Source organism: Microbacterium sp. CCNWLW41 (genome assembly GCF_037083505.1).
The window spans coordinates 1-114,175 of the sequence record NZ_JBAOJP010000008.1 but is presented as its reverse complement, the minus strand read 5'-3'; the positions used below and the strand labels follow the sequence as shown (position 1 = coordinate 114,175).

100 protein-coding genes, 1 pseudogene and 1 riboswitch (1 of these 102 cut by a window edge) are annotated in these 114,175 nt (G+C 72.1%); of the genes and pseudogenes, 57 read left to right on the top strand and 44 right to left on the bottom strand.

All coding sequences use genetic code 11. The features are described 5' to 3' along the window. Together V6R91_RS25165 and V6R91_RS25160 are read left to right on the top strand one after the other, a co-directional pair. A protein-coding gene (locus tag V6R91_RS25165; protein ID WP_271060052.1) for an MFS transporter crosses the window boundary here: on the top strand, positions 1-118 show its 3' portion. 1,337 nt of this gene lie to the left of the window's left edge; 118 of the gene's 1,455 nt are visible here — the last part of the coding sequence; its start codon lies off the left edge, out of view; the stop codon is at positions 116-118. A gap of 32 nt (positions 119-150) precedes the next feature. Then, the gene (locus V6R91_RS25160) at positions 151-561 is read left to right on the top strand and encodes an MmcQ/YjbR family DNA-binding protein (protein ID WP_231821316.1); all 411 of its coding nucleotides are present in this window, start codon (positions 151-153) and stop codon (positions 559-561) included. 28 nt (positions 562-589) lie between these two features. On the opposite strand, the gene V6R91_RS25155 is transcribed toward V6R91_RS25160, so the two are convergent. The 4 genes from V6R91_RS25155 to V6R91_RS25140 all read right to left on the bottom strand — a co-directional run bounded on the left by V6R91_RS25155 (position 590) and on the right by V6R91_RS25140 (position 5,421). Next, positions 590-1,921 carry an alpha/beta hydrolase gene (locus tag V6R91_RS25155; protein ID WP_336397521.1) on the bottom strand — a complete coding sequence of 444 codons (1,332 nt, stop codon included), beginning with the start codon at positions 1,919-1,921 and terminating at the stop codon, positions 590-592. 145 nt (positions 1,922-2,066) lie between these two features. Further along, positions 2,067-2,813 (bottom strand): glucose 1-dehydrogenase, encoded by a 747-nt coding sequence (locus tag V6R91_RS25150; protein ID WP_336397520.1) that lies wholly within the window; start codon positions 2,811-2,813, stop codon positions 2,067-2,069. Next, complete coding sequence (locus V6R91_RS25145; RefSeq protein WP_336397519.1) at positions 2,810-4,474, bottom strand: flavin-containing monooxygenase; 1,665 nt, start codon at positions 4,472-4,474, stop codon at positions 2,810-2,812. Before V6R91_RS25145 ends, V6R91_RS25150 begins: the two co-directional genes overlap by 4 nt. Next, positions 4,471-5,421, bottom strand: a complete 951-nt coding sequence (locus V6R91_RS25140; protein WP_336397518.1) for an alpha/beta hydrolase — start codon at positions 5,419-5,421, stop codon at positions 4,471-4,473. Before V6R91_RS25140 ends, V6R91_RS25145 begins: the two co-directional genes overlap by 4 nt. A 144-nt stretch (positions 5,422-5,565) precedes the next feature. Between V6R91_RS25140 and V6R91_RS25135 the strand changes: the two genes are divergently transcribed. After that, complete coding sequence (locus V6R91_RS25135; RefSeq protein WP_336397517.1) at positions 5,566-6,171, top strand: TetR/AcrR family transcriptional regulator; 606 nt, start codon at positions 5,566-5,568, stop codon at positions 6,169-6,171. 51 nt (positions 6,172-6,222) lie between these two features. Here V6R91_RS25135 and V6R91_RS25130 read toward each other — a convergent pair whose 3' ends face one another. After that, positions 6,223-7,143: an NADP-dependent oxidoreductase gene (locus tag V6R91_RS25130; protein ID WP_271060063.1), complete on the bottom strand. Its 921-nt coding sequence runs from the start codon at positions 7,141-7,143 to the stop codon at positions 6,223-6,225. 153 nt (positions 7,144-7,296) lie between these two features. Between V6R91_RS25130 and V6R91_RS25125 the strand changes: the two genes are divergently transcribed. The 4 genes from V6R91_RS25125 to V6R91_RS25110 all read left to right on the top strand — a co-directional run bounded on the left by V6R91_RS25125 (position 7,297) and on the right by V6R91_RS25110 (position 11,571). Beyond that, a complete protein-coding gene (locus V6R91_RS25125) occupies positions 7,297-7,503 on the top strand; it encodes a helix-turn-helix domain-containing protein (protein WP_271060058.1) in 207 nt (68 codons plus the stop codon). Positions 7,504-7,561: 58 nt separating this feature from the next. Then, complete coding sequence (locus tag V6R91_RS25120) at positions 7,562-9,439, top strand: ABC transporter ATP-binding protein (protein WP_336397515.1); 1,878 nt, start codon at positions 7,562-7,564, stop codon at positions 9,437-9,439. Between the two features lie 226 nt (positions 9,440-9,665). Beyond that, complete coding sequence (locus V6R91_RS25115; protein ID WP_336397514.1) at positions 9,666-11,012, top strand: hypothetical protein; 1,347 nt, start codon at positions 9,666-9,668, stop codon at positions 11,010-11,012. Between the two features lie 262 nt (positions 11,013-11,274). Then, complete coding sequence (locus V6R91_RS25110; protein ID WP_219085058.1) at positions 11,275-11,571, top strand: META domain-containing protein; 297 nt, start codon at positions 11,275-11,277, stop codon at positions 11,569-11,571. A gap of 122 nt (positions 11,572-11,693) precedes the next feature. On the opposite strand, the gene V6R91_RS25105 is transcribed toward V6R91_RS25110, so the two are convergent. Beyond that, positions 11,694-13,562 (bottom strand): phosphoenolpyruvate carboxykinase (GTP), encoded by a 1,869-nt coding sequence (locus V6R91_RS25105; RefSeq protein WP_271062836.1) that lies wholly within the window; start codon positions 13,560-13,562, stop codon positions 11,694-11,696. A 109-nt stretch (positions 13,563-13,671) separates the two neighbouring features. On the opposite strand from V6R91_RS25105, the gene V6R91_RS25100 reads away from it, so the two are divergent. Continuing rightward, complete coding sequence (locus V6R91_RS25100) at positions 13,672-15,111, top strand: helix-turn-helix domain-containing protein (RefSeq protein ID WP_219085056.1); 1,440 nt, start codon at positions 13,672-13,674, stop codon at positions 15,109-15,111. A gap of 60 nt (positions 15,112-15,171) precedes the next feature. Here V6R91_RS25100 and V6R91_RS25095 read toward each other — a convergent pair whose 3' ends face one another. The 4 genes from V6R91_RS25095 to V6R91_RS25080 all read right to left on the bottom strand — a co-directional run bounded on the left by V6R91_RS25095 (position 15,172) and on the right by V6R91_RS25080 (position 19,355). Then, a complete protein-coding gene (locus V6R91_RS25095) occupies positions 15,172-15,960 on the bottom strand; it encodes a thioesterase family protein (RefSeq protein WP_336397513.1) in 789 nt (262 codons plus the stop codon). A 37-nt stretch (positions 15,961-15,997) separates the two neighbouring features. Further along, positions 15,998-17,062 (bottom strand): winged helix DNA-binding domain-containing protein, encoded by a 1,065-nt coding sequence (locus tag V6R91_RS25090; RefSeq protein ID WP_271062834.1) that lies wholly within the window; start codon positions 17,060-17,062, stop codon positions 15,998-16,000. A 130-nt stretch (positions 17,063-17,192) separates the two neighbouring features. Beyond that, the gene (locus tag V6R91_RS25085; RefSeq protein ID WP_336397512.1) at positions 17,193-18,641 is read right to left on the bottom strand and encodes a glyceraldehyde-3-phosphate dehydrogenase; all 1,449 of its coding nucleotides are present in this window, start codon (positions 18,639-18,641) and stop codon (positions 17,193-17,195) included. Between the two features lie 180 nt (positions 18,642-18,821). Continuing rightward, entirely contained in the window at positions 18,822-19,355 is a 534-nt protein-coding gene (locus V6R91_RS25080; RefSeq protein ID WP_271062969.1) for a hypothetical protein, read from the bottom strand. A gap of 89 nt (positions 19,356-19,444) precedes the next feature. On the opposite strand from V6R91_RS25080, the gene V6R91_RS25075 reads away from it, so the two are divergent. Together V6R91_RS25075 and V6R91_RS25070 are read left to right on the top strand one after the other, a co-directional pair. Next, complete coding sequence (locus V6R91_RS25075) at positions 19,445-20,044, top strand: TetR/AcrR family transcriptional regulator (protein WP_336397511.1); 600 nt, start codon at positions 19,445-19,447, stop codon at positions 20,042-20,044. A gap of 216 nt (positions 20,045-20,260) precedes the next feature. Further along, complete coding sequence (locus V6R91_RS25070) at positions 20,261-22,237, top strand: primary-amine oxidase (RefSeq protein ID WP_442928181.1); 1,977 nt, start codon at positions 20,261-20,263, stop codon at positions 22,235-22,237. Positions 22,238-22,363: 126 nt separating this feature from the next. On the opposite strand, the gene murQ is transcribed toward V6R91_RS25070, so the two are convergent. Beyond that, positions 22,364-23,314, bottom strand: coding sequence for an N-acetylmuramic acid 6-phosphate etherase (gene murQ, locus V6R91_RS25065; protein ID WP_336397509.1), 951 nt, complete (start codon positions 23,312-23,314; stop codon positions 22,364-22,366). After that, the gene (locus V6R91_RS25060; protein ID WP_336397508.1) at positions 23,304-24,239 is read right to left on the bottom strand and encodes an N-acetylglucosamine kinase; all 936 of its coding nucleotides are present in this window, start codon (positions 24,237-24,239) and stop codon (positions 23,304-23,306) included. Before V6R91_RS25060 ends, murQ begins: the two co-directional genes overlap by 11 nt. Before the next feature lie 61 nt (positions 24,240-24,300). Between V6R91_RS25060 and V6R91_RS25055 the strand changes: the two genes are divergently transcribed. Beyond that, the gene (locus V6R91_RS25055) at positions 24,301-25,203 is read left to right on the top strand and encodes a MurR/RpiR family transcriptional regulator (RefSeq protein WP_336397507.1); all 903 of its coding nucleotides are present in this window, start codon (positions 24,301-24,303) and stop codon (positions 25,201-25,203) included. Between the two features lie 7 nt (positions 25,204-25,210). Here V6R91_RS25055 and V6R91_RS25050 read toward each other — a convergent pair whose 3' ends face one another. Next, positions 25,211-26,152 (bottom strand): LysR family transcriptional regulator, encoded by a 942-nt coding sequence (locus V6R91_RS25050; protein WP_336397506.1) that lies wholly within the window; start codon positions 26,150-26,152, stop codon positions 25,211-25,213. Positions 26,153-26,229: 77 nt separating this feature from the next. On the opposite strand from V6R91_RS25050, the gene V6R91_RS25045 reads away from it, so the two are divergent. Then, positions 26,230-27,969: an FAD-binding protein gene (locus V6R91_RS25045; RefSeq protein WP_271062138.1), complete on the top strand. Its 1,740-nt coding sequence runs from the start codon at positions 26,230-26,232 to the stop codon at positions 27,967-27,969. Here V6R91_RS25045 and V6R91_RS25040 read toward each other — a convergent pair. The 4 genes from V6R91_RS25040 to V6R91_RS25025 all read right to left on the bottom strand — a co-directional run bounded on the left by V6R91_RS25040 (position 27,929) and on the right by V6R91_RS25025 (position 32,068). Then, positions 27,929-29,119 (bottom strand): DUF998 domain-containing protein, encoded by a 1,191-nt coding sequence (locus V6R91_RS25040; RefSeq protein ID WP_271062137.1) that lies wholly within the window; start codon positions 29,117-29,119, stop codon positions 27,929-27,931. The two genes, V6R91_RS25045 and V6R91_RS25040, sit on opposite strands and share 41 nt — an antisense overlap. 62 nt (positions 29,120-29,181) lie before the next feature. After that, positions 29,182-29,988, bottom strand: a complete 807-nt coding sequence (locus V6R91_RS25035; protein WP_271062136.1) for an ABC transporter ATP-binding protein — start codon at positions 29,986-29,988, stop codon at positions 29,182-29,184. Further along, a complete protein-coding gene (locus tag V6R91_RS25030) occupies positions 29,985-31,022 on the bottom strand; it encodes a FecCD family ABC transporter permease (protein WP_336397505.1) in 1,038 nt (345 codons plus the stop codon). The genes V6R91_RS25035 and V6R91_RS25030 overlap by 4 nt, the downstream gene beginning before the upstream one ends. Positions 31,023-31,030: 8 nt before the next feature. Next, positions 31,031-32,068, bottom strand: coding sequence for a FecCD family ABC transporter permease (locus V6R91_RS25025; protein WP_336397504.1), 1,038 nt, complete (start codon positions 32,066-32,068; stop codon positions 31,031-31,033). Between the two features lie 126 nt (positions 32,069-32,194). Between V6R91_RS25025 and V6R91_RS25020 the strand changes: the two genes are divergently transcribed. From V6R91_RS25020 to V6R91_RS25010, 3 genes are all read left to right on the top strand, one after another. Next, complete coding sequence (locus tag V6R91_RS25020) at positions 32,195-33,181, top strand: ABC transporter substrate-binding protein (RefSeq protein WP_336397503.1); 987 nt, start codon at positions 32,195-32,197, stop codon at positions 33,179-33,181. A gap of 1 nt (position 33,182) precedes the next feature. After that, positions 33,183-34,889, top strand: coding sequence for an SIP domain-containing protein (locus V6R91_RS25015; RefSeq protein ID WP_336397502.1), 1,707 nt, complete (start codon positions 33,183-33,185; stop codon positions 34,887-34,889). A gap of 101 nt (positions 34,890-34,990) precedes the next feature. Next, positions 34,991-35,947: a helix-turn-helix domain-containing protein gene (locus V6R91_RS25010; RefSeq protein WP_219085038.1), complete on the top strand. Its 957-nt coding sequence runs from the start codon at positions 34,991-34,993 to the stop codon at positions 35,945-35,947. A gap of 176 nt (positions 35,948-36,123) precedes the next feature. Here V6R91_RS25010 and V6R91_RS25005 read toward each other — a convergent pair whose 3' ends face one another. After that, a complete protein-coding gene (locus tag V6R91_RS25005; protein WP_336397501.1) occupies positions 36,124-37,059 on the bottom strand; it encodes a DUF559 domain-containing protein in 936 nt (311 codons plus the stop codon). 275 nt (positions 37,060-37,334) lie between these two features. On the opposite strand from V6R91_RS25005, the gene V6R91_RS25000 reads away from it, so the two are divergent. The 8 genes from V6R91_RS25000 (at position 37,335) to V6R91_RS24965 (ending at position 45,317) form a co-directional block, all read left to right on the top strand. Then, a complete protein-coding gene (locus V6R91_RS25000) occupies positions 37,335-38,453 on the top strand; it encodes a zinc-dependent alcohol dehydrogenase (protein WP_336397500.1) in 1,119 nt (372 codons plus the stop codon). Between the two features lie 41 nt (positions 38,454-38,494). Continuing rightward, the gene (locus V6R91_RS24995; RefSeq protein ID WP_336397499.1) at positions 38,495-39,322 is read left to right on the top strand and encodes a MoaF C-terminal domain-containing protein; all 828 of its coding nucleotides are present in this window, start codon (positions 38,495-38,497) and stop codon (positions 39,320-39,322) included. A 26-nt stretch (positions 39,323-39,348) separates the two neighbouring features. Beyond that, entirely contained in the window at positions 39,349-39,738 is a 390-nt protein-coding gene (locus V6R91_RS24990) for a nuclear transport factor 2 family protein (protein ID WP_067246504.1), read from the top strand. A gap of 72 nt (positions 39,739-39,810) precedes the next feature. Next, positions 39,811-40,974 carry an ABC transporter substrate-binding protein gene (locus V6R91_RS24985; protein WP_336397498.1) on the top strand — a complete coding sequence of 388 codons (1,164 nt, stop codon included), beginning with the start codon at positions 39,811-39,813 and terminating at the stop codon, positions 40,972-40,974. Positions 40,975-41,220: 246 nt separating this feature from the next. Continuing rightward, positions 41,221-42,081 (top strand): branched-chain amino acid ABC transporter permease, encoded by an 861-nt coding sequence (locus V6R91_RS24980; protein ID WP_336397497.1) that lies wholly within the window; start codon positions 41,221-41,223, stop codon positions 42,079-42,081. After that, complete coding sequence (locus tag V6R91_RS24975; RefSeq protein ID WP_336397496.1) at positions 42,068-43,858, top strand: branched-chain amino acid ABC transporter ATP-binding protein/permease; 1,791 nt, start codon at positions 42,068-42,070, stop codon at positions 43,856-43,858. The genes V6R91_RS24980 and V6R91_RS24975 overlap by 14 nt, the downstream gene beginning before the upstream one ends. Next, complete coding sequence (locus tag V6R91_RS24970) at positions 43,855-44,547, top strand: ABC transporter ATP-binding protein (RefSeq protein WP_336397495.1); 693 nt, start codon at positions 43,855-43,857, stop codon at positions 44,545-44,547. Before V6R91_RS24975 ends, V6R91_RS24970 begins: the two co-directional genes overlap by 4 nt. A 119-nt stretch (positions 44,548-44,666) precedes the next feature. Next, positions 44,667-45,317, top strand: a complete 651-nt coding sequence (locus V6R91_RS24965) for an HAD-IA family hydrolase (protein ID WP_271061969.1) — start codon at positions 44,667-44,669, stop codon at positions 45,315-45,317. 202 nt (positions 45,318-45,519) lie between these two features. Here the strand turns inward: V6R91_RS24965 and V6R91_RS24960 are convergent, their stop codons facing one another. Both V6R91_RS24960 and V6R91_RS24955 read right to left on the bottom strand, forming a co-directional pair. After that, positions 45,520-46,341, bottom strand: coding sequence for an SDR family NAD(P)-dependent oxidoreductase (locus V6R91_RS24960; RefSeq protein ID WP_336397494.1), 822 nt, complete (start codon positions 46,339-46,341; stop codon positions 45,520-45,522). Between the two features lie 43 nt (positions 46,342-46,384). Beyond that, positions 46,385-47,116, bottom strand: a complete 732-nt coding sequence (locus tag V6R91_RS24955) for an SDR family NAD(P)-dependent oxidoreductase (RefSeq protein WP_336397493.1) — start codon at positions 47,114-47,116, stop codon at positions 46,385-46,387. Positions 47,117-47,358: 242 nt separating this feature from the next. On the opposite strand from V6R91_RS24955, the gene V6R91_RS24950 reads away from it, so the two are divergent. From V6R91_RS24950 to V6R91_RS24920, 7 genes are all read left to right on the top strand, one after another. Next, positions 47,359-48,825: an APC family permease gene (locus tag V6R91_RS24950; protein WP_336397492.1), complete on the top strand. Its 1,467-nt coding sequence runs from the start codon at positions 47,359-47,361 to the stop codon at positions 48,823-48,825. A gap of 57 nt (positions 48,826-48,882) precedes the next feature. Next, positions 48,883-49,731 (top strand): molybdenum cofactor biosynthesis F family protein, encoded by an 849-nt coding sequence (locus V6R91_RS24945; RefSeq protein ID WP_336397491.1) that lies wholly within the window; start codon positions 48,883-48,885, stop codon positions 49,729-49,731. Position 49,732: 1 nt separating this feature from the next. Continuing rightward, positions 49,733-51,409 carry an amidohydrolase gene (locus tag V6R91_RS24940; protein WP_336397490.1) on the top strand — a complete coding sequence of 559 codons (1,677 nt, stop codon included), beginning with the start codon at positions 49,733-49,735 and terminating at the stop codon, positions 51,407-51,409. Positions 51,410-51,600: 191 nt separating this feature from the next. Beyond that, positions 51,601-51,954, top strand: a complete 354-nt coding sequence (locus V6R91_RS24935; protein ID WP_271061975.1) for a PadR family transcriptional regulator — start codon at positions 51,601-51,603, stop codon at positions 51,952-51,954. 2 nt (positions 51,955-51,956) lie between these two features. Continuing rightward, positions 51,957-52,334, top strand: a complete 378-nt coding sequence (locus V6R91_RS24930; RefSeq protein WP_271061976.1) for a DUF1048 domain-containing protein — start codon at positions 51,957-51,959, stop codon at positions 52,332-52,334. Next, positions 52,334-53,158, top strand: coding sequence for an ABC transporter ATP-binding protein (locus V6R91_RS24925; RefSeq protein WP_336397682.1), 825 nt, complete (start codon positions 52,334-52,336; stop codon positions 53,156-53,158). Before V6R91_RS24930 ends, V6R91_RS24925 begins: the two co-directional genes overlap by 1 nt. Then, positions 53,155-53,919, top strand: a complete 765-nt coding sequence (locus tag V6R91_RS24920; RefSeq protein WP_336397489.1) for an ABC transporter permease — start codon at positions 53,155-53,157, stop codon at positions 53,917-53,919. The genes V6R91_RS24925 and V6R91_RS24920 overlap by 4 nt, the downstream gene beginning before the upstream one ends. A gap of 251 nt (positions 53,920-54,170) precedes the next feature. Here V6R91_RS24920 and V6R91_RS24915 read toward each other — a convergent pair whose 3' ends face one another. Together V6R91_RS24915 and V6R91_RS24910 are read right to left on the bottom strand one after the other, a co-directional pair. Next, complete coding sequence (locus V6R91_RS24915) at positions 54,171-54,854, bottom strand: hypothetical protein (protein ID WP_336397488.1); 684 nt, start codon at positions 54,852-54,854, stop codon at positions 54,171-54,173. Further along, positions 54,851-55,183 (bottom strand): PadR family transcriptional regulator, encoded by a 333-nt coding sequence (locus V6R91_RS24910; RefSeq protein WP_231821344.1) that lies wholly within the window; start codon positions 55,181-55,183, stop codon positions 54,851-54,853. The genes V6R91_RS24915 and V6R91_RS24910 overlap by 4 nt, the downstream gene beginning before the upstream one ends. Before the next feature lie 293 nt (positions 55,184-55,476). Between V6R91_RS24910 and V6R91_RS24905 the strand changes: the two genes are divergently transcribed. The 3 genes from V6R91_RS24905 to V6R91_RS24895 are packed head-to-tail and all read left to right on the top strand — an operon-like array spanning position 55,477 to position 59,566. Then, entirely contained in the window at positions 55,477-57,102 is a 1,626-nt protein-coding gene (locus tag V6R91_RS24905) for a class I adenylate-forming enzyme family protein (protein ID WP_336397487.1), read from the top strand. Then, a complete protein-coding gene (locus V6R91_RS24900; protein WP_336397681.1) occupies positions 57,102-58,361 on the top strand; it encodes a beta-ketoacyl-[acyl-carrier-protein] synthase family protein in 1,260 nt (419 codons plus the stop codon). Before V6R91_RS24905 ends, V6R91_RS24900 begins: the two co-directional genes overlap by 1 nt. A gap of 32 nt (positions 58,362-58,393) precedes the next feature. Continuing rightward, positions 58,394-59,566, top strand: a complete 1,173-nt coding sequence (locus V6R91_RS24895) for an acyl-CoA dehydrogenase family protein (RefSeq protein ID WP_336397486.1) — start codon at positions 58,394-58,396, stop codon at positions 59,564-59,566. Positions 59,567-59,578: 12 nt separating this feature from the next. Here the strand turns inward: V6R91_RS24895 and V6R91_RS24890 are convergent, their stop codons facing one another. The 7 genes and pseudogenes from V6R91_RS24890 to dhaK form a co-directional block, all read right to left on the bottom strand. Beyond that, a complete protein-coding gene (locus V6R91_RS24890) occupies positions 59,579-61,057 on the bottom strand; it encodes a GMC family oxidoreductase (protein ID WP_336397485.1) in 1,479 nt (492 codons plus the stop codon). Between the two features lie 2 nt (positions 61,058-61,059). Next, positions 61,060-62,496, bottom strand: coding sequence for an aldehyde dehydrogenase family protein (locus V6R91_RS24885; protein ID WP_336397484.1), 1,437 nt, complete (start codon positions 62,494-62,496; stop codon positions 61,060-61,062). A 203-nt stretch (positions 62,497-62,699) separates the two neighbouring features. Then, entirely contained in the window at positions 62,700-64,895 is a 2,196-nt protein-coding gene (locus V6R91_RS24880; RefSeq protein ID WP_336397483.1) for a RecQ family ATP-dependent DNA helicase, read from the bottom strand. Positions 64,896-65,064: 169 nt separating this feature from the next. Further along, positions 65,065-66,732 carry a phosphoenolpyruvate--protein phosphotransferase gene (ptsP, locus tag V6R91_RS24875; RefSeq protein ID WP_442928180.1) on the bottom strand — a complete coding sequence of 556 codons (1,668 nt, stop codon included), beginning with the start codon at positions 66,730-66,732 and terminating at the stop codon, positions 65,065-65,067. A 135-nt stretch (positions 66,733-66,867) separates the two neighbouring features. Further along, a pseudogene (locus V6R91_RS36410) lies at positions 66,868-67,587 on the bottom strand (HPr family phosphocarrier protein); the annotation flags it as partial. Then, positions 67,584-68,210: a dihydroxyacetone kinase subunit DhaL gene (dhaL, locus tag V6R91_RS24870; RefSeq protein ID WP_255218204.1), complete on the bottom strand. Its 627-nt coding sequence runs from the start codon at positions 68,208-68,210 to the stop codon at positions 67,584-67,586. The pseudogene V6R91_RS36410 and the gene dhaL, both read right to left, overlap by 4 nt. A gap of 17 nt (positions 68,211-68,227) precedes the next feature. Then, positions 68,228-69,223, bottom strand: a complete 996-nt coding sequence (dhaK, locus tag V6R91_RS24865) for a dihydroxyacetone kinase subunit DhaK (RefSeq protein WP_067250740.1) — start codon at positions 69,221-69,223, stop codon at positions 68,228-68,230. Positions 69,224-69,406: 183 nt separating this feature from the next. Here dhaK and V6R91_RS24860 point away from each other — a divergent pair, with 183 nt between their 5' ends. Continuing rightward, entirely contained in the window at positions 69,407-70,174 is a 768-nt protein-coding gene (locus V6R91_RS24860; protein ID WP_336397481.1) for an IclR family transcriptional regulator, read from the top strand. A 96-nt stretch (positions 70,175-70,270) separates the two neighbouring features. Next, the gene (locus tag V6R91_RS24855; protein ID WP_336397480.1) at positions 70,271-71,794 is read left to right on the top strand and encodes an ATP-dependent DNA ligase; all 1,524 of its coding nucleotides are present in this window, start codon (positions 70,271-70,273) and stop codon (positions 71,792-71,794) included. Between the two features lie 24 nt (positions 71,795-71,818). Here V6R91_RS24855 and V6R91_RS24850 read toward each other — a convergent pair whose 3' ends face one another. Then, positions 71,819-72,328, bottom strand: a complete 510-nt coding sequence (locus tag V6R91_RS24850) for a phosphoribosyltransferase (RefSeq protein ID WP_067250272.1) — start codon at positions 72,326-72,328, stop codon at positions 71,819-71,821. Positions 72,329-72,562: 234 nt separating this feature from the next. On the opposite strand from V6R91_RS24850, the gene V6R91_RS24845 reads away from it, so the two are divergent. Continuing rightward, positions 72,563-74,317 (top strand): thiamine pyrophosphate-binding protein, encoded by a 1,755-nt coding sequence (locus V6R91_RS24845; protein WP_336397479.1) that lies wholly within the window; start codon positions 72,563-72,565, stop codon positions 74,315-74,317. Between the two features lie 290 nt (positions 74,318-74,607). After that, positions 74,608-75,468, top strand: a complete 861-nt coding sequence (locus V6R91_RS24840; protein ID WP_271060632.1) for a PhzF family phenazine biosynthesis protein — start codon at positions 74,608-74,610, stop codon at positions 75,466-75,468. Positions 75,469-75,602: 134 nt separating this feature from the next. On the opposite strand, the gene V6R91_RS24835 is transcribed toward V6R91_RS24840, so the two are convergent. Next, a complete protein-coding gene (locus tag V6R91_RS24835; RefSeq protein ID WP_336397478.1) occupies positions 75,603-77,471 on the bottom strand; it encodes an FAD-dependent monooxygenase in 1,869 nt (622 codons plus the stop codon). A gap of 172 nt (positions 77,472-77,643) precedes the next feature. On the opposite strand from V6R91_RS24835, the gene V6R91_RS24830 reads away from it, so the two are divergent. Next, positions 77,644-78,336 (top strand): IclR family transcriptional regulator, encoded by a 693-nt coding sequence (locus tag V6R91_RS24830; protein WP_336397477.1) that lies wholly within the window; start codon positions 77,644-77,646, stop codon positions 78,334-78,336. A gap of 134 nt (positions 78,337-78,470) precedes the next feature. Here the strand turns inward: V6R91_RS24830 and V6R91_RS24825 are convergent, their stop codons facing one another. Then, the gene (locus V6R91_RS24825) at positions 78,471-79,850 is read right to left on the bottom strand and encodes an MFS transporter (RefSeq protein WP_336397476.1); all 1,380 of its coding nucleotides are present in this window, start codon (positions 79,848-79,850) and stop codon (positions 78,471-78,473) included. A 164-nt stretch (positions 79,851-80,014) separates the two neighbouring features. On the opposite strand from V6R91_RS24825, the gene V6R91_RS24820 reads away from it, so the two are divergent. The 6 genes from V6R91_RS24820 (at position 80,015) to V6R91_RS24795 (ending at position 86,854) form a co-directional block, all read left to right on the top strand. Beyond that, positions 80,015-81,529, top strand: a complete 1,515-nt coding sequence (locus V6R91_RS24820; protein ID WP_336397475.1) for a fumarylacetoacetate hydrolase family protein — start codon at positions 80,015-80,017, stop codon at positions 81,527-81,529. Next, entirely contained in the window at positions 81,526-82,212 is a 687-nt protein-coding gene (locus tag V6R91_RS24815) for a GntR family transcriptional regulator (protein ID WP_336397474.1), read from the top strand. Before V6R91_RS24820 ends, V6R91_RS24815 begins: the two co-directional genes overlap by 4 nt. Continuing rightward, positions 82,212-83,750 (top strand): 5-carboxymethyl-2-hydroxymuconate semialdehyde dehydrogenase, encoded by a 1,539-nt coding sequence (gene hpaE, locus V6R91_RS24810; protein ID WP_336397680.1) that lies wholly within the window; start codon positions 82,212-82,214, stop codon positions 83,748-83,750. Before V6R91_RS24815 ends, hpaE begins: the two co-directional genes overlap by 1 nt. 120 nt (positions 83,751-83,870) lie before the next feature. After that, complete coding sequence (gene hpaD, locus V6R91_RS24805) at positions 83,871-85,037, top strand: 3,4-dihydroxyphenylacetate 2,3-dioxygenase (protein ID WP_271060639.1); 1,167 nt, start codon at positions 83,871-83,873, stop codon at positions 85,035-85,037. A 210-nt stretch (positions 85,038-85,247) separates the two neighbouring features. Continuing rightward, positions 85,248-86,033 (top strand): fumarylacetoacetate hydrolase family protein, encoded by a 786-nt coding sequence (locus V6R91_RS24800; RefSeq protein WP_271060640.1) that lies wholly within the window; start codon positions 85,248-85,250, stop codon positions 86,031-86,033. Between the two features lie 17 nt (positions 86,034-86,050). Then, positions 86,051-86,854 carry an HpcH/HpaI aldolase family protein gene (locus tag V6R91_RS24795; protein WP_067246392.1) on the top strand — a complete coding sequence of 268 codons (804 nt, stop codon included), beginning with the start codon at positions 86,051-86,053 and terminating at the stop codon, positions 86,852-86,854. A gap of 31 nt (positions 86,855-86,885) precedes the next feature. On the opposite strand, the gene V6R91_RS24790 is transcribed toward V6R91_RS24795, so the two are convergent. The 8 genes from V6R91_RS24790 to V6R91_RS24755 all read right to left on the bottom strand — a co-directional run bounded on the left by V6R91_RS24790 (position 86,886) and on the right by V6R91_RS24755 (position 95,117). After that, positions 86,886-87,554 carry an AroM family protein gene (locus tag V6R91_RS24790; protein WP_271060642.1) on the bottom strand — a complete coding sequence of 223 codons (669 nt, stop codon included), beginning with the start codon at positions 87,552-87,554 and terminating at the stop codon, positions 86,886-86,888. After that, positions 87,551-88,405, bottom strand: a complete 855-nt coding sequence (locus V6R91_RS24785) for an ABC transporter ATP-binding protein (RefSeq protein WP_271060643.1) — start codon at positions 88,403-88,405, stop codon at positions 87,551-87,553. Before V6R91_RS24785 ends, V6R91_RS24790 begins: the two co-directional genes overlap by 4 nt. Continuing rightward, positions 88,402-89,241 (bottom strand): ABC transporter ATP-binding protein, encoded by an 840-nt coding sequence (locus tag V6R91_RS24780; RefSeq protein WP_336397473.1) that lies wholly within the window; start codon positions 89,239-89,241, stop codon positions 88,402-88,404. The genes V6R91_RS24785 and V6R91_RS24780 overlap by 4 nt, the downstream gene beginning before the upstream one ends. 5 nt (positions 89,242-89,246) lie before the next feature. Next, on the bottom strand, positions 89,247-90,194 hold the full coding sequence (locus V6R91_RS24775) for a DUF1177 domain-containing protein (RefSeq protein WP_067246406.1): 948 nt from the start codon (positions 90,192-90,194) through the stop codon (positions 89,247-89,249). 41 nt (positions 90,195-90,235) lie between these two features. After that, a complete protein-coding gene (locus V6R91_RS24770; RefSeq protein WP_336397472.1) occupies positions 90,236-91,516 on the bottom strand; it encodes a M20 family metallopeptidase in 1,281 nt (426 codons plus the stop codon). A 51-nt stretch (positions 91,517-91,567) separates the two neighbouring features. Then, positions 91,568-93,151 (bottom strand): ABC transporter substrate-binding protein, encoded by a 1,584-nt coding sequence (locus V6R91_RS24765; protein ID WP_336397471.1) that lies wholly within the window; start codon positions 93,149-93,151, stop codon positions 91,568-91,570. Between the two features lie 63 nt (positions 93,152-93,214). After that, complete coding sequence (locus tag V6R91_RS24760; RefSeq protein ID WP_067246414.1) at positions 93,215-94,117, bottom strand: ABC transporter permease; 903 nt, start codon at positions 94,115-94,117, stop codon at positions 93,215-93,217. Continuing rightward, positions 94,110-95,117 (bottom strand): ABC transporter permease, encoded by a 1,008-nt coding sequence (locus tag V6R91_RS24755; RefSeq protein ID WP_217996223.1) that lies wholly within the window; start codon positions 95,115-95,117, stop codon positions 94,110-94,112. Before V6R91_RS24755 ends, V6R91_RS24760 begins: the two co-directional genes overlap by 8 nt. 138 nt (positions 95,118-95,255) lie before the next feature. On the opposite strand from V6R91_RS24755, the gene V6R91_RS24750 reads away from it, so the two are divergent. The 5 genes from V6R91_RS24750 (at position 95,256) to V6R91_RS24730 (ending at position 100,157) form a co-directional block, all read left to right on the top strand. Continuing rightward, entirely contained in the window at positions 95,256-96,062 is an 807-nt protein-coding gene (locus tag V6R91_RS24750) for an IclR family transcriptional regulator (protein ID WP_067246419.1), read from the top strand. Then, positions 96,059-96,766 (top strand): dipeptidase PepE, encoded by a 708-nt coding sequence (pepE, locus tag V6R91_RS24745; RefSeq protein WP_336397470.1) that lies wholly within the window; start codon positions 96,059-96,061, stop codon positions 96,764-96,766. Before V6R91_RS24750 ends, pepE begins: the two co-directional genes overlap by 4 nt. Positions 96,767-96,854: 88 nt before the next feature. Then, on the top strand, positions 96,855-98,087 hold the full coding sequence (locus V6R91_RS24740) for an MFS transporter (protein ID WP_336397469.1): 1,233 nt from the start codon (positions 96,855-96,857) through the stop codon (positions 98,085-98,087). A 143-nt stretch (positions 98,088-98,230) separates the two neighbouring features. Next, positions 98,231-98,971: a DUF6882 domain-containing protein gene (locus tag V6R91_RS24735; protein ID WP_271062163.1), complete on the top strand. Its 741-nt coding sequence runs from the start codon at positions 98,231-98,233 to the stop codon at positions 98,969-98,971. Positions 98,972-99,065: 94 nt separating this feature from the next. Continuing rightward, positions 99,066-100,157: an N-formylglutamate amidohydrolase gene (locus V6R91_RS24730; protein ID WP_336397468.1), complete on the top strand. Its 1,092-nt coding sequence runs from the start codon at positions 99,066-99,068 to the stop codon at positions 100,155-100,157. A 24-nt stretch (positions 100,158-100,181) separates the two neighbouring features. Here V6R91_RS24730 and V6R91_RS24725 read toward each other — a convergent pair whose 3' ends face one another. Then, complete coding sequence (locus V6R91_RS24725; RefSeq protein ID WP_231821368.1) at positions 100,182-101,525, bottom strand: anaerobic C4-dicarboxylate transporter; 1,344 nt, start codon at positions 101,523-101,525, stop codon at positions 100,182-100,184. Positions 101,526-101,616: 91 nt separating this feature from the next. After that, positions 101,617-102,090: a DUF4188 domain-containing protein gene (locus V6R91_RS24720; protein WP_219086308.1), complete on the bottom strand. Its 474-nt coding sequence runs from the start codon at positions 102,088-102,090 to the stop codon at positions 101,617-101,619. A 53-nt stretch (positions 102,091-102,143) separates the two neighbouring features. On the opposite strand from V6R91_RS24720, the gene V6R91_RS24715 reads away from it, so the two are divergent. Both V6R91_RS24715 and V6R91_RS24710 read left to right on the top strand, forming a co-directional pair. Then, positions 102,144-102,710 (top strand): TetR/AcrR family transcriptional regulator, encoded by a 567-nt coding sequence (locus tag V6R91_RS24715; RefSeq protein WP_271062165.1) that lies wholly within the window; start codon positions 102,144-102,146, stop codon positions 102,708-102,710. A gap of 70 nt (positions 102,711-102,780) precedes the next feature. Beyond that, entirely contained in the window at positions 102,781-103,359 is a 579-nt protein-coding gene (locus tag V6R91_RS24710) for a phage holin family protein (RefSeq protein WP_336397467.1), read from the top strand. 118 nt (positions 103,360-103,477) lie between these two features. Here the strand turns inward: V6R91_RS24710 and V6R91_RS24705 are convergent, their stop codons facing one another. Together V6R91_RS24705 and glyA are read right to left on the bottom strand one after the other, a co-directional pair. Then, the gene (locus V6R91_RS24705; protein ID WP_336397466.1) at positions 103,478-104,362 is read right to left on the bottom strand and encodes a bifunctional methylenetetrahydrofolate dehydrogenase/methenyltetrahydrofolate cyclohydrolase; all 885 of its coding nucleotides are present in this window, start codon (positions 104,360-104,362) and stop codon (positions 103,478-103,480) included. Continuing rightward, complete coding sequence (gene glyA, locus V6R91_RS24700; RefSeq protein WP_271062168.1) at positions 104,359-105,633, bottom strand: serine hydroxymethyltransferase; 1,275 nt, start codon at positions 105,631-105,633, stop codon at positions 104,359-104,361. Before glyA ends, V6R91_RS24705 begins: the two co-directional genes overlap by 4 nt. Positions 105,634-105,700: 67 nt before the next feature. Further along, positions 105,701-105,783, bottom strand: a riboswitch (ZMP/ZTP riboswitch). Between the two features lie 305 nt (positions 105,784-106,088). Between glyA and V6R91_RS24695 the strand changes: the two genes are divergently transcribed. From V6R91_RS24695 to V6R91_RS24670, 6 genes are all read left to right on the top strand, one after another. After that, entirely contained in the window at positions 106,089-107,600 is a 1,512-nt protein-coding gene (locus V6R91_RS24695) for a beta-N-acetylhexosaminidase (RefSeq protein WP_336397465.1), read from the top strand. After that, positions 107,585-108,766 carry an N-acetylglucosamine-6-phosphate deacetylase gene (nagA, locus tag V6R91_RS24690; RefSeq protein WP_336397464.1) on the top strand — a complete coding sequence of 394 codons (1,182 nt, stop codon included), beginning with the start codon at positions 107,585-107,587 and terminating at the stop codon, positions 108,764-108,766. The genes V6R91_RS24695 and nagA overlap by 16 nt, the downstream gene beginning before the upstream one ends. Positions 108,767-109,177: 411 nt before the next feature. Beyond that, positions 109,178-111,601 carry a sigma-70 family RNA polymerase sigma factor gene (locus tag V6R91_RS24685; protein ID WP_336397463.1) on the top strand — a complete coding sequence of 808 codons (2,424 nt, stop codon included), beginning with the start codon at positions 109,178-109,180 and terminating at the stop codon, positions 111,599-111,601. 69 nt (positions 111,602-111,670) lie between these two features. Continuing rightward, positions 111,671-112,045: a YrdB family protein gene (locus tag V6R91_RS24680; RefSeq protein WP_067248964.1), complete on the top strand. Its 375-nt coding sequence runs from the start codon at positions 111,671-111,673 to the stop codon at positions 112,043-112,045. Between the two features lie 4 nt (positions 112,046-112,049). Then, positions 112,050-113,453, top strand: a complete 1,404-nt coding sequence (locus V6R91_RS24675) for an FAD-binding oxidoreductase (RefSeq protein WP_336397462.1) — start codon at positions 112,050-112,052, stop codon at positions 113,451-113,453. Beyond that, entirely contained in the window at positions 113,446-113,841 is a 396-nt protein-coding gene (locus V6R91_RS24670; protein WP_067248960.1) for an NUDIX hydrolase, read from the top strand. The genes V6R91_RS24675 and V6R91_RS24670 overlap by 8 nt, the downstream gene beginning before the upstream one ends. Positions 113,842-114,175 lie beyond the last annotated feature (334 nt).

Below are 114,175 nucleotides of genomic sequence, written 5' to 3'. Positions count from 1 at the left end.
GCTGGTCGGCGTCTACCTCTCCGCCATGGCGGTGCTGACGTTCATCGCGCTGCTGCTGACCCCCGAGACCAAGGACCACGCCTACGAGGACGATCTCGGGATCGCCGCGCAGCCGTAGCGGCGTCGCCGTCGGCCGCCTACACTGACCGCATGGCGACGCTCGAGGATGTGCGCCGGATCGCGCTCGCGCTCCCGCAGGTGACCGAGAAGGTGGACGGTCATCGCGGCGGGGCGACCTGGCGCACGGCCGCCGGACTGGTCGTCTGGGAGCGCCCGCCGAGCAAGCGCGACCTGGAGCAGCTCGGCGCCCTCGGGCTCGACTGGCCCGACGACACCGTGGTGGGCGTGCGCGTCGACGGGCCGCAGGCGAAGGCGGCGCTGCTCGAGACCTACCCGGACGCGTTCTTCACCATCCCGCACTTCGAGGGCTACCCGGCCGTGCTGATCCGCCTGAGCGCCATCGACGACGCCCTGCTGCGCGAGACCATCACGGACGCCTGGCTGCTGCGCGTGCCCTCCGCGGTCGGCGCCGACTGGCTGGCCGCGCAGGGCCTGTCCTGAGCAGCGGACCACCCGGACCGCGGGCTCGTCACCCGACGCGGCCCAGTTCGGCAAGGGCGCTCCGGTCGAGCGCGCGCCCGTCCGCGACGGCGTCCAGGACCAGGACCGTGGCCTGGGCTGCGATGCGAGCGCCGTGGGATCCGCGCGCCCCGGTCACACCCGGCACCGGGGCCAGGGCCAGGCCCGTGTCCGCGAATCCCAAATGCGCCACGCCGTCCACGGTGACGCGGGCACCGTCCGCGTCGAGGAGTCCCGCGACGGCATCGTCGTACGCGGGGTTGGCGTCGGCGTCACCGGCGACGAGGAACACCGCGGGACGCGCGAGGACGCTGCCCTGCGGCGAGCGCGGCATCCCGTCGATGTCCACCACACCGCGGAATCGCTCGTCGGTCCTGGCCGCTTCCACCGCGGCCGCGCCGCCCAGGGAGTGGCCCGCGGCGACGAGGCGCGTCGGATCCGCGGCGACGAGCGCGGGCAGAGGGTCGCCGGCCACCATCGCATCGGCGACGGCGCGCAGGTCGGCGGCCCGCACGGCGGCGGCGCGATCCGCCACCGACTGATCACGGACGTCATCGCCCGTCGCCCGGGTCTCTCCTCGCGCCGCTCCCCCGTCGGCGAGCTCGGCGTACGCGGAGTCGTAGGGGTGGTCCACCACGATCACGACCGCTCCGTGGCTGGCGACCTCCTCCGCCCACGACCGCATCAGCCACCGGGATCCGGAGGCTCCCGGCGAGGCCACGACGACGGGGAAGCTCCCCGTCTCCGCCGGCGCCTCCCACGAGGCGTGCGCTCGCGCCCGGCCGAGGCCGTCCAGCACGATCGCGGGCAGACCGAACTGCGCGGCGAGCGCACCGGTCAGCGCATCCGCCCGCTCCCGGTCCGGCAGGTAGTCCCTGGTCCCGCCCGCCTCGGCCGCCGGGTACCAGATCGTCGCCGGGATCGATCGCTCCCCCTCCGCGCTCCCTCCCCCACGTGCGTCCCGCGTCGCATCGACCCACACCGTCGTGGCGACACCGACCCCGTGCTCGCCACGGGGCGCCGGGACGAGCACGGGAGGAAGCCCCCACGCGACGGCCGCCGGCACCGCGACCACGGCGGCCAGCAGGATCCCGATCGTCCGCCGTGCCCCGGCCGAACGCATCCGTCGGACCCCGACGGCGTAGGCCGTCACCGGGACGGCGCAGGCCAGGATCGCGAGAAGCTGCCACCGGGGTCCTTCCCAGAGCAGCGCGACCGCGGCGGTCGCCGCCGTCACCGCGCCGAGGGCCCAGACCAGCGCGGTGCTCCGCCGCCTGCGGAGAGCGGCGGCGAGCAGGGTGGCGAGAAGGCCCCCGGCCAGGGCGAGGTCGAGGTACGGCATGGGCCCTCCGGTCGATCGGCGTGACGACGACGCTACGCGCCGCCGACGCGGCGATCGTCATCCCCTGGTCGCGGGGGGATCATCCCCGGGGATGATCCCCCCGTCCGGCGTCGCGGCGCGGCGGGACGACCGACGGCCGGCCGTGTCAGACGAGAGTTCCCGCGGTGATCCCGCCGTCGACGACGAACTCGGCGCCCGTGCAGTAGCTCGACTCGTCTCCCGCGAGGAAGACGACGAGCCCGGTCACCTCCTCGGGACGCGCGAGCCGCGTGAGCGTGCTTCCCTCGAGATCCGCGTCGGTGATCTCGCGGAACGCCTCGATGAGCGGGGTGGCGACGCCGCCCGGATGGAGCGAGTTGACCCGGATCCCGACCGATGCCAGTTCGAGGGCGGCGGACTTCGTCAGCCCGCGCAGCCCCCACTTCGACGCGCCGTACGCGTGATAGCCGGGGTAGCCCTCCATGCCCGCGGTGGACGAGACGTTGACGATCGATCCGCGTCCCGAGGCCGTCAGGGCGCCGAGCGCGGCGCGCATGCCCAGGAACGGACCGGTCAGGTTGATGTCGAGGATGCGATGCCAGGTCTCCGGCGTCGTCTCGTCGAGGGGCGCGCGCAGGAAGACGCCCGCGTTGTTCACGAGGACGTCGAGGCCTCCGAGCTCCTCCTCGGCGACACGCACCGCAGCGGCCCATCCCTCGGCGTCCGTCACGTCGAGGTGGACGTAGCGCGCGGCGTCGCCGAGCTCGGCGGCGAGGGCGCGCCCCTCGTCGTCGGCGACGTCCGCCAACACGACGCGCGCGCCCTCGGCGATGAAAGCGCGGGCGTGCGCGGCTCCCATCCCCCGGGCGGCGCCGGTGATGAGCGCGCGCTTTCCGTCGAGTCGTCCGGTCATGGCTGGTACTCCTTCGCGATGGTGGTGGTCGTCGCCCCGGCGCTCCCCGCCGCGGACACGGGTTCGGCTCCGGTGAGGTGGAACCCGGGATAGCCGTTCTCCGCCTCGGCGTCGCAACGCCGGCGGTAGTCGAGGAGGCCGCCGGCATACACGAGTGCCCTCGTCGGCTTGCCCTCGATGTTCTGCCCTCGATACCAGGAGCGGGCGCGGGTCTTGAGCGTGCGTCCGAAGGCCGCCTCGACGGTCTCGGACCACTCCTGCTCGGACGCCTCCCGCGGCTCGATGGCCGCGCCGCCGGTGCCGAGGCGCGTGATCGCGTCGACGACCCATTCGACGTGCTGCTCGATCGCGGCGAACATGTTGACGAGGACGGACGGCGACTGCGGGCCGGTGATCATGAAGAGGTTCGGGAACCCCGCCGTCTGTATCCCGAGGTACGTCCGGACGCCGTCGCGCCAGGCATCCGCCAGCGCGACACCGTCCCGACCTCGGTAGTCCACGCGCGTCAACGCGCCCGTGAGGTTGTCGTAGCCGGTCGCGTACACGATCACATCGAACGGGCGCTCCCGGGTCCGCGTGGCGACACCACGGGGCGTGATGCGCTCGATCGGATCCGCACGGAGGTCGACCAGGTCGACGTGCGGGAGGTTGAACGTCGCGTGGAAGTCGGTGTCCGTGACGATCCGCTTGCCGCCAATCGGGTAGTCCCTCGGGGTGAGCGCCTCCGCGGTCTCCGGATCCTCGACGGTCTCCGCGATGCGGTCGCGGACGTAGTCGGCGAGGCGCTCGTTGGACTCCGGATCGACCGGCGCATCGATGAACGTCGTGAAGAAGAGGTTCCCGCCGAGCTTCCACGCCTCGTCGAGCCGGCGGGAACGCTCCGGCTCCGGGGTGTCGCGCAGCGTCTGCGTGGTGAAGATGTCCGACAGCCCCGAGGGCGATGCGCGTCGCCGGTCGGCGCGCTGGCTCGCCCGCTTCCGCGCCCGGATCACCTCGTCCGCGTAGAGCGGGCGGTTGCGCGCGGGGATCGTGTACGCGGGCGTGCGCTGGAAGACCGTCAGCTCGGCCGCGGTCCTGGCGAGCTCCGGGATGAGCTGCACGCCCGAGGATCCGACCCCGATCACGGCGACGCGGGCCCCGGAGAGGTCGACGCCGTCGTGCGGCCAGCGTCCCGGATGGAGGGAGAGTCCCTCGAAGTCCTCCACGCCCGCGAACGGCGGGACGGAGGTCGCCGAGATCGATCCGCTGGCCGCGACGACGAACCGTGCCCGTGTGGTCGTCCCGTCCGAGGTCACGACCTCCCAGACGGCCTCTCGCTCGTCGTAGCGGGCCGATGTCACCGTCGTTCCGAAACGGAACGCCGGGCGGACTCCGAGACGGTCCGCGACCCAGTCGGCGTAGCGGAGGATCTCCGGGGCCGTCGCGTACCGCTCGCTCCAGGTCCAGCCGTCGTTGATCCCCGGATCGAACGCGTACTGGTAGTCCAGGCTCTCGACGTCGCAGCGGGCACCCGGATACCGATTCCAGAACCAGGTCCCGCCGACGCCGGTCCCGGATTCGAACCCGGTCACGCGGAGCCCTCGTCCGCGCAGCGCGTGCACGGCGTAGATCCCGGCGAATCCGGCGCCGACGACGACGACGTCGGCGTCCGTGGCCGTCATCGCGCGGCCTCCGCGACGGGCGCGAGCGCGCGGACGAACGCCTCTCGGATGTCCGCGAGCTGACGCTGTGACACGCGCGCGGCCGGAGCGATGCTCGCCGAGGCGTGGAACGTGCCCGGATACAGGTGCGCCTCGCACGGCACGCCCGCCTGGGCGAGGCGACGGGCGAACTCGAGGCCCTCGTCGCGCAACGGGTCCACCTGGTTCACGGAGACGAACGTCGGTGGGAGGCCGGACAGATCCGACGCCCGCGCGGGCGCGGCATAGGCATCCGCCGTCCTCCCCTCGCCGAGGTACACCCGCCAGCTCAGCTCGGCGTTGCGCCGGCTCCACATCGGTGTGTCCTCGTACGCCCGCGCCGACTCGGACGAGACACGGTCATCGGTGACGGGGACGTCGAGGAGGAGCAGTCGCAGCGTCGGTCCCCCGGTATCCCGCAGACGCAGCGCGACACCGGCTGCGAGCGCACCGCCGGCGCTCTGACCGCCGATCGCGATGCGGTCCGGGTCGATGCCCAGGCGCTCCGCGTCGCGGACGAGTCCGCGGACGGCGGCGACGCCGTCCTCGATCGCTGCGGGAAAGACGGACTCCGGCGAGCGCCGGTACTGCACCGAGGCGGCGATCGATCCCGACGCGTGCACGACCGTCTCCAGGAACGGCAGCGACTCCGCCGCGTCTCCGAGCACGAAGCCGCCGCCGTGGAACCACACGACGACCGGAGCGGGACCGACACCATCCGGTCGCAGCAGCTCGATCGGCACAGCAGGAGCACCATCCGCCCCCGGCACGGTGACGGTCTCGCGGCGCACGCCCGGTCCGGGCTCGTAGGGCGGCAGCACCGCCGCAGCCTCGGCGAGTCGCCGGCGGGTTCCTTCGATGTCGCGGAGGTCGATGTCGGGCAGATACGGCATCGCGGGCGCCAACTCGGGGTCGTACGGGTGGGACATGGGAGCCTCCTTCGGCTTCGTCTCCCTGGCGGCATCGGCCATCGATGCGCTCCCCCACACCACCAAGGATCTGACACCGCGTCAATCCACCGGTCATGCCGTCTCGTGACTAGACGATTACGCGAACGTGTCTAGTATCGACGCATGGAACACTCCCGCCCGGTCCCGCTTCGCCAGCGCCAGAAGGCCGCCACGAGGGAGGCCCTCGTGGACGCGGCGATCGAGGTCTTCGCCGAGACGGGATACCCGCACACCCGGATCGACGACATCGCCGCGCACGCGGGCGCGAGCAGAGCGACCTTCTACCTGCACTTCGGAAGCAAGGCGGCGCTGCTGGAGGAGATCATGTCCCGGGCCGCGGACGGCTTCGAGCCGAGCTACGACGACCTCGCCGCGTTGCTGCGCTCGCGCGACGACGCCGGGCTGCACCGCTGGATCGCCGGCGCGCTCGCCAACTGGGCGGACACCGCGCACCTCATGCGCCCCGTCTACGAGGCCGCCGAGTCCGACGCCCGGCTCGCAGCGCGCCTCCTCCCCGACGCGCTCCCCGGTGCCCATCGCCTCGCGCGGGCGCTCCGTGACGGAGGTGTCGTCGACGACGAGGAGGACGCGGCGATCACGGCGATGGTGCTCCTCGCCCCGCTTCACGTCGCGTTCCGTCGCCGCGCCGGCGGCCATCCCGTCGACGAGGACCGACTCGCCGCCGTCACCGCGGCGATGTGGGCGGCCTACCGCGCTCCGGCGAGGTGAGGCGACGGCAGCCGCCCCGCGCCGGGTGGCGGCGGCCGCTCCGGAAAGCGCTCAGGGCACGATGACGAGCTTGCCGCGCGTGTGACCGGTCCGACTCGCCCGGAACGCGTCGCCGACCCCGTCGAGCGGGTAGGTGCCGGCGATCTCGACCCGCAGGCGCCCGGCGTCGGCCAGGGCGGCGAGGCGCGCGGTCTCCGCGGCGTCGGGGCGTACCCAGATCGACCGCCCGCCGTGCTCGGGGACCGTGGCGTCCGCCACGGACGCATGCGGCCCGCCGTCCCGGAGCACCGCGAGCGTGGTGTCGAGCTGCCCGCCGACGAAATCGGCCACGGCGTCCACCGGTCCGCCCGCCAGCGCGCGCACTCGCTCGGCCAGTCCCTCGCCGTACACGACGGGGACGATGCCGAGTCCGCGCAGGTACTCGTGATTGCGCTCCGAGGCGGTCCCGATCACCCGCGCGCCCCGATCCGCGGCGATCTGCACGGCGAGGGCGCCCACGCCGCCGGCTGCGCCGTGCACCAGGAGGGTGCGCCCGTCCAGGTCGCCGAGGGCGTCGATCGTCCGCAGCGCCGTCCCGCCCGCGAGCGGCAGGGCGCCGGCCTGCTCCCAGCTCAGCGAGGCGGGCTTGTGCGCCACCGCGTGCGCGGACACGGCGACGCGCTCGGCGAACGTGCCGTCGGCCACCACGTCCTTGCGCGCGTACGCCATCACCTCGTCGCCGATCGTGAACTCCGGGGTGTCCACGCCGAGCCCCACCACGACGCCCGCGACATCCCAGCCGGGGATGACCGGGAAGCGGGCGTCGATCAGCCCCTCGAGGTAGCCGGCCATGACCTTCCAGTCGACCGGGTTCACCCCCGCGGCGCGCACCTCGATGAGGACGGAGCCCGGGAAGAGCTTCGGCTCGGCGACGTCCCGGACGACCACTTCGTCCGGGTCCTGGGTGTAGTGGTCGTAGACGGCGGCGCGCATGCGGTCCCTCTCGGTTCGGTGGATCTCCATCCTCACCCCGTCTGCGAGCCTGTGGCGCGGATCCGCCCGATCACCGGACGATCCGTCACCCCGCGGACGATCGATCGTCAACGTTCATTGACATTCCTCCGTGGGTCAACCATGATTGACGACATGACCACGCACACCGCTCTCGCCACCGACCCGGACGGCGAACCGATCGCCGAGCTGCACCGTCTCGCCGGAGTCCGCCGCGAGATCGCCCGCGCCGAGGAGACCCAGGTGCGCCGCGCGCGTCTGGCCGGATACTCCTGGCAAGCGATCGCCAGCGCCCTCGGCGTCACCAAGCAGGCAGCCCATAAGAAGTACGGCAGACAATAGAAGCACCCCCTCATGCTCCCCGGCCCGCCCGTGCGGGCCCGCACAGAACGAGGTCCCCATGTCCTCCCCGGCGACAGCACGCCGTCGTGGACGCCGCGCACCGCAGGACGGCCCCCGCGCGACGTTCCGCCAGCTCCTCCCGTTCCTCCTCGAGCACAAGAAGGTGCTCGTCCTCGTCACGATCCTCAGCATCCTCGGCGCTGCGGCGACGCTCGTCCAGCCCGTGCTCGTCGGGCAGGTGATCGACCGGGTGCAGAAGGAACTGCCGCTCGGAGCTCTGATCTGGCTGCTCGTCGGATTCGTCGTCGTGTCCTCGCTGATCTCCGGCTACCAGCACTACCTGCTGCAGCGCACCGGCACCGCCGTCGTGCACTCGAGCCGCCGCCGGCTGATCGCCCGGATCCTCCATCTCCCGATCAGCGAGTTCGACGCCCGCCGCACCGGCGACCTCGTCTCGCGGGTCGGCACCGACACGACCCTCCTCTACGCCGTGCTCACGCAGGGATTGGCGGACGCGATCGGCAACGCGCTGCTCTTCGTCGGCGCGATCGTGGCGATGCTCCTGATCGACCCGATCCTGCTGCTGCTCATCGTTCTCGTCATCGGCGCCTCCGTCGCCGCGGTGGTGCTGCTGAGCACGCGCATCCGCACCGCATCCGCCGCACAGCAGGAGAAGGTCGGGGAACTCGCGTCCGGTGTGGAGCGCGCCGTCGGATCGATCCGGACCGTCCGCGCCTCGGGCGCGACCGAGCGCGAGACGGCCGCCGTGAGCGGCCTGGCCGCCGAGGCCTACGGTCTCGGTGTGCGGATCGCCAAGGTCTCGGCCCTCGTCGTCCCCGTCGCCGGGATCGCGATGCAGCTGTCGCTGCTCGTCGTGCTGGGCGTCGGCGGCTTCCGTGTCGCGTCCGGCGCCCTGTCGATCGCGGACCTCGTGATCTTCATCATGTTCCTCTTCCTGCTGATCATGCCGCTCGGATCGGCCTTCGGCGCGATCACGTCCGTCAACCAGGCGCTCGGAGCCCTCGGACGGATCCAGGAGGTCCTCGACCTGCCGATCGAGTCGGACGGCGACGAGCCCGACGAGGCGAGCACGCACGCCGTCGCCGGCGCGCCCGCGATCGAGTTCCGCGACGTGCGGTTCCGGTATCCGGAGAACGTCGTGACCGCCCGGCGGGCCGCCGCTGAGCAGGCGCGCGTGCTCCTGGCGGACGCGCACGTCGGCGCGGAGGCCGATGCCGACCCCGTCGGCGCCGCCCAGGACGTCCTGCGCGGCGTCTCGTTCTCCGTGCCCCGCGGATCCCGCGTCGCCCTCGTCGGCCCGAGCGGTGCAGGAAAGAGCACGATCCTCTCGCTCGTCGAGCGCTTCTACGACCCCACGGGCGGATCCATCCGCCTGAACGGGCACGACATCCGCACCTACTCCCGCGAGCGCCTGCGTGCGCACTTCGGCTACGTGGAGCAGGACGCCCCGACGCTCGCGGGCACGCTCGCCGACAACCTCAGGCTGGCCTCCCCCGACGCCACCGACGCGGCGTGCGAGCAGGTCCTTCGAGCGGTGAACCTCGCGGACGTGCTGGAGCGGAGCCCCCTCGGCCTCGACGCGCCGGTCGGCGAGGACGGCGTCATGCTCTCGGGCGGCGAGCGCCAGCGCCTGGCGATCGCCCGCGCCCTCCTGACGGACGCGCCGATCCTGCTCCTGGACGAGTCCACGTCCTCGCTCGACGGCGTCAACGAGCAGCGGATGCGGGAGGCGATCGACGCCGTGGCCGAGGGACGCACCCTCATCGTGATCGCGCACCGGCTGTCGACCGTGGTCGACAGCGACCGCATCGTGGTGCTGCAGGACGGTGACGTCGTGGGCCAGGGAACGCACGACGAGCTGATCGAGTCCACTCCGCTCTACCGCGACCTCGCCCGCCACCAGCTCCTCGTCTGACCCTCAGGGGCGTTCCGGTGGGACGCGGTCCCGCAGACTCCGGCCACCCCGTGCCGATCCCTCGGAGAAGTACGTCTCGCGCGGAGGAATCTGACGTGCTCCTCCGCGGGAACGGTGCTTCCCCGCAGGAAGCGTGCAGGTTCTGGTATGCACTCTAGGGAGAGTGACCCTCTTGTTCCGAGGTGACGGCTCTGGTAGACCTTCCCTACTTCGCCGCAACGGAGCGGTGAAGACGCGGAAGGACAGGATTCTCATGCGAAAACGTGCCCTCATCGGAGCGAGCGCCTCGCTCGCGGCAATCGCTCTTCTCATCGGAGCTACTGGAGCGCAATCAACAATGGACGTCGATGCCACCCCGGCGACATCGACGTTGTCCTCGCCCGCAGGGAAAGCACCTTCATCCGCGCGACCTGCGGGCGATGTGCTGCTTCCCCGCGACGACGTGGCCCAGCACCCGATGACTGAGGAGGAGATCATGGCCCTGGATGAGGAATCGGCACGCACCGGTGTCCCCGTCTGGTGGGTCGCCTTCGCGATGGCCGTCGACAAGCTCCGCGCAGAGTATCCGGAGGACTTCAGCGCCTGGGGAGTGAATCCAGACCAGCGCTCCGGCACCGTGTGGTTCGTCGGCGCAGTGCCCGAGGGAGTGAGCGATCGGTTCGCAGGCATCGGCGGCGTCACGCTCCGGGGCGACTACGGCGTGAAAGAGATTGTCTATCAGCAGTTCGCCTCCGATCTCCATAGGGAACTGACTGAGCACCTCGGATCCCTCGCGACGTTCAGCACGTACGCGGACGATGACCGCCGTGTCATCGTCGTGGAGTACGGACGCTCCGTCGCGGGTGACCCCGTCACGAAACGCACCGCGAGCCTGATCGAGCAAGCCACAGAGGGCCTCGCTCTCCCGACCGGGTTTGCCGTCGAGTACGTGCCCATGGATGTTTCGCTCATCGCTGCCCCTGAGCTCCTGCACGGCGCGCGCGTGATCGCTGACGTCTGCACAGGAGCGTTCCCCGTGAAACGCAAAGGCGGGAACGAGCTCGGAATCCTCACGGCTGGACACTGTCCAGGTACCGGTTCTTACGACGGCACCCCGGACGCCTTCCACTCTCCCTACCCGTACTCCATCTCGACGGAATCAGGACCTGGTGGCGGAGACTTCCGATGGAACCACAGCAAGTACGGCTTGAGCGGCCTGACTTTCGTGGGACACGGAAGGCCTCTTGCGGTCTTCAACAGTCGCGCAGGCGTCACCAGCGGCGTACATGTGTGTGGCTATGGAAAGACGACGGACAGAAAATGCGGAAACGTGGCGGCTTGTGACGTCAACACCACGGCTACCGTTCCGGATAACGGCGTCACCTACATCGTGGGCGGGCTGTGCCGCATGCAGGCAGCAATGACTGCGCCCGGAGACTCCGGAGGACCATGGTTCGTTGGCTCGACAGCGGTGGGGGTTCATCATGGCCGCGCATGGCCGGGAGGCCCGTCCGCGTTCAGCCGCGTGAACAATGCTCTGTGGAAGACTCGCGTCAACCTGGTCATCGATGCTGCGGGAAACACGATCCCCTGAAGCACGGGAGGAGTTCGTTCCGGTCGCGATGACTCCACGGCCCCAACCGGAATCGGCCCCCCGTAACGACAGCGAGCAACACGGACCAGGATGAAGCAACGACGGAGAGAAGATGAGTAAAGACGCTCGGCCGATTGGTCTCTGGAAGGCGATACCCGTTGTTCTCCTCCTGTCACTGACCGCGTGCACAAGTCCGGATGACGGAGCGGGAACATCCAAGGAAGAGGCCAACTCTTCGCCCCCACCCAGGTCAACGGTGCCCGTGACCATCGACGATCTCCCCATCGGCACATGGAGGGAAGGTCCGAGCAGCGCGGTCTTCCTCACGATTGCCGAGGGCGGAGCCCTGAGCGGCTATGACGGATGCAACACGGTCGGCGGTTCCTGGACAGCGAAGAACGACGTCATCACGTTCGACGGGTACGGCAACCTGACGGAAGCTGGTTGTCTCATCGACAACTGGCTCATCCGAGCTCACAGCGTCATCCGCGATGCAGAGGGGATCGTCGTCCTCGACGACTCAGGGGCGACAGTCGGGCACCTTGCCCCGGCGGACTGACCGAACGCACGCAAGGACGCGGCGGCGGGATGCCCGGGACCACTCAGCCTGTTCATCCCTGACATCCCGCCGCCGCGGGTCTGTGTCCGCCACGCGGGGCCTTGCCCCGCGCGGCAGTCGCCTCAGCGCGACACGGCCGCGAGCCGGTGGCGCAGCGCCGCGAGCTCGGTGTTGAGCGCGGCGGGGAGGTGATCCCCGAAGGTGGCGAAGAACTCCTCGGTGGACTCGGCCTCACGGCTCCACGACGCGGGGTCCACGGCGAACAGCTCGTCGAGGTCCTCCGCGGTCACGTCCGCGCCGTCGAGGTTCAGGTCCTCGATCCGCGGCAGACGACCGATCGGGCTGTCGACGGCGGTGACGTCGCCTTCGATGCGACGGATGATCCAGTCGAGCACCCGGGCGTTGTCCCCGAATCCCGGCCAGAGGAAGCGCCCGTCCGCGCCCCGGCGGAACCAGTTCACCTGGAAGATGCGGGGCAGGCGGTCGAAACGGACCGAACGCCCGACCTTGAGCCAGTGCGCGAAGTAGTCGCCCATGTTGTATCCGCAGAAGGGGAGCATCGCGAACGGGTCGCGGCGCAGCTCCCCGACCGTGCCCTCCGCGGCGGCGGTCCGCTCCGACGAGATCGTGGCTCCGAGGAAGACGCCGTGGCTCCAGTCGGTGGCCTCGACGATCAGGGGGACGTTGCTGGCACGACGCCCGCCGAACAGGATGACGTCGAGCGGAACCGACTCCTCCCAGTCGTCGGAGATCTGCGGGCACTGCGCCGCCGACACCGTGAATCGCGAGTTCGGATGGGCCGCGGGCCGACCCGAGTCCGGGGTCCAGGGCTGGCCCTGCCAGTCGATGAGCTCCGCCGGCGCCTCGTCGGTGAGCCCCTCCCACCACACGTCGCCGTCCGGGCGGAGGGCGACGTTGGTGAAGATCGTGTTGCCCCACAGGGTCTCGACCGCGGTCACGTTCGTGGACTCGCCGGTGCCCGGCGCGACGCCGAAGAACCCGGCCTCGGGGTTGATCGCCCACAGGCGCCCGTCCTCGCCCGGACGGATCCAGGTGATGTCGTCGCCGAGGGTCTCGACCTTCCAGCCCGGGATCGTCGGGCGCAGCATCGCGAGGTTCGTCTTACCGCACGCCGACGGGAACGCCGCGGCCACGTGGTACGCCTTCCCCTCCGGGGAGATCACGCGGATCAGCAGCATGTGCTCGGCGAGCCAGCCCTCGTCGCGGGCGATCACGGAGGCGATACGCAGCGCGAAGCACTTCTTGGCGAGGATCGCGTTGCCGCCGTACCCGGAGCCGTACGAGTAGACCTCGAGCGTGTCCGGGAAGTGCACGATGTACTTCTCGTCGTTGCAGGGCCACTCGACGTCATCCTGCCCCGGCTCCAGCGGTGCCCCCACCGAGTGGACCGTGCGTACCCAGGGGGCGCCGCCAGCGATCTGGCGCGTCACGGCGTCGCCGACCCGGGTCATGATACCGATCGAGACGACCGCGTACGCGCTGTCGGTGATCTGCACGCCGATGTGGGAGAGCGGTCCACCGACCGCACCCATGGAGAACGGCACCACGTACATCGTGCGACCGCGCATCGACCCTTCGAAGATCTCGGTCATGGTGGCGCGCATCTCGGCGGGATCGGCCCAGTTGTTCGTGGGCCCGGCGTCCTCCTCCTTCTCGGAGGCGATGAAGGTGCGCGCCTCGGTGCGCGCGACGTCGCTGGGGTGCGAGCGGGCGAGGTACGAGCCCGGGCGCCACTCGGGGTTGAGCTTGATGATCTTGCCCTCGTCCACGAGGCCGCGCAGAAGCGCGTCGTTCTCGGCGCGGGAGCCGTCGACCCAGTGCACGCGGTCGGGCTGCGTCAGCGCACGGATCTCCTCGACCCACGCGGCCAGCTCGGCGAACGCCGGGGTGTCGTATTCCGGTGCCGCCCCGAACTCCCGGACGGGGGCGACGGGGGAAAGCGTCGGGCGGGACGTCTCGGCGATGACCATGTCTGCTCCTTGTAAGAGGCGGGCGTTGCACCCAGTCTCCGCGCATTTTGTCGGCGTTTTGCACCGATTCCGGTCGTAAGAACACACTTTCTTTCGCTATTATCAAGGAATGCCCTCAGGACTCGAGCTCACCACCCTCGGACACCGCATCCGGCACCACCGCACCAGACAGGGCCTGACCCTCGACGAGCTGGGCGCCGCCGTCGGCGTCGCCGGCTCCCAGCTCAGCCTCATCGAGAACGGCAAGCGCGAGCCCAAGCTGTCGCTGCTCCAGGCGATCGCCGACGCCACGGGCACGGAGGTCTCCGACCTCATCTCCGGCGAGCCCCCGAACCGGCGCGCGGCCCTGGAGATCGAGCTCGATCGTGCGCAGTCCAGCTCGGTGTTCCGCCAGCTGGGCGTCGCCCCCGTCCGGGTGACCAAGGGGATGAGCGACGAGACCATCGAGTCGATCCTGGGCCTGCACCGCGAGCTCCTGCGGCGCGAGCGCGAGGCGATCGCCACGCCGGAGGAGGCGCGACGCGCCAACACCGAGCTGCGCCTGCGGATGCGTGCCCGGGACAACCACCTGCCCGAGATCGAGGCGCTGGCCGAGAAGCAGCTCAAGGCCGCCGGGCACACCTCCGGGGCGCTGACCCACCGGACCGTGAGCATCATGGCCGAGCAGCTCGGCTTCGAGCTGCTGTACGTCGACGACCTCCCCCATTCGACGCGCTCCGTCACCGATCTGGAGAACGGGCGCATCTATCTCCCGCCCGCGTCGATCCCCGGCGGCCACGGTCTGCGCTCGATGGCGCTGCAGGCGATGGCGCATCGCCTCCTCGGTCACACCCCTCCGACGGACTACGCCGACTTCCTCCAGCAGCGACTCGAGATCAACTACTACGCCGCGTGCTGCCTCATCCCGGAGACCGCGGGCGTCGCGTTCCTCCAGCAGGCGAAGAAGGACCGAAACCTCGCGGTGGAGGACTTCCGCGATGCCTTCGGCGTCACCCATGAGGCCGCGGGCATGCGCATGACGAACCTCATGACGACCCACCTCGGCATGCGGCTGCACTTCCTGCGCGTCGACGAGACGGGCGCTCTCACCCGCGTCTACGAGAACGACGACCTGCCGCTGCCCATGGACGTGACCGGTTCCGTGGAAGGACAGCCGGTCTGCCGGCACTTCTCCGCCCGCGCGGCGTTCTCGCAGCAGAACCGCACGACGGAGCACTACCAGTACACGGATACTCCCTCGGGCACCTACTGGTGCTCCACGCAGACCGGCTCGACCGACGGCGGCGGCTTCTCCATCACCGTGGGCGTGCCCTTCGACGATGCCCGGTGGTGGCGCGGGCGGGAGACCACGCACCGGGCGCAGTCGACCTGCCCGGATGAGTCGTGCTGCCGGCGACCGCCGACGGGCATGGCCCAGCGTTGGCGCGGCAAGGCGTGGCCGAGCGCCCGCGTGCACACGCACATGTTCTCCCCGCTCCCCCGCGGCGCGTTCCCGGGCGTCGACGACAGCGAGGTGTACGCGTTCCTCGACCGGCACGCCGAGGAGTGAGCGCGGCGCGATCGCGCCCGACCACGGCGGGACTGGTTCTCCGCGCGGCCGGGTCGCGTCTCAGCGGGGCCGGACCGTCAGCGTCTGCGACGACGTGCCGACCGGCCCGGCCTCGTCGCTGAGCACGGTCTCGGTGAGCCCGATCCCGTCCGGCCCGAACGACACACGGGTGTCGTAGCCGATCCACTCGCCGACCGGCTCCCGGAGCAGGCTCGCCGTCAGGTCCACGTTGGGATACAGCGCGTCCTCGGGACGGACGCGGGTCGCGATGCCGTTGGCGAAGTCGGCCGCGCCGAGAAGCCGAGCCCGCGCCGACACGTCCTCATCCGGCAGGATCGGGTGCTTCGGCCGCAGCCAGACCTGCGCGCGCCCGGCCTCGGAGGAGGCGCGGACGGCGTCGATCGAGCGGATCGCCCCACCGGGCCAGACGTCCGCCGCCGACCAGGGCTCCAGACGGTCCCGCGGCGGCATGGCGTCGAAGGTCGTCCCGGCCATCGCTGCGGTGTCGATCGACTGGAGCAGCCAGGCCCGCAGCACCACCGCGGCCCGCCCCGCGTGGGAGAGCGTCGCCTCGACGAGCTCGATCGTCCGCCCGGGCCGCAGCACGCGAGAGCTCACCTCGAACGGCTCCATGGGGATCACCCCGAGGATGTCGTAGCTCGCGCGCGCCAGGTTCAGCGGGGACTGGTCTCCGCGCCGCACGCGGTGGTCGGCCTCGACGAGATGCGCCATCAGCCCGAGGACGGGGGCGATGTGCTGCTCCCGCTCGTTCCAGGCCCCGCCGACGTGCTCGGTGGGCTCGAACTCGGTCGCGGATCGGCGGAGGAAGTAGCTCGTCACGACACCCATCCTGTCAAGGATCGCCGAGGCGCCCGTCCCGGTCGCCTCAGCCGCCGATGAACGCGGCGTAGCGACGCAGGGCGGCGGCCGTCGCCTCGGTGTCGAGCGAGGGATCGAACAGCTCGGCGATCGGCTCCTCTCGATGGCGGCCCACGGCCGCGGAGTGCGACCAGGCGCCGACGATCCGCCCGGAGGAGAGGAGGCTGGCCCGGACCATGCCGTTCTTGCCCGGGCCGATCCGGGTGGCGGCGTCCGGATCGGCGACGACGGAGCGGTCTGCGTAGGAGATGTAGTACTCGTCGAACATCGGCAGGGCGAACGTCGCGGCGTCGTCGGCGCCCCGTGCCCGTCGCGGGCGATCCGCCGCGAGGAACACCCCCTCCTCCACCTCCGTCACCCGGGCACGCGCCCGCTCGACGGCCTCCCTCGCCACCCCGAGCGTGAGGCCCGACCACCAGGCGAAGTCGGCCGCCCCCGCCGGACCGTGTCCGTCGATGTAGCGGACGAAGAACTCCGCGAGCGGATCGTCCGGCTCCGCGGCATCGGGGAGATGACCGTCGGCGAGGACGAACAGCTGCTCGCGGGCGATCGCGTCGTCGCGCGCGACCACCGGCCCCTGCACGAGGACGAGGTCCAGGCACAGGGCGCCCAGGATGTGCACCCCGCGCTGGCCCGCCGGATCGATGCCCAGCTCCGTCAGGTCGTCGAAGAGCTGCGCGCGCGTGCGCCCGCCGTCGGCCAGCCGGATGCGGAAGTCGCGCTCCACGCGGGCGAGCAGCTCGCCGTCGATACCGAGCTCACGATGACGCGCCGCTGTCTGTCGCCGCTGGCGCTCGGCGGTGATCCCCAGCATCCAGCGAAGGTCCCCGGCCGGGACGATGTGCAGCGTGCCGCGCATCGGCCACGAGCGCACCAGCTCACCCCGGTCGAACGCCCGATCGACCTGCGCCAGGGTGGCGGATCGGGTGCGGATGCCGAGCGCCCACCGCCCGGCGGCGAACTCCTGCGCCTGCACCGCGAGCATGTGCCGTGCCGCGGCCACCGGGGTGGCCGCGGGGGCGGTCAGGCGATGGGAGCGAAGACGTTCGGACAGCAGGGCGCGCGGCGTCATGAGGCCATGATGCCCGACCCCACCGACAGGCGCCGTCCGGGGCGCGTTCCCGGGTTTCGGGGCGGGATTCGGGGCCGATCCACCCCAAGGCGGACCCCGAAACCCCGGGATGCGCTCCGAAATCCGCCACTCAGCCGGCCAGCGTCACCTCTCGGCGCGCCGGGACGACCACGGGGTGCGAGCCCGCCATGACCTCCAGGACCCGGACGACCTGGCAGGAATAGCCGTACTCGTTGTCGTACCAGACGTAGAGGACCACGTCCTTGTCGTTCGCGATCGTCGCCAGTCCGTCCACGATCCCCGCGCGGTGCGATCCGACGAAGTCCGTCGACACGACCTCCGGCGACTCGACGTAGTCGATCTGCTGGCGCAGCTTCGAGTGCAGCGACACCCGGCGCAGGTAGTCGTTGAGCTCGTCCTTGGTCGCGGGTCGCGCCAGTGACAGGTGCAGGACCGCCAGGGAGACGTCGGGCGTGGGCACGCGGATCGCCGACCCGGTGAGCTTGCCCGCGAGCTCCGGCAGGGCGCGGGCCACGGCCTTGGCGGCGCCGGTCTCGGTGATGACCATGTTCAGCACCGCGGAGCGGCCGCGGCGGTCGCCCTTGTGGAAGTTGTCGATGAGGTTCTGGTCGTTCGTGAAGGAGTGGACGGTCTCGACGTGTCCGCGCACGATGCCGTACGCCTCGTCGACGGCCTTGAGCACCGGGGTGATGGCGTTGGTGGTGCAGGACGCCGCGGACAGGATCCGGTCCTCGTCCGCGATGTCGGTGTGGTTGATGCCGTGCACGATGTTCTTCAGCGCGCCCTTGCCGGGCGCGGTGAGGAGCACGCGCGCCACTCCGGTCGACCGGAGGTGGCGGCTCAGCCCCTCCTCGTCCCGCCAGCGCCCCGTGTTGTCCACGACGATCGCGTCCCGGATGCCGTAGGCGGTGTAGTCGATCGCGCCGGGATCGTCGGAGTAGATGACCTGGATCCGCGTGCCGTTCGCGATGATCTGCTCGGCCTCCTCGTCCACCGAGACCGAGCCCTCGAAGCGTCCGTGCACCGAGTCGCGCAGCAGCAGGGACGCCCGCTTGACGAGGTCGTTCTCGGATCCGCGGCGCACCACGATCGCGCGCAGCCGCAGCCCGTTGCCGCCTCCGGTGTGGGCGATGAGGATCCGCGCGAGCAGGCGTCCGATCCGGCCGAAGCCGTAGAGCACGACGTCCGTGCGCTCGGCGGTCCGCCCGGTGCCCGCGGCGGCGAGCGCGGCGCGGACGTGCGCGCGGAGGTCGCCTCCGGCGGCGGCGTGGTCCTCGACGATGCGGGCGACGTCGATCGATGCCGCCTCCGGAGCCAGCTCCCGCAGCGCCTCCAGGACCGCGAGCGTGTCCTCGAGGGCGAGCTCGGCGTGGCCGAGCTGCGCGACGCGCTCGTGTACCTCGAGGATCCCGGTGGTGGACAGCCCCAGCAGGCGGTGCCCGTGCAACGACGTCACGACCTCCCGCTCGCGGGTGAGGGCTCCGATGAGCGGGATCATCCGCTCGGCGAGTTCTTCACGGGCCATCCAGTCGTCGCGTCGCGCGGCGAAGTCGTTCATCTGCGTCCTTGCGGGGTGGTCGTGCGCCGGGGTCCGGGCGCGTTCGAAGGCGGGCCGATCGCCCGCCCTTCCAGCGTACGGAGCCGTCGTCGCGCGCCCTGGCCGTTCACGGACGCAAGAACCCGGATTCCTTTGGCCTCCGCAAGATCGTTCCGGCCGCCTGCCCGGGCCGGCCCCGCCTCACCCGGACAGCGCCATCACGCCCATGATCGCCGTGGCGACCGCCATCCCCGTCCCCTCCGCCACCAGCAGCCACCGGGCGCGCCTCGACGGGTCCCCCACGAGCACGCCGCGAACGTGGTGCAGGGCGCCCGCGAGCACCACGAGGACGCCGACGAGAACGATCACGCCCACCGGCGCGGCCCCGCCATGCGTGTGCGCCGCGACGGGACCCGCACCGCGTCCGAGGGGTGCGAGGGCGCAGGCCGTCATGACCAGGGTGGCGAGGGCGCGGTGGAAGCAGGCCTCCGCAGGACGGCGCCCGCGAAGGCCGACGGTGCCCAGGAGCGCCGACAGCAGCCCCGCCGCCGCGACCGGCAGCAGCACCGCCGGGTCCGTCGGCGCGATCGCCGACGCGATCATGCCCGCTGCCATCACGACCGCGCTCTGGCGCCCCTGCCAGGGCACCGCCGAGCCGGCGACCAGGCTGCACACGGCGGCGACCGTCGCCGTGAGCGACATCAGCGCCATCGCCACCGCATGCGGATCCTGCACGAGAGCATCATATTGAGCGATCGCTCAAGAAAGGAAGCCCCTGCCCACGGCTCTCCCGCCTCCGGCATGCGATGCGGAAGGATGGGGGCATGCCCCGTATCGTCGACCACGACGAGCGCCGCCGCGAGATCGCCGCCGCGCTGCTCGCCGTCGCCGCGCGGGACGGACACGAGCAGGTCTCCTCCCGGGCTGTGGCGCGCGAGCTCGGCATCGCGACCGGCGCGCTCTGGCACTACTACGCCGGCTTCGACGACGTGGTCCGCGCCGCCGCCGCCGAGGTCACCCGCCGCACGCACGAGCGCATCCGCGCGGCCACGGTCGGACGACGCGGGCTGGACCGGCTCGAAGCCCTCATGTCCGAGGTCCTTCCCGTGGACGCGACCACGCGCACCGAGGCACACGTCGTCGTCGGGTTCTGGGGCCGGCTGGCCGCGCTGGCCCCCGCGCCCGACGCCGGGGCGCCCACCGCCGCACCGTGGCACCAGGACCTCGCCGACGCGATCGAGGAGGCCGTCGCGGACGGCGAGCTGCAGGCCGCGACACCGCGCGCGGATCTGCTCGCCCTCCTTCGCGCCGTGACCTACGGCCAGCAGATCGTCGAGGTCACCGAGCCGCAGTCCCCCGCGGCCCATCGCGCGGTCCTCGCCGCTGTCCTGGCGCCCTGGCGCACGCCCGGCGCCCCGCGCTGAGGACCCCCGCCGCCCGCCCGGAACGGGTGTCGGCGCACGTCGCGAACGCACCGACGAGGGCGCCGAGGACGCGGAGCGGGCGCCGAATCGATCCCGGACGACCCGTCCTCTCGCCTGGCAGTACTCCGTCCTTGCCCCCGGCCCCGGCACGGCGTAGCATCGATCCACCGTTATTGAGCAACTGCTCGAAAACAATCACCCACCGTGAGGTCGACCATGTCCCACCACAGCCCCGTTGCCACGACGCTCGCCGTCAGCCATCCGCTCGATCCCCTGACCGGCGCGGAGATCGCCGCCGCCCGGGCGATCCTGGACCGGGAGGGCCTGCTCGGCGACACCGTTCGCGTGCCGATGCTGCTCCCGGACGAGCCCACGAAGGCGGAGCGCGCCGCGTGGGCGCCCGGGTCCCCCATCGACCGCCGCGTGGACGTCGTCCTCCTCGACACAGCCACCGGGGTCGCCACGGATGCGATCGTCTCCCTGACCCGCGGCGAGGTCGTGCGCGCGGAGCGGATCCCGAACGACGCGCCCCCGTACGGTCAGCCGCAGTACCTCTTCGAGGAGTACGAGCGCGCCGAGGCCATCGCCAAGGCCTCGCCGGAGTGGCGGGCGGCGATGGAGCGGCGCGGGCTCGCCGAGCACGCCGAGCGCGCGTTCTGCTCCCCGCTCGCGCCGGGCTACACCGGCCGCGCCGACGAGGTCGGACGCCGCGTGATCCGGTCCCTGACCTTCCTGCGGTACGACGACCTCGACTCTCCGTGGGCGCACCCCGTCGAAGGCCTGATCGTGCACATCGACCTCACGACGAACAGCGTGATCCGTGTCGAGGACCACGGTGACGTCCCCGTCCCGGCCGGCCACGGCAACTACTACCCCGAGGTGCAGGGTCCCGCGCGCACGACCCTCAAGCCCATCGAGATCACCCAGCCGGACGGGCCGAGCTTCGCGGTGACCGGGTCGCTCGTGGAATGGGAGGACTGGTCGATGCGCGTGGGGTTCAACGCCCGCGAGGGCCTCGTGCTCCATGACGTCACGTTCGCCGGGCGCTCCGTGCTCAGCCGCGCGAGCGTCCCGGAGATGGTGGTCCCCTACGGCGACACCGCGCCCGGCCGGTTCTGGATCAGCTACTTCGACGCCGGGGAGTACCTGCTCGGCAAGAACGCCAACCACCTGGCGCTCGGCTGCGACTGCCTGGGCGTCATCCGCTATCTCGACGGGTACGTCGCCGACGACCACGGCAACCCCGTGCGGATCCCGAACGTCGTGTGCATGCACGAGGAGGACGACGGGATCCTCTGGAAGCACACGGACCTCCAGGGCCGCTCGGACGTCCGCCGCGCCCGTCGCTTCGTGGTGTCGTACTTCTCCACGATCGGCAACTACGACTACGGCTTCTACTGGTCCTTCGGCCTGGACGGCTCGATCCAACTGGAGGCGAAGGCGACGGGGATCGTGTTCGCCGGCGCGGGGGAACCCGGCGTCCGCCAGCGGCACGCGACCGAGCTCGCTCCGGGCGTCTTCGCGCCCGTGCACCAGCACCTGTTCTGCGCGCGCCTGGACGTGGCCGTCGACGGCGAGGACAACCGGCTGATCGAGATCGACGCGGAGCGCATCCCGATGGGCCCTGACAACCCGTTCGGAAACGCCTTCGGATGGACCGAGACCGTCCTCGCGACCGAGCACGCGGCGCAGCGCGATGCGGACTCGTCCGTCGCGCGGGTCTGGGAGGTGCAGAGCGCGTCGCGCACGAACGCGGTCGGGCGGCCCACGGCGTATCAGCTCATCCCGCAGCCGACGGCCCTGCTGTTGGCCGATCCCGCCTCCTCCGTGTCCGCGCGCGCCACGTTCGCGACGCACCACGTCTGGGGGACGGCGTACGAGGACGGCGAGATCTGGCCGGCCGGACGCTTCCCGAACGCCCACCAGGGCGGGGCGGGGCTCCCGGCGTACACCGCGGGCGACCGGTCGCTGGACGGGGAGGACATCGTGCTGTGGCACACGTTCGGCCTGACGCATTTCCCCCGCCCGGAAGACTGGCCGGTCATGCCGGTGGACACGGCCGGGTTCCAGTTCCGCCCGTACGGGTTCCTGGACGAGAACCCCGCGATGGACGTCCCCGAGTCCTCCCAGGCGCACGCCGAGGCGGGTTCCCCCTCGAGCTGCGGCGGCGCCGAGTGCCACTGCGCGCCGTGACGCCGGGCGAGCGCCGCGCCCGCCGTGCCGAGCGATACCGCTCGGCGTGACGCCGAGTGGTCAGTTTCTGTGGGTTGAGCGCCGCCGAACCCACAGAAACTGACCACTCGAAAGGCGTGGGCGGGGTCAGCGGAGGGCGGCGATCGCCTCGCGGAGGATCCCGCCCGCCGACTCCAGGGCGCGCACCGCCGCGGCGGGCTCCACACCCGTGGCGAGCAGCAGCAGCGCGAGCTTGACGGAACCGTCGGCCGAGCGGAGCGCCTCGACGGCCTCGTCCGCGGACGCCCCGGACAGCTGCATGATCGTCCGCACGGAACGGGCGTGGAGCTTCTCGTTCGTCGCCTGCAGATCCACCATCACGCCGCGATAGGTCTTGCCGAGCTTGATCATCGACAGCGTCGAGAGCATGTTCACGACGAGCTTCTGCGCGGTGCCCGCCTTCAGGCGGGTCGATCCGGTGACGAACTCCGGGCCGGTGGCGACGTCGATCGCGATGTCCGCCTCGGCGCCGCTCGCGGAGGGCGCGTTCCCCGCGAGCGCCACGGTCAGGGCGCCGACCCCGCGCGCGTAGGCCAGACCGCCGAGCACGTAGGGCGTGCGCCCTGACGCGGAGATCCCGACCACCGTGTCGTCGGCCGTGAGCCCCATCCCCGCCAGCTGCGCTCGCGCGGCCTGCGCGTCGTCCTCGGCGTTCTCCACCGCCGAGCGGATCGCCTCCTCGCCCCCGGCGATGAGGCCGACGACCTGCGACGGGTCCGTCCCGAAGGTGGGCGGACACTCGGACGCGTCGAGCACGCCGATCCGCCCGGCCGTCCCGGCGCCGAGGTAGACGAGCCGCCCGCCGCGGCGGAACCGCTCCGCGATCCCGTCGACCGCGGCGGCGATGGGGGCGGCCTGCGCCGAGACCGCCTCGGGGACCGTGCGATCCTCCGCGTTCATGAGCCGCACGAGCTCCTCGGTCGGAAGGAGGTCCAGATCGCCCCGGTCGAGGGAGGCGGACTCGGTGGCGAGGCCGGCGAGTTCGTCGATGAGGCCCTGGAGGCGGCGGGCGTCGCCCAGCGCGGAGTCATCCAGCACGGTGCACGTACCTTTCATGGAGGTCAGCGGCGCGCGCGGCGATGAGCGCGGCGCCGTCGAGGGCGTCGCCCGCGGAATCGCGGACGACGTGGTCTCGCGCGGCGAGCGCCGCGACGAGGGAGGATCGGTATCCGGCGTGGTCGGTCAGGCCGCCGTGCAGCGCGACGGCGCGCGCACCGTCCGCCGCGGCCACCGCTGTCTCCACGAGGAGCCGCACGCCCTCGTCGCGGATCGCGAGGGCCGCCGGGTCGCCCGCGTCGGCGAGGTCCAGGACCAGAGGGGCCGCCGTGGCGAGCCGGCGGGCGACGGGAGTCGGGCCAGCGAGCCAGGCGATCGGCGTCAGCTCCCGTCCGTCGGAGCTCTCGGCGATGTGCGCGTGCAGGGCCGGCGTCAGCGCGGTGCGGGGACCGAGTCCGTCTCGCTCCCTCAGCACCGCGCGCACCGCCTCGCGGCCGAGCCAGGACCCGCTGCCCAGGTCCCCGAGCTCCGGCCCCCAGCCGTCGATCAGCCGCGCGCCCCTCTCGTCCAGGCCGAGGGCGACCGCCCCGGTCCCCGCGATGAGCAGGACGCCGGGGCTCCCGGCGAGAGCACCGGCGTGGGCCGTCACGACGTCGGACGCCGTCGCGACCTCCGCGCCGGTCCGGGCGTGCACCGCCTCGGAGAGCGCCTGCGCCCCCTCCGGAGACGCCCAGGCGCCGGCCGCCCCGATGCCGATGCGCAGGCCGCCGTCGTCGACCGCGCCGCGCGCCGCGGACACCCTCAGCTCCGAGAGCAGCGGGAGGATGGCGGTGAGGGCGGCGTCGACGCCTCCGGCCGCGGCGAGACCGGGCGAGCCCGGTCCGTTCGCGGTCTCGTCGCTGCCGATGCGTCGCGCACGGCACCGGCTCTTGCCGAGGTCGATCGCGATGGTCGCCGACGAAGTCATGAAAACAGCTTACAAAATGGGGTCATCAGATGGAAGAATGTTCCATGTGAGCATTCGCACCATGATCGCATCCTCGGCGGGCTCCCTGCCGCCCTCTCTCGCGCGCATCGCCGAGACCCTGCATGCGAAACCCACCATGGCCGTGGATCTGACGATCAGCGAACTGGCCACCGCGTGCGGCACCTCGGTCGCGTCGATCGTGCGGTTCTGCCGCTCCCTCGGGCTCAGCGGGTACGCGGAACTGCGGCGCGCCCTGGCGGCGGAGCTGGGCCGCGAGTCGGCGCGTGTCGACTCCGACGCGGGTTTCGGCTCGGACATCCTCCCCTCCGACTCGCTGCGCGACGCCGTCGTCAAGCTCGCGATCCTGGAGCGCCTGGCGATCGAGGAGACGATCGAGCGCCTCGACGACGACGCCCTCGCCCGCGTCATCGACGCCCTGGACGCCGCGGAGCGCATCCTCCTCTACGGCATCGGCGCCAGCTGGTACGTCGCCGCCGACCTCGGCCACAAGCTCCTGCGCATCGGGCGCACGGCGATCGTCCTGTCGGATCCGCACGAGGCCCTCTCCGCGGCCGCCGTGCCCGCCCCGAACACCGTCGCGGTCGCGTTCTCGAACTCCGGCTCCACCGGGGAGACGCTCCGCTTCGTCCAGGCCGCGGCGAGGGCGGGCGCCACCACGATCGGCGTGACGTCCTCGGCGACGGCGAGACTCGCCGCGGAGACGGATCACACGCTCCTCACCCACGCCCGCGAGTCCGCCTACCGCGCCGGCGCCATGGTCAGCCGCATCGCGCAGCTGGCGATCGTCGACGCCGTGTTCATCGGCACCGCGCAGCGCCGGCCGGACGAGACCGTCGACGCCCTGCAGAGGTCCCACGACGCCACACGGGCGGCGGGCAGAGACGACGCCTCCGGCCGCCGCGCGCCGCGTCCCGCACGCCCTCGACCCGCCCCCGCCGACTGACGCCCGGTCAGGCCCGGGTCACGAAGGCTCCGGAGGCGGCGAGCTCGTCGGCCGTCGACACGATCGCGGCGCGCAGCGCCGCCGCCGCACGGCTCGGCCGCACGTCCGCACGGTGGGCGAGAAGGACCGTCCGTGTCATCCCCGGCGGGGTCAGCGGCATCGCCCGCAGCCCCGAGCGTCCCAGCCGAACCATGTCCGGCACCACGGCCACACCCATCCCCCGCTCCACGAAGCGCAGCACGGTGTCCATCTCCGGCCCCTCGACGATGATCGACGGCTCGCACCCCGCCGCGGCGAAGGCGGCGTCCGTGGTGGCGCGCAGGTCATAGCTGCGCGGGAACGCGATCAGCGGGAGCCGGGCGACCTGGGCGAGCGCGATCGACGATCCGCCGGTGAGCACCGGCTCCGCCGCGGAGGACACGACCACGAGCTCCTCGGTGAGCAGCACCTCGGTGTGCAGGGACAGGCGTTCGAGGCTCGCCTGCGCGGCCGCACCGGGACCCGACGAGGTGACGAGCGCGAGATCCAGCGCCCCCTCCGCGAGCGCCGCGGTCAGCCCGCGGGAGCCGCGCTCGGTGATCTCCAGCTCGATGCCGGGATAGCTCGCATGGAACGCGCTCACCACCTCCGTGACGAGGCTGGCACACAGCGAGGGCGGCGCCCCCAGCCGCACCCTCCCCCGCCGGAGCCCGGCGATCTCCGCCATCTCCCGGCGGACCGCGTCGGCATCGGCGAGGATGCGCCGCGCGTACGGCAGCAGGGTCTCCCCCGCGGCCGTCAGCGTGATGTGCCCGCGGGCGCGGTGGAACAGGTCGGAGCCCAGCTCGCGCTCCAGGGTGGAGATCTGCCGGCTCAGCGACGGCTGCGCGAGGTGCAGGCGATCGGCCGCGCGGGTGAACGTGCCGACCTCGGCGATCTCGACGAAACCGCGAAGCTGTTCGAGGTTCATATCCATACCTTAGCCGCATGGTCAGGAACAGGATTATGCATTGGAGTTATCCGAAAGGCGCTCCTAGCGTGGATCGCATGAATGCATCGCACAGCCACGAGCGCCTGGTCTCCACGACCGTGCTCGTGATCGGAACAGGCGGCTCGGGGCTCCGCGCCGCCATCGAGGTCGCCGAGCAGGGGGTCGACGTGGTGGCCGTGGGCAAACGCCCGCGGCACGACGCGCACACCTCCCTCGCCGCGGGCGGCATCAACGCCGCGCTGGGCACGATGGACGCCGAGGACAGCTGGCAGCAGCACGCGGCCGACACGCTGAAGGAGAGCTACTTCCTCGCCGACCCGCGCACCGTCGAGATCGTCACCCGCGGCGCGGAGGAGGGGATCCGCGACCTGGAGCGGTACGGGATGAACTTCGCCCGGGAGCAGGACGGGCGCATCTCCCAGCGCTTCTTCGGGGCGCACACCTTCCGGCGCACCGCGTTCGCCGGCGACTACACGGGCCTCGAGATCCAGCGCGCGCTGGTGAGCCGCGCCGAGCAGCTCGACGTCCCGATCCTCGACACGGTCTACATCACGCGCCTGCTCGTGGACGACGGCACCGTCTTCGGCGCCTACGGCTTCGACCTGGTCGACGGCACCCGCTACCTCATCCACGCGGACGCCGTGATCCTCGCCGCCGGCGGGCACAACCGGATCTGGCGCCGGACGTCCTCGCGCCGGGACGAGAACACCGGCGATTCCTTCCGCCTCGCCGTCGAGGCCGGCGGGCGGCTGCGCGATCCGGAGCTCGTGCAGTTCCATCCGTCCGGGATCCTCGAGCCGGAGAACGCCGCAGGCACGCTCGTCTCGGAGGCGGCGCGCGGCGAGGGCGGGATCCTCCGCAACGGACTCGGCGAGCGCTTCATGGCGAACTACGACCCGGATCGGATGGAGCTGTCCACGCGGGACCGGGTGGCGCTGGCCGCCTACACGGAGATCAAGGAGGGACGCGGCACGCCGAACGGCGGCGTCTGGCTCGACGTCTCGCATCTGCCGCGGGAGACGATCATGACGCGCCTGCCGCGCGTCTACCAGACGATGCTGGAGCTGCAGATGCTCGACATCACGCGCGACCCGATCGAGATCGCGCCCACGGCGCACTACTCGATGGGCGGCGTCTGGGTCCGCCCCGAGGACCACCGCACCGATGTCGACGGGCTCTATGCGATCGGCGAGGCCTCCAGCGGACTGCACGGGGCGAACCGTCTGGGCGGGAACTCGCTCATCGAGCTGCTCGTCTTCGGGCGGATCGTGGGACGCGCGGCCGTCGCGCACGCCTACGGGCTCGCCGCGCAGCGCCGCTCCTCCGCCGCGGTGGCACAGGCGCGCGCCGAGATCGACGACCTGCTCGCCTCGGACGGGACCGAGAACGTGCGCTCGCTGCAGCGTGCGATCCGCGACACGATGACCGAGCACGCCGGCGTGGTCCGGGACGAGGAGGGCCTGCGCACCGGCCTCGCCGAGCTCGACGCGATCGAGGAGCGGATGGCCCGCGTGGGGATCCACCCCGACATCGCCGGGTTCCAGGACCTCGCCCACGCGTTCGACCTGCGCTCGTCGGCCCTGGCGGCCCGGGCGACCATGGAAGCGGCGCTCGAACGGCGCGAGACCCGCGGCTGCCACAACCGGAGCGACTACCCGGACATGGACCCCGCACTCCAGGTCAACCTCGTCTGGTCGCCCGGAACCGGCGTCACCCGCGAGGAGATCCCCCCGATCCCCGAGGAGATCGGCCGGCTCATCCGCGAGGTGGACCAGGCGGGGAAGCTCGTCGAGTAGCCGACGCACGACTCCCGCCCCTGCCGGCCTGCTCCCTCCCGCCGGCGGGGGCGGGCACCTGTCCGCGCACGGTGCTGGCCGTGCGGAGGAACACGATGATCCAGCTGAAGATCAGCACCGCGGCGATCAGCTCGACGGCGGTCAGGTTGTAGTAGCCGGTCGCGAAGAACACGCCGAGCAGCGCGATCACGAGGACGTAGATCCAGCCGAGCCCGACGAACACCCGCGGCATCCCGCGCAGGAACCACGGCAGCCCCACCACGACGACGGCGAAGACCACGGCCATCCCCGTGGCCACCGTGTTGTGCAGCAGGAAGAACCGGTCGACCGGGAACACGCCGACGAGTGCCAGCAGGATCCCCATCAGGATGAGGCCGCCGCGGACGAGGAACCGGCCGCGACGGTCCACCGCTTCCTGCGCGGGGAGCCCGGCCGTCGCGTATCGCGCGATCGTGGTGACGAGCACGCCCGCGATGATCAGGGTCAGGTTGAACGCCGGTGCGGACTCGTTGCTCGACATGCCGAGCGCGGAGAGGTTGTCGCGCCACCAGTGCGGATCGGTCGCGTCGAGCATCGCCGTGAAGGCACCCACGACGAGGAAGATCGCCAGTACGAGCGAGAGCGTCATGGGATCCATCGCCGCAGCGCCGAGGAAGCCGACGTAGGCCGTCAGCGCGAACGCGACCGCCACCAGGATCGCCCCCGGGAAGGCGAACACGGGCGCATCCGTGAAGCTCATCGACAGCAGCTCGGCGATCCCGAGCCAGCCGAGCAGGGCGATGGCCGCGAACGCGCCCGCGATCGCGGTGAGGTCGTACCAGCGCAGATGGTCCCCGGAGACCACGAAGCCGTCGCGCGGCTCGTCGGCGGATCTCTCGACCGGTCGCACCGAGATCCGGCCAAGGACGAAGGCCGCCGCGACGACGACCGCCCCTCCGGCCGCGGCGTACCACCCGATCGACCAGGGCCCGGTGATCGCCAGCTCGTGCCCCCAGAACAGCAGGTACGACACGACGAAGCCGACGACGAACGCGGCCCCGCCCGTGAGCAGCGCCAGCGTCTCCCTCGCGACGGACGAGCGTGCCGGTCCGCGCAGCTGCGCGAGCGCGCCGCGTGCGCGCTCGATCAGACCCGTGATGCCCTCGTCCATGACTCCCCGGCCCGCCGACGGCCGCCTCCGAGGAACCACTCTAGGGGCGCGCGGACGGCCCCTCAGGCACCGCCGGGCAGCACGATCGGCGAGCCGTACACGGGGTCGGGCATCACCCGGGCACGCAATCCGAACAGCGCGTGGATGAGCTCCGCGGTCACCACCTTCTCCGGGCGCCCCTCGGCCACGATCCGCCCGTCCTTCATGGCGATGAGGTGCGTCGCGAAGCGGGCGGCCTGATTGATGTCGTGCAGCACCGCGACGATCGTGCGTGAACCGTCGCGCATGCCCGAGATCAACTCCAGCACGTCGTTCTGGTGGCCGATGTCGAGGAAAGTGGTCGGCTCGTCGAGGAGGAGCACCTCGGTCTCCTGGGCGAGCGCCATGGCGATCCAGACGCGCTGACGCTGGCCGCCGGAGAGCTCGTCGACACGGCGGCCGGCGAGATCGGACACCCCGGTGGCCGCGAGCGCCGCATCGACGACGCGCTCATCCTCGACGGACCAGCTGCGCAAGACGCTCTGGTGCGGATAGCGTCCCCGGCTCACCAGATCCTGGACCGTGATCCCGTCGGGGGCCAGCGGCGTCTGCGGAAGCAGTCCCAGCCGCCGCGCGAGACGCTTGGTCGGCACGGCGCGGATGTCCGCCCCGTCCAGCAGGACGGACCCCCGGGACGGGCGCAGCAACCGCGCCAGCGCACGCAGGAGCGTGGACTTGCCGCACGCGTTGGGACCGATGATGACGGTGAGCTCGCCGGCCGGGATCTCCACGTCGACGCCGTCGATGATCGCCTCCGCACGGTAGCCGATCCGCAGGTCGTGCCCGGACAGTGCCGGCGGGACCGAGACGGTGGTGTTCGCGGTGGTCATCTCCGCTTCCCTTCGACGACGAGCAGCCAGAGGAGGTACGCCCCTCCGACGCAGACGGTGACGGCGCCCACCGGCAATTGGACGCCGGGGAGGGCGTGCTGCGCCAGGAGATCCGCGGACAGGAGGACGAGCGACCCCACCAGAGCGGCCGAAACGACGTCCACGGACGTCCCGCGGCCCCGCAGGCGGCGCCCGATCTGCGGGGCGGCCAGCGCGACGAAGGCGATCGGACCGGCCGAGGCGGTGACGACGGCCGTCGTGGCGACACCGAGGACGACGAGCATCGCCTTGGTCCGTTCGACCCCGATCCCGAGGGCGGCTGCGGTGTCGTCGCCGAGCTCCAAACGTCGCATTCGCTGCTGCGCGAGCGGCAGCACGACGGCGACGAGAGCGAGCGCGATCGCGCCGAGGCCGATCGCCCCTGCGTCCGCGAGCTTCAGGGAGCCGGCTCCCCAGACCGCGGCACGGAGGGCCTCGTCCACGTCGGCCTTCACCACGAACCACTGGTTGATCCCGCCCAGGAAGGCACTCATCGCGATGCCGACGAGGATCAGCCGGATCCCGGACACCCCTCGGCGGAAGGCGAAGAGGTACACGAGCACTGCGGCGACGAGGCCCCCGACGAGCGCTCCGGCGACCGTCGCGGCGTATCCGCCGAGGCCCAGCATCAGGACGAAGACGACCCCGGTGTACGAGCCGGCATTGAACCCGATGATGTCGGGGCTCCCCAGGGGGTTGCGCGTGAGCGACTGGAAGATCGCCCCGCTGATGCCGAGCAGCGCGCCGAACACGATCGCGGCGAGAGCCCGGGGGCCGCGCCACTCCAGGACGACCTTCCGTGCGGCGTCGTCCCCTCCGCCGAAGACGGCCTGGACGACCTCGGGAACGGTGAGCGGGAACGATCCGAGAGTCAGTCCCCACAGCGCCAGCGCGATCACGAGCACGAGGAGCCCTGTGGTGACGACGACCGCGCGCGGGTCGATGCGCACGCTCAGGGGGCCCGCGCGCAGGACCGGGTTCCTGTGCCGCGTCATCGCGACGCTCACAGGTGTGCCATCCGCGGGTTCCGCGCCAGAAGCGCGAGGATCGGCGCCCCGACGAGCGCCGTGACGACGCCGACCTGCAGTTCGCTGGCGATCATGACCCGCCCGAGGACATCCGAGCCCAACAGCAGGATCGGCGCGACCACGGCTGAGAACACGATGATCCGGCGCTGGTCGGGCCCGGTGAAGGGGCGCACGAGATGCGGGACCATCAGGCCGATGAAACCGATGGGGCCGACCGCGGCCGTCGCCGCACCGCACAGGAGGGTGATCGACACGGCCACGCCGCCGCGGACCAGCCCCACTCGTGCCCCGAACGAGCGCGCCACGTCGTCGCCGAGCGCGAGGGCGTTGAGGGCTCGTCCACTGATCAGCGCGAGGGCGAGACCGAACGCGATCCACGGCGCCACGGCCTCGATCGTCCCGCCCGGTCGGTCCGCCAGGGTCCCCGCACCCCAGAAACGCATGCAGTCGAAGGTCTCCACGTCCAGCAGCGCGAGGGTCTGGGTGACCCCGAGGAACACCGCGCTCGCAGCGACGCCGACGAGCGTCATCCGCAACGGCGAGGGCGGCCGTTCTCCCAGCGTCGCCAGCACGTACACGAGCGACGCGGCCGCGAACGCCCCGACGAAGGCCAGCGGCAGGTACTGCTCGATCCGGGTGACGCCGAGGAAGGCGACACCCAGGGCCACGGCGAGCCCTGCCCCAGCGTTGACGCCGAGGATCCCCGGGTCGGCGAGGGGGTTGCGGGTCAGTGCCTGCATGAGCGCACCGGAGACGCCCAGCGCCACCCCGACCACGACACCCAGCACGGTGCGGGGAACCCGCAGTCCCAGGAGCGTCGCCTGCGTGATCGGGTCCTGAGGATCCGTCGCCGCGCGCCACAGATCCGCGAGCGGGATCGATGCCGAACCGATGGCGAGGCTCGCGACGCAGAGGGCCGCGAGGATCACGAGACCCGTCAGGAAGACGACGACAGGAGCGCCCCGTCGCGGCGTGGTGCGCGAGGGTGCGTGCGGCACGGCGGCGACGGGCATGGAGGCGTTCGGATCCGATCGGAGAGATTGCTAAGGTAAGGCTAACATTACCGTTCGGGCCTTCCGGGTGCGGACGAGCATGCGGGCCCCGCCCGCTTCCCCACCCTCACAGAACGGAAGAGACCCATGCGCTCCTCACGCCTTCTCGCCGGCGCCGCCCTCGTCGCGGCCGTCGCCCTCGGCGGCACCGCCTGCGCCCCCACCGCCACGACCCCCGCTGCCTCGCAGGCCACGACGCGCACCGTGACGACGGACTACGGCGACGTGGAGGTCCCCGCCCGGGCCGAGAGGATCGTCGTGCTCAACTACGCGCTCGCCGGATACCTCTACGACCTGGACCAGCCCGTGGCCGCGACGATCCCCGAGGACGCCGACGCCGGCGAGGGCGCCTTCTCCGCGATGTGGGGCGACGGGCCGAAGGAGGACGGCACCGTCTTCCTGCCCTGGAGCGTGGACGGCTTCGACCTCGAGTCGATCCTCGCACTCCAGCCGGACCTGATCATCGGCGGAGGCATCGGCTTCCCCCTGTTCCAGGCTGAGAAGGTCTACGACGATCTGTCCGACATCGCCCCGACCGTGCTCGTGGGCAAGGAGCTCGACACCTGGCAGGAGCAGTTCTCCTTCCTCGCCGAGCACGTCTTCGGGCAGAAGGACGCGTACGACGAGTTCCTCGCGGCGTACGAGAGGCGCGTGGACGAGGTCAAGGGCGCGATCACACCCCCTCCGGGACCCGTGGCCTACGTGGCGATGCTCGGTGACGGCCGGGCCTTCCCGCTCGTCGAGTCGGTGGGCCTGCCGAAGGAGCTGGCGGCCGTCGGGATCGAGCCGGCGCCGATCTTCGCCGACGGCGACTTCGAGGTGTACGGCGGCGGGGGCGACATGTTCGAGCTCTCGACGGAGCAGGTGGGGCAGACGCTGACACAGCCGACCCTGATCTTCATGGGGTTCAACGCGGACACCACGGACATCGAGTCGCTGGCGAAGAACCCGGTGTATGCGGCGCTTCCCGCCTTCCAGTCCGGGCAGGCGCACCTGCTGCCCTACTGGACACTCCGCGGCGACTACGACGAGGCGATGGCGACCCTGGACGAGATCGAGGAGTTGTTCGGCTGACATGGCGCTGCGCGAGTTCGTCACCCATCCGCTCGTCCTGCGTCGGTTGGAGGTGATCGGCGTCCGCGACGTCACGCCGCGGATGCGCCGCGTCACGTTCGGGGGACCGGAGGTGCGGGCGTTCGAGCGGGACGGGCTCTCGCACGGCCCCTTCCACTCCCCCGGATTCGATGACCACGTGAAGATCATCCTCGCCGAGGACGGCGACACAGAGCGGGTCCTGCCGACTCAGCTCGCCGCCGGGATCGAGTGGATCCCCGCTCCCGAGCGCAGGGCCCGCGACTACACGCCTCGTCGGGTCACGGAGGACGAGATCGACCTCGATTTCGTCCTGCATGGGGCCGGCCCCGCCGTGGCCTGGGCGCGGGCCGCACGGCCCGGCGACCCGCTCTGGATCGTCGGACCGAAGTCCTCGATCGTGCTCCCCGAGGCGCTCGACTGGATCGCCCTGATCGGCGACGAGACCGCCCTTCCCGCGATCGGCCGTTTCCTCGACGAGCGGCCCGTCGAGGCGCCCGCCCACGTCGTCGTCACGATCGGCGCGGCGTCGGCCCGACAGGACCTCGACCTGCGCCCCGGGGACACGATCCGCTGGGTGCTCGCCGATCCGACGGACCGCGACGTGCTCGAGGCCGCGGTCCGCGAGTCCCTGCCCGCCAAGGGGGACGGCTTCGTGTGGGCCGGGGCGGAGAGCCGCACGCTGTTGCCGATCCGGCGCCTGCTCACCCGCGAGCGCGGACTGGCGAAGAACCGGATGAACCTCACCGGATACTGGCACGCCGAGCCGGAAGACGACGCCCCCGCACCACCGGAGATCCCGTCGCCGCTGGCATGGTTCGTCGTCCGCGCCGCCCTGCGCAGCGGAATCCTCGACGAGCTCGCCGACCGACCGGGACCCACCGTCGAGGAGCTCGCCGGACGACGGGGCCTGGCGCCGGCCGCCGTGTCGGCACTGCTGCCCACGCTCGTGCACCACGGTCTCGTGGCTGTGAGCGAGGAGCACGTGCGCCTGGACGCGGCCGGGGAGTCGCTGCTCGCCGACGAGCACGAGCGGGAGGAGTACGACGGGCACGAGGCGGATCTGCTGCTGGCACTCGCCGAGCTGGCGCCCGCCCTGCGCGGCGAAGACTCCCCGTGGCAGCGGTCGTCCGGCCGCACGCTGGCGGAGCAGGCGGCGGCGGACGCCGGCACGCGAGCGGAACTGGCTCACGGCGCCGAGGTCCTCCGCTTCGTCGGCGGTGCTCTGCTCCGAGACCCGCTATGGCAGCAGGCGCGGCGCGTCCTCCTCGCGGGCCCGGGCGCCGACGAGTGGGCCGACCTCGCACGAGAGAGTGGGACAGACGCCGACTTCCTGCGTGCGGAGGATGGCGACGACGTCGGGAATTCCGGGCTCCTGCCGGACGACAGCCGGCCGGTCGACCTCGTCTTGGGCGTACTGGCGCTCGGGCACCGCACCGACGCCGAAGCACGCGTGCTCCTGGAACGCCTTGACGGGCGAGCAGACACCGTCGTGCTCGTGGAGTCGGCGAGGGCGGACTCGCTGAGCCCGGTCGCGCACGAGGCTCCGGTCCTCGCTCTCGCCGCCAACGGATCGGGGCTCAGGGACGCCGCGGCGCTCGCGGCTCTGGCCGCCGATCTCGGCTGGTCGACGGCACGGACGATCCCGCTCGGCTGGGGCGTGGACGCCGTCGTCCTGCGGATGCGCTGACCAGGTCCGCGGCGACGGCGACGAGCAGGATCCTCGGTGGTAGCATGCCGGAACGGATCGTATACAACGTCGTCGTTCCCACCCTCCCGAGGTGATCAATCGTGACCGGTGCCCCTGCAGTCCCCGTCGACTCGGTGTCGACGCTCGTCGCGCGTAGCGTGGGCGAGTTCCGCTCGGCGGTGTCCGACTCGTTCGTCCCGCTCCAGGTGAGCGCCACCCGTCCCGACACGTTCCGCAGCGTCCTGCGCGGAGCGGCGGTCGACGAGGTCCATGTGACGGACCTGCGCGCGACCTCGCACGTCGTGGAGCGCACGCCCGAGCTCATCGCGCGCGGAGACCGCTCCTATTTCAAGCTCAGCCTCATGCTCGCCGGCACCGGGCTGCTGATCCAGGACGACCGGGAGGCGGTGCTCTCCCCCGGAGACCTCGCGGTCTACGACACCGACCGTCCGTACTCGCTCGTGTTCGACGAGGACTTCCGGACGATGGTGGTGATGTTCCCGAAGCATCTCCTGAGCCTTCCCCCGGACGTGGTCGGGGAGCTCACCGCCGTCCGGATCTCCGGCCAGGAGGGTCTCGGCGGGATGGTGGTGCCGTACCTGCGCCAGCTCGCGACGAATCTCGACCAGCTCGCGGGGGCCACGGGCGCGCGCCTCGCCTACAGCGCACTGGACCTCGTCTCCACCGTGTTCACGCGCGAGCTGGGGCTGGACGACGCGGCCGCCGATCCGCACCGGGCGCTCATGCAGCGGATCCGCGGACACATCGACCGCAACCTCGCCTCGACCGACCTCGGCCCCTCCTCCATCGCCGCCGCGCACTTCATCTCGACGCGGCACCTGCACGGCCTCTTCCAGGAGCAGGGCACGACCGTGTCGACCTGGATCCGCACCCGGCGCCTGGAGCAGTGCCGCCGCGATCTGCTGGATCCGATGCTGTCGGACCGGCCCGTCTCCGCGATCGCCGCCCGCTGGGGCTTCGTGGATGCGGCGCACTTCAGCCGCGCGTTCAAGACCGCGTACGGCATCTCCCCGAGCGAGTACCGTTCCGCCCGCTGACCCCGCATCTCCCCCTCGCCTCCGTCCCTCGCCCCTCTCGCCCCTCCCTCCGTGGTCGAGTGGTCAGAAACTGTGGGTTGGGGACCGCTCAACCCACAATTTCTGACCACTCGGCTCTGTGCCGGGAGGGGATGACGCGACGGGGATGACGCGAGGGGGATCGGGCGGGGAACGGGCTACGGGCGGGACGCGAGCGCGGCGCGAACGTCACGCAGCACGTCGTCGGGACGCCGGAGATCCTCCACGGTGACGCGGACGACGATCCACCCCGCCGCCTCCAGCGCACGGACGCGAGCGACGTCCGTCCGCCACTGGCGCTGATCCGTCCGGTGGTAATCGCCCTCGTACTCGATCGCGATCCGCCGCTCCGGGTACGCCAGGTCCGGATGCACGAGGTGGCCCGCCACCCGCACGGCGGTGCCGTCGCGCGCTCGTGCGGCGACCCCGACGACCGGTTCGGGCAACCCCGCCGCGATCAGCAGCAGGCGCAGCTCGGTCTCCCTCGGGGAGTCCGTCCCAGCCCGCACGCGTCCCACGGCGTCCCGCAGCTTCGCCGTCCCCTTCGCCGGGCTCCGCCGCGCGACCGCCGCACGTAGGTCGCCGATCGTGCACAGCGCAGGATGACGCCGACCGCCGCGGCGTCGCGGGGACACCAGCGCGTCGCCGAGCGCGACGAGCTCGCCGTCGTCCAGGGCGAGCGCGAGCTGGCACCAGACATCCGCCGGGGCCGCGAGAGGCAGGTCGCCCCACTCCACGCGTCGGAGGTTCCGTTCGCGATGGCCCACGACGCCGGGGACGCGCGGCCGGGTCGGCTCCGCGCAGGTGACGTGCAGAGGCGCCCCTTCCTCCTCGAGCCTCCGCGGCAGCGGCAGTCCGTAGACGCGCGCGGCCGTCGCATGGCTGAAGACCGCGTTCGGATGCAGCACCGGGCGGTAGGCGCGGCATCGATCCGCCACCGTGTCGAGACAGAGGTCGCGCCCGCGCACGCCGCGGAACGGACGATCGAGATCGGAGCGGCGGAGCTGACCGGCGCTGAGGCCGAGCGCCTCCGCATCGGAGACCGCGAAGGCGACCCCTTCCGCGACGCCCGGAGGCAGGGAGGGACGGTGCATGCGCCCCATCATGTCGCCGTCGCGCGGCACGCCGCTCGCGTTCTCCACAGCCCCTCTTGTCGAGTGGTCAGTTTTTGTGGGCTCCGGTGCCCGCAACCCACAGAAACTGACCACTCGGCGCTTCGGCGGGGGCGGGGCGGACTTGTCGGTGGGGGCACGCCGATTGACTCTCGGCGCGGGATCGACCCGTCGATCTTGAGGGGGCAGGAGAGCCGCGCACAGCATGGGGCATCGCCCCGCACCGACGCGGGGCCCGGGTCGAAGGAGTCACCCTCGTGAACGCCCCCGCAGCGCCGACCACACGTCAGGTCGTGTTCCCCGCGAAGGATCGGATCGTCGTCGACGACGCCCCGCTTCCCGCGCCCGGCGCCGACGACGTGCTCGTCCGGATCCGCCGCGTCGGCATCTGCGCGACCGACCTGCACCTGCTGGCCGGACACATCGGGGATCCCTTCCCGCTCGTCCCCGGGCACGAGTTTGTCGGGGAGGTCGCCGCGCTCGGCGACGAGGCGGCCCGTGCCCGGGGGCTTCGTCCCGGAGACCGCATCGCCGTCGAGATGCTCCTTCCCTGCCGATCCTGCGCACGCTGCCGGGAGGGGCGGTACAACCTGTGCGAGCAGGACGATCCGGGCGCGGGGCTCGCGCGCGGCCGTCAGCTCGGGGTGAACATCCCGCGCAGCCACGGCCACGGCCTGTGGGGAGGATACGCCGAGCACGTCCTGGTGCCCGCGGAGGCGATCGTCCACCGGCTTCCGGACGACCTCCCCTGGGAGCGCGCGGTCCTCGTCGAGCCGCTCGCCGTCGCGCACCGGGCCCTGGCCCGCGGACGGGTGGCGTCCGGCGACCGCGTCGTCGTCATCGGCCCCGGCCCGGTCGGCCTCCTCGCCGCCGCGGCGGCGCGCTCCGCGGGAGCCGCGCGCGTCGTGGTCGTCGGAACACGCGCCTCCCGCCTGGATCCCGCACGGCGGTTCGGCGCCGACGCCGTCGTGAACACCCGCGCGTCGTCGGATCTCGCCGCCGACGTGCGGGCGGCGCTGGGCGGCGATCTCGCCGACGTCGTCATCGAGATCGCCGGGGTGACGGCGGCTCAGCGCGACGCGCTACGACTGGTCCGCCGCGGCGGACGCGTGGTGCTGGCCGGAGCCTGCGGCGCCGGCGCCGAGCTGACGCTGCTCGCCGACGAGGAGCTGCTCACCCGGGAGGTCGACGTCCTGCCCAGCTTCCTGTCCGCCGGCGGATTCGAACCCGCCATCGCCCAGCTCGCCCGCGGGGAGTTCCCCTATGAGCAGCTCGTGACCCACACGGTGGGCCTCGCCGAGGTCGAGGACGCGTTCGCGCTCATCGCCTCCCGCGACGACACCGTGATCAAGATCGCCATCGATCCCGCCCGCTGACGCCGGCCTCTGCGCCGCCCGCGTCCCGACCGAAGGACATCATGACCGACACCCGCACCGCCCCGGACACCACGACCGCGCCCGACCCGGACGAGTGGCGCACCTACGACGAGTTCGCCGCCGGCATCGACACCTACCGTCTTCCGAACGCGGATCTCGACGGAACCGCGCTCGTGCTCACCCTGGACGACGGCCAGACGCTGTCGCTGCGATTCGGCCCCGCCACGGCCCAGGGCGGCGAGGGGACCGTCGCGTGGGAGGGCTTCGGCAGCGCAGGCACCGACCCCTACGACGCCGTCGCCGTCCGCGAGGACGTCGTCTTCGTGAACCTGCCGCTCACCAGCCGCGCACGGGAGGCGATCACGGTCGTCTACTCCACGAGCACGCACCGGGCGACCGTCGTCCGCTCGCGCATCGCGGCGGAGCCCGTGGAAGGCACCCCGCAGGTCGGTCAGGAGTTCTGGTCCGCCGTCACCGACGCCGGCGAGCCGACCGGCGAGATCCCCGGCCCGAGCCGCGACCTCATCGGCAAGCGCAACATCTACCGCTACAGCCCGCACCACCTGTACGAGCACGTGTACGTGTCCAGCCAGCGCTACGCCTGGCAGTGCCTCGAAGGGGTGCAGCGAGGACACGGGGACATGGATCTGTCCACCGTCTGGAAGGCCGGCGAGGGGCTCTACCTCTTCTGCTTCCGCGAGTTCCGGATCGCGGTCGCGAGCGTCTGGCTGCACGACCTCGGCTACCAGCTCATGACGACCGGGATCTTCCTCGGCCTCACCGGCGACGGCGATGCGGAGCACTCCCGCGCCGGCGGCCACATCTACCCGCTCGGCTCGGTCTCGTACCCCGACGCCCAGCCCGTCTGACTCCGCTTCGCGACCCAGGAGGATCCATGAGCAACGCCGATGTCATCCGCTCCCACTACGCCGCCAGCGACCGCGGCGACCTGCCGGGCATGATCGCCCCGTTCGCCGCGGACATCCGCTGGACCGAGGCCGCCGGCTTCCCGTACGCCGGCACCTATGTCGGTCCCGACGCCGTCGCCGCGAACGTGTTCGGACGCATCGCCGAGGAGTGGGACGACTACACCGTCGCGATCGACGAGGTGATCGACGGCGGCGACACGGTCGTCGGCGTCGGCACCTACTCCGGCACCTATCGGGCCACCGGCCGCTTCATGGCGGCGCGCGTGGCGCACGTCTGGCGGCTGCGCGAGGGCGAGGTCGTCGCCTTCGAGCAGTTCACCGACACCGAGCTCGTGAACCGCGCGATCCGGGACTGACCGGAGCGCGAGTCCGTGCACCCCCGCACGACCCCGCGAGGACCCCTCGCACACCCGAGAGGCAGGAATCACATGAACAAGCGGATCATCGCCGCGACCGCCGCCCTGGCGGCGGGCGCACTGGCGCTGTCGGGCTGCTCCGCCGACGCCGGCGGGGGCGAGGGCGCCCCCATCGTCGTCGGCTCCGTCAACACCATCAGCGGACCGGCCACCTTCCCGGAGGCGTCCCAGGCCGCAGCCGCCGTCTTCGACGCGTTCAACGAGGCCGGGGGCCTCGACGGACGCACGATCGACTACAAGATGCTCGACGACAAGGGCGACCCGGCGACCGCCACGGCCTCGGCGCGCGAGCTCGTCGGCAGCGACGGCGCCGTCGCGCTCGTGGGCTCGGCGAGCCTCATCGAGTGCGAGATCAACGCGAAGTACTACGAGCAGGAGGGGATCCTGTCGATCCCGGGCATCGGCGTCGACACCGGCTGCTTCGACAGCGAGAACATCTCGCCGGCGAATGTCGGCCCGTTCAACGACATGACCCTGACGCTGATGTACGGCTCGGAGGTGCTCGGACTGCAGGACATCTGCGTCCTGCTGGAGATCGCCGGCTCCACGCGTCCGACCTACCAGGCGGCCATCGACAAATGGACCGAGATCACGGGCAAGAAGCCGACCTACGTGGACGACACCGTCCCGTACGGGGCGAGCGACTACACGCCGTACATCGTCAAGGCCCGGGAGGCCGGCTGCAAGGCCCTCGCGATCAACCCCGTGGAGCCGGACGCGATCGGCCAGGTCAAGGCCGCGAACGCACAGGGCTGGGACGACGTCACCTGGCTCTACCTGACGAGCGTCTACAGCGAGAACTTCGCCCAGGCGATCGACAACGCCGGCGCCGGGATCTACGTGCCCGCCGAGTTCTACCCGTTCACCGAGGAGAACGACATCAACAAGGACTGGCGGGACCTGATGACGGAGAACGACATCCCGCTCACCGCCTTCAGTCAGGGAGGCTACCTCGCCGCGACGCACTTCATCGAGGTGCTCAAGACGATCGACGGGGACATCACCCGGGAGAGCGTCGCCGAGGCGCTGCGCTCGATGGACCCCATCGAGAACCCGATGATCGGCACCCCTTACACCTTCGGCGTCGACAACACCGCCGGGTGGCCGATCGAGCTGAAGAGCGGCACGCACGCCTGGGAGAAGGTCGCCGACGACTGGTTCCGGATCGGCGAGTAGCCGCGCGGCGTCACCCCGGTCGTCGAGCGAGCGGGCCGCACCTCCCGGTCGTTGAGCGAGCGGAGCGAGACGAAACGCGTCGTCCGACGTTCGACGCGAGGGCGCGTTTCGTCTCGGTCGCTCCGCTCCCTCGCTCAACGACCGGGCGGGGGGCCGCTCCGGTCCCTCGCTCAACGACCCGGGGGAGGGCGCGACCGCACGACGACCGAGACCCCCCTCCCCCTCAGATCACAGAAAGGACGCATCATGCTCCAGGGCGCGATCGCCGGCCTCGCCGCCGGCGGCCTCTACGCCGTGCTGGGGGTGAGCCTCACACTGATGTCCCGGCTGGTCCGGGTCGTGAACTTCGCCCAGGCGGCGACCGGCATGTTCGGCGCGTTCACCGCCGTCTGGCTGGTCCGCCAGGTCGGCATGCCGATCTGGATCGGATCCGTGCTCGGCGTGCTCGTCGCCGGCCTGCTCGCCGCCGCGATCGGCTGGATCGCGGCGACCTGGCTCTCCGAGGCCTCCACGACGACGCGCTCGGCGATGACCGTCGGGCCGCTGCTGCTTCTCATCTCGCTGTCGTTCATCCTGTTCGGGAACAAGCCGCAGCCGTTCGCGCCGATCATCGCGGGTCCGGCCTTCTCGCTCGGCGGGGTCGTGATCAGCCAGGTCACCGTCGCGACCGTGCTCATGGCGGTGCTCAGCGCCGTCGGGGTGAAACTGGTCCTCAGCCGCACCCGGGTGGGGACGCAGCTGCGCGCGTTGTCCGAGCGCCCGACGACGGCGGAACTGCTCGGGATCCGGTCGCGTCCGCTGTCGATCGCGGTGTGGTTCGTCACCGGGGTGATCAGCGCCGTCGCGATCATCATCGTGGCGCCCTCGCAGTCCAACGACGCGACGAGCCTGGCCATGCTCATCATCCCGGCCGCCGCGGCGGCGCTCCTCGGCGGGTTCGCGCGGCTGGATCTCGCGGTCGTCGGGGGACTTGCCCTCGGCGTGCTCGGCGGCCTCGTCGCGCAGATCGACGAGGTCGCGCTCGTGCGCAACTTCCTCCCGTTCCTGTTCATCGTCGTCCTGCTCCTGTGGACGCAGCGCAAGGAGGTGTGGGATGCCGCACGCTGACCGCCCGCCGTTCGCCGACACTCGCGTCTTCCGCGTCGGCTGGCCCTTCGGCGTGGCCGTGATCGCCGTTCTCGTGGGCCTCCTGCTGAGCAACGTCCTTCCCGGCTACTTCGTCTTCCTCGCCATCAGCGCGGTCACCGCGGCGATCGCGATCCTGGGCCTGGGGATCGTCACCGGCTCCGCCGGGATGATCGCGCTGTGCCAGCTCACCTTCGCCGCGATCGGCGCGTGGATCGTGTCCCTGCTCAACGTCGTGCAGGCTCCCGGCGGATTCCTCCTCTGGCTCGTCGCCGGCGGCGTCGCGGCGGGACTGGCCGGGGTCCTCGTCGGACTGCCCGCGCTGCGGCTGCGGGGCGTCAACCTCGCGGTCGTGACCCTCGGCTTCGCCGCCGCGGCCGACGTCACGCTCGTGCAGATCCAGTTCCCCGGATCCGCGGACGGGACCGCCGTGGAACGGCCGGCGATGTTCGCGAGCGACAAGCAGTTCTTCTTCCTCTCGGTGATCGTGCTCGTGGTGTGCTGCCTGGGCGTGTTCTTCCTGCAGCGGGGACGGTGGGGGGCGAGCTGGAAGGCCGTGGCGTTCTCCGAGCGCGGCACGGCCGCCGCCGGGCAGAGCGTGCAGAGCGCCAAGCTCACCGCCTTCGCCGTGTCGGCGGCGCTGGGCGGGATCTCGGGCGGCCTGCTGGCCGGGCAGGTGCAGCTGCCGTTCGCCTCCAGCTTCACCCCGCTGCAGTCGCTGGCCCTGTACGTGCTCGCGATCATGTCCGGGGCGCACCTCATCGACATGGCGGTGCTCGGCGGGATCCTCTGGGTGCTCGTCCCCGAGCTCCTCAAGCGCTGGGGGGTGCCGCAGGACTGGGCGTTCGTCGTGTTCGGCGTCCTGGGCGTCCAGGCGCTCACGAGCGGGACCAATCTCGGCCAGGGGATCCGCAACCTCGTCTGGCGACGCCAGGACCGGCGTTCGTCGTCCGGCGCGCTGAGCGCTCTGCCGCCCGGCGCCGACGAGCACGCGACCGCCATCACCACCCGGACGACCGCGACCGTCGACACGGAAGCCCTCGACGGTGCCCCCGTGCTGACCGTCGAGGGGCTGACGGTGCAGTTCGGCGCGCTGAAGGCGCTCGACGACGTGTCCTTCCAGGTGCCTGCGGCCTCGATCATGGGGCTCATCGGCCCCAACGGCGCCGGCAAGTCCACGTTCGTCGACGCGATCAGCGGCTTCCTCCCGAAGCACGGCGGGCGGGTGCTGCTGGGCGACGAGGACCTGGCGGGGCTCTCGCCCACCCGCCGCGCGCGTCGCGGGCTTCGGCGCACGTTCCAGCAGGACCGGGTCCCGCCGCTTCTCACGGTCGGCGCCTACGTGCGCTTCGTGGCCCGGCGGCGGCTCTCGACGGCGGACATCGACGAGGCGCTGGCGTTCTTCGGCTGCCCTCCGGCCCGCGCGCGGCTCTCGAGCGTCGACGTGGGGACGCGGCGCCTCGTCGAGGTCGCCGCCGCCGTCCTCGCCCGGCCCCGGCTGCTCGTGCTGGACGAGCCGGCCGCCGGGCTGTCCCACGAGGAGCACCTCGCTCTGGCCGCGCGACTGCGGGAGCTGCCCGAACGGTACGGCGTGGCGCTAGTGATCATCGAGCACGATCTCGACCTCGTCCGGTCGGTGTGCCCCACGCTGACGGTGCTGGACTTCGGCCGCGTGCTCGCGAGCGGACCGCAGGCGGAGGTCCTGGCGGACCCGGACGTGATCAAGGCCTACATGGGGGAGACGGAGCTGCTGTCATGAGCGAACTGGTGCTGGACGGGGTCACCGTCAGCCGTGGGGCGGGCCCGGTGATCTCCGACGTCTCCCTGACGGTCCGCGGCGGTGAGGTCCTGGCTCTCGTGGGGCCGAACGGGGCGGGCAAGACGAGCCTCATCGAGGCGCTGTCGGGCGTGACGCCGCACTCGGCCGGGAGCGTCCGGCTCGACGGGGAGCCGATCGACCGTCTGTCGCGGGTCGCCCGCGCCCGCCGGGGCATCGTGCACATCGAGCAGGGCCGAGCGGTCTTCCCCTCCCTCACCGTGCGGGAGAACCTCTCCCTCACCGCCCGCACCCCGGCGGGCATCGAGGCGGCGCTCGCATCCTTCCCGGAGCTGGAGAAGCGGATCGACTCCCCCACCGCCCTGTTGTCGGGTGGGGAACAGCAGATGGTCGTGCTGGCCCGTGCGTTCGCGGCGAAGCCGCGGATCCTCCTCATCGACGAGATGTCGCTGGGGTTGGCCCCGGTGGTGTTCCTCCGGCTGATGCCGATCGTGCAGCGGATCGCGGAATCCGGCGTGGGAGTGCTTCTCGTGGAGCAGTTCACGCAGCTCGCGCTGGGGCTGGCTCGGGAGGCGGTGGTGGTGGCCGGGGGCCGGGTGTCGTTCCAGGGCACCGCCGAGGAGCTCGCCGCCGATCCGGCGCTGCTGCATCGCGCCTACCTCGGCGGCTGACCCGCGGCGCCCCTCCGCTTGTCGAGTGGTCAGTTTCTGTGGGTTGAGCGGCCCTCAACCCACATTTTCTGACCACTCGTCGGGAGGGGCGGGCTCGCGGGGCGGGATACGCTGGGCGGATGAGTCAGACCCTCCGCGCCCGCGCCGCTCTCCTCGACATGGACGGGACGCTCGTCGACTCGACCGCGGTCGTGGAACGGCTCTGGCTGGAGTGGGCGCAGCCGCACGGTCTCGACACGCAGACGGTGCTCGAGGTCGTCCACGGGCGCCAGGGGCACCAGAGCATGGCGATCCTGCTGCCGGACCGTGACCACGCGATCAACCTCGTCGAGAACGAGGAGCTGCTCGCGCGGGAGAGCGCCGACGTCGACGGCGTCGTCGAGATCGCGGGCGCCGGCACCTTCCTCACCGCGCTGCGGGACCTGCCGCACTCGATCGTCACCTCGGCGAACGTCTCGCTGATGACCGCCCGGATGCAGGCCGCTGGCCTGACGATCCCCGTCACGCGCGTCACCGCGGAGGACGTCACCGCGTCCAAGCCCGATCCGGAGGGGTTCCTCCTCGGTGCGCAGCGACTGGGGATCGCGCCGGAGGAATGCGTGGCCTTCGAGGACTCCGAGGCCGGGATCGCCGCAGCCAAGGCGGCCGGCATGCGCGTCGTCGGCGTCGGCACCGGAGCGACCCGCTTCTCGCCCGACGTCGTCGTGCCGGATCTGACGCACGTCCGCATCGAGCCGGACGGCGACGCGATCCTCTTCACGATCGACTGACGAGCGCGTCTCCGGTCCCAGCGCGAGAGACGCACACACCACCGCGTTTCGTCTCGTCGCTGCGCTCCTCGCTCAACGACCGAACCCGAACCCCCGTCTCGTCGCTGCGCTCCTCGCTCGACGACCGAACCCCGCCACCGGCCGTTGAGCGAGCGCAGCGAGACGAAACGCCCCGACCCCCGACGACCGAGGACGCGACGCGTCACATGCCGGCGTGCTCGAACGCGAGGGTGGGCACGTCCACGATGTGCGCTCCGCCGTCCACGACCAGGACCGCGCCCGTGATGTACGACGACTCCCCCGATCCGAGGAAGCGCACGGCGGACGCGATCTCGGCGGGCCGCGCCGGGCGCCCCAACGGCACGTCGGCGGTCACCGCGGAATAGGCGTCCTCACGCGAGGCGAGCTCGGCGTGCGCGGCGAACTCGTCCATCTCCTCGTCCGCCATGGGCGTCTGCACCCACCCCGGGCACACGGCGTTCACCCGCACGCCGTGACGGCCGTAGTCGCGGGCGAGCGTGCGCGTCAGCCCGATCAGCGCGTGCTTGCCGACCGTGTACCCCGCCACCGACGGACCCGCGAACAGGCCCGCGAGCGAGGACACCACGACGATCCGCCCCTTCGCCTCGATGAGCGCCGGAAGAGACTCCCGCGCCATCGTGAAGGCCGTCGTGAGATTCGCCCGGAGCGCCGCCGCCCAGCCCGCGTCATCCGTCTCGGTCACCGGAGCGAAGCCGTGCCCCCCGGCGTTGGCGACGAGCGCGTCGATCCGCCCGAACCGCGCGAGCGTCTCGGTGACCACCCGACGCGCGTCCGCCCCGTCCGCGGCGTCGGCGACGATCGGATGCGCCCCGACCGTGCGCTGCACGGCACGCAGGGGCTCCTCCCGCCTGCCGACCACCACGACGTGCGCCCCTTCGGCGGCGTAGCGCTCGGCGACGGCGGCGCCGATCCCGGTGCCTCCGCCCGTGATGATGACGACGTGTCCGGCGACGCTCGATCCGACGGTGTGTCCGGTGCCCATGGGGTCCTCCGATTCAGTGGGGAAGGGATGATGGTCGAGGTGCTCAGGCGGGGAAGCCGGACCGGGCGCTGACGCCGAAGTCGGCGAGGATCCCGGCGCCGTTGATGGCCCGCGCCCGCGGCGACAGCAGGTAGGCGACGTGGTCGGCGACCTCGTCGGCGCTCTGCACGGGATACGGCGCATCCCCGAACCCGTCCACGCCGAGATCGCCGCGGCTCATCGGCGTGTCGACGACGGACGGCGAGACGCTGGTGACGCGGATGCCGTCGCCGGCGAGGTCCACGGACAGAGCCCGGCCGAACTGCACCAGCGCCGCCTTGGACGCGCAGTAGGGTGCCATCCCCGGAGAGGCCACGACGGCCGAGTCGCTGGCGACGAGCACCACGGCGGCGGCGTCGGCGCGGCGCAGCGCGGGGAGAGCGTGCTTGAGCACGAGGAAGGCGCCCGTGACGTTCACCGCGAACACGGCCTCCCACGCGGCCAGCGGCGTCTGCTCGATGCCGCTGCCGACCGGCCCGGAGATGCCCGCGCAGCAGACGACGGCGTGCAGCACGTCGGTGCCGATGGCGGTGGCGACCTGGTCCTCCGCGGTGACGTCCGCCACACGGACGACCGCGTCCGCGATCGGCTCCGCCGTCTCGCGGAGCCCGGACTCGTCCCGATCCAGCAGCACGAGCCGCATGCCCTCGTCGGCGAGCGTCCGGGCGACGGCCCGGCCGATGCCTCCGGCGGCCCCCGTCACCAGCGCGGTCCTCCCCCGCAGCCGCAGCTCCATCGCCGCCCCCTCCGTCGTTCTCCCGAGCGGAGCGTCCGTCCGTGCAGCCGCCCCGTCCGTCATCCTGCTCCCCGCCCCGTCGTCCGCGAACGTCGCCGGACCCGGTGTGCGCCCTCGCACCAATGCCCTTCACTCACGGTCAACCCGCGTCGGCGGCGAAGGAGCAGACTCGCAACCACACCGACGGCACGACCCTGCCGCAACGCCGTCGCCGACACCGTCACCCGAGCGAAGGAGCCGACGTGGCCGACCCCAACCCCGTACCCGCGACCGCCCTGCACGAGGGGCCGGGCACCACCCTGCGCCCCGGCGCGCTCGGCGTGGCCGGCATCGTCTTCCTCGTCCTGGCCGCCGTCGCACCACTGACCGGCATCGTGGTGGTCGCCTCCCTGGCGATCGCGCTGGGCAACGGCGGAGGCACGCCGGTGTCGTTCTTCCTCGTCGCCGCGATCCTCCTGCTGTTCGCCATCGGCTACGCGCAGATGTCCAAGCAGCTCGTCAACGCCGGCGGCTTCTACGCGTTCGTCGTCAAGGGGCTCGGACGCACGGGCGGCCTCGTGGCCGGTCTCATCGCGACGCTGGGCTACAACTTCTTCGTCGTCGGGACGATCGGCACGAGCGGCTTCTTCATGCAGACCATCGTCCGGGACCTCACCGGGTTCGACCTGCACTGGATCGTCTGGGGCCTGCTGTCGATCGCGGTCTGCTTCGTGCTCGCGCGGATCGGAGTGGACTTCAGCTCGAAGGTCCTCGGCGTGTGCCTGGTGCTGGAAGTCCTCATGCTCGTCGTCTTCGACGTCTCGGTGCTCGTCCAGACCGGATACGACGTCTCCGCGTTCAGCCCCGAGTCCGTGTTCGGCGGGTCCCTTCCGATCGGGCTGCTGCTGGCGGCGACCGGTTTCCTGGGGTTCGAGGCCACGGCCCTGTTCAGCGAGGAGGCGAAGCAGCCGCTGCGCACGATCCCGCGCGCCACGTACACCGCCATCACCGCGATCGGCGTGATCCTCGGGGTGACCACGTGGGCGGTCGTCAGCGCCACCGGGGTCGCCCAGGCCCAGGGCGTCGCGCTGGAGCACCTGCCGACGGGGGACCTCATCTTCTCGCTCTCGCAGACATACCTCGGCGGACCGCTGACCACGGTCATGATGATCCTGCTGCTGGTGAGCCTGTTCGCCGCGATGCTCGCGTTCCACAACTCGGCCACCCGGTACCTCTACGCCCTCGGTCGGGCGCGGATCCTCCCGCACGCGTTCGCCCGCACCCGCACGACGGGAGCGCCGCAGATCGCCGGCATCGTGCAGGCCGGGTTCGCCGCGGCCGTGGCGGTGGTCTTCTTCCTCGCGGGAGCGGATCCGATCGTGACGCTCGTCCCGGCCATGCTCGGCTTCGGAACGCTCAGCGTGCTGATCCTGCAGGGGCTCGCCGCCCTGTCGATCGTCGTGTACTTCCGTCGCGTGAACGACACGCGGCTGTGGAGCACTCTGATCGCACCGGGGATCGGGTTCCTGGGGATCGCCGCGATCTCCGTGCTGGCGGTGGTGAACTTCGACATCGTCGCCGGTTCCCAGGAGCTCGCCATCCGTCTCATGCCGCTGCTTCTCGTCCTCGCGCTGATCGGCGGCATCGTCTACGCGACCTATCTGCGCCGGAACCGTCCCGCCGTCTACGACGGCCTCGCCACCGACCTCGAACGCGTCAGCAGCCGCTGACCGCTTCCCCGATCCACCACCGCCCCGGGTCCGCCCGGGGCCCACCGAAGGAGAACCATGACCACGCTGAACCCCGCCGACACCTCGACGTGGCTCCCCCTGGACGGGCTCGCCCCCGGATTCGACGCCAACAAAGCCCCCCACACGACCGCGCTCGACGGCCGCGAGGTGAGCGTCACCGCACCCAACGGCACCCGCATCAGCCACCGCTTCACCGCGGATCGCGTCACCTGGGACTACACGCCGGGAGCCGGCGACGCCACGGCGGCCTCCTCCGGAAGCGATGCGTACGAGGCGTTCGAGGTCGACGACGAGCTCTTCTTCGTCCAGTTCCACCACGAGAGCCTCCCGACCGAGGCGGTCTCGCTCGTGGTGGACCTCCGCCACGGCCGCGTCCTGTCCGTGGTGAGCCGGATCCTCCCTCCGGAGCAGGGACGCACGCGCGTCCAGCACTTCTTCGGTCCCGCCGAGATCGACGGGGCCGCCGTCTCCGGCGACGCGCCGGCGCCGACGCGCACGCTCATCGGCCGCCGGGTCGAGTGGGTGTACAGCACCGAGCACGCCTACGAGCACGTCTACCTGTCGGAGCGCTGGTACTCGTGGCAGTGCCTCGCGGGACCCGAGCGCGGCCTTGCCGACACGGACGAGAACAGCGTCTGGCAGATCCGGCCCGGGATCTACGTCTTCGCGTGGCGCGAGAAGGTGATCCCCTGCGCGTCCGTGACGATCGCCGATCACCGCGACGCCTCGCGGATCCGCTCGCACGGCGTCCTGTTCGGGCTGGACGAGTCCGGCGAGGTGCCGACGCACTTCACCTTCGGCGCGTGGGGACGACTGCTGTCGGTGACCCACCACGCCCCAGACCTCGAGCCCGCCTCGTTCCCCGGCGCCGACGGGGACGCCTGAGATGACGGACGCGCCCGCGGAACCCTCCCCCGACGCGCCGGCCGACCTCGTCGTGCGGGCGGGGACGATCCGGACCCTCGTCCGCGACGCCCCGTCCGCGGAGGCCTTCGCCGTGCGCGGCGGAAGGATCGCGGCGATCGGCGACCGGGAGGCGGTCGACGCGTGGCGGGGCCCGGACACGCGGATCGTGGACCTCGGTCCCGACGCCGCCGTGTATCCCGGGTTCGCCGACGTGCACAACCATCACGCGATCGCCGGGCGCACGGATCTGTTCGAGCTGGTCCTCACCCCCTCGCTGACGCTCGACGAGATCCTCGACCGCATCCGGGAGCGGGCGGCGAGCCTGCCCGAGGACGCGTGGATCGCGGGCGGCGTCGTCGCGACGACGCTCCTGCCGACCCTGGCGAGCACGGCCGTGCGTCGCAGGCTGGACGAGGCCGCCGGCGGGCGCCCCGTCGTGATCGCCGAGGACTCCCGGCACAACCGGTGGGCGAGCACGCGGGCGCTGGAGCTCGCCGGGATCACCGCCGGGTCCGTCCCCGCAGCCGGCGTGACGGTGCTCGACCCCGAGGACGGCACGCCCACCGGGGTCCTGCTGGAGGCGGCGGGGATCCCGGTGCAGGAGGCGTTCGAGCGTGCCGGAGGGCTGACGGCGGCTCAGCATCGGGAGGCGTCCCGGCGGGGCGTCGAGCTCGTGAGCTCCTACGGCATCACGGCGTTCCAGGATGCCGGGGTCTCGGTCGAGATCCTGGGCGCGCTGGCCGACCTGGACCGGGCGGGCGAGCTCGACGCGTGGGTGGTGTCGTCGCTCCTCGTCAACGACGAGATCTTCGGGGTGGATCCGGTGGGGATGCCCCTCATCGCGCAGGGCGAGCGGTTCCGGACCGTCCACCATCGTCCGGACTTCGTCAAGATCTTCCTCGACGGCGTACCGCCGGCCCGCACGGCGTCGTTCCTCGACCCCTATGTCGCGGACGACGCGCACGGCGCCCACTTCCACGGCACGACCACCATGACCGCGGAGGAGCTGCTCGGCTGGCTGCGCGTCGTGGACGCGCGGGGGCTCGGAGCGAAGATCCACTGCACCGGGGACGGATCCGCCCGCCTCGTCCTGGACGCCGCGCAGCAGCTGCGCTCGGAGGGCGTCGGCATGCCGCTGCAGATCGCGCACGGCCAGTTCCTCGCCGACGCGGACCTTCCGAGACTCGCCGAATTGAGGGCGACCGCGGACATCTCCCCGTTCATCTGGTTTCCCGGGGTCATCCCGGACGCGCTGGCCGAGGTGCTCGGCGAGCGCGCCGAGCACTCGCAGCCCAATCGCGCGCTGATCGATTCCGGCGCGCTCGTCGCCGGGGGCTCGGACTGGCCGGTGAGCGAGTCGCCGAACCCCCTGGAGGGGATCCAGGGGCTGGTCACCCGTGCCGACCCGCTCGGTCGTGCGCCCGGCGTGCTGTGGCCGGAGCAGGCGATCACCGCCGAGGAGGCGCTGGAGGTGTTCACGATCAACGCGGCGACGGCGATGGGCCTGGGCGACGAGACGGGTTCCCTGGCCGTGGGCAAGTCCGCCGATTTCGTCGTGCTGGACCGCGACGCGATCGCAGGGCCGCCGGAGGACATCGTGCGCACCCGGGTGCTGTCCACCTGGTTCGCCGGGCGCGAGGTCTTCTCCGCCTCCTAGCCGTCTCACCCTCATCGAGTGGTCAGTTTCTGTGGGTTGACACCGTCTCAACCCACAGAAACTGACCACTCGCTGCGTTGCGGCGGACTTTTGGTATTCGGTGTTGCCAAGTACCGGTACTCAGTGTTACCGTCTAGTGGTACCTAGCAACACTGAATATCAACGTCACCGAATAGCGAAAGCAGGACGACATGGGCAAGCAGCTGACGGAGATGCTGAAGGGCACCCTCGAAGGCATCGTTCTCGCCACCCTCGCGACCCGGCCGGCCTACGGCTACGAGATCACCGCGCGCCTGCGCGAGCAGGGCTTCACCGAGATCGTGGAGGGCACCGTCTACGCCCTTCTCGTCCGGATCGAGCAGCGCGGGCTCGTGGACGTGGAGAAGGTCCCGTCCGAGAAGGGACCGCCCCGCAAGGTCTTCACCCTCAACGCGCAGGGCCGCGCCGCCCTCGACGAGTTCTGGGAGACCTGGACCTTCCTCGAGGAGCGCATCGACCGGCTCCGCACCCCCGACGACATCCGCACCACCCCCCAAGGAGAATGACCATGGCCGCACCCAAGTGGATCGAAGCCCTCACCGGCTCCCTCGACCAGAAGAAGCAGTACAAGAAGGACATGGCCCGCATCGAGGCCCTGCCCGAGCCGTACCACGCCGCCGCCAAGGCCTGCCACCGGTACCTGATGTACAACGGCCCCGTCGAGGACGGCGCCACGCTCATCACGATGTTCACAGACTTCGCCGACCTGTGGGAGTCCGCGGTCGCCGACGGCACGCCGCTGCGCGACATCGTCGGCGACGACCCGGTGGACTTCATCGAGACGTTCGCCGCCGCCTACTCGGGCAAGAACTGGATCGACAAGGAGCGCGCCCGCCTGACCAAGGCCGTCGATGAGGCCGAGCGCGTCGCGAAGGAGAAGGAATGATGACCGCCCTCACCGCCACCCGCCCGGCCATCCGGGTCCAGGGGATCACCAAGTCCTACAAGGACCTCCAGGTCCTGCGCGGCGTCGAGTTCGACGTGGCGGAGGGCAGCATCTTCGCCCTCCTCGGCTCCAACGGCGCCGGGAAGACAACGCTCGTGCGCATCCTGTCGACGCTGCTGAAGGCCGACGGCGGCACCGCCACGGTGAACGGCTTCGACGTCGGCGCCGAGTCCGACGACGTGCGCGAGTCGATCAGTCTCACCGGGCAGTTCGCCGCCGTGGACGAGGTGCTGAGCGGGCGCGAGAACCTCGTGCTCGTCGCTCAGCTGCGGCACCTGAAGGACCCGGGCGCCGCCGCCGACGCGATGCTCGCGCGGTTCTCGCTCACCGAGGCGGGCTCGCGCAAGGCCGGGACGTACTCCGGCGGCATGCGTCGCCGGCTCGACATCGCGATGAGCCTCATCGGGGACCCGGCGATCATCTTCCTCGATGAGCCCACGACGGGCCTGGACCCCCAGGCGCGCATCGAGGTCTGGGACACCGTCCGCGACCTCGCCCGCGGCGGCACGACCGTGCTGCTGACGACCCAGTACCTGGACGAGGCCGAGCAGCTCGCCGACCGCATCGCGATCCTCCACCGGGGCACCATCATCCAGAACGGCACGCTCGCCGAGCTCAAGCAGCTGCTCCCCTCGGCCACGGTCGAGTACGTGGAGAAGCAGCCGAGCCTCGAGGACGTCTTCCTCGCCCTCGTCGGCGACGCCTCGCCGTCCGAGTCCGACGCGCCGGCCGAGGCCGGCACGTCCCGAAAGGAACTCCGATGACCACTCACGTCCTGCGCGACACCGGCGTGCTCACGAGCCGGTCCCTGCGCCACATCCTCCGCAGCCCCGACACGATCATCACCACGGCGGTCACGCCGATCGCGATGATGCTGCTGTTCGTCTTCGTCCTCGGCGGCGCGATCCGCACCGGGACGGAGGGGTCGTACATCGACTACATGCTCCCGGGGATCCTCCTCATCACCATCGCCTCCGGCATCGCCTACACCGCGTACCGGCTGTTCCTGGACATGCAGGGCGGCATCTTCGAGCGCTTCCAGTCCATGCCGATCGCGCGTTCGAGCGTGCTGTGGGCGCACGTGCTGACCTCGCTGGTCGCGAACGTGGTGTCGCTGGCGATCGTCGTGGGCGTCTCGTTCCTCATGGGCTTCCGCACCGGGGCGTCCGTGGGGGCCTGGTTCGCCGTGGCGGGGATCCTCGTGCTGTTCACCATGTCGCTGACCTGGATCGCCGTGATCGCGGGCCTGGCCGCCAAGACCGTGGACGGGGCGAGCGCGTTCAGCTACCCGCTGATCTTCCTCCCGTTCATCAGCTCCGCGTTCGTGCCGACGTCGTCGATGCCCGGACCGGTCGCCTGGTTCGCCGAGCACCAGCCGGTGACATCCATCGTGAACACGATCCGTGCGCTGTTCGCGGGCCAGCCCGTCGGAGGGGAGATCTGGGTCGCCCTGGCCTGGATGCTCGGGGTCCTCGTCGTCGCCTACGGCGTCGCCGTGGCCCTGTACAAGAAGCGGCTGCGCTGACCCGGGGCGCCCCGTGCGACATCCGCCCCGCCCCGCATCGCCACGAGACGCGGTGACCTGACCATCCGTCGGGTCACCGCGTTTCGTCTCTCCCCGGTCGTTGAGCGAGGAGCGCAACGACGAGACGAAACGCGCCCAGCCCGGGTCACCGCGTTTTCGACTCGCTCCGCTCGCTCAACGACCGAAAGTGCCCACCCCCGGTCGTTGAGCGAGGAGCGCAGCACCGCGACGAAACGCGCCCAGCACCCGGGTCACCGCGTTTCGACTCGCTCCGCTCGCTCAACGACCGGGGAGGAGCGGTCACGGAGCCGCCAGAGGAGCCAGCCGCCGCCGAGCGGGACGAGAAGGAAGACCAGGATGATCCCGAAGTGCCAGCCGTTGAGGCCGACGACAAGGCCGCCCGGGATCTGCGGGGTCGGCGCCTCGCCCGCCCCGGCGGTCCCCGCCGATGTGCCGACCGCGTGGCCGACGATCGCGACGAGGAAGCCCAGCGCGAGCGCCGCGAACGGGAGGAGGATCGCCACCGCCTTCTCCCACCCACGCCACATCCGGCTGGACAGCACGAGCACGACGCCGATGACCCAGCCCGCGAGCGGGACGAGGAAGCCGCCGAACGCGAGGACCAGAGCCGCGACGATCGCGAAGCCGCGTGATGCGCCGAGCGGTGTCGGGGCCGGGGCGGGAGCGGCCGCTCTCGGCGGTGCGGGCGCGCGCTCCGGCTCCGTCGCGTCCCCCGCGGCCCGCGCGATCTCGAGCGGGTCCCCGAGCTGGGCGATCCGCGCGTCCAGCTCGGCTCCGTCCAATCCCTCCAGCTCCTCCGCGATTCCGCTGCGCAGGTCGGCGGCGACACGATCGGGCAGGTCGCTCAGCGCCGCGTCGAGGTCGGCGAGGTAGCGCGCCCGCCGCCGATCGGCGTCCGACGTCGGTTCTGTCATGACTCCTCCTCGGAGATCAGCGCGGCGACGCTGCGCGCGAACGGGTCCCACTGGCGGCGGAACCGGGCGAGCTGCTCTTCGCCGTCTCCGGTCAGCTCGTAGTACCGGCGCACCGGCCCCGCATCGGAGCGCTGGTCGAAGGTGCGCACCCATCCGCTCTGCCGCAGCCGGGCGAGAAGCGGGTAGAGCGTCCCGATGCTCGCGATCATGCCCGCGGCCGTGAGCTGCTCGGCAAGCTCCCAGCCGTAGCGCGGACCGCGCGCGAGCAGCCCGAGCACGCAGTACTCGACCACCCCTTTGCGCATCTGCGATCCGACATCGACTGTCATGCGAAACAAGCTAGCTGGTGACGCAAGACAGGTCAATCGAGACCCGGCGCCGCCCGGGTCACCGCGTTTCGACTCGCTTCGCTCGCTCAACGACCGAGACACCCACCCGGTCGTTGAGCGAGGAGCGCAGCACCGAGACGAAACGCGCCCAGCCCGGGTTGCCGCGTTTCGACTCGCTTCTGTCGCTCCACGACCGAGAAGCGTCGCTCGGCGAGCGGGGCCGCCGGGGCCGGGTCCGAACGGTGGAACGGAAACTAGACTGGAGCGGGCCGTTCAGCCGGGGAGGTCATCAGGTGCCGATCACGCGGGCCGTGCGGGAGACGGCGGAGCAGCACCCCGATCGGCTCGCGATCGTGGGGGACGACGAATCACTCACGTACCGGCAGCTCGTCGCGGACTCGCGCCGGGTGTTCGCCGTCGTCGACGCCGCGCACCGCGCCCAGACCGCCCCTCCGACACCCGCTCCGGAGACGGGCGGGATCCCGATCACGGCGGTCAGCCTGTCCGACGCGTTCCACACCGCCCGCATCGTCGCCGCGCTGGCCGGATACCGCGCCGTCTCCGCGACCCTCGATCCGCAGTGGCCCCTCGACCACCGCGTCCGGGTGATCGTCTCCACGGGGATCGGCGTGGTGGTCAGCGATTCCCCGGACCTGCGCCGTGCTCTCGCCGACGGCGGCTGGACCGGGACCGTCCTCACCCTCGACGAGTTCCGCTCCCGCGAGGACGCCGTCGAGGCCGACGACGCCACCGCCCCGGAACCGACGGTGCGGGCGGACGACGAGGCGTTCCTGCTCCTCTTCTCCTCCGGCACGACCAGCGACCCGAAGGCCTTCCTCAAGACCCGACGGCAGTACCGCGCCAACGTCGCCGTCTCCGCCGCGCACCTCGAACCGCTCCCGGGTGTCGCGACCCTCGCTCCCGGTCCGCTCTCGTACAGCCTCACCCTCTATGCGCTGATCGAATGCCTCGCGACGGGAGGATCGGCGCACCTCGCCGACGCCTTCGACCCGGTGCGGATGGCGGCGCGGATCCCCGCCGAAAGCATCACCCGGATCGTCGCCGTCCCCGCCGTCGTGCGCGCGCTCACCGATGCCGCGCGACGGGATCCGCTCCGGTTCGCCGGGCTGGACCTCGTCGTCACGGGCGGAGCGAACCTGCCCGCGGCGATCCGCGATGGGCTCGGCGAGGTGCTCCCCCACGTGCGGCTGATCAGCTACTACGGCGCGGCCGAGATCGGCTTCATCGGAGACAGCCGGGACGGCGACGGCACACTGATCACGCTCTACGACGGCATCCTCGCCCGGATCCGCGACGACGACGGACGCGACGTGCCCGACGGGGAGCTCGGCACGCTGTGGATCCATGCCGAGGCCGCCTCGGACGGCTATCTCGCGGCCACCACGGGCGCGGTCCTGCGCGACGACGACGGATGGGCGACCGTGCACGATCAGGCGCGGATCGTCGACGGGCGGCTGCACCTCGCCGGTCGGGCGGGCGACATCGTCGTGACCGGCGGACACAAGGTCTCCCTTCCCGACGTCGAGCGCGCGTTCGCCGACGCGCCCGGTGTCGGCGCCGTGTGCGCGGTGTCGCTTCCCGACGAGGACCTCGGGCGGATCGTGGCGCTCGTCGTCGAGCCGGCCGCCGCCGCGCCGGGCGGGGTCGCCACGCCCTCGCGCACCCGGAGCACGGCGGCCACCCCTGCCCCCGCTCCCGCCCCGTCCCCCGCCCCGGACCAGCCGGCGACGCTCCCGGACAAGACGAGCCTGCGCGCGTGGGCGCGCGGTCGGCTCGCCCCGCAGTTCGTGCCGCGGCAGTGGTACGTGCTGCCGCGTCTGCCGCGCACCGCGGGCGGGAAGATCCGCCGGATCGAGACCGCCGAGCGGATCCTGGCCGGCGAGGGGGTACGGCTGTGATGCGGCGGGCGGTCGTCACCGGGATGGGCGCGATCACGCCCAGCGGACTCACCGCCGACGCGCTGTGGGAGTCCGTCGTCCAGGGGCGCAGCGCCGTCTCCGTCCTCGACGAGCCCGAGTTCGCCTCCCTCCCCGTCCGGATCGGCGGCCGGGTACGCGGATTCGATGCCGCGGGGCTCGTGGAGCCCGGCCTGCAGCGCCGGCTGAGCCCCGTCCAGATCTGGGCGATCGCGGCGGCGGACGAGGCGCTCGCCTCGGCCGGGGCGGCCGGGGCGGAGCGCGCCGCCGGAGCATGGGCGCCGGAGCGCTTCGACGTCCTCGCGGCCACCGGGTCCGGGCCGGTCGACGCCATGCAGTCCGCGACCCGTGCCCTGGCGGCGCGCGGCCCTCGCGGCGTCCCCCTCGCCCTGGTCGTGCACGGCGCGCCCGACGCCGCGGCCGCGCTGCTCAGCCAGCGGTACGGCGCGCGCGGCCCCGCGCACGGTGTGACCGCGACGTGCGCATCCGGCGCCGTCGCCCTCGGCGATGCGCTGCGTCGGATCCGTCACGGCTATTCCGACACCGTGCTCGTCGTCGGGATGGAGGACTGTCTGAACCCGGTGAACCTCGCCGCCAACGCGAACCTGCGCGCGCTCGCGAACGGATACGAGGACGATCCGGGGTCGGCCAGCCGCCCCTTCGACCGCGGACGACGCGGGTTCGTGATGGCGCAGGGCGCCGCGGCGCTCCTCCTCGAGGCCGAGGAGGTCGCCGATGCACGGGGCGCGACTCCCCTGGCCGTGCTGAGCGGGTTCGGGGAGTCCAGCGACGCGTTTCACGCCACCGCGCCGCAGCCCGAAGGACGAGGCGCCGCGCAGGCGATCCGCTCCGCGCTGGACGACGCGGGGGTCTCCGCGGAACAGGTCGATCACGTGAACCTCCACGGCACCGGGACCCCGGCGGGGGACGCCGCGGAGATCGCCGCCCTCCGCGACGTGTTCGGGCCCCGCCTGCCGGGCATCCCGCTCACGGCGCCGAAGTCCGGCACCGGTCACCTGCTCGGCGCGTCCGGCGTCGTGGAGGCGATCCTGGCCGTCCAGTCCCTGCGCACCGGGCTCGTGCCGCCCACCCTGAACCTCGACGACCCGGAGTTCCCGGACGCGGATCTCGTGACCGGCGAGGCCCGGGCCGTGTCGCCGCGCACCGTCCTGTCGACGTCGTTCGGCTTCGGCGGCCACAACGGCGCCGTCGTCCTCGCCCCCGCGCCGGCCCGCGCCTGATGCTCCGACCGCCCCCTCCCGAAGGAGAAGCCATGACCGATCGCCTGACCCGCCACGCGGAGCTCGCCGAGCGCTATCTGCCCGACGCGCTGATGGAGCGCTTCCGGGAGCGCGCCGCCGTGTACGACCGCGAGAACCGCTTCTTCGACGAGGATCTGGCCGACCTCGTCGACCGCGGCTACCTGCGTCTCTTCGTGCCCGAGGAGGCCGGCGGCCCCGGACTGTCGCTCGACGAGGTGTCCCACCTCCAGCAGCGTCTGGCCTCCGCGGCGCCGGCGACGGCGCTCGCGGTCAACATGCACCTGATGTGCACGGGCGTCGTCCAGGCGTTGGCGGCGCGCGGCGACCACTCTCTCGACGGGGTGTTCGCCGAGACGATGGCGGGCGAGATCTTCGCGTTCGGGATCAGCGAGCCCTCCAACGACTGGGTGCTGCAGGGGTCGAAGACGGTCGCGACGCCGCAGGAGGACGGCGGCTACCTCCTCGACGGGGTGAAGATCTTCACCTCGCTCTCCCCCGTCTGGACGCGGTTGATCACCCACGGGCGCGACGACACGGATCCGGAGAACCCGGTGCTCGTCTACGGGTTTCTGGAGCGCGACACCCCCGGGATCACCGTGTCCGACCAGTGGGACGTGCTGGGGATGCGGGCCTCGCAGAGCCGCGCCACGATCCTGAAGAGCGTCCGCATGGCCCCCGAACGCGTCTCGCGCCGCATCCCCGCCGGCCGCGTACCGGACCCGCTGACCTTCGCGATCACGAGCACCTTCCAGCTCCTCGTCGGCTCCGTGTACGCAGGGGTCGCCTGGCGTGCCCTGGAACTCGGAGCGGCGGGGCTCAAGGCCCGCCGCTCGGCCAAGAGCGGGACCACGTATGCGGAGGTGCCGGAGTTCCGCGCGCGCCTGGCCGACGCGTACGCCGAGTACCTGGCGGTCCCCGCCCAGCTGGAGGCGTACTGCCGCGACTTCGACGAGCTCGTCGACCACGGCGCCGGCTGGGCCCCGCGGGTCGTCAGCGCCCGTCTCCACGCGTCGGCCGTCGCCCGCCGCGCCACGGAGACCGCCCTGATGTGCACGAGCGGATCGGGGTTCGACAACGGCCACGAGCTCAGCCGCCTGCACCGCGACGCGATGGCGAGCCTGTTCCACCCGCCCGGCGCCGACGCCGCGCGGCCGATGTTCGCCGCCGCGCTCCTCGACGACTGACCGGCCGCGGGCTCAGCCCGCGGCCGTGTCCTCGAGGAGGAACCGCGCGCCGCGCTCGGCGATCATGGCGGCCGGCGCATTGGTGTTCCCGGTGGGGACCGTGGGCATCACCGACGCGTCCACGACGCGCAGCCCCTCGACGCCGCGCACACGCAGCCGCGGATCGACGACCGCCGCGTCGTCGCTGCCCATGCAGCACGTCCCGACCTGGTGGTGGTACGTGATCGCCGTGCGACGCACCCAGTCCGCGACGTCGGCGTCGGTCACCTCCGGCCCGGGATAGACCTCCGTCGCTCCCCACTCGCCCGCGAGCGCGGGCTGTGCGCCGATCCGGCGGCACTGGCGGACGGACGCCGCCAACGACGCCAGGTCGCGCTCGTCCGCGAGCGCCGCGAGATCGATCAGCGGCGGGTCGGCCAGTCCCGGTCCGGACAGGACGAGCGCTCCGCGGCTGTGGGGCGTGACGAGCCCGGCCATGAGCGTGAACCCGTCCTCCCCGCGCGGCTCCAGTTCTCCCCACATCGGTACCGAGAAGTGGATCGGCTGCGTGTCCGGCTCCGCGAGATCGGGCCGGCTCCGCCAGAAGAGGTGGCTCTGCGTCACCGAGACGCCGGGCCGGGGCGGTCCGACCGGCTTCGCCGCCGTGGTGAAGATCACCGGGGAGAGCAGGTGGTCGTGCAGGTTCCTGCCGACCTGCGGGGCGTCCACGACGACGTCGATCCCGTGCCCCTCCAGCTCCTCGCGCGGACCGATCCCCGAGCGCAGCAGGATCACCGGGCTCCCGATGGCCCCGGCGGCGAGGACGACCTCGTCCGCACGCAGCTCCTCCGCCTCGGCCCCCTCGCCCAGCCGGACCCCGCGTGCGCGGCCGTCCTCGACAATCACGGAGTGGACCTCGCGACCGGTGACGATCGTCAGCCGCTGCGCGATCGGCTGCGCGTAGGCCATCCAGGTGTTCACGCGCCGCCCGTCGCGCATCGTCACCTGCTCCTGCGAGACGCCGTCGAGGACGCCGCCGTTGTAGTTCTCGTTGCGCGGCAGCCCCTCCTGCACCGCGGCGGCCACGATCGACTCCTGGATCGGCGAGAGCGGGTAGTCGTCGGTGACGGGGAGGAGGTCGTTCTCGATCGCGTCGTACACCGGCTCGACCTCGTCCCAGCCCCAGCCGGTAGCGCCCGAGCGCTCCCAGGCGTCGTAGTCGGAGGCGGCGCCGCGCACCCAGATCATGGCGTTGAGCGCATGCGACCCGCCGGTGACCTTGCCGCGCGGCAGGTGCAGCCGACGACCGGCCGCATGCTCCTGCGGCACCGTGAAGAAGTCCCAGTCCTCCGCGGAGTGCCAGAGCTCTCCGGCGCGAGACGGGTCGTGGATCGCGGGGTTCTCGTCGTACCCTCCGGCCTCGACGAGCGTCACGGAGACGCCTGCGTCGGCGAGCCGCCGTGCGACGATCGCGCCCGAGGTGCCGGCCCCGACGACGATCGCGGTCCGCACGCTCAGCCCTTCCGTCCGGGGCCGGAGACGACCTGCGTCACCGACACGGACTTCAGCCCCGCCACCCCGAACTCCAGACCGTACCCGGAGCTCTTCACGCCGCCGAACGGCACCATCGGGTGCAGCCCGCCGTGCGAGTTGATCCACACCGTCCCCGACTGCATCCGGGTCGCCGCCTCGCGCGCGGCCTCGGGGTCGCTGGACCACACCGAGGCCCCCAGCCCCGCGTCCAGCCCGTTCGCGCGGGCGAACGCGTCGTCGACGTCCGTGTAGCGGATGACCGGGAGCACCGGGCCGAACTGCTCCTCGTCGACGAGCGGGGCCCCGTCCTCGATGTCCGCGACGATCGTCGGACGATAGAACAGCTCGCCGAGCTCCGGCGCGGGCTCGCCTCCGGTGACGATGCGCGCGCCGCGCTGCCGGGCGTCCTCGACCAGGCGCGAGACGATGTCGAACTGCGCCTTGTTCTGCAGGGGGCCGAGGACGTTCTCCTCGTCCAGCCCGTTGCCCATCGGCGTCGAGGCGGCGATCTCGGCCACGGCGTTGACGACCTGGTCGTAGATCGAGTCGTGCACGTACAGGCGCTTCATCGCCGCGCAGGTCTGCCCGGTGTTGATGAACGCGCCCCAGAACAGGTCCTGGGCGATCGCCGCGGGGTCGGTCCCCGGCAGGACGATACCCGCGTCGTTGCCGCCCAGCTCCAGCGTGAGCCGGGCGAGGTTACCTGCCGAGCTCTCGATGATCCGGCGGCCGGTGGCCGTGGACCCCGTGAACATGATCTTGTCGATGTCCGGGTGCGAGGCCAGCCGGGCGCCCACCTCGCGGTCGCCCGACACCCCGATGAGGACGTCGGCGGGGAGCACGTCGTTCATCACCGCCAGCATCGCCAGGACGCTCAGCGGCGTGTACTCGCTCGGCTTGGCCACGACGGTGTTGCCCATCCGCAGCGACGGCCCGATCTGCCAGATCGTGATCATCAGAGGCCAGTTCCACGGGCCGATCGCCCCGACGACGCCGGCCGCCTTGTAGACGAGCTCGGCGTGCAGGTCGGCGTCGTCGACGAGCACCTCCGGCTCGAGCACGGTCGTCGCGTTGGTCCGCAGCCACGCCGAGCAGGCGCCGAGCTCGAAGCGCGCGTTGGGGCCGTTGAGGGGCTTGCCCTGCTCGCGGGAGAGGATCCAGGCCAGCGGCTCCGCGTGCGCGTCGATCGCGTCGGCCGCGGCCAGCAGCAGCGCGCTGCGCTCCTCGTGCCCGAGGGCCTCCCACGCCGGCTGGGCCGCCTTCGCGCGCGCGATCGCCTCGTCCAGGTCCGTCACCGTCTGGACGGGCGCGCGCCCGATCGTCTCCCGGGTCGCGGCATCGGGGATCTCACGCCCCTGCCCCTCGGGGGCCTGGATGCGGTCGAGCAGCGCGGCGGCCGCTGCAGCGGTGTCGGACATCGGACTCTCCTTCGAGCGTTCGGGGCGGGCGCAGGACGACGCCGTCCTCCATTCTGGGTGCGCGCTCGCGGCCGCGTCTTGTCGCCCTGCGCGCCGCCGTTGACCGAGTGCGAACGACCCGGGATCCGGGCGCACCGCGTCCGCGGCCCGGGGCGCACCGCGACCGCGACCGCGTCCGGGGGCGCGCCGCGACTGCGGCCGGGTCAGCCGCGCAGCGCCAGGGCGAACGGCAGGACCGCGCTCGCCCCGGCCGCGCGGAGGACGCCGGCGGCGACCGTGAGGGTCCAGCGGCTGTCGACCTGGTCGTCGACGAGCAGCAGCGGACCCGCTGGGACGTCGAGGTGGTCGGCGCCGAACCGCTCCCAGACGCCGGCGAGGCGGAACGCGCTGTTGCCTCCGGGACCACCGGTCGGGCCGCCGTGCACCGGCGCCAACGCGCCGAGGTACGGGAGCCGGCCGATCTCGGCGAGGCCGCGGGCGAGCGAGTCCACGAGCTGCGGACGCGACCGGGAGGGGACGGCGACCACCGCCACGGGGCGCTGCGTCCAGCCCCAGTCGGCGAGCACCCGGACACAGGCCGCGAGCACCTGCGGCGGCACGGGGCCGTCCGGGGCGCCCGCCGCGAGCAGCGTGCGCAGGGTGCCTCCCCATCCGAGGTCCGTCAGGCGGGCCAGCGCTCGTCCCTCCTCGGCCTGGGCGCCCGGATCGATCCGCCCCTTGACCGGCACGCCGAGCCGATCCGCGCCCGTGGGCCACTGACGACGGGGCTCGATGGGGACGCCGACCCGGTCGAGGGACGCGGCGGCCCGGGACGCCTCCGTCTCAGCGATGTCCGCGGAGAACCAGGGCCCGGCGCAGTTGTCGCACCGGCCGCAGGGGGCGGCGGTGTCGTCGTCGAGGGCGCGCTGGAGGAACTCCATGCGGCAGCCCGATGCCTGCTCGTAGTCGAGCATGTGCTGCTGCTCCGCGCGCCGCTCGGCGGCGATGCGGGCGTAGCGCTCGGCGTCGTAGACCCAGGGGGTTCCCGTGGCGATCCAGCCCCCTTGGACCCGCCGCACCGCTCCGTCGACGTCCAGCACCTTGAGCAGCAGCTCCAGGGGTGTCCGACGGATGTCGACCATGGCTTCCAGGGCCGGGGTCGACACCGGCTGGTCCGAGAGCGCGGCCAGCACGCGGCCCGCGCGCTCCTCGTCGGGCATCGAGGCGGTCGCGAAGTAGTGCCAGATGTCGCGGTCCTCGGGCCCGGGCAGCAGCAGCACGTCCGCGCTGTCGCTCGCGCGCCCGGCGCGTCCGACCTGCTGGTAGTAGGCGACCGGCGACGAGGGCGCGCCGAGGTGCAGGACGAAACCCAGATCCGGCTTGTCGAACCCCATCCCCAAGGCGCTCGTCGCGACGAGCGCCTTCACCTCGTTCCGCTTCAGCATCGCCTCCGACTCGGCGCGCTCGTCGGCGTCGGTCTGCCCCGTGTACGCCCGCACCGCGTGTCCGCGCTCCTGGAGCAGCCGCGCCGTGTCGACCGCCGCCGACACGGTCAGCGTGTAGATGATGCCCGAGCCCGGAAGCTCGTCGAGATGGCTGAGCAGCCAGGCCAGCCGCCGTGCCGCGTCCGGCAGGCGCAGCACGCCGAGCCGCAGGGACGCGCGGGCGAGCGGGCCCCGGATCGTGAGCACGCCGTCGCCCGGGGCACCGGCATCCGTGCCCGTCCCGAGCTGCTCGGCCACGTCCGCGACGACCCGGCTGTTCGCCGTCGCCGTCGTCGCGAGGACCGGCACTCCGACGGGCATCTGCGCGATGAGGTCGCGCAGGCGTCGGTAGTCGGGCCGGAAGTCGTGCCCCCAGTCGCTGATGCAGTGGGCCTCGTCGACGACCAGCAGGCCGATCCGCTCCACCAGCGCCGGGAGGCGCTCCTCTCGGAAGGACGGATTGTTCAGGCGCTCCGGGGACACGAGCAGGACGTCGACCTCATCGCGGTCGAGCCGGTCGAGAACGTCGCTCCACTCATGCGCGTTGGTCGAGTTGATGGCCACCGCGCGCACGCCCGCGCGCTCCGCCGCGGCGATCTGGTCGCGCATGAGGGCGAGCAGCGGGGACACGAGAACGGTCGGTCCCGCGCCCTGTCGTCGCCGGAGCGCCGTGGCGACGAAGTACACCGCGGACTTCCCCCACCCGGTCCGCTGCACGACGAGCGCTCGGCGCCGTCCCGCGACGAGCGCCTCGATCGCCTCGTACTGGCCGTCGTGGAACTCCGCGTCCGCGCGCCCGACGAGCTCGCGCAGGGTGGCGAGGGCCGCTCCGCGCGGATCCGCGCCCGCGCCCGTCCCCGCCCCGCTCGCCGCGCCCGTCCCCGCCCCGCTCGCCGCGCCCGTCCCGTCCATGCCTGCCGCGTCCGTCCCGACCATGCCCCCAGTCTGCGGCACGCGCCCGACATCCCGATCCACGTCCGCCGAAACCCCCTCGCCCCGCCGAGACCCCCTCGTAGAGCCGTATCTACGAGGGGGTCTCGGCGATCAGAGGGGGTTTCGCGGGACAACGAGAGGGGAGGGAAAGGAAGGCGGAGGGAGGAGAGGGTCACGGGGCGAGGATCGCCGCGGCGGCCTCCCGGGCGTCGTCCGCGGAGGCGGCGCCCGCGGCCGCGTCGGCGGCTCGTCGGCACGTCTGCGCGTCCGTCCGGCGCAACGAGGCGGAGACCCCGGCCAGTGCGCGCGCCGACATCGACAGGCTCGTCGCCCCGAGCCCCACCAGGACCGGCGCGAGCAGCGGGTCCGCCGCCGCCTCCCCGCACACTCCGACCGGTCGTCCGGTCGACCGTCCCGCCTCGCCCACCATCCGGATGAGCCGGAGCACGGCCGGCTGCCAGGGGTCGTTCAGAGCCGCGAGCTCGGTCTCCTGCCGATCGGCGGCCATCGTGTACTGGGCCAGATCGTTCGTCCCGAGGCTGACGAAGTCCACGACGCGGAGCAGCTCGGGCGCCAGCAGCGCCGCCGACGGCGTCTCGATCATCACGCCCGCGCTCGCCAGGCCCGCCTCCCGGCAGGCGGCGACGAACTCCTCCGCCTCGGCGATCGTCGCCACCATCGGCGCCATCACGTCCACCGCGGTGCGCTCGGCCTTCGCGGCGTCGGCGATCGCGCGGAGCTGGTCGCGCAGGAGCCCCGGCGCCCGTCGGGCGACCCGAAGCCCGCGCACCCCCAATGCAGGGTTCTCCTCGGACAGCGCCGTCGCGAACGGCAGCGGCTTGTCGGATCCGGCGTCCAGAGTGCGCACGACGACCGTCCGGCCGGCGAACGGACGCAGGACCGCTCGGTACGCGGCGGTCTGCTCGGCGACGCTCGGCGCGTCACGGCGGTCGAGGAAGAGGAACTCCGTCCGGAACAGGCCGATCCCGTCCGCCCCGGACGCCGCGGCCGCCTCCGCGTCCGCCGCGCCGCCGACGTTGGCCCGCAGCCCGATGCGCGTCCCGTCGGCGAGGCGCCCGTCCCCGTCGAACGGCGCGGTCTCCGTCTCCCCCCGGGCCTCCTCGATCTCGGCGGCGGACGGGTCGAGTCGCACCGTCCCCCGCTCCCCGTCGACGAGCACCGGCCGACCGGCCGGGATCGCCGTCGCCCCCGCGGCGCCGACGACCGCGGGCAGCCCCAGCGACCGCGCGATGATCGCCGTGTGCGAGGTGGGACCGCCCTGCTCCGTGACGAGGGCGACGCAAACTCCCCCGGCGAGCGCCGCCGTGTCCGCGGGCGCGAGGTCGGACGCGACGAGCACGAACGGGTCCGACCGATCGGGCACCCCGGGCCGCTCCCGTCCCTCCAGCGTCGCGATGATCCGGTCCCGGACGTCACGGAGGTCCGCCGCCCGCTCGGCCATACGCCCGCCGAGCGCGGCCACGGCCGCCTCCTGTGCGGAGGCCTCCTCCCAGACCGCCCGCTCCGCCGAGATCCCCTGCGCGCGCACCCGCTCCCCCGCGGCCCGGATCGTCTCGGGGTCGGCGGCCAGCAGCCGGGTCGCGTCGAGGATCGCCGCCGCGTCGCCGGTGGCGCGCGATGCTCGATCGGCGAGCTCGGCGACGACGGCGTCCGCCGCGGCCCCGATGCGCGCCGCCTCCGCCTCCCGCTCGGTCGGCGGCACGCGCTCCCCCGCGGGCGGCTCCGCCACCGCCGGTGCGAGAAGGACCACCGGCCCACCGGCACGACCGGCGCTCACCCCGCGTCCCCGCAGCGTGGCCCCCGGTGCCGGCGGCGCCACGGCAGGCGCAGTCGCGACCGCGGCCGGCGGCTCCGCCTCGACCACGCCGCCCGCCGGCGCCTCGGGGAGCGCCGCCCCGACCGCGCCGCCCGGCGTCGCGTCGTCGATCTCCCCGAAGCCGTCCTGGAAGAGAGCCGCGATCCGCTCCACCGCGTCCTCGGCTCCGGCGGGCCCCGTCAGCTCGACCTCGTCCCCGGCGCGCGCCCCCAGAGTGAGCAGACGCGAGAGGCTCGCCGCCGCGGCGTCGGGGCCGGACGGCAGGCGCCGCACCCGGACCTCGGCGCCGCCCGCCGCCTCGGCGATCAAGGCCGCGGGCCGCGCGTGGATCCCCAGCGGGTTGCGGACCGTCACCCGACGCGTGACGGCTGCCGGCCCGCCCCCGTCGGCGACGGCGCCCCCCGGGCCGTCACCGTCGGGGGCGGAGTCGTCCCCACCCGGATCCGCCAGCTGGGCGGTCTTCGCCAGCAGCGCCCCGGACGCCTCCCCGGCCGCGGCGTCCAGGCTCGCACCGGCCGCGGCCGCCACGCTCGCCGCGAGCAGCCCCTCGACGAACGGCGCGGGCACGAGCCGCACCGGCACGTCGCTCGTCCGGAACTCCAGCGCCATCTCGGCGCTCATGACCGCCGACCCCAGATCCATGAGCACGAGCACGCCGTCGACCTCGGCGGCGAGCTCGTCGATCGCCGCCGCCACCCGGGTGGCGTCCGTGCCGAGGATCGGGGTGCCGTCCGGCTCCGTCCCCGCGCCGGCGGCGAGCCGCACCGGCGCGCCCCCGTTCGGGACCATCTGCCGGGCGAGCTCGCCCGCCGCCTCGGCCAGACGCTGACTGTGCGAGACGGCGACGATCCCGATCATCGGGTGCGGCCCGCGACCGCGTCGGCGAGCGTCTCGAACAACAGCACCGTGGACGCCGCCCCCGGATCGAGGTGTCCCGCGCTGCGTTCGCCCAGGTAGCTCGCACGTCCCTTGCGCGCCACCAGCGGCAGCGTCGCGTCACGCCCCTCCGCGGCGGCCTCGGCGGCCGCACGCGCGGCATCGGCGAGGTCAGCGCCCTCGCCGATCCGCGCGTCCAGCGCATCCACCGCGGGCGCCATCGCGTCGAAGAGCGTCTTGTCGCCGGCCTCGGCCTTGCCCCGCGCCACGATGCCCTCCAGACCCGCACGGAGGGCCGCCGCGAGCCCGGGCGCGTCGAGCTCCGTCACGGCTCCCGCCGTCATCCCCATCCGGAGGAAGAACGTGCCGTACAGCGGGCCGCTCGCTCCGCCCACCGAGCCGACGAGCGTCATCCCCGCGGTCTTCAGCAGCTCGTCGACCGTCGCCGGCGCCGGATCCAGCTTCGCGACGACGGCCTCCATCCCGCGCGTCATGTTCGCGCCGTGGTCCGCGTCGCCGATCGCGGAGTCGAGCTCGGTGAGCCAGTCCCGCTTCGCCGTCACGGCGTCCCGGAAACGGACCAGCCAGTCGGCCAGCGCATCCATCCCGATCGTTCCCGCCATCATGCGCCCCACCGCAGGCCCGGGGTCACGACCGGCGCGTCCCACAGGCGAAGCAGCTCGTCGTCGGCCTTCAGGACCGTGAGCGAGCACCCGGCCATGTCCAGCGACGTGATGTAGTTGCCGACGAGGTTCCGGGCGATCGTCACGCCCGCCTTCTCCAGCAGCGCGGCGACCTCGCCGTACATGAGGTAGAGCTCGATCAGCGGCGACGCGCCCATGCCGTTGAGCATGACGATCGCCGGTCCGCCCGCCGCGTCCAGGTCGGCGAGGATCGGGTCCACCAGCTGGGCCGCGATCTCGCGGGCGGGCGCCAGCGGCTCCCGGTGCCGGCCGGGCTCGCCGTGGATGCCGATCCCGATCTCCATCTGGTCGTCCGGCAGATCGAACGTGGGCTTTCCCGCCGCGGGCACGGTGCAGCTCGTCAGGGCCATGCCCATCGACCGGCCCTGACCGTTCACCCGGGCCGCGAGATCGGCCACGGCCGCGAGGTCCTGCCCCTCCTCCGCGGCTGCGCCCACGATCTTCTCCAGCAGCACCGTGAGCCCGACGCCGCGCCGCCCGGCGGTGTAGAGCGAGTCCTGGACGGCGACGTCGTCGTCCACGGTGACCGAGCGCACCTCGATGCCCTCCATGGACGCCAGTTCCGCGGCCATCTCGAAGTTCAGGACGTCGCCGGTGTAGTTCTTCACGATGTGCAGCACGCCCGCGCCGCGGTCCACCGCCTTCGTCGCCGCCTGCACGCGATCGGGCGTGGGCGACGTGAAGACCTCGCCCGCCACCGCGGCGTCGAGCATTCCGCGCCCGACGTAGCCGCCGTGCAGCGGCTCGTGGCCGGAGCCTCCGCCGGAGACGACCCCGACCTTGCCCGCGTCCTTGGGCGTCGCGCGGGTGATGACATGCGTCTCGAGGTCCACCGACAGCTCGGGATGCGCGAGCGCCACCCCTCGCAGCGACTCGACGAGCACGTCCTCCGGCGCGTTGATGAGCTTCTTCATCCTGCTTCCTCCTGGCTCGGTCAGACCCGGGGGCCGGCGCCGGTGCGAAGCGGTGCGCTGCCCTCCGTCGGGCATCGGTCGAAAGCTCCACTTTCGGAAAGCTTTTCGTTAATGTCGAATATGCGGGGAGAATGACGGAATGTCAAGGGAGACCGACGGCACCGCGGAGAGGGGCGACGACGCATGATCCAGTCGATCGACCGCGCGGCAAGGATCCTCGATCTGCTGCAGGGCGCGCGCCATCTCGGCATCAGCGATCTCGCCGCCGCGCTGGACCTGCCGCCGTCCACCGTGCACGGCATCGTGAAGTCCCTCCGCGCCCACGGGCTGGTCGCGAAGGAGCGGGGCGGGCAGCGCTACATGCTCGGCCCGACCCTGCTGAAGCTCAGCAACGTCTACCTCGACAGCCTGGACGTCCGCGCCCGCGCCATGCGCTGGACCCACGACCTCGCACGGCGCACCGGGATGGCCGTGCGCCTGGGCGCGCCGCACTTCACCGAGGTCCTCGTGATCCACCACACCCTCCGTCCGGACGACAGCCAGCAGATGCTGGAGACGGGACTGGCGATCCCGGCGCACGCCTCGGCCATGGGCAAGGTCCTGCTGGCACACGACCTGGGCTTCCAGCGGGCGGTGTTCGCGGCGCCACTGCGCAGCCTCACCGGCGAGACGATCACCTCGCCCGACCGACTGCGGCGCGAGCTCCCCGGCATCGCGGAACGCGGCGCCGCCGGGGAGAACGACGAGGCGGTGCTCGGGGAGTCCTCGCTCGCCGCCCCCGTCGCCGACGCCCGCGGCGACATCGTGGCGGCCCTCGCGGTCGTCTTCCCCTCGCCGGAGGCACCGGCGCCGGACGCCGTGCTGCACGCGCTGCGCGAGACGGCGAGGAACATCTCCCGCGAGCTGGGGTCGCCGACCTGGCCGCCGGGCGTCTCCCCCGCCGACGACTGAGGCGGTGCGGACGGTCCCCGGCCCGATCCCATGCCGGGCGCCGGATCCGGTGTCGCCGCCGATCGCGATGTCGGCGGCCGGTGCGACAATGCCGGTGTGATGCTCTCCGAGCTGGTCGACACCGCCGCCGAGGTCGCGGCCACGTCGTCGCGCCGGGCGAAGATCGACGCGCTCGCCCGGCTGCTCGCGGCGTCCTCTCCCGACGAGCTCGTCCCGCTCGTCGGACTCCTCCTGGCCCAGCCGCGCCAGGGACGCGTCGGCGTCGGGTGGCGCGGCATCGCGGCCGTCGACGTGACGCACGCGCCGGATCCGGTGCTGACCATCGCCGACGTGGACGCCGCGCTCGAGGAGGTCGCCGGGGCCGTGGGCGCCGGGTCGTCCCTGCGCCGCGGGGAGGCGCTGGCCGCGCTCGCCGCGAGATCGACGGCGGCGGAATGGGATTTCCTGGCCCGGGCGATCCTCGGCGAGCTGCGCACAGGCGCGCTCGCCGGCGTTCTCCTGGACGCGATCGCCGCCGCGGCGGACCGGCCGGTCGGTGCGGTGCGCCGGGCCGCGATGCTGTCGGGCGACCTGGCGGAGACGGCGCGCGTGGCGCTCACCGGCACGGCCGCGGACCTGGACGAGGTCGGGCTCGTGGTCGGGCGCCCGGTCCTGCCGATGCTCGCCGGCACGGCCGCGACCGCGTCCGACGCGCTCGCGACCACCGGTCCGGCATCCGTCGAGTACAAGCTGGACGGCGCGCGGATCCAGGTCCACCGGCGGGGAGACACGGTTCAGGTGTTCACCCGCAGCCGCGCCGACATCACGCACCGCGTCCCCGAGATCGTCGAGATCGTCCGAGCGCTGCCCGCCCACGACCTCATCCTCGACGGGGAGACCCTCTCCCTCGACGAGGACGGCGGCCCGCGGCCGTTCCAGGAGACCCTGTCCCGGTTCAGCGCCGACGTCGGGCGGGACCAGCTGCTGCGCCCGTGGTTCTTCGATCTCCTCCACGTCGACGGGAGGGACCTCGTCGACGAGCCGCTCTCGGTGCGCCTGTCAGAGCTCGACCGGGTGGCGGCGCCGTGGCGGATGCCGGGCGTCGTGACCGACGATCCCGAGACCGCCGAGCGCCTGTCGCACGAGGCGCTGGCCGCCGGCCACGAGGGGGTGCTGGTGAAGGGCGTGGACTCTCCCTACACGGCCGGCCGCCGCGGCACCTCGTGGGTCAAGGTCAAGCCCGTGCACACCTACGACCTCGTCGTCCTCGCCGCGGAATGGGGCTCCGGGCGGCGGCGGGGTCTCCTCTCCAACCTGCACCTGGCGGCCCGCGACCCGGACGGCGAGTGGGGCGAGCCGGGCGGGCTCGTCATGGTCGGGAAGACCTTCAAAGGCCTGACCGACGACCTGCTGCGCTGGCAGACCGAGACGTTCCCCGCTCTGGAGACGCGACGAACCGCGCACGCGGTGTTCCTCCGTCCGGAGCTCGTCGTCGAGATCGCGATCGACGGCGTGCAGCGCTCGTCCCGTTACCCCGGCGGGATCGCCCTGCGGTTCGCGCGGGTCCGCGGCTACCGGCCGGACAAGTCCGTGGCGGATGCGGACACCGTCGGCACCCTGCGGGCGTTGCTGCGCGGCTGAGCGCGACGGCCGGGCCTCGCGCGCTCAGGCGGTGGGAGGAAGACCCTGGTCCTCCTCGCGCACCGTGCCACGGTAGGACCACGGGAAGTCGATCCAGAGATCGGTGTCCTTCCAGGCGTAGTCCGGCTGGATGATCGTCGTGGGCTTGGTGTAGATCGTGACCGAGCGGACGTCGGCGCCCTTGGCCCGCAGCAGGTCGACCGCCAGCGCGAGCGTGCGCCCGGAGTCGGCGACGTCGTCGACGAGCAGCACCCGCCGACCGTCCAGGTACTCCATGTCGAGCTCGGGCGGGAGCACCTCGGGCGCGTCGAGCACCGTGCCGATGCCGGTGTAGAACTCGACGTTGATCGCACCGCAGTTCTTCGCGCCGAGGCCGTACGCGATCGCGCCCGCGGGCAGCAGTCCCCCGCGGGCGATGGCGACGACGACCTCCGGCTCGAAGCCGCTGTCGAGGATCCGCCGGGCGAGGTCGCGCGTGGCGACGCCGAAACCATCCCAGGTGAGCGTCTCGCGCTCCTGCACAGCATCCGTCATGCGTCCATTCTGCCGTCCCGGGGACCTCCCCGCGTCCTGCCTTCGCGAGGCGGCGGGCGTGGGGACGGCTCCGCACGCCGGACGCGGAACTCCGGATAGAATGGGCGGCGTCCGGCCGGCGCCCACGCCGCCGGTGCCCGAAAAAGGGGCACGAAGCCCACGCTGCGACGACGCACGCGCGGCGAGACACATACGGATCCGCATCATCTCCGTTCCGTCTCGAAAGGCTCTGCCATGCCCTCGGTGTCCGCCCACGTCGCACTCACCCTCGCCCAGCACATCGACGCCGTGTTCGGGGTCATGGGAAACGGGAACGCGTACTTCCTCGACGCCCTCGAGACCCAGACCGACGCCGTCTTCACCGCGGTCCGCCACGAACAGGGCGCGGTCGTCGCCGCGGACGCGCACTATCGCGCATCCGGTCGGATCGCCGCCGCGACCTCCACCTACGGCGCCGGCTTCACGAACACGATCACCGCGCTCGCGGAGGCGGTCCAGGCCCGGATCCCGCTCGTCCTCGTGGTGGGCGACGAGCCCACCTCCGGTCCGCGGCCCTGGGACGTCGACCAGATCGCCCTGGCCTCGGCGGTCGGCGCCCGCACCTATACGACCGGGCGCGCCGACGCGGCGGCCACCACCGTCATCGCGATCGAGCACGCGCTGACCTATCGGGTGCCCGTCGTGCTGGCCATCCCCTACGACGTGGCGGCATTGGACGCGGGTCCCGTCCCCCCGGCGCCCTCCCCGCGCGTGCCGGCACCGCTCACTCCGAAGGGCGAGTTCGCCGCGGGGATGCTGGACGAGATCGCCGCGGCGCTCCGCGACGCCGAGCACCCGTTCCTGCTCGCCGGACGCGGCGCGTGGCTCGCCGACGCCGGGACCGCGCTCGGCGCGCTCGCGGATGCGACCGGAGCGCTCACCGCGTCCTCCGCCCTCGGTCGCGGCGTGTTCCCGGACGCGCGCTACGACCTCGGCGTCACCGGGGGCTTCGGCGCGGACGGCGCGATGGAGCTGATCCGCGAGGCAGACGTCGCGGTCGTGTTCGGCGCATCCCTCAACCAGTTCACGATGCGCTTCGGCGAGCTCTTCGCGCCCGGAACCCGGGTGTTCCAGGTGGACGTCGCCCCGGCGGCCACCCACGCCCACGTCAGCGGGTTCGTCCGCGGGGACGCCCGTGTCGTCGCGGAAGAGCTCGTCGCCCGCCTCGATGCCGGGGCCGCGCCGGCGTCCGGGGCCGGCGCGCACACGGATCCGCGGAGCACCGCCGCATCCGCGGGGGGATCCGGGGATTCCGTCCGCCGCGAGCCCACCTCTCCGCGCCCGGCGGGCACGCCCTGGCGCGAGCGCGTGGACGTGGCCGCCGCGCGGGCCTATGCTCCGGGCGACGAGCTCGCCGCGGACGGGCGACTGGACCCGCGATCGGCGGCGCGCCGCATCGCCGCGCTCCTGCCCGAGGACCGCGTGGTCGTCTCCGACGGCGGGCACTTCATCGGCTGGGCGAACATGTACTGGCCCGTCGCCGCGCCGGATCGGATGATGATGATCGGGACCGCCTTCCAGTCCATCGGTCAGGGGTGGCCGAGCGTCGTCGGCGCCGCACGGGCGCGAACCGGCTCGACCGTGGTCCTGACCACGGGCGACGGCGGCGGCCTCATGGCGATCGCGGATCTGGAGTCCGCGGTGCGTGCCGCCGGCGGGAGGGGGATGGCCGTCGTCTGGAACGACGCCGCCTACGGCGCCGAAGTGAACCTGTACGGGCTGAAGGGGCTGGCGGAGGGACCGATGCGGATCCCCGAGGTCGACTTCGCGGCGCTCGGGGCCGCCGTCGGCGCCGAAGGGGTCGTGGTCCGCACCCTCACAGACCTCGATCGGCTCGGGACATGGGCCGCCGAGGACCCGGCGGAGCGCCGCTTCCTCGTGCTCGACCTGAGGATCTCCGGCGACGTGATCGCACCGTACCAGCAGGAGATCATCCGCGTGAACTCCTGAGCTCCGCGGCCACCACCCCCGAAGCCCCCTTCCCTCGTCCATACCCCCCTCCATCCGCGCATGTGAGAGGGGGTCTCGACGGTGCGAGGGGGTCTCGGCGGACTCGACGGTGGGGAGGGGCCCGGCATTCGGACGGTGCGAGGGGGTCGCGGCAGACTCGACGGTACGAGGGGGCCCGGCATCCGGACCGTACGAGGGGGTCTCGGCGGCCTCGGCGGAGGGGATTCCCCCCGACGCTGCTCTCCGCGGATCGAGGCCGACGGCCCGCCCGGGGCCGATACGCTCGTGCCATGCCCGACGCGAGCTCCTCCTCCGAGATCCTCCGCTACGCCGCGTTCGCGGCATCGCCCGACGGCGGCAACCCGGCCGGCGTCGTGCTCGACGCGAGCGGCCTCGACGACACCGAGATGCTCCGGATCGCCGCGGACCTGGGCTACCCGGAGACTGCTTTCGTGCACGGCGGCGACGCTGCGGCACGCCGGTTCCCGCTTCGCTACTGGTCGCCGGGCGCCGAGGTGCCGTTCTGCGGGCATGCCACGGTCGCGACCGCGGTCGCCCTCGCCGAGCGGATCGGACCGGGCGAGATGGTGTTCGAGACGCGCGCCGGAGAGATCGCGCTGACCGCCACCGGCTCCGGCGACGCGCTGACCGTCTCGTTCACGAGCGTCCCCCCGGAGGTGCGGGAGATCGATCCCACGCTGCGAGCGCGCCTCCTGGATGTGCTGGGGCTCGTGCCGGACGACCTCGATCCGCGGTTCCCCGCGCGCGAGGCGTTCGCGGGCAACTGGCACCCGGTGCTCGTCCTCACCGACCGGGAGTTGTTCCACCAGTTCCGCTTCTCACCGGCGGAACTGGCCGCGCTCATGGCGGAGACGGACTGGACCGGTACCGTCACCGTGCTCCATGCGCAGGGCGAGCGCGACTACCTGGCGCGGAACCTGTTCCCGGTCGGACGGATCACCGAAGACCCCGCGACCGGGTCTGCCGCGGCGTCCACCGGTGCGTACCTGCGCGAGGTGGGACGGGCGCAGGCGGGAGATGTGCTCCGGATCCACCAGGGCGCGCACGTCGGCCGCCCGAGCCTGCTCACCGTGACCGTTCCCGCGGCGGGCGGGATCGTGGTGTCGGGAGGGGCCACGCGCCTCCCCTGACACCGCTCCTCCCGGGTTTCGACTCACTCCGCTCGCTCGACGACCGAACCCGCAACCACCGCGTTCCGCTCGCTCGACGACTGACGGACACCCACCGGTCGTTGAGCGAGGAGCGCAGCGACGAGACGAAACGGTCAGGCCTCGAGGAACGCACCCTCGAGGAACGTCGCGAGCTCGTCCGTCGCGTCCAGCGGGAGGACGGCCGCGACGTACTGATCGGGCCGGACGATCACCACGACGCCGTCACGGGAGAGCTCCCGCGCGGCAAAGATGTCCGTCTCGGTCCACTTGCTCGGCCCGGACGCGTACACCTTCTCCCAGTCGGTGAGCCCCAGCGGCCCCGTCTTCGGCTGGAACAGCTCCGGAGCGGTCGTGACGTCCAGCTCCTCGAACGGCTGTTGGTAGACGACCTTCGCGTCGAACACCGCGTCCGCATCCGCGCCCGCCGGCGTGTACCGGGCGAACAGCGGCGCGGCGGCCTCGGCCCAGGCACCCACGCCGTCCCCGCTGCGGTCGCCGAAGGCGTAGACACGCCAGCGGCCGTCGGCCCTGGCGTGGTGGCCGAGGTGGACGACGTTGCCGTCGCCGACCCGCACGACCTCCGCGGACTTGAAGCGCTTGCCGACCGGGAAGCCCCCGGCGAGCGCCTGATGGGCGTCGGACCCGGTGATCATCGAAGCGCCGTACTGCGTCATGAACCCGGAGGGGAACTCCGCCGTGGCGAGGTAGTAGGTCGCCAGCTCCTGCGGGTCCGAGATCTCCTCAGGCTTGCGCGCCATCAGGCTCGACCACTCCCGGTCGAAGTCGATGAGCTGCTGCGCCACGGGCTTCCGCTCCGCGCCGTACGTCGACAACAGCGACTCCGGGGCGCGTCCGGTGAGCACGGAGCCCAGCTTCCACCCGAGGTTGAAGCCGTCCTGCATGGACACGTTCATCCCCTGCCCGGCCTTGGCGCTGTGGGTGTGGCAGGCGTCCCCCGTCAGGAAGACGTGCGGGTGCCGCTCGACCCCCTCGTCCACGTCGTCGAAACCGTCCGTGATCCGGTGGCCGACCTCGTAGACGCTGTGCCAGGCCACCTCCTTCACGTCGATCGCATAGGGGTGCAGGATCTCGTTCGCCTTGGTGATGATCGTCTCGATCGGCGTCTTGCGCACCGCGTGGTCGTCGTCCTCCGCGACGGCGCCGAGGTCGATGTACATCCGGCTGAGGTATCCGCCCTCCCGCGGGATGTGCAGGATGTTCCCCGCCTCGGAGTTGATGGCGCACTTGGTGCGCCAGTCCGGGAAGTCGGTGTTGACGAGCACGTCCATGACACCCCACGCGTGTGCGGAGATCCCCCCGACGTGCCTGCGCCCGATCGCCTCCCGGACCCGGCTGCGCGCCCCGTCGCAGCCGACGACGTAGGTCGCGCGGATGGTGCGCTCCTCGCCCGCGCGCGGGCCCGCCGTGTGCCGCACCCGCACCTCGACGGGACGGTCGCCGTCCTCGTGGACCGTGAGCCCGAGGAACTCCACGCCGTAGTCGGGGACGATGCGGCCCGGCCCGTGGGCGGCAGCCTCCGCGAAGTAGTCGAGCACGCGCGCCTGGTTGACGATGAGGTGCGGGAACTCGCAGATGTCGTAGGCGTAGTCGGCCGTGCGCGCCGTGCGCACGATGTTCCGCGGGTTCTCGGGATCCGGTCCCCAGAAGTTCATCCAGCCGATGTTGTACGCCTCGGCGATGATCCGCTCCGCGAACCCGAAGGCCTGGAAGGTCTCGACGCTGCGGGGTTGGATGCCGTCCGCCTGGCCGAGCACGAGGCGCCCCTCGCGCTTCTCGATGATGCGGGTGGAGATGCCGGGGTACTGCGACATCTGCGCCGCCAGCAGCATCCCGGCGGGTCCCGAGCCGACGATGAGGACGTCCATCTCGTCGGGGAGGTCGCCCGCGCGGTCGGTGCCGACCCCGTCGGCGTTCTGCACGCGCGGGTCTCCGGACACGTAGCCGTGGTGGTGGAACTGCATCGTCGTCGATTCCTTCCGGACTGCCTCGTTCGGGTCGGACGGTCGGGTCCGCGATCCGGGTCCCTTGCGGGACGGATCGCGATGTTCTATATTCGAACACACCGTTCTACTATTGAACACAGCGTATCCGATCCCGGAGCACCGGACAAGGACGCGCGAGCGAGGAGCATCCATGAGCACGGCCCCCGCCTCCCAGACCCTGAGCCGCGGCGTGCGCATCCTCGAGGTGCTGGCCGACGCCCGGAGCCCGCTGTCGATCGACGAGGTCGCGGCCCGCCTGGAGGTCCACCGTTCGATCGCGTACCGGCTCGTCCGCACCCTGGAGGATCACCGGCTGATCGCCCGCGACTCGTCGGGCCTGCTCGCGCTCGGCCCGCGCATGGCGGCCCTCGCCGCGGGCGTCGCGAGCGATCTGCAGTCCGAGGCGCTGCCGGAGCTCACCGCGGTGGCGAACGAGCTCGGGATGACGTGCTTCCTGGCGGTGCTCGACGGGGAGGAGTGCATCACCCTCGTGAGCGTCGAACCGCGCCACACCGTCGCGAGCGTCGCCCAGCGCCCCGGCGCACGCCATCCGGCGACGGTGGGGGCGCCGGGCAAGGCGATCCTGGCCCAGCTCTCCGACACCGACGCGCTCGTCCCCGACTCTCTGCGCGACGAGGTGGCCCGGATCCGCGAGCGCGGTTTCGCCACGAGCCACGACGAGGTGATCCCCACGGTCCAGTCCGTCGCCGTGCCGCTGCCCCTGCGCGGTCGCCGGCCCACCGCGATCGCCGTCGTGCACGTCGCGACCGCGCACGCCGACGCCGACATCGCCGCGCGGCTCATCCGCTCCGCGGAGTCGATCCGCGCCTCCCTCGACGGCTGACCCGCCCACGCCCCGCACTCCGCGCCCCCGCGCCCGCACGCGCACATGCGCCCGCATGCGCCGAGTGGTCAGTTTCTGTGGGTTGAGGACGCCTCAACCCACAGAAACTGACCACTCGACGGGGTGGGGCGGGGCTACGCGCGGGACAGGCCGTAGATCGGGCTCACCGCCTGCTCGGCCTCGGCATCCGGCCCGAGCGGGATGCCGCTGCGGTCACGCAGCAGCAGCGTCGCGACGAGGCCGAGCAGGGTCATCCCCGCGAGGTACCAGGTGATGCCCTGGGTCGAGCCGGTGGCCTGCACGATCGCCGTCGCGATGGTCGGGGCGAACGCACCGCCGACGATCGCGCCGATCGCGTAGGAGATCGAGACGCCCGAGAAGCGGATCGAGGCCGGGAAGAGCTCGGTGTACAGCGCCGCCTGCGGACCGTACGTGAACCCGAGTCCGATGGTGAGGATCGCGAGCCCCGCGAACAGCGGCCCGATCTCCCCGAGATTGACCAGCGGGAACAGCGCGAACACCCCGCCGAGCTGGAGCACCCAGCCGATGACGTAGGTGGTGCGGCGCCCGATCCGGTCGGACACCCACCCCGCGATGAGGGTCGAGATCAGCCACGTCACGGCGGAGCCGGCCACGGCCCACAGAACGGGACCCCGCTCCAGCCCGATCGGCCCCTCGGGGTTCGTGGCGTAGCCCTGGATGTAGCCGCCGGTCGTCATGTAGCCCACGGCGTTGTTCCCGGCGAAGACGAGCGCGGCGATGATCACAAGGAGCAGGTGCTTGCGGAACAGCTGCACGATCGGCATCCGCGCCTCCTCCTTGCGCTCGGCCAGCTCCGTGAACACGGGGCTCTCCTCGACCTTGCGACGGACGTAGTAGCCGACGAGGATCAGCACCACGCTGAGCAGGAACGGGATCCGCCAGCCCCAGGCGAGGAACTGGTCACCGGGCGCGAGGAAGGCCATGATCGCCATCACGCCCGAGGCGAGGAGCAGCCCGAGCGGCACGCCGATCTGCGGCGAGGCGCCGAAGATCCCGCGGCGCTTCTTCGGGGCGTGCTCGACGGCCATGAGCACGGCGCCGCCCCACTCGCCGCCGGCCGAGATCCCCTGCAGGATCCGCAGCAGCACGAGCAGCACCGGCGCCGCGACGCCGATGGTCTCGTAGGTCGGGAGCACGCCGATCAGCGCCGTGGCGGCCCCCATGAGGATCAGGGTCCACATCAACACGGCCTTGCGTCCGACCTTGTCGCCGAAGTGGCCGGCGAGGAAGGCGCCGAGCGGGCGGAACAGGAAGCTCACGCCCACGGTCGCGAAGCCGACGAGGGCGCTGTTCGCCCCGAGCGGCGCGAAGAAGAGCTGCCCGAACACCAGGCCGACGGCCGTGGCGTAGATGAAGAAGTCGTACCACTCCACGGTCGTGCCCACGACCGTGGCGAAGACGACGCGGCGACGATCGGCTGCCGTCGCGATGGTGCCGGTCGGGGTGAACCCGTCCTGTGACTGCCCGCTCATGGGGTGTCTCCTTTGAATATGTGACCTCGTCGTCACGGCGCGCATCCGGGATGCTTGCCGAGTCTCGCCCTGATAATATACGATTTCGAATACGACGCCAACAGGCCGAGGCCTCCGGCGTATCCGTCCCTCTCCCCCGTGGAGATCAGCGCGAGGAGGCGCCTGTGACCGTCCCGATCCCCCGCCCCGGAAAGATCGTCGCGATCCACCTCAACTACGTCTCCCGCGCGGACCAGCGCGGGCGCCGCCCCGCGGCCCCGTCGTACTTCTTCAAGCCGGCCAGCTCCGTCGCCGGGACGGACGGGACCGTCGAGCGCCCCGCCGGCACCGAGCTGCTGGCGTTCGAGGGCGAGATCGCGCTCGTCATCGGCACGGCAGCCCGTCGCGTCCCCGTCGAGCGCGCATGGGAGCATGTGTCGCACGTCACGGCTTCGAACGACCTCGGCCTCTACGACCTGCGCGCCAACGACAAGGGCTCCAACGTCCGCTCCAAGGGCGGCGACGGCTACACGCCGCTCGGCCCCGACCTCATCGACGCCGCGCTCGTCGATCCCGCAGCCCTGCGCGTGCGCGCCTGGGTCAACGGCGAGCTCGCCCAGGACGACACCACGGCCGGCCTGCTGTTCCCGCTGCCCCAGCTCGTGGCGGATCTGTCCCAGCACTTCACGCTCGAGCCCGGCGACGTGATCCTCACCGGCACCCCGGCGGGATCCAGCGTCATCGTCCCCGGCGACGTGGTCGAGATCGAGGTCGATGCGCCCGAGGCTCCGGGAGCGCCGAGCTCCGGGCGCCTGCGCACCACCGTGGTCCAGGGCGAGGTGCCCTTCGACGCGGCCCTGGGCTCGCTCCCGGCCGTCGACGACCTGCAGCGGGCCGAGGCCTGGGGATCCCGGGAGGCGGCGGGCCTTCCCGGCGAGACCCAGGAGACCCCGGAGCCCCGGGAGCCCGCGGCCCCGGCGCTCACGGCGGAGCTGCGCGCGAAGCTCGAGGCGGCGCCCACTGCCGGGCTCTCGGCGCAGCTGCGCAAGCGCGGGCACCACTTCTGCTTCATCGACGGCGTCTCCGCGAACCTCCCCGGCACCAAGATCGTCGGCACCGCCAAGACGCTGCGGTTCATCCCGGCCCGGGAGGACCTCTTCGCCTCCCACGGAGGCGGGTACAACGCCCAGAAGCGCGCGTTCGACGCGGTGGCCGAGGGCGAGGTCATCGTGATCGAGGCGCGTGGCGAGTCCGGCACCGGCACCCTCGGGGACATCCTGGCCCTCCGCGCCCAGGCCCGCGGCGCCGCGGGGGTCGTCACCGACGGCGGCGTCCGCGACTTCGACACGGTCGCCGAGATCGGCCTGCCGGTCTTCTCGCGGGGCCCGCACCCGTCCGTGCTCGGCCGCCGCCACGTCCCGTGGGACGTCGACGTCACGATCGCCTGCGGCGGCGCGGCCGTCCAGCCCGGCGACATCATCGTCGGCGACGGGGACGGGGTCATCGTGATCCCCCCGGCGATCGCCGAGGAGGTGGCCGACGCCGCCCTCGCCCAGGAGGTCGAGGACGAGTGGATCGCGGAGCAGGTGGCGGCGGGGAACCCCGTCGACGGGCTGTTCCCGATGAACGCCGAGTGGCGCGCGCGGTACGAGGCGAGCCGGTCGGCGGGGACCGGGGCCGGAGAGAGCGCGGGCGCATGACGATCGTCGCCGAGGGGAGCAAGTCGGAGCAGGCGTACGCCTGGATCCGCTCGCGGATCGCCTCACACGCGTACGGCCCCGGGTACCGTCTGGTCCTCGGCCCGATCGCGGACGAGCTCGGGATGAGCGTCGTGCCCGTCCGCGAGGCGATCCGCCGCCTGGAGGCGGAGGGGCTGGTCACGTTCGAGCGGAACGTCGGCGCGCGGGTGTCGCTCGTCGACGAGAGCGAGTACGCGCACACAATGCAGACCCTGGGTCTCGTCGAGGGCGCGGCCACCGCGCTGTCGGCCCCGCACCTCGACGCCGACGCGCTGGAGCGCGCCGCGGAGGTCAACGCCCGGATGGTGCGCCTCCTCGACCACTTCGACGCGCATGCGTTCACCGACCTCAACCGCCAGTTCCACTCCGTGCTGTTCGAGCCCTGCCCCAACCCGCACCTGCTCGATCTCGTGCACCGCGGGTGGGCACGCCTTTCGGGGATCCGCGACTCCACGTTCGCGTTCGTCCCCGGACGCGCGCGCCACTCCGTGGAGGAGCACGCGCAGATCCTCGACCTCATCCGCGCGGAGGCCGATCCGCTCGAGATCGAGCTCGCCGCCCGCAACCACCGCTGGCGGACGATGGACGCCTTCCTGACCTCCCGCCACGAACCGACCACCCGCACCACCACAGAAGGACGATGATGACCGACGTCTACATCCCGGCCGATCTGCCGGAGAAGATCCAGCACTACATCGACGGCGAGTTCGTCGACTCGATCGACGGCGACACCTTCGAGGTGCTCAACCCCGTCACGAACGAGACCTACGTGCACGCCGCCGCGGGCAAGAAGGCCGACATCGAGCGGGCCGTCGCGGCCGCCAAGCGCGCCTTCGACGAGGGACCCTGGCCCCGCATGCTCCCCCGCGAGCGCTCGCGGGTGCTGCACCGGATCGCAGACATCGTCGAGTCACGCGACGCGCGGCTCGCGGAGCTCGAGTCCTTCGACTCCGGTCTGCCGATCACCCAGGCCCTCGGCCAGGCCCGCCGCGCCGCCGAGAACTTCCGCTTCTTCGCCGACCTGATCGTTGCCCAGGCGGACGACGCGTTCAAGGTCCCCGGACGGCAGATGAACTACGTCAACCGCAAGCCGATCGGCGTCGCCGGGCTCATCACCCCGTGGAACACGCCGTTCATGCTCGAGTCCTGGAAGCTGGGACCTGCCCTCGCCACGGGCAACACCGTGGTCCTGAAGCCCGCCGAGTTCACGCCGCTGTCGGCGTCGCTGTGGGCCGGCATCTTCGAGGAGGCGGGTCTGCCGAAGGGCGTCTTCAACCTCGTCAACGGCCTCGGAGAGGACGCCGGCGACGCGCTCGTGAAGCACCCGGACGTGCCGCTCATCTCCTTCACCGGCGAGAGCCGGACGGGGCAGATCATCTTCGGCAACGCCGCACCGTTCCTGAAGGGCCTGTCGATGGAGCTGGGCGGGAAGAGCCCGGCCGTCGTCTTCGCGGACGCGGATCTGGACGTCGCGATCGACGCCTGCATCTTCGGCGTCTTCTCCCTCAACGGCGAGCGCTGCACCGCCGGGTCCCGCATCCTCGTCCAGCGCGAGGTCTACGACGAGTTCGTGGAGCGGTACGCGGCGCAGGCCGAGCGCGTCAAGGTCGGCCACCCGCACGACCCGGCCACCGAGGTCGGCGCGCTCGTGCACCCCGAGCACTACGACAAGGTGATGAGCTACGTCGAGATCGGCAAGACCGAGGGCCGTCTCGTCGCCGGCGGCGGGCGTCCGGAGGGGTTCGAGACCGGCAACTACGTCGCCCCCACCGTCTTCGCCGACGTGGCGCCCGACGCACGGATCTTCCAGGAGGAGATCTTCGGCCCGGTCGTCGCGATCACCCCCTTCGACACCGAGGAGGAGGCGCTGGCCCTCGCGAACAACACCAAGTACGGCCTCGCCGCCTACATCTGGACGAACGACCTCAAGCGGGCGCACAACTTCGCGCAGTCGGTCGAAGCGGGCATGGTGTGGCTGAACTCGAACAACGTGCGAGACCTCCGCACTCCGTTCGGCGGAGTCAAGGCCTCGGGCCTCGGCCACGAGGGCGGCTACCGCTCGATCGACTTCTACACGGACCAGCAGAGCGTGCACATCACGCTCGGCGCGCCGCACAACCCCACGTTCGGCAAGCAGGACCTGCACACCGAGACCGATCTCGACGACCCGGACCCCCGCTGAACCCACCCACCGGTCGTTGAGCGAGCGCAGCGAGACGAAACGCCTCCCGGCATCCGTGACGCGTTTCGTCTCGTCGTTTCGCTCCTCGCTCGACGACCGGGCGATAGCAAGGACGCTGACATGACCAACCGCGAAGACATGACCCTCACCTCCTCCGGGTTCTACGTGAGCCAGGAGGCGCCGATCACCACGGACAACCCCGTCGCCACCCCCGCCGCCGCGCCGCCGGACATCCTGCGCTGCGCCTACATGGAGCTGATCGTCACGGATCTGGCGGCCTCCCGCCAGTTCTACGTCGACATCCTCGGCCTGTACGTCACCGAGGAGGACGAGGAGACGATCTACCTCCGCTCGACGGAGGAGTTCATCCACCACAACCTCGTGCTGCGCAAGGGCCCGATCGCCGCCGTCGCCGCGTTCTCCTACCGCGTGCGCACGCCCGAGGACCTCGACCGTGCGGTCGAGTTCTACACGGAGCTCGGCTGCGACGTCCGCCGCAATCCGGACGGCTTCACGAAGGGCATCGGCGACTCGGTGCGCGTGGTGGACCCGCTCGGGTTCCCGTACGAGTTCTTCCACGCGACCGAGCACGTCGAGCGGATGTCGTGGCGCTACGACCTGCACATCCCCGGCGAGCTCGTGCGTCTGGACCACTTCAACCAGGTCACCCCCGACGTGCCGCGCGCCGTGAAGTTCATGCAGGATCTCGGCTTCCGCGTGACGGAGGACATCCAGGACGAGGAGGGCACGGTCTACGCCGCGTGGATGCGCCGCAAGCCCACCGTGCACGACACCGCGATGACCGGCGGTGACGGCCCCCGCATGCACCACGTGTGCTTCGCGACCCACGAGAAGCACAACATCCTCGCCATCTGCGACAAGCTCGGGGCGCTGCGCCGCTCCGACGCCATCGAACGCGGGCCGGGCCGTCACGGGGTGAGCAACGCGTTCTACCTGTACCTGCGCGACCCGGACGGCCACCGCGTCGAGGTCTACACGCAGGACTACTACACGGGCGACCCGGACAACCCGGTCGTCACCTGGGACGTGCACGACAACCAGCGCCGCGACTGGTGGGGCAACCCCGTCGTCCCGTCGTGGTACACGGACGCCTCGCTCGTCCTGGACCTCGACGGCAACCCGCAGCCGGTCGTCGCCCGCACGGACTCGTCCGAGATGGCCGTGACCATCGGCGCGGACGGGTTCTCCTACACGCGCGCGGACGAGGCCGAGTCGTCGATGCCGGAATGGAAGCAGGGCGAGTACAAGCTCGGCCACCAGCTCTAGGCGGCCGCCGCGTTTCGACTCGCGGAGACCCGCACTGAGCGAGCGAAGCGAGTCGAAGTGTCGCTCAACGACCAACGCACGTCCCCGCGTTTCGACTCGCTCCGCTCGCTCAACGACCGACGCACGTCCCCGGTCGTTGAGCGAGGAGCGAAGCGACGAGACGAAACGCACCACCACGCAGAACTCACCACTCGCAGAGAGAAGGAACGGATGCTGTCAGCAGACACCATCGCGCAGCTCGCCGCCGAGCTCGCCGAGGCCGACCGCGCCAAGAGCGTCATCCCGCGCATCACCGCCCGCCACCCGGAGGCCACGGTCGAGGACGCCTATGCCGTCCAGGGCGTGTGGCGAGACTCGCAGATCGCGGCGGGACGCCGGCTCGTCGGCCGCAAGATCGGACTCACCTCCAAGGCGATGCAGCAGGCGACGGGCATCACGGAGCCGGACTACGGCGTGATGTTCGACGACACCGTGTACCGGTCCGGGGCGGAGATCCCCGCGGCGGACTTCTCGAACGTCCGGATCGAGGTCGAGCTCGCGTTCGTTCTGAAGGATCCGCTCGAGGGACCGGACTGCACCCTGGAGGACGCCCTCGCCGCGATCGACTACGCCGTGCCCGCCCTCGAGGTGCTCAACTCGCACATCGAGCTGGAGGGACGCACGATCGTCGACACCATCAGCGACAACGCCGCCTACGGCGCGATGGTCCTGGGCGATGTGCACAAGCGCCCCGACGAGATCGACCTGCGCTGGGTCCCCGGCCTGCTGTTCAAGAACGGGGAGATCGAGGAGACCGGAGTCGCCGCGGGGGTCCTGAACCACCCCGCCACCGGCGTCGCGTGGCTCGCGAACAAGTTCCACCAGCACGGCGCGCGTCTGGAGGCCGGCGAGATCATCCTGGCCGGTTCGTTCACCCGGCCGATGTGGGTGCAGGCCGGCGACAGCGTACTGTGCGACTACGGCCCCATGGGCACCATCACCTGCCGTTTCGTCTGACCGGATCCAGGAGCACCATGTCTCTTCGCCTCGCCCCGTCCTTCCGCGAGCGGCTCGCCGCCGCCGACCGAGCGCTCATCGGCATGTGGGCGTGCTCGGGCAGCCCCGTCCTCGCCGAGGTCGACGCGGGGTCGGGGCTGGACTGGCTCCTGATCGACATGGAGCACTCGGCGAACACGCTGGAGTCCGTGCAGATCCAGCTCCAGGTGGTGGCCGCCTACCCGATCACCCCGGTCGTGCGGGCGCCGTTCAACGACGTCGTCGCGATCAAGCAGGTGCTGGATCTGGGAGCGCAGAACCTCCTGGTGCCGATGGTGTCCTCCGCGGACGAGGCGCGGGCCGCGGTCCGCGCGGTCCGCTATCCGCCGGAGGGCGTACGCGGCGTCGGCAGCGCCCTGGCGCGCAGCGCGCGGTGGAACCGCGTCGACAGCTACCTGCAGGAGTCGGCGCAGCACACGTCCCTCACGGTCCAGATCGAGACGGCCGCGGGCGTCGAGGCCGCGGCCGAGATCGCGGGGGTCGACGGGGTGGACGCGGTGTTCGTGGGGCCCTCCGACCTCGCCGCGTCCCTGGGGCGCCTGGGCCAGCAGACCCACCCGGACGTGCTCGACGCGGTGGGCAGGACCTTCCGCGCGGTGAAGGAGGCCGGGAAGCCGGTCGGCGTCAACGCCTTCGATCCCGCGGCCGCGGACGCCTACATCGCCCAGGGGGCGGACTTCGTCGCGGTCGGCGCGGATGTCGCGCTGCTCGCGCGGGCGACGGAGGCTCTGGCCGCCCGTTTCCTCCCCGCCGCCGACGACACCGCCCGCGCCAGCTACTGACCCCGGTCCCCGAGGACCGAGCCCGGCGGCGTCAGACGGCGGCGGCGAGCATCCGGGCGGCCAGGGAGCGGGCGGTGACCGCTCGGAGACCGGTGGCGCGCGTGACGACGGCGGCCATCTCCTCGGAATAGCCGATGCAGTCCAGGAAGATCCACTCCGTGCCCGAGGCGGCGAGCGCACGGCCGGCCTCGGCGAAGGCCTCGGCATCGAAGGCGTAGGGATCGGCGGCCGCCACCGACGCGTCCCGGCCGAGATCGGCCCGCCAGCGCGCCGCGATGTCCTCGACCTGCCGCGGCGTCGGCACGAGGACACCGAGCGCCCGCTCGCCCACCAGCACCGCCGCGGCTCCGCGCGCCAGCTCCTCGGCGGTGTAGACCGGGACCGAGGCGGCGAGCCCCGGGAGGTGTCCGGTGCACAGGATCAGCACGGCCTCGGCTCCGTCCGCCACGACCCGGTCCACCGCGCTCTGGACGAGGGGGCGCAACCGATCCTCGTCCAGGACCGCGGAGGAGCCGTCACGCAGGCGCGAGACCACCGCCGCGCGTCCCGGCTCGGGGGCGAGGGCGCCGATCGCCGCCGCGCCCAGGTCGTCCAGCGCCCCGCGCTCGATCACCTCGTGCCCCGCCAGGAGCGGCAGGATGTCGGGGGTCACGTCCACGCGCGGCGCCTGCCCGATCGTCACGAGCCCCAGCACGGTCACGACGCCGCCTCCGACCGGAGCCCCGCCTCGATGAGCGCGCGGCGCTCGGCGCGGTCCCGATACGCGTCCGGGTCGGGCACCGGGACGGCCGCGAGCAGGGCCCGGGTGTACGGGTCCTGCGGGTCGGCGAGCACCTCGGCGCAGCGCCCCGCCTCGACCACCCGGCCCTGGCTCATCACGATCACGTCGTCGGCCATGAACTCGACCACGGCGATGTCGTGGGAGATGAACAGGTAACTCAGCCCGAGCTGGTCCTGCAGGTCCTTCATCAGGTTGAGGACCTGCGCCTGCACCGACACGTCCAGCGCCGACACCGGCTCGTCGCACACGACCAGGCGCGGCTTGAGCATGAGGGCGCGCGCGATGCCGATCCTCTGGCGCTGTCCGCCGGAGAACTCGTGGGGGTAGCGGTCGGCGTACGAGGCGTCGAGGCCGACGACCTCCAGCATCTCCCCGACGCGGGACGCCTCCTCACGGCCACTCAGCCGCTCGTGCAGACGCAGCGGCTCGGCGAGGAGACGTCCCACGGTCCATCGCGGGTCCAGGGACGCATAGGTGTCCTGGAACACGATCTGCATCTCCGAGCGTCGGCGCCGCAGCTGGTCGCGGTCGAGCGAGAGCAGGTCGGTGCCGTCGAAGCGGACGCTGCCCTCCGTCGGCTCGATGAGCCGCAGCACGCATCGACCGGTCGTGGACTTGCCCGATCCCGACTCCCCCACGATCGCGAGCGTCGTCCCCTGCTCCAGATCGAGGTCGACCCCGTCCACGGCGCGGAACGGGGGTGCACCGCGCCGCGCCCCGCGCTGCGGGTACTCCTTGACCAGGCCTCGGACGCTCAGCAGTGCGCTCATGCGCTCCACACTCCTTCGGAGACGTAGGGCAGCCGATCCTTGCCGACGTTGCGCGACGGCATCGAGTCCAGCAGCGCCCGGGTGTACGGGTGCTCGGGAGCGCGGAAGACCTGCTCGGCCTCCGCCTGCTCCACGATCTCGCCCCGCCGCATGACGACGACGCGACGGCACGCCTGCGCGACCACGCCGAGGTCGTGGGTGACGAGCAGGATCGCCGTGCGGTGGCTCTCCTGGAGATCGAGCATGAGGTCGAGGATCTGCGACTGCGTCGTCACGTCCAGCGCGGTCGTCGGCTCGTCGGCGATGAGCAGGTCCGGCTCGCAGGACATGGCCATGGCGATCATGGCGCGCTGCCGCATTCCCCCGGAGAGGTGGTGCGGGTACGAGTCGGCGATCTGCGCGGCGCGGTGGATCCCCACCATCTCCAGGAGCTCGACGACCCGCCGGCGCGCGTCGTTCCGGTTCATGCGGAGGTGACGACGCAGTGGCTCGGCGATCTGGAAGCCGATCGTGAAGGCGGGGTTGAGGGCCGTCATCGGCTCCTGGAAGATCGTGCCGATCCGGCGCCCGCGGACCTGGCGCATCCGTCCGGCGCCGAACGCCGCCATGTCCTCGCCGTCGAACAGGATGCGTCCGCCCGTCATCTGCACGGCGCGCGTCGGCAGGAGCTGGATGATCGACATCGCCGTGAGGCTCTTGCCGGATCCGGACTCGCCGACGATGCCGAGCGTCTCGCCGCGCGCGATGTCGAAGCTGATCCCGGAGACCGGGTAGCTCGTGCCGCGGTGCGCCTGGACGCGGACGGTGAGGTCCTCGACGCGGAGAAGGGCGGACATGGCGATCAGACCGCCACGTTCCCGAGGGTCTGCAGGTGCGCCGCGTCGCCGTAGAGCCCCACCAGGTGCGTGTACTCGGACTCGTCGTGGAAGCTGATCTGTCCGGCGCCGAAGTACTTCGCCGTCTCGACCGCGAAGCGTGCGGCGAGCTCGATGTCGACCTCGTGGCTCGCGCCGGTCGCGCACCCGGCCACCGGCACCGCGGTCGTGATCGCGACGCCGACGACGGGCGCCGACGTCGCGACGGCCGGCTGCAGGATGGAGTTCAGGTGGTGCAGCCCGTTGCCGTAGGGAGTGATGTCCTGCGTCGCCAGGGGGAACACGACCGCCGTCGCCCCGGTCACCGTCTCGACGACCCCGACGAGGTCGTCGCTGGGGCGCAGGATGTAGCCGCCGCGCACGGTCGGCGAGATCGCGATGCCGCGGTGGTTGATGGTGCGGTTGCCCTTGGTCGTGTCGATCGAGACGATCGCGTCCATCGCGGGGTCGACCTCGTGATCGTTCATCGTGCGCATGTCCACGGGGGATCCCATGAAAGGCACCGGGTCGTGCGGCTCGGTCGGGGCCCAGCCGGTGACGTGCGTGGTGACGATGACGTCGCCGGGGAGTTCGTCTCCCCGGGCGGACATCTGCAGGAGCTTCGCGGCGGCGGCGAGCGCCGCGGCCGCGCCGTCGCCGTCCGAGACGAAGCCGATCCGCTCGGGCCGCGCCCCGGCGCCGCCGAGGCGGCCGATGATGCCGAGGGTGGGAGCGGACCCGCCCGAGATCCGGCCCGCCGCGCCCGGGATGACCACGCGGACGAAGTCAGTGGATCCGCCCTCGTCGCCGGTGATGGTCTCGACGGTGATCTCGGCGCGCTCGGCGCCCTGCGCACGCAGGTAGGCGGCGAGCGCCTCGCCGGAGGTCGACGGGGAGTCCAGCAGGTCGACGACGTCGAGCACCTGGTTCAGCATGTTTCTCTTCCTTGTCCGTTCGGTGGGTTCGTGGCGCGCGGTCAGTCGCGGACGCCGAGGTAGCGGAGGGCGGAGAGGGCGTACACCTTCGCCGCGAGGACGACGTCCGACGCGAGCGCCCGCTCGTCGAAGCCGTGGATGGTCTGGAGGTCCGCCGGCCCGTACTGGAGGACGGGGATCCCGTGGCTCCGGAACGTCCGGGCGTCGGAGGATGCCCACTGCAGCACGCCCTGGGCGTCCGGGGCGGACAGCTCGCGAAGCGCCCCCACGAGGGTCTCCACGACCGGGTCGGTCGGAACGGTCCAGTTCGGCTCGCTCATGAAGCCGAGCGGCTCGATCTCCGCCTCGATGCCCTCCTCGGCGAGGATCTCCTCGACGCGGGCACGCACCTGTGCCCGGGTGAGCCCGATCGGCACCCGGGTGTCGAACTCGATGACGCAGGTGTCCGCGACCACGTTGGTGGAGGTGCCGCCGCGGACCGTGCCGACGTTGATCGTGACGTGCTCGAACACGTCGGCGACCTCGGGCGCATACCCCTCGCGCTGGATCGCGAAGCGCTTCGAGTCCGCGATGAGCTCGCGCACCTCTTCCGGGGCGTCCGGGGTCATGTCCCAGAGACGCTGCAGCGCGAGGATCGCCCGGGCGCCCAGGAGGTTGGCGCTCGTGCCGTGCACGGGCTGGAGGCTGCCGTGGCCAGGACGGCCGTGGATCGTCAGCCGGAACCAGTTGCTGCCCTTCTGACCGATCGTCGGGTGGTCCCGCTCGGCGGGCTCGGCGATGATCCCGCCGGTGGCGCCGTCGAGCACGCCCTGGTCGAGCAGCCAGTCCGCGCCGAGGCGCCCGCCGGTCTCCTCGTCCGGGACGGACGCCAGGGAGAGCCGCCCGCGCAGCGGGACACCCAGGCGCTCGAAGAGGACGAACACGTGGATGAGCCCGGCGAGCCCTGCCTTCATGTCGCTGGCCCCGCGTCCGCGCAGCCATCCGTCGACCACGTCGCCGGCGAGCGGCGGGAACGACCACCGGCTCTCGTCCCCCACCGGAACCACGTCGTGGTGTCCCGCGAAGACGAGGTGCCGTTCGCCGTCCGCGCTCTCCCCGCGGTGCGCGAGGACGCTCACCCGCCCCTGACCCGCGTCGTGCAGCTCGGCGCCGATCCCGGCGTCGCGGAGGTGTCCGGCGACGACGTCGGCGATCTCCGTGCAGTCGCCCGGAGGGTTCTCGCTGGGGGTGCGGATGAGCAGTCCCGCGAGGGCGAGCAGCTCGTCCTGCGAGCGCTCCACCTCTTCGAGGACGCGCGCTTCCCAGTCGGTTGCCGTCGTCATGTCGTTCGTTCTCCTTGTGCGTCGTGTGCGGGTCAGGGGCGTGCGTCCGGCTCAGCCGGCAGACTTGCTGAGCTGGAAGAACCGGATCAGGCCGTCCGGGTAGGACGTGTAGCCCTGCAGGTCTTCGCCATGCGCGACGGCGATGTTGTACTCGTAGAGGTACGCCCACGGCGTCTCCTCGTTGATGAGCTTCTGCATCTCGCCGTACTCCTGCTCGCGCACCGCGGGATCCTGCTCCGAGGCCGCCTTCGCCCACAGCTCGTCGACGCGCGGGTTGGAGTAGTTCATGTAGTTGCTCGTGCCCTGGGAGGTCATCAGCAGCCCGAGGTGGTACCCCGGGTCGTTCACGAACGAGGTCCAGCGGCTGATGTACGACTGGACGTTCTTGCCGGCCAGCGCCTCCAGGAACTGGGCACGCGCCATGTTCGTGATGTTCATGGTCACGCCGATCTTTGCGAGCTCCGCCTGGATCAGCACGGCGTCGTCGTTCCAGTCGGAGAAGCCGGAGCCCAGGGTGAACTCGAACTCGAAGCCGTCCGGGTACCCCGCCTCCGCGAGCAGCGCCTTCGCCTTGTCGAGGTCGTAGGTCGCGGCATAGCCCTCGTCGGTGAACCCGGGCGTCGAGCTGGCGACGGACGAGCGCATGGGGCTCGCCTGCCCCTTCATGACGTCGTCGATGAGCTTGTCGTAGGGGATCGCGTAGCTGATCGCCTGGCGCACCTTCGGGTTGTCGAACGGCGCGATGGCGTTGTTCATCGCGAAGAAGAGGATCTTGTTGCTCGGGCGCGAGTCCACCACGACCCCGTCCTGCCCGTCCAGGCCCTCCAGGTCCTTCGGCGCGATCTCGAGCGCCGCGTCGACCGATCCCTTCTTCAGCAGCTGAAGGCGGTTGGAGGCGTCGCCGATGAACTTGAGGTTCACCGTGCCGAGCGCGGGAGCCTCGCCCCAGTAGTCCTCGTTGCGGGTGAGCTTGGCCGAGGTCGCCGGGTCCCAGCTGTCGATCACGTACGGGCCGGTGCCCGCGGTGTGCGTGGCGAGCCACTCGGCGCCGCCGTTCTCCTCGACGAGGTCCATGTCCAGGATCGAGAACGAGTACATCGGCAGGATCTGCAGGAACAGGTGGTTCGGGCCGGTCAGCGTGATCTCGACGGTGTGGTCGTCCTTCGCCACGACGCCGGCGATCCCCGCCATCCCGTAGAGGAAGCTCGCCGAGGCCGAGGCCTCGATGTGCGCGAAGCTGCGGACGACATCGTCCGCGACGAGCTTCTTGCCGGACTGGAAGGTGACGTCGTCACGCAGCGTGAACGTGTACACGGTGCCGCTGTCGTCCGCCGACCATTCGGAGGCCAGCATCGGCGCGATCGTGGCCGTGTCGGAGACCTGCTTCCCGTCGACCTCCTTGGTGCCGTAGGTGACGAGCTGGTCGTAGGCGGCCACGACCAGGGTGTCGCTCGTGCCGTCGTTGGCCTCGGCGGGATCGAGGGTGTTGCCGCCCTCGGAGTAGGCGATGGTCAGGGTCTGATCGGCCCCGGCGCCGCCGGAGTCCGCATTGGAGTTGGCGTTGGCCACGCAGCCGGCCGTCGTGAGGAGGACGGCGAGCGCGAGCGCGGCCGAGGACAGGACTCTCTTTCGCATGTGCTGTGCCTTTCGTGAGGTGTCGGGTGGACGGCGCGGGACGGGTCTCGTGGACCCAGCCCGTCACCGGGCGGAGGTCCGCAGGCGCGGATCGAGGACGTCGCGCAGACCGTCGCCGAGAAGGTTGAAGCCGAGGATGGACGAGGCGATCGCGATGCCGGGGAACACCGTCATCCACCACTCGCCCGAGATGATGTAGCCGCGCGCGTCGGAGATCATCACGCCCCACTCGGCCAGCGGAGGCTGTGCGCCGAGGCCGATGAAGCTGAGCGCCGCCGCGGTGAGGATCGCGTAGCCCATGCCGAGGGCGCACCGCACCATGATCGGGACGAGCCCGTTGGGGAGGATGTGGCGGAACAGGATGATCGCGTCCTTGAGGCCGATGGCCCGCGAGGCCTCGACGAACTCGCGCTCGCGCAGGGAGACCGTCTGGCCGTACATGATCCGGGCGAACTCCGGGATCCCCACGATGCCGACCGCGATCATCGCCGAGGCGAGGCCTGGGCCGAGAGCCACGGCCAGCGCCATCGCCAGCAGCAGCGACGGGAAGGCGAGCAGCATGTCCATGATCCGCATGAGCGTCATGCCGACCGCGCCGCGGAAGTAGCCGGCGATCGCTCCGATCGGCACGCCGACCGAGAGGGAGACCGCGATCGCGATGACGCCGGTCCACAGTGAGACCCGGGCGCCGGCCAGCACCCGCGAGAAGAGGTCGCGTCCGTAGTTGTCGGTGCCGAAGAGGTGCTCCGCCGACGGAGGCGCCAGCAGCGGCCCGGCGTCGGTGAGGTTGGGCGGGTACGGAGACCACACCGCGGTGATCAGGCCGCCGAGCGTCCAGAACAGGATGATCCCCGCGCCCACCATGGCGGACGGGTTGCGCAGCAGGAGCGTCAGGGCGGTGGTCGGCCGGGTGCGCTTCGGCGCGGCCTCGAGCTGGGCGATGGCGAGGGTCGTCGTCTCAGGCATTGCGCACCTTCGGGTCAAAGATCCCCTGCGAGAGGTCTACGAGGAGGTTCACGACGAGGTAGATGATCGCCGCGACGAGGGTCATGGCCTGCACGGGGGCGTAGTCGGTGGCGTTGATCGACTCGACCACGTAACCGCCGATGCCCGGCCAGCTGAAGATGGTCTCGGTGATGACCGCCCCGCCGAGGAGCTGGCCGAGCTCCAGGCCGACGATCGTGACGACCGAGGGCGCCGCGTTCTTGAGGGCGTGGCCGCCGATGATCCGTGCCGGCCCCATGCCCTTGGCGGCGGCGGTGCGGATGTAGTCCTGGCCGAGGACCTCGAGCATGGCCGAGCGGGTCATCCGCGAGATGATCGCGACCGCGCCGACCGAGAGCACCATGGCCGGCCAGATCAGGTGCGACAGCGCGCTCGAGAGTGCCACCGTGTCGCCGGTGAGGATGCTGTCGATCACGTAGAGCCCGGTGACGTGGGTCGGCGGATTGATCGAGTCGTCGATGCGGCCGACCGGCGCCGGTGCCCACCCGAGCGTCCCGTAGAAGAACGAGATGACCAGCAGTCCGAGCCAGAACAGCGGCATGGAGGCGCCGAGGAGCGAGATCACCCGGGTGGCGTGGTCGGCGAAGCGTCCGCGCTGCGTGGCGCCGAGGATTCCCAGCGGGATCCCCACGACGATGCCGATCAGGAGGGCGGCGAGTCCCAGTTCGACGGTGGCCGGAAAACGGGTGGCGAAGTCCTCCGCGACGGGGCGCCCGGTGTGCCACGCGTAGCCGAGATCCCCGTGGAGCAGACCGGTGAGATAGTCCCAGAACTGCGTCCAGATCGGCTGGTCCAGTCCCATCTGCGCCCGCATCTTCTCGACGACGCTGTCGGCGGCGTTCTCCCCGGCGAGCGTGCGCGCCGGGTCTCCCGGGAGCACACGCGTGATGACGAAGATGCAGACCACGACGCCCAGCAGGGTGGGGATCATGGCCAGTACTCGCCGAAGTGTCGTACGCACGGCTCTCCTCGTCGTCGATCGGGTGTGGGGACCACTATCGAAGCCGCGGAGACGCGCATGCAACTCTTTCTCACTATATGAGAAGGCGGTGCGCGTGGGGCGCGGCGCCCTCTAGGCTCAGCGGGAACGGAGGGACACATGGACGAACCCGGAGACCGCGGGGCGAAGACCCCGCCGCTGCAGACCGTCGACCGGGCGCTGGCGGTGCTGCTGTCGTTCTCGGGACGACGCACGGACTGGGGCGTGACGGACCTGGCGCACGAGTTCGACCTCGACAAGTCCGCGGCGCAACGCCTGCTCAGCACCCTCGCCGCTCGTGGCTTCCTGCACGCCGATCCCGTGACCCGCCGCTACCGGCTCGGCGCGGCGCTCTGGCGGATCGCGTCCACCTGGGAGCGCCGGGGCGGGATGGCGGCCCTGGTCGAGGCGCCGCTCGCCGACCTGGCCGACGAGTCCTCGCGCACCGCGGTGTTCGGTCTCGCCGACGGCGCGTACGTGCGCTGCATCGCGGCGGTCGACGGCGGCACCTCGCCGATGCGGGACCACCCTCTCGTCGGGGAGCTGTACCCCGCCCACGCCGGAGCCACCTCGCGCGCCTACTTCGCCTTCCTGTCCGCCGGGCAGCGCCAGCAGCTCATGTACCACCGCCCGCTGGCGAAGTTCAGCGATCTCACCGCCCTGGACGCCGCGGCGATCGAGGCCGAGATGCTGGAGGTCGCGGAGCAGGGCTGGGCGTATTCCGAGGGCGAGTACGACCTCAACACGCGCGCACTCGCCGCCCCCGTCTTCGTCACCGGCCGGCCGATCGGCTCCGTCAGCATCGGCGAGCACAAGCGGGAGGATCTCGGCGACATCCGCGTGCACCTGGACGCGGTGCTCCGCACGGCCCAGCGCATCAGCCAGCTTCTGTCCCCGCACCTCCCCTCGAAGGGCTCCCCCGCATGAACCTGCTCCTGCTGTCCAACTCCACCAACGCCGGGCGCGCGTACCTCGATCACGCCTGGGACGCCGTGGAGCCCGTGCTGTCGGGGATCGACGAGCTCGTCTTCGTCGGCTACGCCCTGGCCGATCTCGACGCCTACACCGCCAAAGTCCGCGACGCCTTCGCCCCGCACGGCGTGCGCGTCGTCGGGGTGCACGAGGGCACCGACCCCGCCGGGACGGTCCGCGACGCCCGCGCCGTGCTCGTCGGCGGAGGCAACACCTTCCGCCTGCTCTCGCACGTCAAGCGCACCGGACTCGACCGCGCGCTGCGCGCCCATGCCGCCGCCGGACGGCCGTACCTCAGCGCGAGCGCCGGGACCAACATCGCCGCGCCCTCGATCCGCACCACCAACGACATGCCGATCGTGTTCCCCGAGGGCTTCGACGCGCTGGGCCTCGTCCCGTTCCAGATCAACTGCCACTACCTGGACGCGGACCCGGACTCGACGCACGCCGGCGAGACCCGTGCCCAGCGACTGGCAGAGTACCTGGAGGAGAACGAGCGCCCGGTGGTGGCCCTGCGCGAGGGCACCTGGATCCGCGTCGCCGACGGCCGGGCCGAGATCGGCGGCACCGCCGTGGCGCCCGATCGCGGGCCCGCGCTGCTCTTCCGCCGCGGCGCGGACCCGGAGGAGCTCTCGGGAGACATCACCTCGCTCCTCTGACGCCCCGGCACCGGAGCGGCGCGCGACCGCGACGCCTGTCGAACGATCGTTCCCGCGGTGCGGCCACGAGCCGTGCAAGGATGATCGGATGCCGATGATCCGCGGGTTCGCGGCCCTCCAGGACCGCAACTTCCGATGGTTCTTCCTCGCCAGGGCGATCACGCTGATCACCGGGTCGATGTCGTCGATCGCCCTGGCCTTCGCGGTGCTGCAGATCGACAACGACGCCGGGTCGCTCTCGATCGTGCTCGCGGCGTTCACGGTCAGCAACATCGTGTTCGTGCTCTTCGGCGGGGTGGTCGCCGACCGGCTGCCGCGGGCCCTCATCATCCAGGGCTGCTACGTCGTCGACATCCTCACCGTCGGCGCGATGGCCGCGCTCCTGTTCTCCGGCGCCGCGACGGTGCCGCTGCTGGCCGTGCTCGCCGCGATCAACGGCGCCTCCACGGCGTTCGTGCTCCCCGCGATGCAGGGACTCATCCCCCAGCTCACGACGCCGGCGCACCTGCAGCAGGCGAACGCGATGCTGTCGTTCGTCCGGTCCGCGGTGACCATCGGCGGTCCGGTGATCGCGGGGATCCTCGTCGCGACCGCCGGACCGGCGTGGGCGATGGTGGTGCAGGCCGCCGGCTGGCTCGTCGCCATCCCCGTGCTGGCCCTCGTCCGGCTCCCGCCGCCCGCCCACACCGGCGGGTCGACCCTCTTCCACGACCTCCGCACGGGATGGAGCGAGTTCCGGCGGCACACCTGGCTGTGGACGGTGGTGCTGGCGTTCATGGTGATCAACGCGATCCACGCCGGCGCCTGGGGCGTGGTGGGGCCCTACATCGCCAAGAACGAGCCGATGCTCGGGATCGCCGGCTGGGGCTGGGTCGTCAGCGCCGAGGGAGTGGGCGTCCTGCTGATGACGTTGGTCCTGCTGTGGGCCCCGCTGCGCCGCCCGCTGCGGTGGGGGATGATCGGGATCTCCGCGTTCGCGCTCCCCCTCGCCCTGCTGGGTCTGCACCCCGCGGTGGGCCTGCTGGTGGTGGCGACGTTCCTCGCGGGAATCGGGAACGAGGTGTTCAGCACCGGGTGGAACCTGGCGATGATGGAGAACATCCCCGCCGACCGGCTCTCGCGCGTCTCCAGCTACGACATGCTCGGCAGCTTCGTGGTCATGCCGGTGGGCACGCTGGTCTACGGGTGGCTGATCACCCGCGCCGATCCGGTGACCGTGCTCGTGTGGTCGGCCGTCCTCTACGCGGCGATCGCCTTGGGAACCCTGCTCGTCCCGAGCGTGTGGCGCATGGGCCGCCCCGCCGAGGCCCTCGTAAGGTGACGTCCCTCGTCGCGCCGAGACCCCCTTCCCTCGCCGAGACCCCCTCTGCCGTGCGCTGGGCAGAGGGGGTCCCGGCGAGCAGAGGGGGTTTCGGAGCAAGGTGCCCCTGGCGTATTCATAGCTCCGAGGACAACACTGGAGCCATGAGCTTCGACGCCCTCGCCCCTCTCGCCGACCGCGCCGCCCTGTTCGTCGCCCTCCGCCAGGACGCCCTCGTCGCCGCGACCGACGCGCTGGGCGAGAACCGCTGGGACGCCGACCTCGCCGCCGGGACCCTGACGTTCACCGCGAACGCGGACCCGTCCCGCCAGCTCGTGACGCGGGCGCACCTGATCGCCACGATCGCGCCCGGCCCGCGCTCGCTGATGTGGGCGTGGGCGCACCCGCAGGGGGACGCCGCAGGTCCGTCCTCGGCTCTGCGCGAGTACGGCACGACGCACGGCGTCTCCGCTCTGAGCGGCCCCGAGCTCGCGTTCCCCGCCGACACCGGCGCGGACATCGACGCCTGGATCGACGCGGCCGCCCACGAGGTCGGCGCGGTGGCCGTGGAGATCAGCGGCCGCTCGCCGTACTACTCGGCACCGGTGGGCGGTGGCACGCGCGCGGTGTTCCTCCTCGACGCCCCGATCGCTCCGCTCACGGTGGCGGATGCCGTGATCGCTCTCCCCCGCATCCTCTCCACGGTCTCCCCCTCGGATCCCCGCACGTCCGTCTGGGACCTGGCTCGACTCGCGGGCTGGAACCTGCAGTGGACGGACGAGGCCTACTCGGGCGCGGTCGTCAGCGACGCGACGGGATCGGCCACGTTCCGCTTCGACGAGCAGGCTCGGATCGCCGGCATCGAGAGCACGCTCGGCGGCGCCGCCGCGCAGAGCCCCGCCTGAGGGGCGGTCCCCGGGTCGGCTCGCGCCGCAGCCGACCCGCATCGCGGACTCCCGGCGCTGGGCGCGACGGCGTGCGCTGGCTAGCATGAGCGCCATGGGCACCCTGGACCTCATCCCCGCGGGACGCATGTTCACCGAGTCGGACATCGTGGTCTACGCCGACCCGGCGCACCGGACCCTGGACGAGGCGATCGCGGACGCCGACCTCCTGGTGAGCTGCCCGCACGCGGAAGCGGCGATCCCCGAGGAGCTCGCCGAGTTCCTCTCCCCCGCGCTGACCCGCCGGCTCCAGTACGACTTCACCGACGTCGCGACCGCCGCGATCGTCCGGCGATGGGCGTCCGAGGACCCGCGGACCATCGCCGTGATCAACCCCCACCCGCGGCTGGTGCGGGACCCGAACCGCCCACGGCCGGCCGATCCCGGCGCCGACCTCACGGCGGCGATCGCCCGGACGACGGAGGCGGGGCCGTGGCAGCCCGTCGACCTGACGGGCGTCGACGCGATCCGCCCCGTCACGTTCTCGTTCTTCCCGATCCTGGAGGTCCCCGAGGCCGAGCAGGAGCGCCGGCGTCTGGTCGACGCGTTCGTCGAGGTCGCCGAGCGCGGCCTGGGCGTGTACGAGCGGATCCGCGACGAGCTGACCGAGCGGATCGTGTCGCGGCGCCTCACGACCGGCGGCCGATTCACCCGGCTCTCCTTCCACGACACCATGAACACCACCACCACGCCCGACGGGGCCGTGAACGTGCCCCGCGAGGAGAAGGACCGTCTCCCGCGCGTGGTCGCGCTGTCCAACCGGGGCGACGAGCGCGGCGAGGCGCGCGCGGACCCGTCGGATCCGCCCACGATGGTTCCCGAGCGCCTGCGCGCGCTCGCGCAGGCGCATCGGCGCGCATTCCCGGCCGGCAGCCCCGAGGACGTGTCGCTCAACCGGCCCTACCTCGGCAGCCAGGAGATCCGTGCGGCCGGGGCGCGGTTCCGCGAGCTGGCGGCGCCGGCCGCCGCGGCCGGCCTCGCGCTGGACGCCGTGCAGGCGGAGTTCCTCCGCGAGTACCTGCTGGGAGCGGCGGCCACGGAGCTGCTGCATCGTCCGGGCGACGACTGGGTCGAGGAGGATCCCGCGCACGTCGACGCCGTGGCGGCCGCGTGCCGTCGCGCCTGGGACCTCTACCGCGCGGGCTGACCCTCCGCGTCGTCAGGGCGGGCCTCATCCGCCCCAGAGGACCCCGAACAGGGCGCCGAAGCCGATCGTCGTCACCGCCAGCACGAGGGTGGGGACGAAGAACGAGTGGTCCACGAGCTTGGTCCCGAGCTTGGTCGTCCCGGACGTGTCGAAGTTCGCGGCGGCGATCTGGGATCCGTTGGTCGGCAGCAGGTAGATGCCGGCGAACGCGCCGGCCCACATGCCCGACAGGAGCCCGAGCGGGATCCCCGCGGCGAGCCCGATCGGCACGATCGTCCTCGTCGCGGTGGACTGGCTCGTCGTGAGCACGCAGACGAGGAACACGCCGAGAGCGAAGATCCACGGCGCGGCGCTGACGAGGCCGCCCACGCCGTTCGCGATGAGCGCCGTGTGAGCGCCGAGGAAGGTGTCGGTCAGCCACGCGAGGCCGAACAGCGCGATCGCCGACACCATGCCCGCCTTGAAGACGGTGACCGTGGGGATCTCGGCGACCTTCGGCCGGGAGACGAGGAGGATCACGGTCCCGACCACGAACATCACGATCTCGATGATCGGGGTCATGCTCACCGGTCCGCCGTCGGCGTCCAGCGGTCGGAACTGCTTGAACAGGCCGAAGAAGACGATCACGGCGACGCCGAGCAGGAAGATGATCGCCGCGTTCCTCCCGGCGGCCGTGACCGTGACGTCCGCCTTCACCTCGTCCGCGCCCTGTCGCGGCGGGGCGAGCTCACCGCGGGCGATCCGCGCCTGCACGTCGGGGTCGTCCGCCAGCTCCTTGCCGAGCCGGTTGACCACCAGCCCCGACACCACGATGCCGACCACCGCGGCGGGGATCGTGACCTTGAGGATGTCGACGAGCTCGAAGTTCCACGGGGCGGTGTCCGTGAGGGTCACCATCGCCGCCATCGCCGCGGACACCGGACTGCAGGCCAGCGCGACGCCGGTCGCCACCACGGACAGCGACAGGGGGCGGGACGGGCGGATCCCGTTGCGGTACGAGAGGTCCTGGATCACCGGGAGCAGCGGGTAGAGGATGTTCGAGGTCCCGGCGCCGACCGAGAAGAGGAACGACACCAGCGGGGCGACGAGCGTGATCTGACGGGGGCTGCGCGCGATGAGCTTCGCCGCCACCGACACCATCCAGTCGATGCCTCCCGCGGACTGCATCATGGAGGCGGCCAGCACGACGGAGAGCACGATCAGCAGCGCGTCCACCGGCGGAGAGCCCGGCGGCACCCGGAAGACGAAGACGAGGATCGCGACCCCCGCCCCTCCCCAGAGACCGAGGCCCACGCCGCTGGAGCGCGTCCCCATCACGATGCAGCCGAGGACCACCAGCAGCTCGGCGACGAACAGGGCGATCTCCATAGGGGCTCCTCAGCGTCCGCGGACGGGGCCAGCATATTGGTCACGGCGACAGCGCCACCAGGAGCGCGCGCGACGCTTGCGTGCGACGGGATCAGCGTCCGAGGCGCTGGCGGGCCGTGTTGCGCCCGGCGGTGACCTTCGTGTGCCGGGTCGCGGCCGCCAGCCCGAACGCGGGCATGTCCACGTACACCGTCTCCAGATCGGCGACCGGCACCTGGTACGTCTCGTGCCACACGCCCACGCTCCCCGAGCCCGCCGCCGTGCGCATGAACTCCCGCCAGGCGGCGAGGTGCGGCGCGTCCCGATCCGCCGCGAAGCGCTGGAGGTGCTCCGGGCTCTCCCAGTACGACACGAGGATCGTCGTCCGCCCCAGCCACTGATGCCCGCCGAGCATCCCCGCCTCGGGGCGAGCGGCGAGGTGACGCAGCATGGGTCCCATCCGGCTCGCCGTGCGCAGCACCCTCGGAAGATCCCACCATCGGTTCGCCCGCATCCCGATGAGGAAGACCGTGATGTCCTCACGGTCCGGCGCGGCAGTGAACCGGCCGGTATGCACCTGCATCATTCCCGATCCTCCGTAACGTTGTTATAAAACGACGTTACGATACGATGGACCTCATGGCAAGACCATCCACACACGACGCCGCGCTGCGGGATCGTCTCCTGGAGGAGGCCGCGGAGCTCGTCGACAAGGAGGGTCCGGAACGCGTGTCGCTCCGGGAGATCGCCCGCGCCGCCGGAACGTCGACCTCCGCGGTGTACGCGCTGTTCGGGGGGAAGACTGAGCTGCTCGCCGCCGTGGTCGAGGACGCGTTCGCCTCGTTCGGCCGTGCCCAGGCGGCGGCGGAGCCGGAGGGCCTGCGCGCGCTCGGGCTCGCCTATCGCGCGTGGGCCCTGCGGCACCCGGCGCGCTACCGCCTCATGTTCGGCGGCGCCCTCGCCGCCGCGCACGAGGGCGTCGACCCCGCGGTCTCCCTCGGCGCGCTCCTCCCCCTCGCCCGTACGCTCCTCGGCACCGCGACCCCGTCCCCGGACGCCGACCTCCGCGCGACGATCGCCGTGTGGGCGCAGGTCCACGGAGCCGTGAGCCTGGAGCTCGCCGGGATCACCCCGCACCACGTCTCCCCCGACGCGGTCTACGAGGCGGTCCTCGACGGGATCGCCGCCGCCCACCCCGGTCGCTGACGCATCGCACGAGGCCGTCCGCCGAATGGGGCGGGTTCCCTGATCACGCCGCGTGTGCCACGCTGGGCGGATGAGGAAATGGGTCGTGCGCATCGCCTCCCTGTACGTCTTCACCGTCGTCGTCCTGCTGGTGATCGGGTGGCTCATGCCCACCGTCTCGGTCGGATGGCACGCGTTGTGGGCCGGCGTCGTGCTCACCGCCGCCGCCCTCGCGGTCAAGCCGCTGCTGACCCGTGTGTTCCGCAACGCCGCGGCGCGTTCCTCCGGCACGCGCTCCCGCGCCGGGGAGAAGGCCGTGCAGTACACCCTCGTCTTCGCGGTGGAGCTGGTCGTCTGGATCCTCACCGTCTGGTTCAGCGGTGTGCACGTGCGCGGCTGGTTCTGGGGCTACGTCCTCCCGCCGCTGATCCTGCTCGTCGCCTGGGTCGTGTACGACGCCATCGACGACCGCGTCGAGGCGAAGGCGGGCGAGCTGTACGACGCCGCGGGCGCACGCCTGGGCCGCGGAGGGACGTCAGGCCCCCAGGCGAACACGCCGGCGCAGGCCTCGCCGTCGGCCGCCGACCAGGCCGCACGGACACAGGGTCGCGCGGAGCTCGACGACGGACTCACCCCCGAGCAGCGACGGATGCTCGACGAGCTGGGCTGATCCGCGCGGGCAGCGCTCCGAAAGCCCTTCGACGGGCTCAGAGACCATCGAAGCCGGTCACTGAGCCCGTCGAAGCGATGTCCGCGCCGCCACGTGATCCGCGCGCGACGGCGCCGGCTCACGCGTCGAGCGTGCGCTCCGCCGCCTCGACCACGTTCGTCATCAGCAGCGCCACGGTCATCGGACCGACGCCGCCCGGGTTCGGCGAGATCCAGCCCGCCACCTCCGCGACGTCGGGCGCGACATCCCCGAACACCCGATCCTTCCCCGTCTCCGGGTCCCGTTCGCGGGTGACGCCCACGTCGAGCACGGCTGCTCCGGGCTTGACGTCCTCGGCCCGGATCAGGTGCTTGACGCCCGCGGCGGCCACGATGACGTCGGCCTCGCGCAGGTAGCGCGGCATGTCGACCGTGCCGGTGTGGGTGAGCGTGACCGTCGCGTTGAGCTCGCGCCGGGTGAGCAGCAGCCCGATCGAACGCCCGATCGTGACCCCGCGCCCGACGACGACGACGTGCTTGCCCTTCAGGTCGTAGTCGTTGCGCAGCAGCAGCTCGATCACGCCCCGCGGCGTGCACGGGAGCGGCGTGTGGATCGGGCCGTTGACGTTCAGCACGAGCCGGCCGAGGTTGGTCGGGTGCAGTCCGTCGGCGTCCTTCTCCGGATCGATCCGCTCCAGGATCGCGTCGGTGTCCAGGTGCTTCGGCAGCGGCAGCTGCACGATGTACCCGTGGCACGCGGGATCCGCGTTGAGCTCGTCGATCAGCGCCTCGACCTCGGCCTGGGTGGCGCCGGCGGGAAGCTCGCGCTGGATCGAGTTCATCCCGACCGCCTCGGACTGGCGGTGCTTCATGCCGACGTAGAGCTGCGACGCCGGGTCGGCGCCGACGAGGACCGTCGCGATCCCCGGGGTGACGCCCTTCGCCTTCAGCGCGGCGACGCGCTCGGTCAGCTCGGCCTTGATGGCGGCCGCCGCCGCCTTGCCGTCGAGGACCCTCGCGGTCACTGCTGCAGGTCCGGGTAGAGCGGGAAGGCCGATGCCAGCGCGTCGACACGGGCTCGCAGCGCATCCAGGTCGGCACCGGGCTGCAGAGCCCGGGCGATGACGTCGGCGACCTCGGTGAACTCGGCGTCGCCGAAACCGCGGGTGGCGAGCGCCGGGGTGCCGATGCGCAGGCCCGACGTGACCATCGGCGGACGCGGGTCGTTCGGCACGGCGTTGCGGTTGACGGTGATGTGGATCTCGTGGAGCAGGTCCTCGGCCTGCTTGCCGTCGATCTCGGCATCGCGCAGGTCGACGAGCACGAGGTGCACGTCCGTGCCCCCCGAGCGCACGGAGATGCCGGCGTCCTTCACATCCTGCTGCGAGAGGCGGTCGGCGATGATCGCCGCACCGCGCAGCACGCGCTCCTGGCGCTCGGTGAACTCCGGGGTGCCTGCGATCTTGAACGCGGTCGCCTTGGCGGCGATCACGTGCATGAGCGGGCCACCCTGCTGGCCGGGGAAGACGGCCGAGTTGATCTTCTTCGCGATGTCGGCGTCGTTGGTGAGGATGAAGCCCGAGCGGGGGCCGCCGATCGTCTTGTGCACGGTCGACGAGACGACGTGGGCGTGCGGCACCGGGTTCGGGTGCAGGCCGGCGGCGACGAGACCGGCGAAGTGCGCCATGTCGACCCAGAGGAGGGCCCCGACCTCGTCGGCGATCGCGCGGAACGCGGCGAAGTCGAGGGTGCGGGGGTAGGCCGACCAACCGGCGATGATGACCTTCGGCTTGTGCTCGATGGCGAGGCGCCGCACCTCGTCCATGTCGATGGTCGAGGTCTCGGGGTTCACGCCGTAGGCGACGATGTCGTACAGCCGGCCCGAGAAGTTGATCTTCATGCCGTGGGTCAGGTGACCGCCCTGGTCGAGCGAGAGGCCGAGCAGGGTGTCGCCGGGGCGGGCGATGGCGTGCAGCACGGCCGCGTTCGCGGTGGCGCCCGAGTGCGGCTGGACGTTGGCGAACTCGGCGCCGAACAGTGCCTTAGCGCGGGCGATCGCGAGCTCCTCGGCGACGTCGACCTCCTCGCAGCCGCCGTAGTAGCGACGGCCCGGGTAGCCCTCGGCGTACTTGTTGGTCAGCACCGAGCCCTGCGACTGCAGCACCGAGACGGGCACGAAGTTCTCGGACGCGATCATCTCGAGGAAGGTCTGCTGACGCTTCAGCTCGCGGTCCAGGACCTCGGCGATCTCGGGATCGACCTCGGAAAGGGGGGCGTTGAAGGACGAGTCGGTCATGGCGTTCTCCTTTGATGACGGATCGGTCGGTTGGTGAGCGCCCGCGGGAGCGGACGTGTCGGAACACCTCATCGGCCCAGGCGCGCGGTCGAATCCGTAACGGTCGCTCCCCGGTGGTGCCCCACCCAGACGCCAGTCGCGACGCTCACGAGCATAGCGGAACGCCCCGAGACCGCCGCCGCTCTCGCCGACAATCCGCACATGCCGTTCCGACGGACGGAGGAGGACCGCCTCTTTCGATCGCCCCGCCCCCGATCTGCACATGTTGCGCCGATCTGCACACCAACCGGCGTCCATCCATGTGCACATCGGGATCCGATGTGCAGATCGGGGCGATGTGCAGATCCGGTCCGCCGGCTGTGCAGATCGGGCGCGTCGGCCATCCGCGCACCCTCCGCCCGTCACGGTCGGGATTGGCACTCGCTTCGACACCGGCCGCGGGGTAGGTTTTGTTCATGGTCTTGCCTGATCCGCTGCCCCTGGTCCCCTACCCGTCCGTCGTCCAGCGAGGAGACGGCGTCGTGGCCTTCGATCCCGCCCGCATCACCGGTGACGCCGCGGCGGTGGAGCTGTTGCGCGCTGACCTGCGGGCGTACACGGACCTCGCCCCTCGCCACGGCGAGAGCGCCGCCGGCGACGTCGTCCTCGCGATCGACCCCGCGGTGTCGTCACCGGAGGGTTACGTCCTGTCGGTGACCGACGGCGTCCGGGTCATCGGACACGACGCCGCGGGCCTCTTCTTCGGGACGCGCACCCTGCTCCAGCTGCTGCAGGAGACGGACGAGGGCTGGGTCGTCCCGGTCGTCGAGATCGAGGACTCCCCGCGCTTCGGCTACCGCGGCGTGATGCTGGACGTCGCCCGCCACTTCTTCGGCGTCGAGGACGTCGAGCGCTACATCGACCGGGCCGTCCGCCTGAAGTACAACGCGCTGCATCTGCACCTCACCGACGATCAGGGCTGGCGGATCCACATCGACTCCTGGCCGCTGCTGACCGAACGGGCGGCCACGACGTCGGCGGGCGGGGACCCGGGCGGCTTCTACACGAAGGACGACTACCGCCGGATCGTCGAGTACGCCGCGGCACGTCACATGATCGTCGTGCCCGAGATCGACCTGCCCGGACACACGCACGCGATCGGCGTCGCCTATCCCGAGCTCGTCGAGGCCCCCGTGATGAACGACGGCCTGCTCGCCGACTCGGAACGGCTCGGCCAGCCCCTGCCCGTCGCGGGCGAGCCCTACCTCGGCTGGGGAGTCGGGCACTCCTCGGTCCGCATCCGCGAGGAGCGGACCTACGGCTTCGTGCGCGACGTCCTCACGGAGCTCGCCGAGATCACCCCCGGCCCGTACCTGCACATCGGCGGGGACGAGTCCCTCGGCACCTCCGCGGAGGACTTCGCCTACTTCGTCGAGCGGGCCACCGCCCTCGTCGTGGAGACCGGGAAGACCCCGGTCGCCTGGCACGAGGTCGGCGCCGCCGCCGGCATCGCCGAGGGCACGGTCGGTCAGTACTGGGGGAACACCACCCCGCGCGGGACGCACGCGGAGGAGGCGGCGCACTTCGTCGAGCGCGGCGGCGCGCTGATCATGTCCCCGTCCAACGTGACCTATCTCGACATGAAGTACGCCCCCGACTTCCCCCTCGGGCTCGACTGGGCCGGACTCATCGACCTGCGGACGGCCTACTCGTGGGAGCCCACCGCGATCGTCCCCGGCATCCCCGACACCGGTGTCCTCGGGGTGGAGGCGCCGCTGTGGACCGAGACGGTGCGGACCATCGAGGACGCGGACCGACTGGTCTTCCCGCGCGTCTCCGCGATCGCGGAGATCGCCTGGTCGGCCTCGGACGGGACCGAGCGGACGTGGGAGTCGTTCCGCGACCGTGTGGCCGGGCTGGCCGCCGGCTGGGCCGCGAGCGGGATCGGATACCACGCGACGGAGGAGATCGAATGGCCGGCGGCGTGACCGAGAGCTCGATCGCCGGTTCGCTCGTCGTCCACGGGGCCCGGCTGGTCTCGGGCGGGTCGATCACCGAGGAGGCCTGGGTCCGGTTCGACGACGGGCGGGTGACGGCGCTCGGCGCCGGCACGGACTGGACGCCCGCGGACCGGGTGGTCGACGCCGCCGAGACGGCGGGGCCGGGCGCCCTCCTCGTCCCGGGCTTCGTGGACATCCACGGCCACGGCGGCGGCGGCGCGGCGTTCGACGACGGCGCCGACGCCATCCGCACCGCACGCGCCGTCCATCGCGCTCACGGGACCACCCGCGCGGTCGTCTCCCTCGTCACCGCCACGCTCGACGAGCTCGCCGAACGCGCAGCGGCGATCGCGGACCTGATGGAGGAGGAGCCGGATCTGCTCGGATCCCACCTCGAGGGGCCGTTCCTGGACCCGGGGCACAAGGGCGCGCACTCCCCGGACCTGCTGCGCGAGCCCGAGGCCGCCGACGTCGAACGTCTGCTGGCAGCCGGGCGCGGCACGATCCGTCAGGTCACGATCGCCCCCGAGATTCCGGGAGGACTCGAGGCGATCCGCCGCATCGTCGCCGGCGGCGCCGCCGCTGCCGTCGGCCACACCGATGCCGACGACGACACCATGCGGGCGGCGTTCGACGCGGGTGCCACGATCCTGACCCACGCTTTCAACGCCATGCGCCCGGTCCACCACCGCGAGCCCGGTCCCGTGCTGACGGCGGCAGCCGATCCGCGCGTGGTCCTCGAGGCGATCGCGGACAACATCCACCTGCACCCGCACGTCATCAAGCTCGTGTTCGACGAAGCCCCCGGACGGGTCGCGCTGGTGACCGACGCCATGGCCGCGGCCGGTTCCGCGGACGGGGACTACATGCTCGGTGCCCTGCATGTGACCGTGCGGGACGGCGTGGCTCGCGTCGACAGCGGCTCGATCGCCGGCTCCACCCTCACTCAGGACGTCGCGCTGCGACGCGCGGTCGAGGCGGGCGTGCCGCTGACGGAGGCGGTCCGCGCCCTGACCGAGACGCCGGCCCGTGCGATCGGCGTCGGTCACGCGCTCGGTGCGCTCGCGCCGGGCCTCACCGCCGACGCCGTCCTCCTGACGTCCGATCTCGACGTCGCGCGGGTGTGGACCGGCGGTCCGATCGCGCGCGGATGATCCGGCTCCGCGGAGGAGGGAGCGGGGAGGTCGCCGCCCCCAGTGCGGCGACCTCCTTCTCCCCCTGTGCAGAGAAGGGGGCTCGGGAACTCCTCCCCCGAGGCTCCCGAGCCCGCCTGACCGGCGGATTTCCCCGCCGCCGGCTGCCGTGCGTCTCCGCCCCCCGGTGGGGACGCAGGCTGTCTCTGACCAATGAGATGCGCGTTCCTCGGATTCATTACGCGGGTTCTGAGATTTTTCTCCACGAGTTTTTCGAGCACCCGGGGCACCCTCGACGCGACCGCAGGAAATCCGCACCGTGCACTGGCCCTTCTCAGGCTGAGGGTGAAGAATGGGGAGTCCGCGTGATGGAACGAGGGTTCGCGTGTCTCTTCCTGTGAGAGCGCACCCATCCGACGTGAGAAACACTCCATGACCGACCAGAACCACACTCCTCCGGCCCGCCCCGAGGGCGCCGACGCGCCCAGCGACGCGGACCTCATCCTCCGTACCCGCTCGGGCGACGCCGACGCCTATGCGGAGCTGTGGCGACGCCACCACCGATCCGGGATCGCGGTCGCGCATTCGATCACGTCGGCCTTCGACGCCGACGACCTGGTCCAGGAGTCCTTCGCCCGCATCTTCCAGACCATCCGCAAGGGCGGAGGACCCACCGGGTCCTTCCGCGCCTACCTCTTCACCAGCATCCGCAACACCGCGGCGAACTGGGGGCGCGCAAAGCGGGAGTCGGCGATCGACGAGCTCGACCGTGTCCCCGATCCGAGCACGACCGACCAGGCCGCCAGCGATGCGCTCGACCGCAGCCTCACCGCTCAGGCGTTCCGCAGCCTTCCCACCCGCTGGCAGGAAGTGCTCTGGTACTCCGAGATCGAGCAGATGAAGCCCGCGGAGATCGCTCCGCTGCTGGGCATGTCCGCCGGCGCGACCTCGCAGCTCGCGTTCCGCGCCCGCGAGGGTCTGCGCGAGGCCTGGATCCAGGCGCACCTACGCTCGGCGGAGCCGGGCTCGGCCTGCGAGTGGACGATCGAGCGCCTCGGTGCGTACTCGCGCGGCAACCTGGGCACACGGGATCGCCGCAAGCTGGAGCTCCACCTCGACGAGTGCGCGCGCTGCATGATTGTCGCCGCCGAAGCGAAGGACGTCTCGCACCGGCTCGCACTCGTTCTCCTGCCGCTCGTGCTGGGCGTGTCCGGTGCCGGGGCGTACCTCGCGACGCTGCAGAACGGCTCCGCCCCGCTGACCGCTCTTGCGGCCATGCCGTCCGGCGTCGTCGAAGGCGCCGTCGTGGCCGGCTCGACCGCGGTCGGCGCCGCGGCCGGCGGAAGCGGCGCGGGTGCCGGGGGCGCCGGTGGAACGGGCGGTGGCGCCGGTGGAACTGGTGGTGCGGGAGGAGCCGGAGGAGCCGGCGGCGGTGCTGGTGGGGCCGGTTCCGGCGGCGGCGTGGTCTCCGGGCTCGGCGCGCTGGTCGGTGTGGGCTCGGCGGCACTCGTGGTGGCCGGAGCCATCGTGGCCTCGGCGGTCGTTCCGGCACTGGTGGCCGATCCCAGCTCCACGTCCGAGCCCTCTGCCGGTCAGCAGGGAGCGGCCGGAATCGTGGCCGAGGTCGGTCCCGACGACCCCTCCGCCACGAACACGAAGTCGATCGTGGTGGAGCCGACGCCGTCTCCAGACCGGCCGCACGATCGGATCCGTCCGACGGACCCTCCCTTCCTGCGTCCGACGCTGCCGCTCCCCGTCCCGACCGGACCGACTCCGGCGCCCAATCCGGCCCCTCCGGCACCACAGCCCTCCGAACCGCCGGTGGACCCGTCGCCCGAACCCACCGAGCCCGAGCCGACGCCTGAGCCGACACCGACGCCGACGCCGACGCCTGAGCCCACGCCGACACCGACGCCTGAGCCCACGCCCACGCCCACGCCTGAGCCCACGCCGACACCGACGCCTGAGCCCACGCCGACGCCCACGCCTGAGCCGACACCGACGCCTGAGCCCACGCCGACACCGACGCCTGAGCCCACGCCGACACCGACGCCTGAGCCCACGCCCACGCCTGAGCCGACACCGACGCCTGAGCCCACGCCCACGCCGACGCCCACGGTGGACCCGCAGCCGACGCCCGAGCCGACGCCCACCCCGACGCCGACGCCCGATCCGGGCCTTCCCGACGGCTCACCGACCATCGTGTCCGCGTCGGTCGCCCTGGACCTCGACATCGTGACGCACATCACCGTGACCGTGTCCGGCGCCCCCGGCGCGACGGTGCAGCCGTACATCGACGGCCGCACCGCGGGGACCTCGTCGACCGTGCTCGGGGAGGACGGCACCGGATCCGTCGAGCTGCGCCCCAGCCTCCTCCAGCTTCTGGTCAACGCTCAGGTGGATCTCCGGTACACCCACGGGGACGAGCAGGGGCCGCCGACCGTGACGACCCTGTCGCGGCTGCTCGCCCTCGCCGGATGGGGAGGAACCGAGCCGAGCACGCCGCCGACGGAGGAGACCGCGCCGGGCTCCGAGGGACCGGCCACGGACGAGCCCCCGCTTCCCGCACCGGATCCGGCACCGTCGGACCCCGTGGAGGAGGACGCCCCGCCGGCCGCGCCGGCGGAGGACACCGTGCCGGTGGATCCGCCCGCCCTCATCGCCCCCGACCCCGAGCCCGCGGCTCCCGTCGAGGAGCCCGAGGTCGCGGAGCCGGCTCCGGCGGTGCCCGCGGACGACCCGCCGGAAGACGCCGAGACGCCAGTGCTCACCGGCGAGCCGGCGCCCGCGGGATCCGTGGAGACACCCGCGACGCTCACGGCGCTGCCCGCGCCCGTGCGCACCACGGGCCCGTGACGCGGAGCTCGTCCCCGCTACCCCGCGGCCGCGTCTGCGGCCGATCCGTCCGGCGGTAGGATGGAGACCATGTCCGCCACACCGTCGACCGCGCCCGCTGCGGGCATGACGGCCCGCGTCACCCCCCTCGACATCGTCCGCGTGGTGATCCTCCTGGTCGCCGTGGGTTCGCTGGTCCTCTGGGGTCTCGTGGCGTGGTCCCTGCCGTGGAACATCGTGGCCGCGATCGGTGCCCCCGCGATCGTCGTCCTGGTGTGGGCGCTGTTCCTCTCCCCGCGCCCGGTGCTGGCGGTGCACCCGTTCCTCCGTGCGGCTGTCGAGCTCGCGGTCTATGCGGGCGTCACCATCGCGTGGTGGTCTCTGGGGCAGACGTGGATCGGCCTCGGCTTCGGCGTGGTCGCCGTCGCCGCGGGCCTCGTCGCCGGTCGACGCGCGCTGGACTGAGCGCATGGGCGTCGGGGGACCCTCGGGCGCGGACGCCGTGGTGGCGCGGCTGCGCGCACGACTGGGCGAGCGTCTGGATGTGAGCCCCACGAGCCTCGAGGCCGCCCGGGCCGATCGCTCGGGACACTCCTCCCCCGGCGCGCCGCTGGCCGTCGTGCACGCGGAGTCCGTGACGGACGTCCAGGAGACGCTGCGGATCGCCCACGAGACCGGCACCCCCGTGGTGACGCGCGGCGCCGGGACGGGGCTCGCGGGCGCCGCCGGGGCGGGACCCGGCGAGATCTCGCTGTCGACTCTCCGGATGAACCGGATCCTGGAGATCCGCCCGGACGATCTGCTGGCCGTCGTCGAGCCGGGGATCCTCGGCGGCGACCTCGGACGGGCTCTGGCTCCCCACGGCCTGTGGTGGGCGCCGGACCCCGCGAGCCGTGAGATCTCGACCGTCGGCGGGAACATCGCCACGGGGGCCGGCGGCCTCCTGTGCGCCAAGTACGGCGTCGTCCGGGACGCCGTCCTCGCGATCGACCTCGTCCTCGCCGACGGCCGGCTGCTGCACCTCGGCCACCGCAGCGTGAAGGGGGTCACCGGCCTCGACCTCACCTCTCTCGTGATCGGCTCCGAGGGTGTGCTCGGCGTCGTCGTCGGCGCGACGCTCAAGCTGCGGCGGACGGTGCCCGGCACGCCCTGCACCGTCGCGGCGACCTTCGCCGACGTCCGCGCCGGGGCCGTCGCCTCCGCCGCCGTCACGGCCTCGGGCGTCCAGCCCGCCATCATGGAGCTGATGGACGCCGCCAGTCTCGCCGCCGTCCACCGCCTGCTGGGTCTGGAAGACCCTGCCCCCGGCACGGCGCAGCTCACCATCCAGACCGACGGCCCCGCCGCCGCGGACGAGGCGGGCCGGATCGCCGATGTCCTTCGCGACGCGGGCGGGACCGTCTCGGTCTCGCACGACCCCGAGGAGGGCGAACGCCTCCTCGCGATCCGCCGCTCCATGCATCCGGCCATGGCGGCCCTCGGCACGACCCTCATCGAGGACGTCTCGGTGCCGCGCAGCGCCCTCGCGGCCATGTTCGACGAGATCGCCCGCATCGAGCGCGCCTACGACCTCAAGATCCCTACCGTCGTTCACGCGGGCGACGGCAACCTGCACCCGAACTTCATCTTCGACGGCCCCGAGGTGCCGCCGCGGATCTGGCAGGCGGCGGACGAGCTGTTCCGCGCCGCGATCCGCCTGGGCGGGACGCTGACGGGCGAGCACGGGATCGGCACGCTCAAGAGCAGATGGCTCGCCGACGAGCTCGGCGAGGACCAGTGGGAGATCCAGCGCCGGATCGCCCGCGTGTTCGATCCGGCCGGGATCCTCAATCCGGGCAAGGTCTTCGCCGCACGAGGAGGAACGAATGCCTGACATCCATGTGAGCGCGGCGGTGGTGACCGACGGAGCCGGCCGCGCGCTGGTGGTGCGCAAGAACGGCACCGAGCGGTTCATGCAGCCCGGCGGCAAGCCGGAGCCGGGCGAGACCGCGGCGCAGACCCTGGCGCGCGAGCTGGACGAGGAGCTGGGTCTCCGGGTCTCCCTCGACGAGCTGCGCCCGCTCGGGGTCTTCGTGTCCGCCGCGGCGAACGAGCCGGGTCACCGCGTCGTCGCGACGGCGTTCGCCCTGCGCGCGGAGGAGACGCAGGTCACCGTCCAGGCGGAGCTCGCGGAGCTGCGCTGGATCACTCCCGACGAGGCGTCTGCCCTCCCCCTCGCTCCGCTCAGCGAGGAGCACCTGCTCCCGCTCGCCTGGTCCTGACCCCGTCCGGCGTTTCGACTCGTCGCTGCGCCCCAACTCCGGTCGTTGAGCGACACTTCGTCTTGTCGCGCTCGCTCAGTGCAAGTCTCCGCGAGACGAAACGCGCCCAGCCCCGGGTCACCGCGTTTCGTCTCGTCGCTGCGTTCCCACACCGGTCGTTGAGCGAGCGCAGCGAGACGAAACGCCCCGCAGCCCCGGGTCACCACGTTTCGTCTCGTCGCTGCGCTCCTCGCTCAACGACCGAAAGGGGCGACCCGGAGCGGAGCGATGGCCTCGTCCGACGCGCCGGCATCGGGCCTGGCGGGAGCCGACCGAAGGACGGCGGGGGACCGCG

Bases quoted from the DNA above. Each gene is read 5' to 3' on its own strand.
- V6R91_RS25160 (WP_231821316.1), top strand. From the start codon at position 151: ATGGCGACGCTCGAGGATGTGCGCCGGATCGCGCTCGCGCTCCCGCAG.
- V6R91_RS25155 (WP_336397521.1), bottom strand. From the start codon at position 1,921: ATGCCGTACCTCGACCTCGCCCTGGCCGGGGGCCTTCTCGCCACCCTG.
- V6R91_RS25150 (WP_336397520.1), bottom strand. From the start codon at position 2,813: ATGACCGGACGACTCGACGGAAAGCGCGCGCTCATCACCGGCGCCGCC.
- V6R91_RS25145 (WP_336397519.1), bottom strand. From the start codon at position 4,474: ATGACGGCCACGGACGCCGACGTCGTCGTCGTCGGCGCCGGATTCGCC.
- V6R91_RS25140 (WP_336397518.1), bottom strand. From the start codon at position 5,421: ATGTCCCACCCGTACGACCCCGAGTTGGCGCCCGCGATGCCGTATCTG.
- V6R91_RS25135 (WP_336397517.1), top strand. From the start codon at position 5,566: ATGGAACACTCCCGCCCGGTCCCGCTTCGCCAGCGCCAGAAGGCCGCC.
- V6R91_RS25130 (WP_271060063.1), bottom strand. From the start codon at position 7,143: ATGCGCGCCGCCGTCTACGACCACTACACCCAGGACCCGGACGAAGTG.
- V6R91_RS25125 (WP_271060058.1), top strand. From the start codon at position 7,297: ATGACCACGCACACCGCTCTCGCCACCGACCCGGACGGCGAACCGATC.
- V6R91_RS25120 (WP_336397515.1), top strand. From the start codon at position 7,562: ATGTCCTCCCCGGCGACAGCACGCCGTCGTGGACGCCGCGCACCGCAG.
- V6R91_RS25105 (WP_271062836.1), bottom strand. From the start codon at position 13,562: ATGGTCATCGCCGAGACGTCCCGCCCGACGCTTTCCCCCGTCGCCCCC.
- V6R91_RS25100 (WP_219085056.1), top strand. From the start codon at position 13,672: ATGCCCTCAGGACTCGAGCTCACCACCCTCGGACACCGCATCCGGCAC.
- V6R91_RS25095 (WP_336397513.1), bottom strand. From the start codon at position 15,960: ATGGGTGTCGTGACGAGCTACTTCCTCCGCCGATCCGCGACCGAGTTC.
- V6R91_RS25090 (WP_271062834.1), bottom strand. From the start codon at position 17,062: ATGACGCCGCGCGCCCTGCTGTCCGAACGTCTTCGCTCCCATCGCCTG.
- V6R91_RS25085 (WP_336397512.1), bottom strand. From the start codon at position 18,641: ATGAACGACTTCGCCGCGCGACGCGACGACTGGATGGCCCGTGAAGAA.
- V6R91_RS25075 (WP_336397511.1), top strand. From the start codon at position 19,445: ATGCCCCGTATCGTCGACCACGACGAGCGCCGCCGCGAGATCGCCGCC.
- V6R91_RS25070 (WP_442928181.1), top strand. From the start codon at position 20,261: ATGTCCCACCACAGCCCCGTTGCCACGACGCTCGCCGTCAGCCATCCG.
- V6R91_RS25060 (WP_336397508.1), bottom strand. From the start codon at position 24,239: ATGACTTCGTCGGCGACCATCGCGATCGACCTCGGCAAGAGCCGGTGC.
- V6R91_RS25055 (WP_336397507.1), top strand. From the start codon at position 24,301: ATGATCGCATCCTCGGCGGGCTCCCTGCCGCCCTCTCTCGCGCGCATC.
- V6R91_RS25050 (WP_336397506.1), bottom strand. From the start codon at position 26,152: ATGAACCTCGAACAGCTTCGCGGTTTCGTCGAGATCGCCGAGGTCGGC.
- V6R91_RS25045 (WP_271062138.1), top strand. From the start codon at position 26,230: ATGAATGCATCGCACAGCCACGAGCGCCTGGTCTCCACGACCGTGCTC.
- V6R91_RS25040 (WP_271062137.1), bottom strand. From the start codon at position 29,119: ATGGACGAGGGCATCACGGGTCTGATCGAGCGCGCACGCGGCGCGCTC.
- V6R91_RS25035 (WP_271062136.1), bottom strand. From the start codon at position 29,988: ATGACCACCGCGAACACCACCGTCTCGGTCCCGCCGGCACTGTCCGGG.
- V6R91_RS25030 (WP_336397505.1), bottom strand. From the start codon at position 31,022: ATGACGCGGCACAGGAACCCGGTCCTGCGCGCGGGCCCCCTGAGCGTG.
- V6R91_RS25025 (WP_336397504.1), bottom strand. From the start codon at position 32,068: ATGCCCGTCGCCGCCGTGCCGCACGCACCCTCGCGCACCACGCCGCGA.
- V6R91_RS25020 (WP_336397503.1), top strand. From the start codon at position 32,195: ATGCGCTCCTCACGCCTTCTCGCCGGCGCCGCCCTCGTCGCGGCCGTC.
- V6R91_RS25015 (WP_336397502.1), top strand. From the start codon at position 33,183: ATGGCGCTGCGCGAGTTCGTCACCCATCCGCTCGTCCTGCGTCGGTTG.
- V6R91_RS25005 (WP_336397501.1), bottom strand. From the start codon at position 37,059: ATGCACCGTCCCTCCCTGCCTCCGGGCGTCGCGGAAGGGGTCGCCTTC.
- V6R91_RS24995 (WP_336397499.1), top strand. From the start codon at position 38,495: ATGACCGACACCCGCACCGCCCCGGACACCACGACCGCGCCCGACCCG.
- V6R91_RS24990 (WP_067246504.1), top strand. From the start codon at position 39,349: ATGAGCAACGCCGATGTCATCCGCTCCCACTACGCCGCCAGCGACCGC.
- V6R91_RS24985 (WP_336397498.1), top strand. From the start codon at position 39,811: ATGAACAAGCGGATCATCGCCGCGACCGCCGCCCTGGCGGCGGGCGCA.
- V6R91_RS24980 (WP_336397497.1), top strand. From the start codon at position 41,221: ATGCTCCAGGGCGCGATCGCCGGCCTCGCCGCCGGCGGCCTCTACGCC.
- V6R91_RS24975 (WP_336397496.1), top strand. From the start codon at position 42,068: ATGCCGCACGCTGACCGCCCGCCGTTCGCCGACACTCGCGTCTTCCGC.
- V6R91_RS24970 (WP_336397495.1), top strand. From the start codon at position 43,855: ATGAGCGAACTGGTGCTGGACGGGGTCACCGTCAGCCGTGGGGCGGGC.
- V6R91_RS24965 (WP_271061969.1), top strand. From the start codon at position 44,667: ATGAGTCAGACCCTCCGCGCCCGCGCCGCTCTCCTCGACATGGACGGG.
- V6R91_RS24960 (WP_336397494.1), bottom strand. From the start codon at position 46,341: ATGGGCACCGGACACACCGTCGGATCGAGCGTCGCCGGACACGTCGTC.
- V6R91_RS24955 (WP_336397493.1), bottom strand. From the start codon at position 47,116: ATGGAGCTGCGGCTGCGGGGGAGGACCGCGCTGGTGACGGGGGCCGCC.
- V6R91_RS24945 (WP_336397491.1), top strand. From the start codon at position 48,883: ATGACCACGCTGAACCCCGCCGACACCTCGACGTGGCTCCCCCTGGAC.
- V6R91_RS24940 (WP_336397490.1), top strand. From the start codon at position 49,733: ATGACGGACGCGCCCGCGGAACCCTCCCCCGACGCGCCGGCCGACCTC.
- V6R91_RS24935 (WP_271061975.1), top strand. From the start codon at position 51,601: ATGGGCAAGCAGCTGACGGAGATGCTGAAGGGCACCCTCGAAGGCATC.
- V6R91_RS24930 (WP_271061976.1), top strand. From the start codon at position 51,957: ATGGCCGCACCCAAGTGGATCGAAGCCCTCACCGGCTCCCTCGACCAG.
- V6R91_RS24925 (WP_336397682.1), top strand. From the start codon at position 52,334: ATGACCGCCCTCACCGCCACCCGCCCGGCCATCCGGGTCCAGGGGATC.
- V6R91_RS24920 (WP_336397489.1), top strand. From the start codon at position 53,155: ATGACCACTCACGTCCTGCGCGACACCGGCGTGCTCACGAGCCGGTCC.
- V6R91_RS24915 (WP_336397488.1), bottom strand. From the start codon at position 54,854: ATGACAGAACCGACGTCGGACGCCGATCGGCGGCGGGCGCGCTACCTC.
- V6R91_RS24910 (WP_231821344.1), bottom strand. From the start codon at position 55,183: ATGACAGTCGATGTCGGATCGCAGATGCGCAAAGGGGTGGTCGAGTAC.
- V6R91_RS24900 (WP_336397681.1), top strand. From the start codon at position 57,102: ATGCGGCGGGCGGTCGTCACCGGGATGGGCGCGATCACGCCCAGCGGA.
- V6R91_RS24895 (WP_336397486.1), top strand. From the start codon at position 58,394: ATGACCGATCGCCTGACCCGCCACGCGGAGCTCGCCGAGCGCTATCTG.
- V6R91_RS24885 (WP_336397484.1), bottom strand. From the start codon at position 62,496: ATGTCCGACACCGCTGCAGCGGCCGCCGCGCTGCTCGACCGCATCCAG.
- V6R91_RS24880 (WP_336397483.1), bottom strand. From the start codon at position 64,895: ATGGTCGGGACGGACGCGGCAGGCATGGACGGGACGGGCGCGGCGAGC.
- dhaL (WP_255218204.1), bottom strand. From the start codon at position 68,210: ATGGATGCGCTGGCCGACTGGCTGGTCCGTTTCCGGGACGCCGTGACG.
- dhaK (WP_067250740.1), bottom strand. From the start codon at position 69,223: ATGAAGAAGCTCATCAACGCGCCGGAGGACGTGCTCGTCGAGTCGCTG.
- V6R91_RS24860 (WP_336397481.1), top strand. From the start codon at position 69,407: ATGATCCAGTCGATCGACCGCGCGGCAAGGATCCTCGATCTGCTGCAG.
- V6R91_RS24850 (WP_067250272.1), bottom strand. From the start codon at position 72,328: ATGACGGATGCTGTGCAGGAGCGCGAGACGCTCACCTGGGATGGTTTC.
- V6R91_RS24845 (WP_336397479.1), top strand. From the start codon at position 72,563: ATGCCCTCGGTGTCCGCCCACGTCGCACTCACCCTCGCCCAGCACATC.
- V6R91_RS24840 (WP_271060632.1), top strand. From the start codon at position 74,608: ATGCCCGACGCGAGCTCCTCCTCCGAGATCCTCCGCTACGCCGCGTTC.
- V6R91_RS24835 (WP_336397478.1), bottom strand. From the start codon at position 77,471: ATGCAGTTCCACCACCACGGCTACGTGTCCGGAGACCCGCGCGTGCAG.
- V6R91_RS24830 (WP_336397477.1), top strand. From the start codon at position 77,644: ATGAGCACGGCCCCCGCCTCCCAGACCCTGAGCCGCGGCGTGCGCATC.
- V6R91_RS24825 (WP_336397476.1), bottom strand. From the start codon at position 79,850: ATGAGCGGGCAGTCACAGGACGGGTTCACCCCGACCGGCACCATCGCG.
- V6R91_RS24815 (WP_336397474.1), top strand. From the start codon at position 81,526: ATGACGATCGTCGCCGAGGGGAGCAAGTCGGAGCAGGCGTACGCCTGG.
- hpaE (WP_336397680.1), top strand. From the start codon at position 82,212: ATGACCGACGTCTACATCCCGGCCGATCTGCCGGAGAAGATCCAGCAC.
- hpaD (WP_271060639.1), top strand. From the start codon at position 83,871: ATGACCAACCGCGAAGACATGACCCTCACCTCCTCCGGGTTCTACGTG.
- V6R91_RS24800 (WP_271060640.1), top strand. From the start codon at position 85,248: ATGCTGTCAGCAGACACCATCGCGCAGCTCGCCGCCGAGCTCGCCGAG.
- V6R91_RS24795 (WP_067246392.1), top strand. From the start codon at position 86,051: ATGTCTCTTCGCCTCGCCCCGTCCTTCCGCGAGCGGCTCGCCGCCGCC.
- V6R91_RS24785 (WP_271060643.1), bottom strand. From the start codon at position 88,405: ATGAGCGCACTGCTGAGCGTCCGAGGCCTGGTCAAGGAGTACCCGCAG.
- V6R91_RS24780 (WP_336397473.1), bottom strand. From the start codon at position 89,241: ATGTCCGCCCTTCTCCGCGTCGAGGACCTCACCGTCCGCGTCCAGGCG.
- V6R91_RS24775 (WP_067246406.1), bottom strand. From the start codon at position 90,194: ATGCTGAACCAGGTGCTCGACGTCGTCGACCTGCTGGACTCCCCGTCG.
- V6R91_RS24770 (WP_336397472.1), bottom strand. From the start codon at position 91,516: ATGACGACGGCAACCGACTGGGAAGCGCGCGTCCTCGAAGAGGTGGAG.
- V6R91_RS24765 (WP_336397471.1), bottom strand. From the start codon at position 93,151: ATGCGAAAGAGAGTCCTGTCCTCGGCCGCGCTCGCGCTCGCCGTCCTC.
- V6R91_RS24760 (WP_067246414.1), bottom strand. From the start codon at position 94,117: ATGCCTGAGACGACGACCCTCGCCATCGCCCAGCTCGAGGCCGCGCCG.
- V6R91_RS24750 (WP_067246419.1), top strand. From the start codon at position 95,256: ATGGACGAACCCGGAGACCGCGGGGCGAAGACCCCGCCGCTGCAGACC.
- pepE (WP_336397470.1), top strand. From the start codon at position 96,059: ATGAACCTGCTCCTGCTGTCCAACTCCACCAACGCCGGGCGCGCGTAC.
- V6R91_RS24740 (WP_336397469.1), top strand. From the start codon at position 96,855: ATGCCGATGATCCGCGGGTTCGCGGCCCTCCAGGACCGCAACTTCCGA.
- V6R91_RS24735 (WP_271062163.1), top strand. From the start codon at position 98,231: ATGAGCTTCGACGCCCTCGCCCCTCTCGCCGACCGCGCCGCCCTGTTC.
- V6R91_RS24730 (WP_336397468.1), top strand. From the start codon at position 99,066: ATGGGCACCCTGGACCTCATCCCCGCGGGACGCATGTTCACCGAGTCG.
- V6R91_RS24725 (WP_231821368.1), bottom strand. From the start codon at position 101,525: ATGGAGATCGCCCTGTTCGTCGCCGAGCTGCTGGTGGTCCTCGGCTGC.
- V6R91_RS24720 (WP_219086308.1), bottom strand. From the start codon at position 102,090: ATGATGCAGGTGCATACCGGCCGGTTCACTGCCGCGCCGGACCGTGAG.
- V6R91_RS24715 (WP_271062165.1), top strand. From the start codon at position 102,144: ATGGCAAGACCATCCACACACGACGCCGCGCTGCGGGATCGTCTCCTG.
- V6R91_RS24710 (WP_336397467.1), top strand. From the start codon at position 102,781: ATGAGGAAATGGGTCGTGCGCATCGCCTCCCTGTACGTCTTCACCGTC.
- glyA (WP_271062168.1), bottom strand. From the start codon at position 105,633: ATGACCGACTCGTCCTTCAACGCCCCCCTTTCCGAGGTCGATCCCGAG.
- V6R91_RS24695 (WP_336397465.1), top strand. From the start codon at position 106,089: ATGGTCTTGCCTGATCCGCTGCCCCTGGTCCCCTACCCGTCCGTCGTC.
- nagA (WP_336397464.1), top strand. From the start codon at position 107,585: ATGGCCGGCGGCGTGACCGAGAGCTCGATCGCCGGTTCGCTCGTCGTC.
- V6R91_RS24685 (WP_336397463.1), top strand. From the start codon at position 109,178: ATGACCGACCAGAACCACACTCCTCCGGCCCGCCCCGAGGGCGCCGAC.
- V6R91_RS24680 (WP_067248964.1), top strand. From the start codon at position 111,671: ATGTCCGCCACACCGTCGACCGCGCCCGCTGCGGGCATGACGGCCCGC.
- V6R91_RS24675 (WP_336397462.1), top strand. From the start codon at position 112,050: ATGGGCGTCGGGGGACCCTCGGGCGCGGACGCCGTGGTGGCGCGGCTG.
- V6R91_RS24670 (WP_067248960.1), top strand. From the start codon at position 113,446: ATGCCTGACATCCATGTGAGCGCGGCGGTGGTGACCGACGGAGCCGGC.